Origin of the sequence: Streptomyces sp. NBC_00466, assembly GCF_041433995.1 — a bacterium.
In the GTDB taxonomy this organism is placed as follows: domain Bacteria; phylum Actinomycetota; class Actinomycetes; order Streptomycetales; family Streptomycetaceae; genus Streptomyces.
In genome coordinates, this window is record NZ_CP107896.1 from 6,855,888 (window position 1) to 6,968,871 (window position 112,984).

The following is a 112,984-nucleotide window of genomic DNA, read 5'->3' on the forward strand; positions in this document are numbered from 1 at the left end:
AGGCGCTGTTCGGACACGCCGTTGCCGTACCGCGGGGCGGTGTCGAACAGGCGCGTCCCGCCCGCCAGCGCGGCACGCACCGTGCCGGCGGCGTCCTGCTCCGGAACCGGTTCGTACAGGTTGCCCAGGGGTGCGCAGCCGAGGCCGAGCCTGCCGACCGTGAGTCCGGTGCGGCCCAGCACACCCGGGCCCGAGACATGGTTCATCGCTGGGACGACCGCTTCTGGTCGCGCCACTGCTCGTACTCCGCGCGCGACTCCGACGTCAGCGGATAGTAGTGGCCGAGCCGGGCGCCCTGGTCCAGACGCATCCGGCTGAACACCTCCCACTCCTGGTGGTCCCGGGCGGTGGCGACCACCTCCGGCGCGGTCGCCTGCGGGACGACGACGGCGCCGTCCTCATCGGCGACCACGATGTCCCCGGGCAGGCACAGCACTCCGCCGGCGGCAACCGGCACGTCGTACGCCCAGGGGAACAGCTCCGACTGGGAGGCGTAGTGCGGGGTGGTGCCGGTGCACCAGATCGGCACGCCGAGCTCGCGTACCCGCGGCGCGTCCCGGATCCGGCCGTCGACGACGATCCCGGCGCCGCCCTTGCGCTTGAAGTAGCGGACGAGCATGTCGCCGACGCAGCCGCTGAACGCCGACCCGTACGCCTGGATGACGAGGACGTCGCCGGGCTGCACCGCTTCCAGCACCGCCCACAGGGCGGTCTGGCGTTCGACAGCCTCCTGGGCCAGGCCGCTCGCTATGTCCTCGCGCTGCGGCATGAACTGGAGCGTCAACGCGGACCCGGCGATCTTCTGCCCGGTCGCGAGGGGCTGCGGCCCCTCCATCCACGTGCGCCTGATGCCCAGGCCGTGGAGCTTCGCGCAGGCGGTGGCGCTGCTCACCTGGCCCATCTGGTCCACCAGCTCCGCATCGGCACGCCGGTATGTGTCGCCGCGCACCGGAAGGGAGAACACCGGCTGGGCCTGCTCATCGCTCATCATTCTACTTCTCCTGGTATCGGTCGAACGTCGGGTGGCTCGGGGTGAACTGACGGCGCCTCACCTGCATGGTCAGACCGAGCCGGGTCCCCGGCGGCAGGGTCACCAGCAGGTGGCTGTCGCGCACGTCCGTGCGCCGGGTACTGGTCGTGAACTCGTCGGCCCGGTAGGCGCGGTTCGGGCCGGGGTAGCCGCTGTCGAGCTGATCCACCACGACATGGTCGATGCCGTCCTCGGCGAACGCGCCGGCCTGCACGACCACACGCCGCTCGCGCGTATGGCTCAGGTTGACCAACTGGACGCCGACCCGGGTCTCGTCGAGCTCCTCGACGAGGGCGGCGACGTCGGCCGGCAGGCCGGGACGGCCTCGGTCGGCGTCCCAGTAGCGCACCCGGGCCTGCTGGAGCCCCCCGTTGTAGGGGGTGGCGGGAGCGCCCGTGGTCAGCTGCACCAGAATCTCGGTCACCACGGGATTGAGCCGCTGCCACCAGTGGATGTCATCGGTGCGGGCGGTGGTCGCATCCTCGCGGACGAGTGCCATCCTGCGGGCGACCTGCCCCAGGGCCATGCCGAGGGCCCGGGCCGGGTAGTCGGGGTTGCGACCGTCGAGGTAGGCGAGCCACGGCGCCTCGTGTCCGGCCTCCTCCTTGTCGCGGAAGGCGTGCACGGTCGTCCAGTCGTAGCCGCAGTCGCGCTCCACGCGGTCGAGCCGCTGCCGGTCCTGCGGGTCGCCGGAGCACCACCAGATCCAGGCCGGGAAGGCGATCTGCAGCGGCTGGTGGTCGAACCAGCCGTGCAGGCCGTACCGGTAGGGCACCAGTTGCAGGTCGCTGCCGGCATCGGGCCCGAGGCGCTGGAGCCAGGTCATGGCCATGCTGGAGTCACCGTCACGGACCGGCCCGCGCGTCGCCTCTTCCAGCACCCGGTCCAGCGGGGCGCGGGCCAGGTCGAACCACGCGTTGTCGCCGGTGACCAGAGCGGCGTTCATGGCAGCGACGACCGCGACCGCGCCGACGCTGTGCAGACCGTGCGGCCAGGTCCAGCCGTACGGGCCGCCGTACCAGCGGCCGTCGTGCAGCTCACCGACCTCGCCGGAGGGCCCCACGTTGTCGGGGATGACGCCGCCCGCGGCGGCGGCCCGGTCCCGCCAGGCCTGCACGTAGTCGACGAGCCAGTCGCGGTACCGGTCCTCGCCCGTGTACAGCCATGCGTTGGCGATCAGCGAGGTGGACGCGAGATTCACCGCGACATCGCCGTCGCCGAGCCGCCGGTTCATCGCCTCGCCCATACGCCGCGCGTTACCGGGGTCGGCCAGGTCGTCCCAGGTGTCGATCCCGGGAAGATCCTCCAGGGGCAGGCCGTACGGCTTCATGTTGGTCAGCTCCGCGCCGAACCCCTGCGCCCATGCGTCATCCACGCCACGGCGCGGCCCGCCGGCCCCGGTGTGCGGAGCCCGGATGATCCGCTGCGAGCCGTCGACGTTACCGACGGGCGAGGTGGGCAGATAGAGGTCGGCGAAGCGCAGCGCCCGACGGCGGAACGCGTCGTCGGACGGGTCGGCCGCGCAGATCCCGTAGAACATCAGCAGCGACTCGCCCTGGTGGAACCAGTCGTACCCGCGCTCGTACTCGTCGACCAGGAACCCGGCATCGGAAAGCTGCCGGGTGATGCCGTTCCAGTGTTTCTTGCTGGCGTCGAGCAGGTCGTCCGCCCCGCCGAGCAGGTACAGCATCGGCCAGTTGAAGAACGGTTCGTAGAAGTCGTCCGCTCCGTCACGGCCTTCCAGGACCCCGTCGAAGCGCAGCCCGCCACCGGAGTGACAGTACCGGTCCTCGAAAACCCGCCATGCCTCGTCCAGTACCGAGAACAACTGCCTTTGCAGTACGGCCCAGGCGGGCGGTTCACCGGCCGGCACGGACGCCGTCACGCTCACCATGTTCTTGCCCACGGTCACCCCTTCGTCGCGCCGGCGGTGAGGCCACCGACGATCTTGCGCTGCATGATCACGAAGAAGACCAGCACCGGTGCGATCGCCAGCAGCAGCGTCGGATAGACCACGGACAGGTCGGTGGTGTGGAGGCCGATCGCGGAGTACACCCCGGTCATCACGGTATACAGGCCCGATGTCGGGCCCAGTACGATCTGCGGGTTCACGAAGTCCGTCCAGACCCCGATGGTGTGCAGGACGATCGCGGTGACCACGACCGGCCGCATCAGCGGGAAGATCACTTGCCAGAAGGTGCGCAGCCGGCCCGCGCCGTCGATCTGCGCCGCCTCGTCGAGCTCCCGGGGGATGGACTTGATGTAGCCCACGAACAGGAACATCGACAGCGGCAGGGTCAGTGTCGCCTCGTACAGGACGAATCCGGGGATCGTGCCCATCAGGCCCGTGAAGCGCAGTACGTAGATCACCGGGATGACCAGGACCTGCCCGGGGATGAACAGCCCGGCCAGGAACACCAGCAGCATCCCCTTGTGCCACCGGCGGGTACCCCGCGCGATGACGTAGGCGGCCGGACCGGCCAGTGCCAGGGACAGCACGTTGACCAGGACCACGAACATCACCGTCACACCGAACGACTTGACGATGTTGTAGTCCGGTGACGACAGTGCCGCTCGGAGATAGTCCGTGGACAGCACCCCCGGGGCGGCGGAGAACGGCCGTTGGCGGATCGCCGACTCGGGTTTGAACGCGTTGACGATCACGAGGTAGAGCGGCGCCAGCATGACCAGGGCGAAGAGGCCCAGCATGACCGAGCCGACGCGGCTGCCCGCAGTGCGGTTCACTGTTCCACCGCCTTCTCGCTGCGCTGGCGCAGCGCCACGATCACGACGGCGAGCACCGTGATGACGATCATGAGGACGATGCTCTGGGCCGCGGCGTAGCCGATCTTCCCGTTCAGGAACGACTCCGAAAGCACCAGGTACGCGTACGTCTGCGTGTGGCCGGCCGGACCCCCGTCGGTCATCGCCAGCACCAGGTCGTAGACCCGCAGCAGTTGGACGAGTACGAGGACCACGTTGATCGTCACGGTGGGTGCCAGCATCGGCAGCACGACCTGGCGGAACGTCTGCCAGCGTGAGGCGCCGTCGATACGCGCCGCTTCCAGGAGCGACTCCGGGATCGTCTGCAGCCCGGCGAGGTAGAGAACCACGTTCACGCCGAACGTCGACCAGACCACCACGAAGACGACCGCTGCGAGCGCCCACTGCGGATCGGACAGGAACGGGATCTTGGAGTGGTGTGCCGCGGTGAGGAGGGTGTTTACCGCTCCTTCGCTGCTGAGTATGGCCGACCACAGGAAGCCGATGATGACCGCGCCGAGCACATGCGGGTAGAAGAACAGGCCCCGCAGTACCGCTTTGGCGCGCCCCTCGCCGTTGAGTATGACCGCGAGGCCCAGGCCGAGGACATTGCAGGCCAGAGTGCCGACCACCGCGATCACGAGCGTGACGTACGCCGCGTTCGCCACGCCCGGGTCGTGGAACAGCTGAACGTAGTTGTCCAGGCCGAGGGACTTGTAACTGTCGGAGAAGCCGTCCCAGTCGGTGAGGCTGAGCCGTCCGGCGACCACGACGGGGATGAGGATGAAGGCCACGACCGCAGCCAGTGCGGGGCCGACCATGAGGATGCTGGGCAGGCTGCGGGCGGCGCGTACGCGCAGCGGGCGCGGGGGAGTGTGGTGAGTGCGACGGGGGCGCTCTTGGACCGGCGGGTTGTCCGGTGGTCCAGGAGCGGTGAGCGTCACGTTACTTGGGCGCATTCGCGGCCCACCACTTGTCCATGGCCCGCGCCACCTGATCGGCTGTCGTTCCCAGATACATGCTCTGGACCTGGGTGTTGAACTCATCGGGGAAGCCCGCAGGGGATGAGTTGTCGCCCAGTCCCGGGCCGATCGCGACGGTCTTGCCGCCGGCCTTGTCGAGGAGCTTCGCGATGTCGTTGGTCAGCGGGGTGGCCTTGTAGCTGTATCCGGTACGGAAGTTGCCCTCCGCGCTCAGCGCCTTCGTGATCGCCTTCTTGTCGCTGACCAGGTACTTCACCAGGTCTATTGCCGCGTCCGCGTGCCTGGAGCTCTTGAGCACCGAGTACGGCATGGCCGGGTTGGCGGCCTGCGGCGGCGTGGAGCCGTCGAACGTGGGGACCGGGAACACGCCCGTGTCGAAGCCCGGCTTCGCTGCGGCGAGCGAGGCCGTCAGCCAGTTGCCCATCACCATCGTCGCCGACTTGCCGGCTGTGAAGTTGTTGATCATGTCCTGGTACTTGATGCCGTTGGCGTCCTTGGGAACCAGGCCGTCCTTGATCCAGGACTGGTAGACGTCCAGATACTTGGCGTAGTTGCTGCCGGCGAAGGTCACGGAGCCCTTGTTCCGATTCGCGTACCACTGCGGCTCGGTGTTCATCACGTTCGGGTTGGCCATCATCAGGGCCTGCGCGCCGGTGGTCCACTCACCGCCGGTCTGCATCGGCGTGTATCCGGCGCCCTTCAGCTTGCGCAGCGCGGCGGTGAACTCGTCGAAGGTCTTGGGCGTCCCGGTGACACCGGCCTTGGCGAAGGCGGCCTTGTTGTAGAAGACCAGCGACTGGAGCTGGACGCCGGTACCGGCCATCCACACCTTGCCGTCGAGCTTGGACGCCTCCGCGAACGGTGCGTCCTTCACCCACTGTGCGTCGGGCAGCGGCGCCATCTGCGCGGCGAGAGCCGTGTTCTGCCCGCCGGCGAGGACGTCGGGCGGGCTGCCCGCGGCCAGTTGCTGCTTCAGCGTGTCCTCGATGCCCCTGCCGGTGGGCGCCTCGATCGTGACCTTCACCCCGGGGTGACCGGCGACGTACCCCGCCACCAGGTCCTTGTAGAACTGCTTGGTCAGCACCGGAGTGATGTTGACCAGCATGCGGATGTTCCTGTCGCCGCCTGCGGAGTCCGTGCCGGTCGAGCAGCCCGTGAGCAGTGCGGCGGATACGGCGATGGCACCCAGCTTGACCAGATGCCGGCGAGAACCCGAAACCATCGAACCCTCCATCGATCGCTAATCGCTTATCGCTTATCGATAGCGACCTCACCATCGGGGACCTGTCGGCCGGCGGTCAAGGGTCGGCAACGGCAGCGTTACTGGTTCGCAACCTGCGGGGCGCGTGAACTCGGTTTCTTGCGGCGGGATTTGAAGGATCCCTTGACACTCGCCACTGCCGACCCACTACTTATCGCTCAGCGATTATCGATAGCCGGAGCATCCCGCAACGAAGGCTCGGCCGGAGGCGCTGTTCGCCCCGGACCGAGGGCCCGGTTCCAGTAGGTACCTACGAAAGGGCACTACATGTCCAGATTCTCGCGACGTGATCTCTTCAAGGCCGCCGGGGCCGTCGGGGCCGGTGCGTCGGCAGCCCTCATCGCCGGGCCGGCCTATGCCGGTACCGGTGACCGGCGGGACCGGGCCGAGGAGCAGAAGACCTTCTTCGTGGCAACGAACGGGAAGGACTCGAACCGGGGCACGAAGGCCGCGCCGTTCGCGACGCTGGAGAAGGCGCGCGACGTGATCCGCACCTGGCGGCGGTCCGCGCCGGGCCGTGCCGCTCAACCGGTGACCGTCTTCCTCCGGGGCGGCACGTACCGGCGGACGCGGAGCTTCACCCTCGAAGCGCAGGACTCCGGGGCGCCGGGCCGCCCGGTCACCTACGCCGCCTACCACGGCGAACAGGTCCGGCTCGTCGGTGGCGTGGACCTGCCGGCTACCGGTTTCGGGCCGGTCGGTGACCAGGCGATACGGGACCGCCTCCCGGCCGGGTCGCGCGACACCGTCCGCGAGTTCGACCTGAAGGCGCTCGGGATCACCGACTACGGCCAGATCGTCCAGACCGGATACGGCCTGCCGCGCGCGGTCACCCCGCCCGAACTGTTCTTCAACAGCGAGGCGATGACCCTCGCCCGTTACCCGAACACTGAGTTCCTCGCCGTCGGTCAGGTCATCGACCCGGGCGGGAACCCCCGCAGTGTCCTCGGCGACCCCGACAAGATGGCCGCCGAATTCGCCAAGGGAGCTACGTTCACGTACGCCGACCCCCGGCCGTCGACCTGGGCCGACACCAGCGACGTGTGGATGCAGGGCTACTGGTTCTACGAGTGGGCCGACGGCAACCTTCAGATCAAGGCGATCGACCCGGCGGCGCAGACCATCTCCACCAGGACCGCCAGCATGTACACCGTCGGGGCGGGCCGACGTTACTACTACTACAACGTGCTGGAGGAGCTCGACTCGCCGGGCGAGTGGTACCTCGACCGGGCCACCGGGAAGCTGTATCTGTACCCGCCGGGCGACCTGTCCGGCGCGTCGGTGCAACTGTCGCTGCTCGCCGACCCGATGGCCGTCCTCAACGGCTGCTCGCACGTCACGTTCTCGGACCTCGTGTTCGAGGGGTCGCGCGGCGACGGCATCGTCATCACCGACGGCACGTCCAACACGGTCGCGGACTGCACCCTGCGGCTCCTGGGTGGTCGCGCGGTCACGATCGGCGACTCAAGCGTCTCGGCCGGCCCGCACGGCGGATCGGGGAACGAGGTCCGCGGCTGCCACATCCAGGCCACCGGCCAGGGTGGCATCGCCCTCGCCGGCGGCGACCGGGCCACTCTCACGCCGGCGCGCAACCGGGCGGTCGGCAACGAGATCCACGACTACAGCCGCCTCCAGCTGACGTACAGCCCCGCGGTCGAACTCGCCGGTGTCGGGAACCACGTCGCCAACAACCACATCTACGATGCGCCGCACGTCGCCATCGTCTTCCGGGGCAACGACCACGTGATCGAGTACAACGAGATCAACGATGTGGTGAAGGAGACCAACGACGCCGGCGCCATCTACGCGGGACGGGAGTGGACCGGACGCGGCACGGTCATCCGCTACAACTTCCTGCACGACATCGTGGGCAGCGGCGGATCCCTCTTCGCCTCGGGCATCTACCTCGACGACTGCTTCTGCGGAACGACGGCGTTCGGCAACATCTTCTACAAGGTCGACACCGCCTTCCAGATCGGCGGGGGCCGGGACAATGACATCAGCAACAACATCATCCTGTCGTCCGTCCATTCGGTGACGCTCGACGAGCGGGGACTCAACTGGGCGGCGGGGGACGTGGCACCCGGCGGCGCGTGGGGGATGTACGACCTGCTGGCCGCCGTTCCCTACCAGAAGGAGCCGTGGCGCTCGCGCTATCCGCACCTCGTGAACATCGCCGACGACCAGCCGGCCTACCCGAAGTACGACGTCGTCGAGTACAACGCGCTCTGCGGTGTCGCCGCGCTGGACATCGCCCCGTCCGCGCGCACGTACGGAACGGTCGACCGCAATCTGACGCTCACTGCCGACCCCGGCGTCGTGACAGTCGTGGACGGGAAGCCGACCCTGGGCAACGACGACCTGATCGCCGCCCAACTCCCGGGCTACCAGCCGATACCCATGAGCCGGATCGGTCTCTCGTGACCCGCCCGGCCGAGAGCTGCGGGGCAAAGGACTGGCCCGGTCAAGCCAGCATATAAATTAGTAATTAATCTTGACGGTGGCTCGCTCGCCCCGTCACTCTGTACCAGCCGAACGAGGGCCCGGCCGCCTGAGTCAGGAAGCCGGACCCTCGTTCCGTGGGCGCGCGTGCGGAATCGCCGACAGCTTCACCACCCGAGGAGCCGACAGACCCATGAACGGAAACACCCGCTTCGCCGACAAGGTGGCAGTGGTCACCGGAGCCGCGTCGGGCATCGGCGCGGCCACCGCCGAACGGCTCGCCGCCGAAGGCGCCGCGGTGATCCTCGCCGACATCGCCGAGGACGCGGGCGAGCGTGTCGCCGGGGGCATCCGGGCGGCGGGTAGCCGGGCCCTCTTCGTCCGCACGGACGTCGCGGACGAGGGCGACTGGGGGCGGATCGTCTCCGCGGCGCACACGTTCGGCGCCGTCGACGTCCTGGTGAGCAACGCCTTCACGGTCGACGTCACCCCCGCGCACGAGATGACCGTCACCTCGTGGGAGCGCCAGCTCGCGGTGAACCTCACCGGAGCGTTCCTCGGCTTCCGCGCGGTCCTTCCCGACCTGCGTGAACGCCGCGGCGCCGTGGTGCTCACCTCCTCGGTCCACGCCCACAAGGGCATCCCCGGGCATCCCGCGTACGCGGCGTCCAAGGGCGCCCTGCTCTCTCTGTGCGGACAACTGGCCGTGGAGTACGGACCCGAGGTGCGAGTCAACGCCGTCCTGCCCGGCCCCATCCTCACCGGGGCATGGGACCGGGTCCCGGAGGAGGACCGGAGGCAGAGCGTCGCCGAGACTGCCGCCAAGCGCTTCGGCACCCCCGGGGAGGCCGCGGCGGCGATCGCGTTTCTCGCCGCCGACGAGGCCTCCTACATCACGGGATCGAGCCTGCTGGTGGACGGCGGCTGGTCCGTCGTCAAGGCATCGGCCTGACCGTCTCCGTACCCGTCGCACAGGACCTGACCGTCTCCGTATTCATCGTCAATCGCACACCAGGAAGGCACACAGACATGACGCCATACGCGCGCCGCGGAGTGCACGGCCAGACCGTGGAGACTCTCGCGCGCCGGGTGCTGAGCGGCGAGATCCCCGAAGGAGCGACCCTCGATCTCGTGGCGCTGCAGGCCGAGTTGGACGTCAGCCTGACCGCCTTGCGGGAGTCCCTGAAGGTCCTCGCCGCGAAGGGGATGGTCGACGCGCGTCAGAAACGCGGCACCTTCGTCAGAGCCCGCGCCGACTGGAACCTCCTCGACGCGGACGTGCTGCGCTGGCAGTTCGCGGGTGGCACCGGCTCCGGCACCGACCTGGCACTGCTGCACAACCTCGGTGAGGTGCGCGGCATCATCGAGCCGGCCGCTGTCCGGCTGGCCGCCGCCCGACGCACCGATGCCGACCTGGACGCACTCGAAGCGGCCCTCGCCGCGATGGGTGAGCAGGCGGGCGGCGCGGCCCACGCGGTCGAGGCGGACCTTGCCTTCCACCGCGCGCTCCTCGCGGCCACCCACAACGAATTGCTCGAACGCATGGAGATGGTCATCGAGTCGGGCCTCGCGCACCGCGACGAGATCGTGCACAGCTCGCCGCACGGCGAGGACCCCGTACCCAGCCACCGGGCTGTGCTCGACGCCGTACGCGACCAGGACCCGGCTGCCGCCGAACGGGCCATGCGGGACCTGCTCGACCAGGCCGTACGGGACCTCGACCGGGCCCACGGCACCCGGCCGGCCACCGACGAGGGGACCGCGAACCGGTGAAGATCACTCGTATCGAGACCTTCCTCGTACCGCCACGCTGGCTGTTCTGCCGGATCGAGACCGACGAGGGCATCGTCGGCTGGGGGGAGCCCGTCGTCGAGGGCCGGGCCGAGGTCGTACGCGCCGCCGTCGATGTCCTCGCCGAATACCTGACCGGCAAGGACCCGCTGCGCATCCAGGACCACTGGCAGGTGCTCAGCAAGGGCGGCTTCTACCGGGGCGGCCCGATCCTCTCCAGCGCCGTCGCCGGTATCGACCAGGCCCTGTGGGACATTGCGGGCAAGGCCTACGGCGCCCCCGTGCACGCGTTGCTCGGCGGTCCGGTCCGCGACGAGGTGCGGGTCTACGCCTGGGTCGGCGGCGACGAACCCGCCCAGCTCACCGAGGAGATCACCGCCCAGGTCGAGGCCGGCTTCACCGCCGTCAAGATGAACGCGGCGGGCCGCACCACACCCCTCGCCACCCCCGCGGAGACCGCCGCCGTCGTCGACCGGGTGAGCGCCGCCCGCGCGGTCCTCGGTCCCGGCCGTGATGTGGCCATCGACATGCACGGCAGATTCGGACCGGCCGGCGCCCGCCGGGTCCTGCACGCCATCGAGCCGCTGCACCCGCTGTTCGTGGAGGAACCGCTCCTTCCCGAACAGGGGCACCTGCTGCCCGCCCTCGTCGGCGCCACCTCCGTACCCATCGCCACCGGCGAACGGCTGTACGGGCGGGCCGACTTCCTGCCCGCCCTCACGGCCGGCATCGCGGTCGCCCAGCCGGACCCCTCGCACGCCGGAGGCATCTCCGAGGTCCACCGCATCGCCTCGCTCGCCGAGACCTACGGCGCACAACTCGCCCCGCACTGCCCCCTCGGCCCGATCGCACTCGCCGCCAGTCTCCAGATCGCCTTCGCCACCCCGAACTTCCTCATCCAGGAGCAGAGCCGGGGCATCCACTACAACAAGGACGCCGACCTGCTCTCGTACGTCGTGGACACCGAACCCTTCCGCTTCGTCGGCGGACGGGCGCGGCGCACGGCCCTGCCGGGGCTCGGTGTCACGGTGGAGGAGAGCGCCGTACGCGCGGCCGACCGGTCCGGGCACGCCTGGCGCAATCCGGTGTGGCGGTACGACGACGGCGCCTTCGCCGAGTGGTGAGCACGATGCCCACCATCAGAATCGAGACCGACCCGGCCGGCGGCGGGAGGTGGACGTCGCTGCGGGCGGCCGGCCGCGAATGGCTCTGGCACCGTGACGAGCCCCGCCGCCCCGGTGCCATCCCGGGCGACGCCTTCGCCGACGCCGGTGGCCTGGAGGAATGCGTACCGACCGTACGCGGCACACCCGATCACGGCGATGCCTGGACCCGGCCCTGGCAGCGGGCCGGCGGCACCGAGTCCGTCGACTGCCCGGACTTCCGGCTCAGCCGCCGGATTCGCAGCGACGGGGACCGCGCGGTGGCCGACTACCGGCTCACGGCCGAGCCGGGCTACCGCTTCCTGTGGGCCGCGCACGCGCTGTTCGATCTCTCGGAGGAGGCGCACATCGGGATCAGGGACGGCACGCCGACCCGCTTCTATCCCGACAGCGGCGCCCGGTGGACCCCTTGCTCCTGGCCGTCGCAGCCGGGGCGGACGGCAGGGCTCGACCGTCTCGGGCCGGACGACGGGACGGCGGTCGGCGCCGTCGTCGACACCCCGCAGGTGTACGTCCGCGACGGCGCGGCCACGTTGCGCATGACCGTCGAGGCCGAAGGCCAGCCGGTGTCCGTGGCGGTGTGGCGCAACCTCGGCGGCTTCCCCGAGCGGGAGCCGTACCGGTCCGTGGGCGTCGAGCCCATGCTCGGCCGGGTGTTCGACCTGGCGGCCGCGCGGGACGGGGACGCCGCGTGCGTTCCGCGCAGCGGCGAGGTCCGCTGGCGTCTCACCCTGGCTGCGCAGCCACCGGAGCCGTGGAGACAACCAGCGCCACAGACGGAGCCGGAATCCGAATCCGGCACGGCGCCGGAAGACACCGACAGGAGGGGAACTCACCCGTGGATCTGCTGACCGCGCTGCACACCCACCGGATCGTCGCCATCGTGCGCGGCGCCGACGCGGACGCCGCGCTCAGAACCGTACTGACCCTGGCGGAGGAGCACCTCCCGCTCATCGAGGTCTCTCTCAGCGGCAAGGGCGCACTCGACGTCATCCGCCGGGCCCGTGCCGCGCTGGGTCCCGGTGCGCTGCTCGGTGCGGGCACCGTGCTCACCGCCGAGGACGCACACGCGGTGCGGGCCGCGGGAGCCGGCTTCGTCGTCACCCCTGCCGTCTGCGAGGCCGTCACCGAGGCCGGGCGCCTCGGGCTGCCGGTCCTGGCAGGGGTGATGACCCCCACCGACATCGCCGCCGCCCGGCGGCTCGGTGCGGACGCGTTCAAGATCTTTCCCGCTGCGCAGGCCGGTGGCCCCGGATATCTGAGGGCACTGCGGGGCCCGTTCCCGGACGCGCCGTTCGTGCCGGTCGGAGGGGTGGACGCCGACGCGGCCGGGAGCTATCTCGCGCACGGGGCCACCGCCGTGGGTGTCGGCTCGCCGCTGATCGGCGACGCGGCCGACGGCGGCAGCACCGAAGCACTCCGCGAGCGGGCGCGCGCCTTCCGCGACGCCGTACGCGCCGCCGCCCCCGCGGACACCGTCCGATGACCGCCGGCACCCCGGCCGTCTGCTGGCAGGACCGGCTCGGGCTCGGTGAAGGAATACGCGCGGTCGACGGCGGCATCGTCCTCGTCGACATCCTCACCGGGCGGTTGCTGGCCGGACCCACGGACCGCTCAGCTCCGCTGACGCAACTCGCCCGGCTGTCCGTGCCCCTGGGCGCGGTCGCCCCCGTACACGCACGCCCCGGAACCTGGATCGCGGCCGCCGGAACCGGTATCTGTCTGATCACCGCGCACGGGCGGACCGAGTGGCTCGCGCGCCCCGAGGACGGGGCCGCCACGGCCATGCGGATGAACGACGCGACCGCCGATCCGTACGGCAGGTTCTGGGCGGGCAGCATGGCCTGCGACGCCGAGGACGGCGCGGGCTCCCTCTACCGTGTCGACCACGACGGCACGGTGATCCGGGTGCTGGACGGCCTCACCGTTCCCAACGGCCCGGCATTCTCCGCGGACGGCACCGTGATGTACCTCGCCGACAGCGCCAAGGGCATCATCCGCCGGTACCCGGTCGATCCGGACACCGGACTGCCGGGTACGCCGGACACTTTCGCCGTCTTCGACCGCGGCAGCCCCGACGGTATGACGGTGGACGCCGAAGACGCCCTGTGGACTGCGGTCTGGGGCACCGGCACCGTCCACCGCTACCGCGCCGACGGCACCTTGGACCGGCAGATCCGCATTCCGGCGACGCAGCCCGCCGGGCTGTGCCTCGACGGGGACAGCCTGTACGTCACCAGCGCGCGGCACGGTCTCGCCGCACCCGGACCGCTGGACGGTGCGGTCTTCGCCACCCGGGTCGGCGTCCGGGGCCTGCCCACGCGTGCCTACCACCCCGGGAGAGCCGAGTGACGTCGATGCGCAGCTCCCACGGAACCGGCCGGCGGCCGGTGACCTGTATCGGTGAGACCATGGCCGCGCTGATCCCCGAACCCGCCGCACCGCTGGACGGCGCCGGTCTGCTCGGGATCCGGATCGCGGGCGCCGAGTCCAACGTGGCGATGTACCTCGCCGACCACGGGGTGCCCAGCCGTTGGGTCTCCGCGCTCGGTGACGACCCGTTCGGACACCGGATCCGCGCCGAGGTGGCCGCGGCCGGTGTCGACATCAGCGGCGTACGCACCGACCCGCACCGCCCGACCGGACTCCTCGTCAAGGACCCCGGCACCGAGGGCACCCGGGTCCACTACTACCGCCGCGGCTCCGCCGCCTCGGCCCTGACCCCGGACCTCCTGGACGACGACACCGTGCGCTCCGCAGGCCTCATCCACCTCAGCGGCATCACCCCGGCGCTCTCGGCGGGCTGCCGGGACCTGGTCCTGGCGCTGCTCCGGCCCGGCATCGCTGAACGCCCGTGCCCCGTGAGCTTCGACGTCAACCACCGGGCCGCTCTGTGGGCGGACGGTGCGGCTCCCACCGTGCTGCTCGGGCTCGCCCGAAGGGCGGACATCACGTTCGTGGGCCTCGACGAGGCGCAGGCACTGTGGGGGGACGGACTGGCCGACGCCTTCGCCGTACGGGAGTTGCTGCCACAGCCGCCCGTCCTCGTCGTCAAGGACGGTGCCCGGGCCGCCACCGCCTTCGACGGCCCCCGGGTTCACACGGTGCCCGCGCCCCGGGTCGAAGTCATCGAACCGGTGGGCGCCGGCGACGCGTTCGCTGCCGGGTTCCTCGCCGGGCTGCTGCGCGGCGAAGAACCCGTACGGGCGCTGCGGCTGGGGCATCTGACGGCGGGCGCCGCACTGCGGGTGACCGGAGACCACGGCCCCCTGCCGGACCGGGCCCGCCTGGCCGAGCTGCTCGACGCGTCTCCGGCGGAGTGGGCAGAAGGTGGGTGACAGGGCGATCCGGCCGCTGAGCTGAACGTCCAGGCCACAAGTCGCATGTGCGTGCCATGCTGATCTGACGGATCATCGCACAACCGACCGCCTGACCAGCGGAGAGTTGCCAACTGACGGATTCTGCCAGCTGGTTGAGGCGCTGAGGGGAACCTATGAACAACGGTAAGAAGAAGCTGACCGCTACTGCTGTTTCAGCAGTGCTTGCGTTGTCGGTGCTCGGCCTGGCCTGGCAGGCGGCGGCTGAGTCTCCTGGGACCATCAGCAAGACCGTGGCAACTCAGTGGCCCGAGGCGCAGGGCTCCTCGGTGTCTCATGGGGCCAACGGAATGACACCGGCCACTCAGTGGCCCGGGGCGCAGGGCTCCTCCGTAGAGGCCTAGGCCATTTCTTCCGGATCGCTTCGCTGCTGACCGGACCCTCCCGGCCGGGCCCGAGCAGCGAGGGGAGCGCATCGCTCTCCCGCGGCGTTCGTTCGGGAGGGAACCCGCACGCTCAGCACGGAGTGGCGCGCTGCGAACCGGGGCATCCCGTACGTGGGGGACATGTGACCCGGGAGGTCCGGCCCGGAACCGGTCCGGGAACGGAGACGGCCGGTCGGTAGCAACCAGCGAGCTGCCGGCAGGACAACGAGCGGCGGCGGAGCGGCATGAGCGACAGACCGCGTACGGCGGACCGACCGGACCCCGGCCTCTTCGGCCCCGGATCGGTGACCTGGCAGGCACACGCGGACCCGGTCATGTGGATCGCCGGTGTCCGCGCCCTCTACCTCCAGGCGCTGCACCCCCGCGCGGTCCGCGGCGTCATCCAGAACTCGGACTTCCGCCGGGACGCCTGGGGGCGGCTGCTGCGCACCGCGAGCTTCGTCGGCACCATCACCTACGGCACGACCGAGGCCGCCGAGCAGGCGGGCGCCCGGGTCCGCCGGATCCACAGTTTTCTCGGCGCCACCGACCCCGCGACCGGCGAGCGGTACGGCGTCGGAGAGCCGGCGCTGCTGCTCTGGGTGCACTGCGCCGAGATCGACTCGTACCTCAGCGTCCTGCGCCGCTCCGGTGTCCCCGTCAGCGACGCGCAGGCCGACCGCTACATCGACGAGAACCGCGAGAGCGCCCGGCTGGTCGGGCTCGACCCGGCGGAGGTGCCCGCGGACCGGGCCGCACTCGCCGCGTACTTCGAGTCCGTACGCCCTGAACTCGCCGCCACCGCGGAGTCCCGTGAGGTCGACGCGTTCCTGCGCAAGCCCCCCGTTCCCGCCGTTCTCGCTCCGGCGCGCGCGGCGCTCTGGCGGCAGGTGGCTGCTCTCGCGTACGCCGCACTGCCTCCGTACGCCCATGAGCTCTACGGGAGACCGGCACCCGGCCCTGAGACCGTGGACCGACGGCTCACCGCCACCGGCAACGCCCTGCGCTGCATCCCCGACCGGCTGCGCTGGCAGCTGCCACCTGGCCATATTCTGAGGGCAATGGCGCGCTTGGGCCCGGGCAGCCGTCCGGCACCGTACAAACTCCGGACACCGGACGCCATACTGGACGGGCCGGGGACGGTGCAGCGAGGCGACGGGGGCGACAGCACGAGATGGCGGACACCAGGCTGATCCACGGCCGGTACCGGCTGCTCGAACCGATCGGGCGCGGGGGCATGGGCGAGGTGTGGCGGGCGCGTGACGAGTCACTGGGCCGCCATGTCGCCGTCAAATGCCTCAAGCCGATGGGGCCCCAGCACGACCAGTCCTTCACCCGGGTGCTGCGCGAGCGCTTCCGCCGCGAGGCGCGGGTCGCGGCCTCGCTGCAGCACCGGGGGGTCACCGTCGTCCATGACTTCGGCGAGTACGAAGGCGTGCTGTACCTCGTCATGGAGCTGCTCGACGGCAAGAACCTCAGCCAGCTCCTCGCCGCGAACGGGCAGCGGCCGCTGCTGGTACCCGACATCGTCGACATCGCCCGGCAGGTCGCCTCCGCCCTCGCGTACACGCATGAACAGGGCATCGTCCACCGGGACCTGAAGCCCGCCAACATCATGCGGCTCACCGACGGCACGGTGAAGATCTGCGACTTCGGCATCGCACGCCTGGGCCACGACATCGGCTTCACCTCCCGGCTCACCGGTACCGGCATCGCCATGGGCACCCCGCACTACATGTCCCCCGAGCAGATCGGCGGCGGTGAGGTCGACCACCGCAGCGATCTCTACTCGCTGGGCTGCGTGCTGTACGAAATCGCCACCGGCGCACCGCCGTTCGACCTCGACGACGCCTGGGCGGTGCTCGTCGGCCACCGGGACACCGTGCCGGAACCGCCGCGCAGCCACCGGTCCGAACTGCCGGAGTTCCTCGACCGGGCCGTTCTCGACCTGCTCGCCAAGACCCCGGACGAGCGCCCCGCGGACGCCAGGGAGTTCGGCCTGCTGCTCGGCCCGGAGACACCGGCGGCCGGGCTGGCCGCGCCCGCTGTCATGGGTCCCGCGGTCCAACTGCCCCCGCGGCTGCCGCCGCTGCCGCCCTGGACCCGGTCCATGACCACCGGCCACAAGGCAACCGGGACCTGGACGGTCACCTCCACCCCGACCGACCGGGCGACGGCGCTCACCGGCGAGTGGACGACCGCCGGGCCCCCGCGCGGAGCCGCCGCGGTCCCCGTGGTGTCCACCGGGCAGCGGCCGACCCCGCCGCCCGGCCTGGTGGACGCGCTCGCGAGCCGGCACAACGCCGGGCTGAGTCTGAGCAGGCTGGGCCGCTGGGCGGAGGCGGGGGAGGTGCACCGGGCGGTGGCGGCCGAGCGTGAGTACGTCCTCGGCCCCGGCCATCCGGACACCCTGGCCAGCCGTTACGAGGTGGGCTTCACGCTGAGCCGCACCGGACGGGCGGGCGACGCACTGCGGGAGTTCACCCGGGTCGCCGACGGCCGGGAGCGGGCCCTGGGCGCCGACCACCCCGAGACCCTCGCCGCCCGGCAGGAGACGGCGTACGTACTGGGGCAGCTCGGCCGGCACTTCGAGGCGCACCAGGTGTACGCGTCGGTGCTCGCGGCCCGGGAGCGCACTGTCGGTCCTGACCACCCGGACACGCTGCGCTGCCGGCACAACCTCGCCTTCAACCTGAGCAGGCTCGGGCGGCTGGAGGACTCGCACCGGATGGCGTGCGAGGTCGCCGACGCACGTGCCGCCGTGCTCGGCGCTGCACATCCGGACACCCTGGTGACCCGGTACGAAGTCGCCTACGCGCTGGGTCAGTTGGGGCGCTGGCCGGAGGCGCTGGAGATCTACCGCGAGGTGGCCAGCGCCCGCGAACAGGCGCTGGGCGCCGATCATCCCGACACCCTCGCCACCCGTTACGAGGTGGCCATCAGCCTGGGCCGGCTGGGCCACAGCGCGGAGGCGCTCGAACGGTTCGTCGCGCTGGTCGGCGACCGCACCCGGGTCCAGGGGCCGGCCGACCCGGAGACCCTGCGGGCCCGCCACGGCCTGGGGGTGAACCTCGGGCGTCTCGGCCGGTGGGACGAGGCGCTCGCCGAGGCACGCGAGGTCTGCGCACTGCGCGAACAGGCACTGGGCGGCGACCACCCGGACAGTCTGGTCAGCCGCCGCGAAATCGCTGTCGGGCTGGGCTGGCTGGGCCACTGGGCGGAGGCGCTCACCGTCTACCGGGCGGTCGCCGGGGCCCGGGAGCGGGTGCTCGGCCTCGACCACCCGGACGCGCTGGCCAGCCGTAACGACGAGGCGCACTGCCTGGAGCAGTTGGGCCGCGGTGACGAGGCCGCCGAGCTGTACCGCCAGGTCGCCGCGCGCCGGCAGCAGCGGAGCGCGCCGGGCCTCTGAGCCGCCGTGCGGGGCCGGGGCCGTGCGGGCCCGGGGCATCAAGAAGAGCGGGGCCCTGTCCGGCCCGCGAAGATCGCGCACAACCTCCGGCGATCGCGTGGACCGTGAAGGGCCGGACAGGACTCGGAAATCGGGGCCCGGGTGTCAGGCCCGGGTGTCAGGACCCGATCGGGTTGACGTACGTCGCCGGGTGGGTGGCGCCGTCCTGCTTGGTGACAGCGCCGCCGAACGGCCACTTCAGCGCGAACTGGGTCTTCTCGTTGGGCGGCGTGATCCGCACCAGACCGGGCACGAAGGCGCCCGCCCCCTTCTCCGTGGTCGCGCCGAGCGTGATGCTGAAGTCGGTGGTGTCTCCGGGCGACAGCGAGATGGTGGTCGTCGGCTTCGAGGAGCGCGCCAGCGACCAGGTGCCGTCGGACGCCTGGTCGCCGACCATGTCGACGCCGGGGAAGCCGTTCAGCGTGCAGCTGCGCTTGCTGATGTTGGTGAGCGCCACCGATGCCTGCGTCTGGTTGTCGCCCTTCATGTCCGGAACGGCGTCGCCGCCGGTGGCGAAGGCCGCCTTCAGATCGTCGGTGTGGCAGCGCGATCCCGAGGAGCTGCCCGCGGCCGCTCCGTTCCCGCCGCCGGTGGAGGAGCTCGCATTCGAACCGCTGTTGGCGGAGGTGTCGCTCGAATTGCCGGAGGCCGAGCTGCTGGAGCTGTCCGAACCGGCCGCTGCCTTGCCCGATGTGGCGCTCTCGGACGAGGTGGCCGATGAGGAATCCCCCGATGCCTTGTCGTCGGACGACGACGAACAGGCGGCGGCGCCGAGGCTGAGCGCGGTGATGGCGAAGAGGGCTGCCATCCGGCGGGGGAGTCGGTTCAGCTGTGTGGTCATGAGTGTGGGGCCCCTGGAATCGTGAGTACATGAACTACGCGTGAGCAGGTGTGCTGCGCGTAAGTATTTGATCTACGAACCGATATCACGCCCAGGACGTCAGGTCAGTTGCGGGGAGGCGGGAATCCCCGTATGTGACATGGATCTCTGTGGTAATTCTGTGCGGTCACCGTGGCCGGGTGAACCGGTTCTGCCCAGCAACCTCCTGACCGTGCGTCACCGGTCGGCCCTGCCCAGCAACACTCCTGACCGTGCGTCACTGCCCGGTCAGTCCGCGGAACGCACCCAGCCGGTCGCCTCGATCCGGGCCGCGTCGGTGGCCCGGGTCTCGTCGAAGACCGTACGGCGGCCGTCCGCGACCGTGATGCCGGTGACGTACGCCCCGCGGCCCACGTACAGCTGATCGGTCGTGTAACGCCAGCGCAGCCGCACTTTCCTGCCGCGCCACGCTGTCAGATCCGCGTTCAGCCGGTGCCAGACGCGCCCGGACCAGCCGTCCACCGAGCCTGCCGGATGAGCCTCGGGTCCCTGGCCCCCGGCTGTGGTGGAGAAGGGCACCGGCTGCCAGGCCGCGCCCGAGTCTGCCGACGCCTCCAGGAACAGGAAGTCGGCGTGCGGCTCGCTGTCCCACCACAACCAGGCACCGAGGCGCGTCCGTCCGGACACCGGGACGACGGCGGGCAGGGTCAGGGTGGCCGTCGCCGAACTCGCCATGCCGGAGAACCAGGCCGTACGCCCGTGCGCGGGCCGCACCGGCACCGCCCGCGCCAGGTTGTTGCCGGCCTGGACCCGGGGCGCACTCCCCGTACGCCAGTTGCGCACCGGGTGGACCGAGTTGCCCAGCATGATCAGGAAGGAGTCGGACGACGGGTCGAGCACCAGGCTGGTGCCGGTGAACCCGGTGTGGCCCGCGGTGCGCGGAGTGGCCATCGCGCCCATGTACCAGTGCTGGTAGAGCTCGAAGCCCAGGCCGTGGTTGTCCCCGGGGAACGCGGTGTTGAAGTCGGTGAACAGCAGATCGACGGAGTCGGGCCGCAGGATGCGGGCGTGCCCGTACGCGCCGCCGTTCAGCAGGGTGCGGGCCAGGACCGCCAGGTCCCAGGCGCAGGAGAAGACTCCGGCGTGACCGGCGACCCCGCCGAAACTGTAGGCGTTCTCGTCGTGCACCTCACCCCAGACCAGCCCGCGGTCGAGGCCCGACCAGGGCGGCCTGGCGTCCTCGGTGGCCGCGATCTCCGGCTTCCAGGCGGCGGGCGGGTTGTAGCGCGTGCGGTCCATCCCGAGCGGCGCGGTGATCCCCTCACGGACCAGCACGTCGAGTGTGCGCCCGGTGATCCGCTCCAGGACCAGCTGCATCGAGATGAGGTTGAGGTCGGAGTAGAGATACGCGGTGCCAGGGGCGTTGATCGGCGCCTCGTTCCACAGCATCCGCAGTCTCCCCTCCCGCGTCGGCTCCTTGTACAGCGCCAGCGTGGCGCGGAACCCGGAGGTGTGCGTGAGGAGCTGGCGTACCGTCATGTCCGCCTTGCCGGCCGCGCCGAACTCGGGCAGGTACGAGGCGACCTTCGCGGTCAGCTCCAGCGCGCCCCGTTCGATCTGCTGCACCGCCACGAGGGACGTGAACAGTTTGGAGACGGATGCCAGGTCGTAGAGGGTGTCCCGGTCCGCCGCGATCTGCTGGTCCGCGGGGAACTCGACGCCGGTGTCGGACTTCTCGTCGTACGCCGAGTAGCGCACCGCGTGTCCGATCGGCTCGTGCAGTGCCACCGTGCCGCCGCGCCCGGCGAGCAGAACGGCGCCCGCGTACCACGGGTGGGTGGGGGAGGGACCGAGGAACGCCCTGGCGTCGCTGACCAGTTGGCGCAGTTGGCCCGGCAGCAGACCGGCCTGCTCGGCGGTGCCGCGCCGGAGCGTCGTACGCCCGGAGCCGGAGCCGGAGGCGGAGGCAGAGCCTGGAGCGGCTGGTTCCGCGCCGTGTCCGGACGGACCCGTGACCGGTCCCGCGGCCGCGGCGGCCGGTCCCAACGGGAGCGAGGCCAGGGCGAGTGCCCCTCCCAGGGCCAGGATTCCGCCGCCCAGCCGGCGCCTGCTGATGTCCCCGCCCGCTGCGTTGCCGCTCATCCCAGCACTCACTCCCTGAAAGTATCTTTCGGGCCTCGATCGACTGCGGAAACTTTCTGCCATCGGTACGGGGGTGTCAACCCTCGCGCCGCGTGTCCCCGGCGCCCCAAAGAATCTGACACAGCATCAGAAAATCTCTTCCCTCGGCCGCTCCGCTGGGGCATCCTGCGCCCCATGGAGACGGAGCTGAGCAAGAAACTGGGGATCGAGCACGCAATCTTCGGCTTCACGCCCTTTCCCGCCGTGGCCGCCGCCATCACCCGGGCCGGCGGATTCGGGGTACTCGGAGCGGTTCGCTACACCGCCCCCGACGAACTGGCGCGTGATCTCGACTGGATGCAGGAGCACACCGACGGACTGCCGTACGGCCTCGACGTCGTCATGCCCGCGAAAAAGGTGGAGGGGGTGACGGAGGCCGAGGTCGAGGCGATGATCCCGGAGGGGCACCGCCGGTTCGTGACCGAGACCCTCGCCAAACACGGGGTTCCCGAGTGGCCCGAGGGCGAGCCCTCCGGCTGGCGGATCACCGGGTGGATGGAACAGGTCGCCCGCAACCAGCTCGACGTCGCCTTCGACTATCCGATCAAACTGCTCGCCAACGCCCTCGGCTCCCCGCCCGCCGATGTCATCGAACGCGCCCACCGCCACGGTGTCCTGGTCGCGGCACTGGCCGGCAGCGCCAAGCACGCCCGGCGCCACGCCGAGGCCGGCATCGACATCGTCGTCGCCCAGGGGTACGAGGCGGGCGGCCACACCGGGGACATCGCCTCCATGGTGCTCACCCCCGACGTGGTCGACGCCGTGTCCCCGCTGCCGGTGCTGGCCGCCGGCGGGATCGGCAGCGGGGAGCAGATCGCCGCCGGTATCGCGCTCGGCGCCCAGGGCGTCTGGCTCGGCTCGCTCTGGCTCACCACCACCGAGGCCGAGATGCACTCCCGCGCCCTCACCCGGAAGCTCATCGAGGCGGGCTCCGGCGACACCGTGCGTTCCCGCGCGCTCACCGGCAAACCCGCCCGTCAGCTCCGTACCGAATGGACCGACGCCTGGGACGACCCCGCGGGACCCGGCACGCTTCCCATGCCCCTCCAGGGCCTGCTCGTCGCCGACGCGGTCTCCCGGATCCAGAAGTACGAGGTCGCCCCGCTGCTCGGCACCCCGGTGGGCCAGATCGTCGGCCGGATGAACTCCGAACGCGGTGTCCAGGAGGTCTTCGACGAGCTGACCCGCGGCTTCGAGCGGGCCGTCGACCGGATCAACCGCATCGCAGGACGGAGTCACTGATGGCAGCGACGGACAGCGGCACCCCCAACGGCTTCTGGGCCCAGGCCACCGCCGACCCCGGCCGCACGGTCGTGATCGCACCCGACGGCGAGGAGTGGACCGCCGAACGGCTGCACACGGCCGTCAACCAGCTGGTGCACGGACTGCGGGCCGCCGGCCTGGAGCGCGGGGACGCCTTCGCGGTCGTCCTGCCGAACAGCGTCGAGTTCCTCATCGCGTATCTGGCCGCATCGCAGGCCGGTCTCTATCTGGTCCCGGTCAACCATCACTTCGTCGGGCCCGAGGTCGCCTGGATCGTCTCCGACTCCGGGGCCAAGGTCCTCATCGCCCATGAGCGGTTCGCCGAAGCGGCGACGGCGGCGGCGGACGAGGCAGGGCTCCCCGCCACCCACCGGTACGCGGTCGGCGCCATACCGGGCTTCCGTCCCTACGGCGAACTCCCCGGCGGGCAGCCGGGATCCGTACCGGCGGACCGCACCCTCGGCTGGGTGATGAACTACACCTCGGGCACCACTGGGCGGCCTCGTGGCATCCGCCGCCCGCTGCCCGGCAAGCTGCCGGAGGAGACCTACCTCGGCGGGTTCCTCGGGATCTTCGGGATCAGGCCCTTCGACGGCAACGTCCATCTCGTCTGCTCGCCGCTCTACCACACCGCCGTGCTCCAGTTCGCCGGCGCGGCTCTGCACATCGGCCACCCCCTGGTCCTGATGGACAAGTGGACGCCCGAGGAGATGCTGCGCAGCATCGACGCGCACGGATGCACGCACACACACATGGTCCCGACCCAGTTCCACCGCCTCCTCGCCCTGCCCGACGAGGTCAAGGAGCGGTACGACGTGACGTCGATGCGCCACGCCATCCACGGTGCCGCGCCCTGCCCCGACCACGTCAAGCGGGCGATGATCGAGTGGTGGGGCCACTGCGTCGAGGAGTACTACGCGGCCAGCGAGGGCGGCGGGGCCTTCGCCACGGCCGAGGACTGGCTGAAGAAGCCGGGCACCGTCGGCAAGGCCTGGCCCATCAGCGAACTCGCCATCCACGACGACGACGGCAACCGGCTGCCGCCCGGCGAACTCGGCACGGTCTACATGAAGATGTCCACCGGCGGCTTCAGCTACCACAAGGACGAGGCCAAGACGGCGAAGAACCGCATCGGCGACTTCTTCACCGTCGGCGACCTGGGCCTGCTCGACGAGGACGGCTACCTCTTCCTCCGCGACCGCAAGATCGACATGATCATCTCCGGCGGGGTCAACATCTACCCGGCCGAGATCGAGTCCGCGCTGCTCACCCACCCCGCCGTCGCCGACGCCGCCGCCTTCGGCATCCCGCACACCGACTGGGGCGAAGAGGTCAAGGCCGTCATCGAACCGGCCGAGGGCGCCGAGCCCGGCGACGCGCTCGCCGCGGAGATCCTCGCCCACTGCGAGTCCCGGCTCGCCGGGTACAAGCGCCCCAAGAGCGTCGACTTCATCGAGACGATGCCCCGCGACCCCAACGGCAAGCTCTACAAGAGGCGGTTGCGCGAACCGTACTGGGAGGGGCACGAGCGCCCCGTCTGACCCCTCCCGGCGCGTCGTGCTGTCATAGCCCCGCCGTTCCGCCCGGCAGGTGCGCTCGCCGGGCAGCCGCTGATCATCTCTGCCAGCGTGGCCCCATGAGAGCGCCGAGCCGGGCCCTGGCGGCACAGTGGACCACCGTGGTCCCCGTGATCGCTGTCGTGGCCCTGATCTTCAGCTGGGGCCGCGGTCTGCCGGTGTACGCCGTGGTCCTGGTGGCGCTCTGCCTGGCCGGGGCGGTGCTGGCCGCCGTGCACCACGCCGAGGTGATCGCCCACCGGGTGGGGGAGCCCTTCGGCTCGCTGGTGCTCGCGGTCGCCGTCACCGTCATCGAGGTGGCGCTCATCGTCACCCTGATGGCCGACGGCGGCTCCAAGTACTCCTCACTCGCCCGGGACACCGTCTTCGCCGCGGTGATGATCACCTGCAACGGGATCGTGGGTCTCTCCCTGCTGGTCGGCGCGGTACGCCGCGGGGTCGCCGTCTTCAACGCCGAGGGATCGGGCACCGCCCTGTCCGCCGTGGCAGCCCTCGCGACCCTCACCCTGGTCCTGCCGACGTTCACCAAGGCGCCGGGACCGGAGTTCAGCGGCCCGCAGCTGGCCTTCGCCGCCATCGCGTCACTCTGCCTGTACGGCCTCTTCGTCGCCGTCCAGACGGTGCGTCACCGGGACTACTTCCTGCCCGTCACCCAGGAGGGCGAGATCCAGGACGAGGACGGCCACGCGCCGCCGCCCGGCCGGCAGGCCGCTCTGCTGAGCCTTGGGCTGCTGCTGGTCGCGCTGATCGCCGTGGTGGGTGACGCCAAGGCCATCTCACCCACCCTGGAGTCGGGCGTCGCGGCGGCAGGGCTGCCCCACGCGGTCGTCGGCGTGGTGATCGCGCTGCTCGTGCTGCTGCCCGAGACGCTCGCCGCGGTACGGGCGGCGCGCCGCGACCGCGTCCAGACCAGCCTCAACCTGGGGCTCGGCTCGGCCATGGCGAGCATCGGGCTGACGATCCCCGCCATCGCGCTGGCCTCGGTCTGGCTCACCGGGCCGCTGCTGCTCGGGCTCGGAGCCACCCATATGGTGCTGCTCGCGCTGACCGTGGTGGTCGGCGCCCTGACCATCGTCCCCGGCCGGGCGACCCTGATGCAGGGCGGCATCCACCTGGCGATCTTCGCCGCCTTCGTGTTCCTGGCCGTCAGCCCCTGAGCCGGGGCGCGGAGCTGCCCACCGGGCTGACGGCCGGCCGCTCGTGACCCGGCCGCCGTTCACCCACCCGGTACGCCTCCCTTGACCGGGCCCCCGGTGAACCGCAGGATCACGCCATGACACAGGACCACGCCACGACACACGCCACGACAGGTGTACGCGCCAGCACGGTCGACGGAATCCTGCGCCGCAGCGCTCGGCGGGTGCCCTGGCGTACCGCGGTCCGGTACGGGGACCGCGCCTGGACCTACGCGGCCCTCGACGAGGCCGTCACCACGGCGGCCGCCGTTCTGACCGGGCACGGGCTGCGGACCGGCGACCGGGTCGCCTCCTACGGCAACAACTCGGACGTCTACCTCATCGGCTTCCTCGCCTGCGCCCGGGCCGGGCTGATCCATGTCCCGGTGAACCAGAACCTCGCCGGTGACGAACTGGCCTACATCCTGGGCCAGTCGGGCAGCGCGCTGGTACTCGCCGACCCCGGCCTCGCCGACGCCGTACCGGACGGGTTCCCGGTGCTCCCGCTGCGCGGGGGCGAGGGATCGCTGCTGACCGCGCTCGGCACTCCCCGGCCCTTCACCCCCGAACGCCCGCCCGGCTCCGAGGACCTGGTGCAGCTGCTCTACACCTCGGGCACCACCGCACTCGCCAAGGGCGCGATGATGACGCACCGGGCGCTCGTCCACGAGTACGTCAGCGCCATCACCGCCCTCGGCCTCCAGGAGTCGGACCGGCCGCTGCACTCGCTGCCGCTGTACCACTCGGCCCAGCTGCACGTCTTCCTGCTGCCGTATCTGGCGGTGGGCGCCGAGAACACCATCCTGGACGCCCCGGACGCGGCCGAGGTGTTCCGGCTTGTCGAGGCCGGCCTCGCGGACACGCTCTTCGCGCCGCCCACCGTGTGGATCGGCTTCTCCCACCACCCCGGCTTCGCCACCCGTGATCTGAGCGGGCTCCGCAAGGCGTTCTACGGTGCGTCGATCATGCCGGTGCCCGTCCTGGAACGGCTCCGGAAGCGGCTGCCCGGCCTGGCCTTCCACAACTGTTTCGGCCAGAGCGAGATCGGCCCGCTCGCCATGGTCCTGGGGCCGGACGAGCACGAGGGGCGGATGGACTCCTGCGGCCGGCCCGTTCTCTTCGTGGAGGCCGCGGTCGTCGACGCGAAGGGCGACGAGGTGCCCGACGGCACGGCGGGCGAAGTCGTCTACCGCTCACCGCAGTTGTGCGAGGGCTACTGGGGCAAACCGGAGGAGACCGCGGAGGCATTCCGGGACGGGTGGTTCCACTCCGGCGATCTCGCGGTGCGCGACGCCCAGGGGTACTTCACCGTGGTCGACCGGGTGAAGGACGTCATCAACTCCGGAGGTGTGCTGGTGGCCTCACGCCAGGTCGAGGACGCGCTCTACACCCACCCCGGGGTCGCCGAGGCAGCGGTCGTCGGACTGCCCGATGACCGCTGGATCGAGGCGGTCACGGCTGTGGTCGTGGTGCGCGACGAGGTCACGGAGGCCGAACTGCTCGCCCACGCCCGCGCGTCCCTCCCGCACTTCAAGGCCCCGAAGCGGGTCCTGTTCGTGGACTCCCTGCCACGCAACGCCAGCGGGAAGATCCTCAAGCGCGAGCTGCGGGACCGCTTCGCAGATCCACGATCCGCTTGAACCGGCCCACCGGCCCACCGGCCGCTCGAGCGTTCCGGGGGCGACGACTCCACGCGGACCGAGATCCCGATGGAGCCTCGACGCCGGCTGCCACCGAGTCGCACAGGCCCCCGCAGAACGCGCACCTGGCGAGAGGTGACGTCCATCATGACCGCGCCCCGGCCGGATCCCGGGCGGCCTCACGGAGCGCCATCCGCGCGGCCGGAGTGTTCCCGGGCGGTGTCTGCCAGTACGGGTGAGCGGCGATGCGCGCGGACAACTGCTGGAGGCGCCGCCGGGGCGCGGCCGTCCCGGCCTGTCGCGCGGCGGAGGCCGCGAGCTGCCGGTAGGTGGCGTACCAGTCGGCCTGGGCCCGCAGGAGATCGTCGGGGAAGCTGTACCTCATGCCACCGAGTAGAGCACATGTTCGATTTTCCTCGCACTCTGGTGGGCCTCGTCCGCGAGTCACCGGTGTCCTGTGCCGTCGAAGGCTGACCGTGAGCCATCGCATCCCACTATCCAGGGGGGTGATGAGTCAGCTGCCGCATGTGCAGCCAGTTGCCGCGGGGGAGGGTTCGGCGGGAGCGGGGTCGCTGCTGCAGCACGCGTTGCCGTCCCAGGCGGGGCTCCTGCCCAGCTGGTCTGCGTCGGCCTTGACGACGTAGACCTCCCACGGCTCCTTGCCGGGGCCGTGCACCCACACCTTGTCCTGCAGGGCGTAGCAGCACGAGGTGTCGTTCTCCTCGAATGTGGCGAGGCCGGCGTCCTTGAGGCGAGTCGTTGCGGCGGTCACCTGCCCGGTGGCTTCCACTTCTACGCCGAGGTGGTCGAGGCGGGTTTCCTGTCCGGGCTCGCCCTCGATCAGTACGAGCTTGAGCGGCGGCTCCGTAATGGCGAAGTTGGCGTATCCCTCACGTCGCTTGGCCGGTTCGGTGCCGAACAGCTTCGAGTAGAAGGTGACCGACGCTTCAAGGTCGCTGACGCGCAGGGCGAGTTGTGCACGGGACATGGCAGGGCTCCGATCGTCTGTATTGATATCTTTCGATTCAAGGTTGCGTCCTGGATAGACGGATGTCAACATAGAAGCATGTCGAAACAAGAGCTTGTGGTGCTCGGTCGGACTGACGAGGCCGGTGCCTGCTGCCCCGGGCTGCTGACCGCTCCCCTCGATGAGGGGCAGGCCGTGGAACTGGCCAAGGTCTTCAAGGCGCTGGGCGATCCGGTGCGGTTGCGCCTGCTCTCGATGATCGCCTCGCGCGCCGGCGGTGAGGTCTGCGTCTGCGACCTGACCCCCGCCTTCGACCTGTCCCAGCCGACGATCTCGCATCACCTCAAGCTGCTCCGGCAGGCCGGCCTCATCGACTGCGAGCGGCGCGGTACGTGGGTCTACTACTGGCTGCTGCCCGAGATGACCGACCGCCTCGCAGGCATCCTGACGCGTCCCGTCGGCGAGCCCCTGCCCGCGCCCGCCGAGGTGACCGCGTGAGCGCCGCACCCGAGCAGGCGGTCGCCGGCCGTCTGTCGTTCCTCGACCGCTACCTCGCCGTGTGGATTCTCGCCGCGATGGCCCTCGGCCTCGGGCTCGGCCGCGTGGTGCCCGGCCTCGGGGGTGCGCTCGCCAAGGTCACCGTGACCGGGGTATCGCTGCCGATCGCGCTCGGCCTGCTCGTGATGATGTACCCGGTGCTCGCCAAAGTGCGGTACGACCGGCTCGACACCGTCACCCGCGACCGCCGCCTGCTGCTGCCCTCGCTGCTGCTGAACTGGATCGTCGGGCCGGCGCTCATGTTCGCGCTGGCGTGGCTGTTCCTGCCCGACCTGCCCGAGTACCGCACGGGCCTGATCATCGTGGGGTTGGCGCGCTGCATCGCCATGGTGATCATCTGGAACGACCTGGCCTGCGGTGACCGCGAGGCCGCGGCCGTCCTGGTGGCGCTGAACTCGGTCTTCCAGGTGATCGCGTTCTCGGCCCTCGGCTGGTTCTACCTTTCCGTGCTGCCCGGGTGGCTCGGACTTGAGCAGGCCGGCCTCGATGTGTCCGTGTGGGGGATCGCCCGAAGCGTGCTGATCTTCCTCGGTATCCCGCTCGTCGCCGGTTACCTCACGCGCCGGATCGGCGAGAAGGCTAAGGGTCGCGCCTGGTACGAGGCGAAGCTGATCCCCCGAATCGGGCCGTTCGCCTTGTACGGGCTGCTGTTCACGATCATTGTCCTGTTCGCGCTGCAAGGTGACGCGATCACCTCGCAGCCGCTCGACGTCGTCCGCATCGCGCTGCCGCTGCTCGTGTACTTCGCGATCATGTGGGCCGGCTCGATGACGGTCGGCCGCGCAGTCGGCCTCGACCACCCGCGCGCGACCACCCTCGCGTTCACCGCTGCGGGCAACAACTTCGAGCTGGCCATCGCGGTGGCCATCGCCACGTTCGGCGCCACATCCGGACAGGCACTCGCCGGCGTCGTCGGCCCGCTCATCGAGGTACCGGTGCTGATCGGCCTCGTCTACGTCGCGTTGTACGCCCGCCGCTTCTTCACCGCCCCCGCGCCCTCGACCGAGGAAGACCCCGCCCGTGTCTGACGCCGCCCTGCCCTCCGTGCTGTTCGTCTGCGTCCACAACGCCGGCCGCTCCCAAATGGCTGCGGCGTTCCTCACGCACCTTGCGGGCGACCGCGTACAGGTGCTGTCCGCCGGTTCCACCCCCGCGGACAGCGTGAACCCTGCCGTCGTGGAGGCGATGGCCGAGGCAGGCATCGACATCTCGGCCGAGGTGCCCCAGGTGCTCACCGTCGAGGCCGTGCAGGCATCCGACGTCGTGATCACGATGGGCTGCGGCGACACGTGCCCCGTCTTCCCCGGTAAGCGGTACTTCGACTGGCAGTTGCCCGACCCCGCCGGGCAGGGAGCCGAGGCCGTTCGCCCCATCCGGGACGAGATCGAGCAGCGGATCCGGAGCTTGCTGACCACGCTCCTGTCCGCCGAAACCTGACAGTATGTGCGCCCGTCGGCCGGTCCGGGCAGCCGGGCGACGCGCCGCTGTCAGTGCCCGGAGCTACGGTGGAAGGCACCATCCCCACTCACACAGTCGGGGATGGCTCGGCCGCCCCGCCCCGCTCTCGTGATGCAGGAGCGGGGCGGCGCTGCGTCGGGGCGGGGAATCTGCGGGCGCCCGGCCGCCGTTGGGCGGTGACGTGCAGGCTTCGCTCCGGCCCATGACTGAAGACGCGGCATGTACCGCCGTCAGGATCCGGTGGCGGGCACGTGGTGTGCCAACTCGGTGGCCAGGCGTCGCATGGCCGTGCGGTTGGCGCGCCGCATCATGGTCCGAACGGCGGGGGCCAGCAGCCGCTCGGCGAGAGGGGCGTGCACCCACCTGTATGTGAACGAGATGTGGGTCCCACCTGTGACCTGAGCCTGCGCCGCCTGGGCGCCGCGATCGGCGTCAGTCATCGCATGCTGATCCACTACTTCGGCTCCAAGGAACAGCTGTTCGTCGAGATCGTCCGGACGTCGGAGCGACGTCAGTGCGATCTCCTCTCCGGTCTCCACCTGGAGCCCGGCCTCTCGCCCGCCGACATCGCGCGCCGACTGTGGCAACAGCTGACGGACCCTCAGCTTGCCGGTCAGGAGCGGCTCTTCTTCGGAATCTGCGGGCACGCGCTGCGGGGCCGCCCCGAAGCGGTTCCGGTCCTCGAAGGGCTTGTGAAGGACTGGCTGGAGCCGCTCGTGGCCGCGGAGGTCAGCGCAGGGGCGGACCCTGCCGTGGCCCGGAGACGCGCAAGAATGGGACTCGCCACTGTCCGCGGTCTACTGCTCGACCTACTCGCCACCGGTGACCGCGCCGGCGTCGACGCGGCGATGGAGGAGTTCCTCCGGCTGTACTACGGCTCAGAGTGACCCCGGCTGACCGGACCCGGCGCCGCTGTCAGTGCCCGCTGCTGGGCCGGAGCCCGATATCGCGAAGCTCGCCGGCCGGTCGCTGGTGCGGGGCATCGCCTTGTTCCTTGCCCGTAACACGGCGGCGGCGTCGCGCGGCCGGCAGCGAGTGGAACGGCTGCGCGAAGTGCCGGTGCTGTGGCTCATGGACGCCGTGAACATCCTGACGACCAGCCTCAGGGCTCGTCCGGCGGATCATGGGCCGAAGCCAGGGCCGAAGCCAGGGGGGCCGGACCGAGGCGAGGGCCGGCCGGTACCCTAATCGTGTTGACCGCCCCCGGCAGGCAGTGCTGGAGTCGGCATGTGGACAGCATCCCCGCCAACCGGCGGCTCTGGAATCAGATCAGCAGCGCTTACCAGCACGAGCACGACCCGCAAATCGGCGCCACACCCCGGCTGTGGGGCATGTACTCCATCCCCGACGCGCACCTGCACGCCCTGGGCGACGTCACCGGCAAGCGCGTCCTCGAACTCGGCTGCGGCGCCGGCCAGTGGTCCAGGGCGCTCGCCGCTGAGGGCGCCACGGTGGTCGGGATCGACCTGTCCGAGGCCCAACTCGCCGCAGCATCCCGCGCGATGGGAGCGGCCCGCTACCCGCTGGTGCAAGGCGCCGCCGAACACCTCCCGTTCGCCGCCGACAGCTTCGACCTGGTGTTCTGCGACTTCGGTGGGCTCAGCTGGGCGCCCCCGCATTTGGCTGTCCCGGAGGCCGCACGCGTCTTGGGCCGAGGCGGGCGCCTGGTGTTCAACGTCGCCAGCCCATGGTTCGAAGCCTGCTACGACGAAGCCGCCAGCCGCGTGACCACGACATTGCAGCAGGACTACTTCGGGCTGAACACCATCGCCGAAGGCGACGGCGCGACCAGCTATCAGCTCACCTACGGCGACTGGGTCAAGGTCCTGCGCGGCGCGGGTCTCATCATCGACGACCTCATCGAGCCGCGGCCCGAACTCGGAACACCCAACGGCTACAACGAAACCGACCCACCCGACTGGGCACACCGCTGGCCGGCGGAACTGCTCTGGGTAACCCACAAATCGTAGGACTTGCGTTCGAATATGTCGCACTCTGATCGGTCTCGTCCTGCGCCGCCGCTGTCCAGGAGTAACGAGCGGTGAGCGCGTGCCGCAGGACCCTGACCGGGTTCCTCACCGGGACGCGTCTCGCTGAGGTGTATCTCGCAGGTGTGATTCCCGCCGTGTTGAGGGGGCAGAAGCGGGCGGTAACCCAAGGAGGCAGACATGTTGCGCGATCGGATGGGACTTACCGCAGTGCTGGGCGCGGCAGAGAACGCCTCACCGGTGGACTCTCTGGATGTTGTGGCATGCAATCTGCGCGACCGGTTCGGCGCGCGGTATGTGTCGTTCCTGTTCGCCGATATCGTCGGTCAGTGCCTGCTGCGGATCAACGAGAAGGCAGCGGCCACGCAGGAGGAAGACCACGCCGAGCGGGTACCGCTCGCCGGCAGCAGCGTCTACGACCAGGTTCTGCGTACCCAGAAGCTGGTGTGGGCACCGGAGGGTGAGCAGCGGCAGCAGGTGCTGGCCCCCGTCACCAACCGCGGCGACACCATCGGTGTTCTGGAGCTGTTCCTTCCCCAGGTCACGCGGGAGGTGCTGGACCAAGTCGAAGAGGCTGCGCACGCGCTGGCGTACATCATCGTCACCGACCGCCGGTTCACCGACCTCTACCACTGGGGCAACCGCACCACCTCGGTCAGTCTGGCCGCGGAGGTCCAGCGCCAGCTGCTGCCTTCGGCGCCCTCTTGCGAGGCCGCCGAGTTCGCTCTCGCCGGCGCCCTGGTCCCGGCCGCCGACATCGCCGGTGACACCTACGACTACAGCCTCGACACCGACACCCTGCACTTGTCCGTCACCGATGCCATGGGCCACGACGTAGATGCCTCGCTCATGGCCACTCTCCTGGTCAACGCCTCCCGGGGCGCCCGCCGCGCCGGGACGGACCTTGCCGAACAGGCCCACCGGACCCACCAAGCCCTCATCGATCACGGCCGGCGGACCTTCGCCACGGGTCAGCTTCTGCGCATCGCCCTGGACGGGTCCGGGGCCCAGCTCGTCAACGCCGGTCACCCCTCTCCTCTACGGCTGCGCGACGGCACGGTCGACGAACTGGACCTATCCGTCGACCTGCCCTTCGGTGTCGTCGGGCAAGGCCCGTACCAGGCGCAGGACATCGACCTGCGACACGGTGACCGCCTCGTGCTGTACACCGACGGCATGCAAGAGCGCCAGGCGAGAGCCGTCGACTTGCCCGGCCTGATCCGTGACACCGCGGCCGAGCACCCGCGCGAGGTCGTCGGCGCCTTGGTCGCCGCGGTCGCCGACGCCTGCAACGGCCGCCCCAGCGATGACGCCACCGTCCTGTGCCTGGACTGGCACGGCCCACCGGGGGCGGCCGACGCCCTGAGGTCCGACCCGGCCGCACGCACACTCCGACGGCACGCCCTCAGATTCCGCTGACAGATTTCGAGGTCGCAGGGCAACCGGCAACCGCGACAGGTCGTGCCGTGCACATCCTCAGTGGCGTGGCCCCTGCCGCACGGCGCCGGCGGAGGACCCTCAAGCGTGAGGTGCGGGCTCGTTCCGCAGGTCCACGATCCGCTTGAACTTGCCCACCGACCGCTCCAGCGTCTCGGGGTCGACGACCTCCACGCAGACCGAGATCCCGATGGAGTCCTTGATGCCCGTGGCGACCGACCGGGCCGCGGTATCGCGTACCTCCGGCGAGGCGTCCGGCCTGGCTTCGGCCCGTACGGTCAGCGCGTCCATCCGGCCTTCCCGGGTGAGTCGCAGCTGGAAGTGCGGGGCGAGACCGGGTGTCCGCAGGACGATCTCCTCGACCTGGGTGGGGAAGAGGTTCACCCCGCGCACGATGATCAGGTCGTCGCTGCGCCCGCTGATCCGCTCCATCCGCCGGAACACCCTGGCGGTGCCCGGCAGCAGCCGGGTCAGATCCCTGCTGCGGTAGCGGATCACCGGCATCGCTTCCTTGGTGAGCGAGGTGAAGACCAACTCCCCCTGCTCGCCGTCCGGCAGGACCTCACCCGTGACCGGATCGACCACTTCCGGGTAGAAGTGGTCCTCCCAGATATGGAGGCCGTCCTTGGTCTCCACGCACTCCTGGGCCACGCCGGGGCCCATGACCTCGGAGAGTCCGTAGATGTCGACGGCGTCGATCGCGAACCGCTCCTCGATCTCGCGCCGCATCTCCTCCGTCCACGGTTCGGCGCCGAAGATTCCGACCCGAAGGGACGTGGTCCGGGGGTCGATGCCCTGGCGCTCGAACTCGTCGAGCAGTGTGAGCATGTAGGTCGGCGTCACCATGATGATTTCGGGGCGGAAGTCCTGGATGAGCTGCACCTGGCGGGCTGTCATTCCGCCGGACGCGGGGATGACCGTGCAGCCGAGGCGTTCGGCGCCGTAGTGGGCTCCGAGGCCGCCGGTGAACAGCCCGTATCCGTACGCCACATGGACCTTGTCGCCGGGCCTGCCGCCCGCCGCGCGGATGGACCGGGCCACCACGTCCGCCCAGGTGGACAGGTCGCGCTCGGTGTAGCCGACGACGGTCGGGCGGCCCGTCGTGCCGCTGGAGGCGTGGATGCGCCGTACGTCGGACTGCGGTACGGCGAACATTCCGAACGGGTACTGGTCGCGCAGGTCGGCCTTGACGGTGAACGGGAAGCGGGCCAGGTCGGCGAGCGTGTGGCAGTCCTCAGGGCGCAGCCCGGCCTTGTCGAAGGACGCGCGGTAGAAGGGCACGTTCTCGTACGCGTGCCGGAGCGTCGCGCGCAGGCGCTCGGTCTGAAGCGCTCCGAGCTCGTCGCGGCTGAGCCGCTCAGCCGCGTCCAGCAGGGCTGTCATGTGGTCACTCCCGTCCCGATGTCCCGACCGGCCGCCAGCCGACCGATCATTCGGTCGATCTGTCTGTGGTCAGTAATTCAGGAGTGGACCGGAGCGTCAAGGGGTGCGCGCGGGTGAATGCCAGGTCGGGCAGGGTTCCGGGAGAGGTATTCCACGGCTCCCGGCTGCCGTGGCTCCGCGAGCCGGGACAGTGTTTCGGGGCGGCCCCGTCGCGATCCGCCGGTCGGACGGGGCCGTCATGCATGGGGTGCTACCTGACGTACACGCTTTGGCCGAATTCGGAGATGGCGTACTGGCCGGGAGGGACGATCCGCTCGACCCGGCCATGGCAGTCGGCTCCGTCAAAGATCAAGGCGGGCTCGTTGGTCTTGTTGATCACTCTCAGCGGCCAGGTGTCGGACCGGTAGCAACCGCTGGGGTTGTCGTACTCCTGGCCGTTGATGACGAGTCTGCCTTCCGCTGCGTAGGCGGAGCCTGGTACAGCGAGTCCGATCATCGCGGCAGCGGCCAGAATCCCGATACCCGTGGTGATACGTCTCATCACTACCTCCCGAGTGGCAAGTCCGCACCGTGCGACCTGCGTTGACAGCATAGAGTGACCATTTGTTCACTTGCTGTCCCCTAAAGAGTGAAGAGATGGGGTGCGCAAAGCAGTTGCGGTTGTCGGCATTGGTGGTAACGGCCCGCAGTCGGCGGGCTGATTGGGCCACGCGGCCGGCTGAGGGGTGTCCTGTACGCTACTTGTCGTTCATAGGTGATCGGGATCTGAGGAAAGAGGGAGGTGAGGTTGATGACCGCGCTCAAGGCCACTGTGTGCAGCGTCCGGGTCTCCCTCGCGTCCCGGGCTGTGGCCTGACCTCATCCTGTCCGTCCTCGCTGGGAGCGTGAGCTCGCGGGGCTTTCACCCGAACATCACTCCGGAACGGATCACCATCCCTCATGAGCAACACCTGGATCACGCGCGCCGAAACCCGCGCCGACATCCCCGCCATCCGTGAGATCAACCTCGCCGCCTTCGGCGCCGGGGAAGAGGCCGACCTCGTCGATGCCCTGCGCGCCGACGCGAAGGCATGGATCGATGGACTCTCCCTCGTCTCCGCCGACGAGAACGGCCGTCCCGTCGGCCACGCTCTGCTGACCCGCTGCCACATCGGCGACGTCCCGGCCCTGTGCCTGGCACCGTGTGCCGTCCGGCCCGGGCAGCAAAGGAGCGGTGCCGGATCCGCGGCTGTCCGCGCCGCCCTCATGGCGGCCAAGGACATGGGGGAGCGCTACGTCGTCGTCCTGGGGCACCCGGCCCACTACCCCCGGTTCGGCTTCACCCGCGCCTCGACCCACGGCATCGGCCTGAGCATCGACGTCGCGGACGAGGCCCTGATGGCCCTCACCCTCGACGCCGACCACCCGCTGCCCAGCGGAACCGTCCACTACGCCGCACCGTTCGGCATCTGACCCACCCCGCGGTGCGGGGCGCACCACGCGTCCCGCACCGCGGTCTTCACTGCCGCGGCGCTCATGGGACCGCGGCAGTGAAGACTGCCCCGGCGCTCACGGGACCGCGCCGAACTCGTCGCCCGGCTGCGGGTGATCGTGTGATGACACCAGCACACGCACGGGCAACCCCTTGCCGACGCCGGTCAAGATCGGCTCCCGCCCGCTGGAGGCCCGGAAGCTGCCCCGTGGGCGGGGCCTCGCCGCGTCGGCGCCCTGTTCTCGGAGCCGGCGGCCGACGGGGCCCCGACCGCCCCACGCCCCGGTACCCCCGACCGTCGGCAGTGTAAATTTTCGGATGTTCACTTCACCGTGGTGTGCGGCGCGGCCGGGCACCGTGACCATCGGAGCGGCCATGCGTATCTGCACCGAAGAAGACGGGCGCCGCGGCGCCGGACTGCCCGAGGCCCTCGCGTGAGCGGTCCGCGCCGGGTCGTGGTCGTCGGCGCGTCCGCCGCCGGCCTCGCCGCGGCGGAGGGGCTGCGCCGGTCCGGTTACGACGGCGGGCTGGTGCTCGTGGGCGAGGAGGGGCACCTTCCGTACGACCGCCCGCCGCTCTCCAAGCAGTTGCTCGCCGGTGAGTGGGCAGCCGACCGGGTCCAGCTGCGGAGCGCCGGGGAGCTGGCCGACCTGGACATCGAGCTGCGCTCCGGCACCCGGGCACGGGCCCTCGACCCGGCCGTCCGGGAGATAGACACCGGCGAAGGCGGCACCATCGGCTATGACGCGCTCGTTGTCGCCACCGGAGTCCGGCCCCGGGTGCTGCCGGGCACGGACGGCATCGCGGGTGTCCACGTCCTGCGCACCCTCGACGACGCGACGGCCCTGCGCGAGTCGCTCGCCGGCCGCCCGCATCTGGTGATCGTCGGCGGTGGTTTCATCGGTGCCGAAGCCGCGGCCGTCGCCCGCGAGGCCGGCTGCGAGGTCACGCTGGTGACCGACCGGGCGGTGCCGCTCGCCGACGCGGTCGGCCACGACATCGGGAGCATGCTGACGGACCTGCACCACGAACACGGCGTACGGACCGTCACCGATGCCCTCGTGGAGAGCATCGTCACCGACGGCGGCCGTGCGACGGGCGTACGCCTCTCCGACGGCCGCACCCTCGCGGCGGACGCCGTGCTCGTCGGCATCGGGGCGCGGCCCAACACCGAATGGCTCGCGGGAAGCGGGCTCCGCGTCGGCAACGGCGTCGAGTGCGACGCCACCCTACGCGCCGCCGAGCACATCTGGGCCGCCGGAGACGTGGCGTCCTGGCCCGACCCGGTGACCGGGGAGCGGCTGCGGATCGAGCACCGCACCAACGCGTCCGAACAGGGCCGCGCCGTCGCCCGCAACATCCTCGCCGGAGAGGCGGCCACCGCCTTCACGACCGTGCCCTTCGTCTGGTCGGACCAGTACGACCTCAAGGTCCAGATCCACGGCAGGACCCGGGGTGCCGACCTGGTGCACATCGTCGAAGGGAGCCTCGCCGAGCGGAAGTTCACCGCGCTGTTCGCCCGCGCGGGACAGGTCTGCGGTGCGGTCGGTGTGAACATGATCCGTCCGCTGCGCGCCCTGCGGCCCCTGGTCGCGGCCCGCACGCCATGGGCGGAGGCACTCGCCCTGCAGGAAGCCGGAGCCGCCTGAATCCCGTCCGCCGGGGGCGTCACACCGCCCCCGGCGGAGCTTCCGGCCACCGGACCCGCCACGAGGCCGTACCGGAGCCAAGGTCACCGGAGTTCCGGACCCGCCACGGTGCCGCGCCCGCCGGCGGGCCGCGCGATCACCAGCGCGAGCAGCGCACCGGCGCCGCAGACCGCGCCGATCGCGGCCCACAGCGGGTCGTACGAGCCGAAGGCGTCCCGCGCCACCCCGCCGAGGAACGCGGCCAGACCGGCGCCCAGTTGGTGCGCGGCGGCCACCCAGCCGAAGACGATCGCGCTGTCCGCCCCGTACAACTCCCTGCAGAGCGCGAGAGTCGGCGGCACGGTGGCCACGTCGAGCAGCCCGAAGACCACCACGAAGGCGACCATCGGCGGCTGGACCGTGGCCGACATCAGCACCGGCAGGCAGAGCAACGTCACCCCGCGCAGGGCGTAGTACACGGCGAGCAGTCTGCGCGGGTCGAGACGGTCCGTCAGCCAGCCGGAGAGGACCGTGCCCGCGACATTGAAGACACCGACCAGCGCGAGCAGCGAGGACGCGGTGGTCGCGGGCATCCCGTGGTCGTGGGCGGCCGGGGTGAAGTGTGTCCACATCACGCCGTTGGTCGAGGCGCCGCAGATCGCGAAGGTGGCCGCGAGCAGCCAGAACGGGGCGCCGTGCGCCACCGCGCCCAGGACGCGCACCGTACGGGCGGCCGCACCCGGCAGGGCCGCCGGTTTCGGGGTGAACCGCTGTGCGCCGTAAGCCCGTACGCCCGCGTCGGCGGGGTGGTCCCGCAGCAGCGCCAGTGCCAGGGGCAGCGCGGCGCACGCGACCAGCGCCAGCAGCACCGCGGCCGTCCGCCACCCGTGGCCGCCGACCACCCACGAAAGCAGCGGGAGGAAGACGAACTGTCCGAAGACCCCGGCGGCCGTGAGCACCCCGCTGACCAGCCCGCGCCGCCGGACGAACCAGCGCTGGGTGACGGTCGCCGCGAAGGTCAGCGCCATCGCGCCGGAGCCGAGTCCGATCAGCAGGCCCCAGGTCAGTACGTACTGCCAGGGCGTGCTCATCGCCGTGCTGAGCAGAGCGCCGGCGGCGACGGCGGCCAGCGCCGCGCCCACCACCCGCCGCATCCCGAACCGGTCCATCAGCGCGGCCGAGAACGGGGCGACGACCCCGTACACCACCATGTTCACCGAGGCCGCCAGGCCGATCGACCCGTGCGACCAGCCGAACTCCCGGTGCAGCGGCTCCGTGAACAGCCCCGCCATCGTGGTGAACGCCCCCGCGGCCACGATCGCCACTGCCGCCACGGCCGCGACCAGCCAGGCGGGATGCAGCCGCCCGCGCCTCGTCGGGCCGCCCGTGTAGTTCGTCGCGATATCAGCCATGCACCGACCCTGCGCCCCCTGCCGCGACCGGTACCAGTGGCGAGATGGACATGATGTGCAAGGATCTCGCCATGACTCTCTTCGGCGGCACAGCAGGCCCCGGCGGGCGCCACCGGGTGGCCGTCCTCGTGCGCCACGGGCTGCTGCCCATGGAACTCGGTATCGTCCACCGGCTGTTCAGAGGCGCTGTGTCGGCGGCGGGCGAGCCGCTGTACACGGTCCTGACCTGCACGGTCGAGCCGGGGGAGATCCGGACCGAGGCCGATGTGACCGTCAACGTCACCCTCGGGCCCGAACTGCTCACCGAGGCGGACACCGTGGTCGTCCCGGCATCGGACGAGGACTACTCCCCGCGCGAAGCCCCGTATCTGCCGCCCGCGCTCGCCGACGCCTTCGCGCGGATCCGCCCCGGGACCCGCCTCGCCTCCATCTGCACCGGCTCCTTCGTGCTGGCCGCGGCCGGATTCCTGGACGGCAGGCGCGCCACCACCCACTGGCGCTCGGCCGCCGACCTGCGGCGGCTCCACCCGGCGGTGGAGGTCGACCCCGATGTGCTCTACACCGACGACCGGGGCGTCCTCACCTCGGCCGGTGTGGCCTCCGGCATCGACCTCTGCCTGCACATGATCCGCAGCGACCACGGCGCCGCCGTGGCCAACGCGGTAGCCCGCGCCACGGTGGTCCCGCCCCACCGGGAGGGCGGCCAGGCGCAGTTCGTGCCCTGCCCGGTACCGGCCCCCGCACCGCTGCCGACCGGTGCGGCGCGCGCCTGGGCGCTCGAGCACCTGGGGGAGCGCATCACCCTGGACGCGCTGGCGGCCCGCGCCGCGATGAGCACCCGCACCTTCTCACGCCGCTTCTGCGAGGAGGTCGGCCTCACCCCCGTCCAGTGGCTCACCCAGCGCCGGGTCGACCTGGCCAGACAGCTTCTGGAGGAGACCGACCTGCCGGTCGAGCGGGTGGCGGCGGACGCCGGGTTCGGGACAGCGGCGTCCTTCCGCAACCATCTGCACGAGGCGCTCGGGGTCTCCCCGAGCGCCTACCGTGCCACCTTCCGCGGTTCCGCCCGGCCTGGTCGTCCGGCTCCGGTTCAGTCGGCGGCGACCGCCACCCCGCGCGCCCAGCGGTAGTCGGCCTTGCCGCTCGGCGAGCGCTGGATCTCCGGTGCTATCACCAGCTGCCTGGGCACCTTGTACCCGGCGATCCTGCTGCGGCAGTGCGCCTGGATGTCGTCCAGGCTGGGTTCATCGGCCCCGGCGCGTACCTGCACCACGGCCGCCACATGATTGCCCCACCGGGCGTCCGGCACTCCCGCGACCAGGGCGTCGTACACATCCGGGTGGGACTTGAGCGCCTGCTCGACCTCCTCCGGATACACCTTCTCGCCACCGGTGTTGATGCACTGCGAGCCGCGCCCCAGGACGGTGACGATGCCCTCGTCGTCGACGGTCGCCATGTCGCCGAGCAGCACCCACCGCTCGCCGTCGGTCTGGAAGAAGGTCTCGGCCGTCTTCGCCGGGTCGTTGTAGTAGCCGAGCGGGACATGCCCGCGCTGCGCGATCCGGCCCACCTCGCCGACGGCCACCTGCCGGTAGGTGGCCGGATCAACCACCGCGGTACGGGAGTTCATCCGCAGCCTGAACCCCTTGTCGGGGCCCGAGTCGGGGGTCGCCGTGCCGTTGAACCCGGACTCCGATGAGCCGAAGTTGTTCAGCAGCATCGCCGTCGGCACCAGCTCCTGGAACTGCGCGCGCACCGTATCCGACATGATGGCGCCCGAACTGGAGACGCTGAACAGCGAGGAGCAGTCGGTACCGCTGAGGGGCCCGCTGAGCGCGTCGATCAGCGGTCGCAACATCGCGTCGCCCACCAGCGACACACTGGTGACCTTCTCCTTCTCGATGGTGCGGAGCACCTCCTCCGGGGCGAACTTCCGGTGGATCACGATCCGCTGGCCGAAGTTGAAGGCGATGAAGGCGGTCAGGGTTGACGTGCCGTGCATCAGCGGGGGAGTGGGGAAGAAGGTGATCCCGTCGCCGCCCGCGGCCACCCGCTCGGCCAGTTCCTCCGGCGCGCCGACCGGCTCGCCGGTGGGGGCGCCGCCGCCCAGGCCGGAGAAGAACAGGTCCTCCGCACGCCACATCACGCCCTTCGGCATCCCGGTGGTGCCGCCGGTGTAGATGATGAACTGGTCGTCGGCCGACCGGGGTCCGAAGCCGCGCTCCGGGGACCCGGCCGCCTCCGCGTCGGCGTACGCCACCGGCCGGACGCCGGGCTCCGGCGCCCCCTCGGGGGGCTCGCCCACCCGTATCAGATGGCGCAGCTTCTCGGTCTTCGGCAGCGCCGCCGCGACCCGCTCGGTGAACTCGCCGTCGAAGACCAGCGCCGCCAGATCCGCGTCCCGGTAAAGGTAGACCAACTCCTCTTCGACATAGCGGTAGTTGACATTGACCGGCACGATCCGCGCCTTGAGGCAGGCGAGCACGGTCTGCAGATACTCCACCCCGTTGTACAGGTGCAGCCCCAGGTGCTCGCCGGGGCGGATGCCGCTGTCGGCCAGATGGTGCGCGATGCGGTTGGCCGCGCTGTCCAGCGCGGCGTACGTGAGTCTGCGCTCCGCGCCCGTACCGGGATGGTCGATGAACACGAGCGCCTCGCGGTCCGGGACCGCGTCGACGACGGACTCGAACAGGTCGGCAAGGTTGTACTCCACCACATCTCCTGACGCCGGCGTCCAGTGACCCGGCGTCATTACAGCGCCGCGCGCGGAAAGTAGGAAGGCCCCCCGCGAAGAAATCTGACTGACTGTCAGAAAACTATTGAACTGCAACCCCGCCTACTGCAACCTGTCTACGCGCCGCTCGCCGATCCGGCTCAGATCCTCAGAGGCGCCCAGATCCTGAAACGGGAGGACGGCCATGGGTGGTACGGAACACCTCACCGTGCGGCGCGAAGGCGCCACGCTGGTGCTCACTCTGAACAGGCCGGAGGCGAAGAACGCGCTCTCGCTGCCGATGCTGGTAGGGCTCTACGACGGCTGGCTGGCGGCCGACGAGGACGACGAGATCCGCTCGGTGGTGCTCACCGGAGCAGGCGGCGCCTTCTGCGCCGGCATGGACCTCAAGGCCCTGGCCGGCGCCGGAATGGAGGGCGAGCAGTACCGCGACCGGCTCAAGGCCGACCCGGATCTGCACTGGAAGGCGATGCTGCGCCACCACCGGCCCCGCAAACCGGTGATCGCCGCAGTCGAGGGGTACTGCGTCGCCGGAGGCACCGAGATCCTCCAGGGCACCGACATCCGGGTCGGCGCCGAGAGCGCCACCTTCGGCCTCTTCGAGGTCAAGCGCGGCCTGTTCCCGATCGGCGGCTCCACGGTGCGCCTGCAGCGCCAGATCCCCCGCACCCACGCGCTGGAGATGCTGCTCACCGGCCGCCCGTACACCGCGGCCGAAGCGGCGGCCGTCGGTCTCATCGGCCATGTGGTGCCCGACGGCACCGCGCTGGAGAAGGCCCTGGAGATCGCCGCGCAGATCAACGTCTGCGGGCCGCTCGCCGTGGAAGCCGTCAAGGCCTCGGTCTACGAGACGGCCGAACTGACCGAGGCCGAGGGGCTGAAGGCCGAACTGGACCGCGGCTGGCCCGTCTTCGACACCGCGGACGCCAAGGAGGGCTCACGCGCCTTCGCCGAGAAGCGGCCGCCCGTCTACCGCAGGGCCTGACCGCGCGAACACGTCCCGCGCCGGCCCCCGGCCGGCACCGGTTCCCCTTCCGACGCTCCGGCACCCGCCGGACGAGCCCCCGCCCGCAGCGGAGAATTTGGAGCCCACCCATGACAGCCGCTCCCTCACCGGAGGTGCTCCGCGCCCCCCTCGTCGTCGAGTTCCCCTTCACCCGCTCCCTCGGACCCGTGCAGAGCGCCTTCCTCACCGGGCTGCGCGAGCGCACCGTACTGGGGGTGCGGACCGGCGACGGCACGGTCCTCGTCCCGCCGGTCGAGTACGACCCCGTCACCGCCGACGAGATACGCGACCTGGTCGAGGTCGCCCCCACCGGCACCGTCACCACCTGGGCCTGGAACGCGTCCCCGCGCCGCGGCCAGCCACTCACGACACCCTTCGCCTGGGTCCTGGTGAAACTCGACGGCGCAGACACCGCCCTGCTGCACGTTCTCGACGTCCCGGGACCCGAAGCCGTGCACTCCGGGCAGCGCATACGCATCCGCTGGGCCGCCGAACGCACCGGAGCCATCACGGACATCGCCTGCTTCGAGCCGTACGAGAGCGAGGGCGAGGGCGGAACCGCGGCCGGGACCGCCGCGCCCGCGCACAGCGGGCTGTTCGACGACCTCGTCACCGGCATCACCGCCCCCGCGCGCCTCGACTACGTCTACAGCCCCGGCCGCGCGCAGAGCGACTACATCAACGCGCTCGCCGACCGGAAGACCGTCGGCGAGCGCTGCCCCTCCTGCGCCAAGGTCTACGTACCCCCGCGCGGCGCCTGCCCCACCTGCGGGGTCGCGACGACCGACCGGGTCGAGGTCGGCCCGGCCGGCACCCTCACCACGTACTGCATCGTCAACATCAAGGCCCGCGGCCTCGACATCGAAGTGCCCTATGTCTACGGGCACATCGCCCTCGACGGCGCGGGCCTCGCCCTGCACGGCCGGATCGGCGGCATCCCGTACGACCAGGTACGGATGGGGCTGCGCGTCGAGCCGGTGTGGACCGAGGGCGCCCGGTTCCCCGACCACTACCGGCCCACCGGCGAGCCCGACGCCGACTACGACACGTACAAGGAGCTGATCTGATGCGGGACATCGCGATCGTCGCCTTCGCACAGAGCGACCACCTGCGGCGCACCGACGAGTGCTCCGAGGTCGAGATGGTGATGCCGGTCCTGCACCGCGTGCTCGCGCAGACCGGGTTGAAAACCAGCGACATCGGCTTCACCTGCTCCGGGTCGAGCGACTATCTGGCAGGCCGGGCCTTCTCGTTCACGATGACGCTCGACGGCGTCGGAGCCTGGCCCCCGATCTCCGAGTCCCATGTGGAGATGGACGGGGCCTGGGCGCTGTACGAGGCGTGGGTGAAACTGCTGACCGGCGAGGCCGACACCGCCCTCGTCTACTCGTACGGCAAGTCATCGCCCGGATCGGTCAGGGACGTACTGACCCGGCAGCTCGACCCCTACTACGTCGCCCCGCTCTGGCCCGACTCCGTCGCGCTCGCCGCGCTCCAGGCGCAGGCACTGATCGACGCCGGCGAGACCGACGAGCCCGCGCTCGCCGGGGTCGCCGCCCGCAGCCGCGGGGACGCGGCCGGCAACTCGCACGCCCAACTGCCCGGCGCCCGGCCGCAGGGCGACTACCTGGTGCGCCCGCTGCGCACCGGCGACTGCCCGCCCATCGGGGACGGCGCGGCGGCCGTCGTGCTGGCGGCGGGCGACCGGGCACGCGACCTGTGCGAGCGACCCGCCTGGATCCGGGGGATGGACCACCGCATCGAGGCCCACAGCCTCGGCGTACGCGACCTCACCGACTCGCCGTCCGCCCGGCTGGCCGCCGAACGGGCCGGGGCCTTCGAGCGCCCCGTCGACACCGCCGAACTGCACGCGCCCTTCACCTCCCAGGAAGTCGTCCTGCGCAAGGCACTCCGGCTCGCCGACGACGTACGCGTCAACCCGTCGGGCGGCGCCCTCGCCGCCAACCCCGTCATGGCGGCCGGGCTCATCCGGCTCGGCGAGGCCGCGGCCCGGATCCACCGCGGTGAGTCCGACCGGGCCCTCGCGCACGCCACATCCGGCCCGTGCCTGCAACAGAACCTGGTCGCCGTCCTCGAAGGAGAGGCCCAGTGAACAACCAGCCAGCGAACAACCGAGGTGCGACCGGCAAGGAACCCGTGGCCGTCGTCGGTATCGGCCAGACCCACCACGTCGCCGCCCGGCACGACGTGTCCATCGCCGGACTTGTCCGCGAAGCCGCCCAACGCGCCCTGAGCGACGCCGAGCTGACCTGGGCGGACATCGACGCCGTCGTCATCGGCAAGGCCCCGGACTTCTTCGAGGGCGTGATGATGCCGGAGCTCTACCTGGCCGACGCGCTGGGCGCCGTCGGCAAGCCCATGATGCGTGTGCACACGGCGGGCTCGGTGGGCGGATCGACTACGCTCGTCGCCTCCAACCTGGTCGCGTCCCGGGTGCACCGGACGGTGCTCACCCTCGCCTTCGAGAAGCAGTCCGAGTCCAACGCCATGTGGGGCCTCTCCCTCCCCGTACCGTTCCAGCAGCCCCTGCTGGCCGGAGCGGGCGGGTTCTTCGCCCCGCATGTGCGCGCCTATATGCGCAGGGCCGGGGCGCCCGACACGGTCGGCTCGCTCGTCGCGTACAAGGACCGCCGCAACGCGCTGAAGAACCCCTACGCGCATCTGCACGAGAAGGACATCACCCTGGAGAAGGTCCAGGCGTCTCCCATGCTGTGGGATCCGGTCCGCTACTCCGAGACCTGCCCGTCGTCGGACGGAGCGTGCGCGATGGTCCTCACCGACCGTGCGGGGGCGGCCCGTTCGCCCCGGCCGCCCGCCTGGATGCACGGTGGCGCGATGCGCAGCGAACCCACGCTCTTCGCGGGCAAGGACTTCGTCTCCCCGCAGGCGGGCAAGGACTGCGCCGCCGATGTCTACCGGCAGGCGGGCATCACCGACCCCCGCCGGGAGATCGACGCCGTCGAGATGTACGTCCCGTTCTCCTGGTACGAGCCGATGTGGCTGGAGAACCTGGGCTTCGCGGCCGAGGGCGAGGGCTGGAAACTCACCGAGTCCGGCGCCACCGAGATGGACGGCGACCTTCCGGTGAACCCCTCCGGCGGAGTGCTCTCCACCAACCCCATCGGTGCCTCCGGCATGATCCGGTTCGCCGAGGCCGCCCTCCAGGTGCGCGGCGCGGCCGGGGAGCACCAGGTGGACGGCGCCCGCAAGGCGCTCGGGCACGCCTACGGCGGCGGCTCGCAGTTCTTCTCCATGTGGCTGGTGGGTGCCGAGCCGCCCACCGGCTGACCGCACCGAACAGCTGTGGCCTGTCCGTCGCCCGCACGGATCGCTAGGGTGGCCACGCACGACGAACCGGGAGGAGCACGGACGTGGCCGAGAGCACCACCCCCCAGCGGACCCTTGCGGGCTGGGACAAGCCGGACCTCGATCTCAGCGACGCGGACTGGCAGTCGGGGAGCCAGGGGCGGGGCGACGTGCAGATCGCCTTCGTGGAGGGCTTCATCGCGATGCGCAACAGCGGCAAACCGGGCAGCCCGTCACTGATCTTCGATCCGGGCGAGTGGCGGGCCTTCGTCCTGGGCGCCCGGGAGGGCGACTTCGACCTGACGTGACGGCCGGTCCCCGCAGGGCCGGCGCCCGGGCCCGCAGCGGGCCGCGGCGGTCCGCCCGGCGCCCGTGGCGCCCGGTGTACAGGGTGTGCCCGCCGGTCCACGCTGAGCTTCCGCGCGGCGGGCACCAGGACGATCAGGGCCGGTCCCCGCAGCCCCGGCCCCGGCTTCGACGGGCCGACGGGGCCACGTACCATGGCTGTATGTCCTTCCTCCGCCGCCGCAGCGCCGCCACTCCCGCGGGCCCGGACTTCGACGTCCTGGCCATGGACCCGGGTGACTGGCCCGGCAACCTCGGCGCCGGACTCCTTCCCGCACCCGACGGGACCTGCCAGGGCGTCTTCCTGCGGTACGACCTCTTCGGCGGCCGCGGCCCCGCGATGATCATCGGGAATCTGCCGGAGGGCTCGCCCGCCCGTGAGGTCGCCGAGGGCCAGATCCCCTTCGAGGTGGCGCAACTGCTCGCGGCGCTGGAGAACGACGAGCCCATCGAGGTGCTCGACACCGAGGACATGCCGGTGATGCAGGGCGACAACCTCCTCATCGTCCGGCGCCTGAAGCTCTCGGAGAGCCGGATCTCCTGCGTCCAGTTCGACCGCAGTGACAAGGTCCTGGTCACCATCGCCAGCTGGGACCGGCCGATCACGGACGACCTGTACGCCCTTCTGAAGCCGCTGCCCGCGGAGATGTTCCAGCAGGGCTGAGTCCCGTCCCGCACGCCCGGCCCCGCAGGTGCGAGCACCGCTCCCTTACGCAGAAGCCGGGTGACACGGCTCTGCCAGAGCCTGGTTGCCGCGCCGTTCGCGCTGGTCATCGGCCATGCCAGTGGTCTGTACAACTGTTTCAACAGCCGCCCCGTGCGGCGCTCTTGACGTGCCATCACTCACGTCGGAGAGTGCGCCCATACCGTTCGAGAGATCACCACGGCGCAACTCCCGGCAAGAAGGGCCGTCATGACGTCCAAGCAACGGATCAGACTTGCGCTCGCGCTGACCACCGCGAGCACCTTCGGCCTCGCCCTGCTCAGCCCGGCGGCGCAGGCGACCTCCCCGGACACCCGGCCGGAGTGCCCCCGCACCCTCGACTGCGAGTGGGCCCCCGCCGCCTATCAGCAGACCGGTGATCCCGCCGACAAGGAGACGTACGGCAACTACGACACCGCGGACCGCCCGCACACCGGGAAGATCAAGTACATCGTCCTGCACGACACCGAGGAAACCTTCGACAAGACGCTGCAGATCTTCCAGGACCCGCACAGCCAGACGTCCGCGCACTACGTGGTCCGCTCCGGCGACGGCCATGTGGCGCAGATGGTCAAGGACAAGGACATCGCCTGGCAGGCGGGCAACTGGTACATCAACCAGCAGTCCATCGGGATCGAGCAGGAAGGCGTCGCGACCGAGGGCTCCAAGTGGTTCACCCCGGCGATGTACCGCTCGACGGCCGCCCTGGTGCGCTATCTCGCGGCCAAGTACGACATCCCGCTGGACCGCCAGCACATCATCGGCCACGACAACGTCCCGCCCACCAGCACCGCCGGGACGCCAGCCATGCACTGGGACCCCGGACCGTACTGGGACTGGGACTACTTCATGAAGCTGGTGGGCAGGCCCACCGTCCCGACCGCCTCGCCCCGCAGCCAACTCGTCACCATCAGCCCGGTGTTCAAGGAGAACATCCAGAAGTTCCGCGACTGCGAGAAGAACGTGGACCTCCCGGCGCAGGCGTCGAGCGCGGTGCCGCTCCACACCGGGCCCTCCACCGGATCACCGCTCTTCTCCGACCCGGCACTGCACACCGACGGCAAGCCCGGCACCAACTGCGCCGCCGACTGGGGCAGCAAGATCAGCGCGTCGCAGCAGGCCGTGGTCGCCGGCCGCGTACCCGGCTGGACCGCGATCTGGTGGTACGGCCAGAAGGCCTGGTTCCAGAGCCCGGCGCACACCAGGACCACCACACCGGCATCCGGATACGTGGTCAGGCCGAAGGCCGGCCGGACCGATGTGCCGGTGTACGGGGTGGCCTACCCGGACAAGAGCGAGTATCCGGCGGACTTCACCGGCGGCCGCCTGGGCACGCCCCTGCCGTACACGATCAAGCAGGGCCAGGCCTACCCCGGCGGCGGCGAGGCGCCCACCGGCTACTACTACGCCCCGACGATCGACGCCTCCTACCCGTACGACCACACGTACTTCCCCGGCGCCACCCGGTATGTGACCGTGCAGATCGGACACCGGGTGGCCTTCGTCAAGGCGTCCGACGTCGACATCGTGCGCACTCACTGACGCCCACTCAGATCAGCGGCGCCCTCCGGCGGTGACCGTACGAGGACAGCGCGGTGCGCGCCCGGTGTGTCGGCACCGGGCGCGCACCGCGCTTCCCCCTCACCCCCGGGAACCCGGCGCCGGGCCCCGCGGTTCAGCGGGTACCGACCGCCGCGCGGACGGCGCGGCGGGCCAGGGCGCAGTCGTCGTGCAGCCGCCTGAGCAGCAGCCGCTGCTCCTCGCCGTGCGAGAGCACACCGGCCTGCGGCTGCTGGCCCGCACCGGCCGGCGCGCCCTCGCGGATGGTGCGCTGGACAGCCGTCTCGTACGTACGGATCTCACGGGTCAGCACCAGCATCAGGTTCACCAGGAAGGCGTCCCTGGCCGCGGGGCCCGCGGCCTGTGCCAGCTGGCTGATCTGGCGCCGCGCCACCGGCGCCTCGCCCAGTACGGACCACAGCGTCGCCAGGTCGTACCCCGGCAGATACCAGCCCGCGTGCTCCCAGTCGACCAGCACCGGGCCCGCCGGTGACAGCAGGATGTTGGAGAGCAGCGCGTCACCGTGGCAGAACTGGCCCATGCCCTGCCGGCCGCCGGAGTGCGCGAGGCCGTGCAGCAGCTTCTGGAGGTCGCCGAGGTCCCGGTCGGTGAAGAGCCCGAGCTCGTGGTACCTGGCGATCCGGGACGCGTAGTCGAGGGGCTGGCCGAACAGCCCGCCCGGCGGCCGCCAGGCGTTCACCCGGGCGACCGCGCCGAGGACCGCCCGCAGATCCGCGCGCGGCGGGGCTTCCACAGGGTGGCGCTGAAGTGCCGCCGCTCGTCCGGCCATCCGCTCGATCACCAGTGTGCAGTTCTCGGGATCCGCGGCGATGAGCCGCGGTACCCGGACCGGTGGGCGGTGCCGGACGAACGTACGGTATGCAGCTATTTCGTGGCGGAAGCTCTCCGCCCAGGCGGGGGACTGGTCGATCAGACACTTGGCAACTGCCGTCGCCCGCCCGGTCGTTCCGACGAGCAGAACCGAGCGACTGCTCCGGCGCAGTATCTGTACGGGGTTGAACTCGGGGCAGATGCGCTGAACCGAAGTGATCGCCATGCGCAGCTGCGCGCCCTGGGGGCCGGACAAGTCGAGCCTCCCGCTGAGCGGTTGGGCGCCCGGTCCCGCCGTCCGCCGGAGCCGCCCGGTGCCGAGCGCCGCAGCTGCGTGGGAGGGGTCCAGGTACGGTCCGCCACCGGCAGGGAGGGAACGGTGCGGCCGGGATGGGGCGGACACGGAGGACGACGCTGTGTACATGGGGATACAGATCCCTTCGTGTGCCGACGGGTTACCTGCGCTGCCCGCCCCGGTGGCCGTGCGTACCCTGGGGAGTACGGTCCGGCCGCCGGGTCGGGGTGGCGCGTTCCTACCTCACAACGGCCCGCGGGTGGCACACCATCTGGCGGACCCTGGCGAACCCTGGCGAATAGTCGCGAGGCATCTGACACAGGGTTACTGTCAAACCAGCCGAGAACCTGGGGGCTTGACGTGACCGGAGAACCCAACACCCGCCTGGCAGACCTGTTCGGCCTGGCCGGCTGGTCCAAGGGCGAACTCGCGAGACTGGTGAACCGGCAGGCGGCCGTCATGGGCCACCAGCAGCTGGCGACCGACACCTCGCGGGTCAGGCGCTGGATCGACATGGGCGAGAGCCCGCGCGAACCGGTGCCGAAGGTGTTGGCAGCCCTGTTCACCGAGCGGCTCGGCCGTGTCGTGACCATCGAGGACCTCGGGTTCGTACGGCCTGGGCGCGCTGGGAAACGGCAGGCCGTCGGGAACGCGGAAGAGACAGCGAACCCGGACGGCCTCCCGTGGGCGCCAGAACGGACGGCAGCGGTCCTCACCGAATTCACGGGAATGGACCTCATGCTCAACCGACGCGGCTTGGTGGGCGCAGGCGCTGCGCTTGCCGCAGGCTCCGCACTCAGCAGCGCCCTGCACGACTGGCTCCACACCGATCCGGCCCTCGCTTCGGACGCCCCACGCACCGACCGCCCCCTGCACGCCGAGCCCGCCGGTTTCGACCGCTACGAGGCCGCGCCCATCGGGTCGCAGGAGATCGAGGCGCTGGAGCACTCCGTCGAGATCTTCCGCGCCTGGGACGCCTCACGCGGCGGCGGACTCCAGCGCAAGGCGGTCGTGGGCCAGTTGAACGAGGTGGGAGGCATGCTCTCCTACCACCACCCCGACTCCCTCCAGCGGCGCCTGTGGGGCGTCGCTGCCAACCTCGCCGTACTCGCGGGCTGGATGTCCCACGACGTCGGCCTCGAACCCACGGCCCAGAAGTACTTTGTCATCGCCGCCCACGCGGCGCGCGAGGGCGGCGACCGCCCACGCGCCGGTGAGGCCCTGTCCCGGGCCGCCCGCCAGATGGTCCACCTGGGCCGCCCGGACGAGGCGCTGGACCTGATGAAGCTCGCGCAGAGCGGCTCCGGTGAGCGCAACCTGCCGCGCACCCGCGCCATGCTGCACACCATCGAGGCCTGGGCGCAGGCTTCGCTGGGCCACGGCCAGGCCATGCGGCGCACGCTCGGCGAGGCCGAGGAGCTGTTCGTGTCGGACCGCGGGGACGAGCCCGCGCCGAGCTGGATGCAGATGTTCGACGAGGCGGATCTCCACGGGATGCAGGCGCTGGCGTACCGCACGCTCGCGGACCACGATCCGTCCGCGGCCGCCATCGCCCAGGGCCACGCCAAGCGGGCGCTCGAACTGCGGATCAACGGCCGCCAGCGGTCGAAGATCTTCGACTACATCTCGCTGGCCTCCGCCTGCTTCATCGCGGACGACCCCGAACAGGCCGACCGCTACGCCCGGCTCGCACTGGTGTCGATGGGGGAGACCTCGTCGCACCGCACCTGGGACCGGCTGCGTGAGATGTACAGGCTCACCGGGCAGTACGCACGCCACGGGAGCATCCAGGAGCTGCGGGAGGAGATCCGGCTCGCCATGCCCCAGCAGATGAAGCGGCCCAGGAACGCCCAGGCGTAGCAGGGCGGTTCGGAGAGACGAGCGGAGAGCGGCGGAGCGAGGCGGTGGGCCGGGCGCAGTGGTGTCCTACGGGGTGCCGACGCGGGCGATCAGCACACAGGCGTCTTCCTGACGCTCCGTGCGGCCGTACTGTTCGACGATCATCCGCACGCACTCCTGTGCGGTGCCGGCACCGGTGAACCGCGGTGCCAGTGCGAGCAGTCCGTCCTCGCCCGGGGCGTCCGCGCCGTGCGCGGCCAGCCCGCCGGTGTGCAGGACCAGCACGTCCCCGGTCCGCAGCTGCTCCTGCGCCTGTCCGTACGCCGTCCCGGGCATCGCTCCGAGCAGCACGCCGCTCGGAGGCGTGAGCGCGCACCCCGTTCCCCCGCGGAAGAGCAGGGGGGCGGGGTGTCCCGACTGGGCCCAGACCAGGGTCCGCGCGACGGGGTCGTAACGGCAGCACACCGAGCTGCCCAGAGCGGGCTGCGCGGACGCTTCCAGAAGTTCGTTGAGATGGCCCATCAGGGCGCCGGGGGCGATCCCGGCCACGGCCATTCCCCGCAGTGCGCCCAGCAGCATCGCCATCGCGGAGGTGGCACCCACGCCGTGGCCGGTGAGGTCTCCCACGCTGAGGAGCGACTGGCCGTCGGGGAGTGCCATCGCGTCGTACCAGTCGCCGCCGATACGGGACGGCGCGGCGGACGGCAGATAGTGGGCCGCCAGGTCGAGTGCCGCGGGGCCGCCCTGCGGAAGCCGTACCGGACCGCGCCAGGGCGGCAGTACGGCCTCCTGTAATTCGACGGCGACCTGGCGCTCCGTGCGGACGATCCGCTCCCGGCGCTTGAGCGAGTCCTCCGTCTCGCGCACCGTGCGTTCACTGCGCCGCAGATCACTGACATCGCGGAGTACGGCCCACATGGAGGCCGTACAGCCGTCGCTGTCGAGAACGGGCTCGCCCATCATGTGCAGGGTGCGGACGGTCGAGTCGGGGCGCCTGATCCGGAACTCGCCGTCGATCGGCTTTCCGTCGACCAGGCAGTCGGTGACCATCGCGGTGAGCCGCGTCTGGTCCTCGGGCAGTACCACGGAGGGGAGTTCGTCCAGGGAGAGCGGCCCGTTCTCCGGCGGGCGGCCGAAGATCTGGTACAGCTCGTCCGACCAGCTGACCTCGTCGGTGAGGAGATTCCAGTCGGCGCTGCCCACGCGGCTGAGCAGCGAGGCCGGCCCGCCGCCGGTCCCGGGGTGGGCATGGGCGCCGTGCCCGGACGGTTCTCCGGCGAGGGGCTCCGCCCCGGCCGCCGGCAGCCCTTCCTTGAGCTGTCCCAGATGCGTGCCCAGGTCGTCGAGGTGGTGGACGGCCAGATCGCACAGCGCGCGCTGCCAGCGGCCCTGCACATCGTCGTCGTCCGCCACGGCGTCACGTCGTACGGCGTCCATGTCCCCGCGCAGCAGGCGGGTCCGGGTGATGAGCGCGTCAACCGTGCCCCGCTCGGGTGGCTGGGGGGCGGGACGGTCCGCGAACACATGGGACGGCATGACGTACTCCGATACGGGCGCGGCGCGGCCAGGGCTGCGGGATGGACCGGTTACGACTGTTGCACAGGGAGCGAAGACCCGTAAGGGAATTGGCAACACTCGATGCGGTGGTGCTTCTGGCATATGCCACCGGCCGACGGGGGCAAGGGCGGGGCCGGGGCGGGGCAGGGGCGGGCGCCAGGGGCCCGGCGGCGTGGGGTGCTGCGGCTCACATTGTCTGTCCGGACGGGCTGGAACATCCAGGCTTGGTTCACCGTTCACCTATATGTGGGAACGGAGCGGAGCGCCTCGGCGCCGACCCTCTGTCCCCGCGTGAACCGCCCCGGCTGGCCTCCCCCGACCAGCCGGGGCTCTTCTGTGTCCGGTGCTGTGTGCCGTCGCTGTATCCCAGGGCCGCACCCCAGTGCCGTATTCCAGCCGTATGGCGTGCGACCGGAATCATTTCGGCCATGGTCAACAGGGAATATGCCAGAGATATGGCCAGAACCCTATGGTGACAATGCGCCCGGAGTGGCGATACTCGTTGACTGTGAAGATTGAATTCCGTTCGATTCAACCGTGATCCACCAGTGAAAGGCCCGCACTTTCCGGCCGGGGAACGACCGGTCCGGGAGCGGGGCTCTGGCCGCGAACTGCCCTGGGGGAGTGGCTGTGCACGACGAATTCCTGTGCCATGTCACCGCGTACGGAGTCTGCGGTGGACGACGCGTCGGTGTGCCGCTCGGCACCTACCGCGCCCCCACTCTCCCGCTGGCCCTGTGGTGGCTGCGGGACCGGGCGACCTGGATCGCGGAACGGCTGGATCCCAGCCCCGGCCGTGGCTGCTTTCCGGACCGGGCACTCTTCGAACTGCCCGCCGACGCCCCGGACGTACCGGGTGCATTCCGTGCCTGGCGGGACGGCGGGCCGCAACAGGACAAGGCCGCCGAAGTGCTGGCCAGCGGCGGTCTCATGCGATTCGCGATCAATGACGACACCACCGAGTACGAACTCCTCGCGGAATCGGTCGACGCACTGCGGATGCAGCGCGCAATTCCGTCGCTCGCCCCGGTGGCGGCCGAATCCGTACCGGAACACCGCAGCCCCCTGCTGACGCATACACAGGGCAGAGGGCGCGGTGGCTTCGGTAATCCGCATCTGACGGGTCTTCCCTCGGGGGCCGTTCTGCTCGCCACGCTGGACAGCTCCACCGTGGTGTTCAGCTCTGCGGCAGGATGACCGCGCGTCCGTTGATCTTCCCGGCGTGCAGCCTCTCGTAGGCGAGCGGGGCCTCGTCGATCGAGTATGTCTCCACATGGACGTCCACCGATCCGGCGTGCGCCAGATCGAGCACCTCGGTGAGTTCCGGGCGCGAGCCCCAGTAGGGCGCTGCCACCGACACCTCGAAGGGGAGCGCGCCGAAACCGACGGGCAGCGTGCCGCCGCCGATCCCGACCAGCGCGACATCCGCCTCGATACCGGCCACCGCACCGGCCAGGGCCACCGTGGCGGGGACGCCGACGAAGTCGAGGACCACCTGGGCGCCGAGCCCGCCCGTCAGCGCGCGGACCTTGCCGGTCGCGTGCTCGTCGGAGAGCACCGTCTCGTGGGCGCCCACCGTCTTTGCCAGCGCGAGCTTGTCAGCCGTGACGTCGAGCGCGATGACCCGCACGGCGGACATCGCCCGCAGCAGCTGGATGGCCACATGCCCGAGCCCGCCGGTACCGATGACCACCGCGGTGGAGCCCGGGGTGAGCTTCGCCAGCGAGCGCTTGATGGCGTGGTAGGGAGTCAGGCCGGCGTCGGTGAGCGGCACGGCCTTGACCGGGTCGAGGTCGCCGAGCGGCACGAGATGGCGCGGGCTGTCCACGATCATGTACTCGGCCATCGCGCCGGGGGCACCGAGGCCGGGCGGGCGGATGCCGAGTTCAGCGGCGCGAAGGCAGTAATTCTCCTTGCCCTCGGCGCACTTGATGCAGGTGCCGCAGCCCCACGGCCCGTAGACCGCGACGGACTCGCCCTCTGCGAACCCGGTGACCCCGGCGCCCAGAGCGGCGACCGTGCCGGCCCCCTCGTGCCCGAGGGTGAGCGGAAGGTCGTACGGCAGGCTGTCCGCGGGCCAGCTCATCACGGCGATGTCGGAGTGGCAGACGCCCGCCGCGGTGACCTTCAGGAGGACCTGCCCCGGTCCCGGCTCGGGTTCGGGGACGGTGACGACCTCGGGTGCGGCGCCGACGGTGCGGTACTGGACTGCTTTCATGGTGTGCTCCTCAGCTGAAGGGCGGGCCGGCCCCCGGCCCCGGCCCGCCGTGGTGATCGGTCAGCGCGCGGCGTAGCCGCCGTCGACGAGGTGGTAGCTGCCGTGGATGAACGAGGCGCGGTCCGAGAGCAGGAACGCCGTCAGCTCCGCCACTTCATCGGCCGTTCCCAGGCGGCCCGCCGGGTGCAGCGAGACGAGCTGCTCCCGCATCGGGTTTTCGGTGTCGCGCAGCAGCGGGGTGTCGATGAAGCCGGGACCGACAGCGTTGACGCGGATGTTCTGTGCGGCGTATTCGAGCGCCGCGGTCTTCGTCAGCCCGACGACGCCGTGCTTGGCGGCGACATAGGCGGGGGATCCCGCGAAGCCGTTGGTGCCGAGGATGGAGGCCATGTTGACGATCGCGCCGCCGCCCGCCGCGAGTATCGCGGGCAGCTCGTACTTGAGCGAGTAGAAGACGCCGTTGAGGTTGGTGTCGATCACGCGCTGCCAGTCGGCCACCTCGTACTCACCGGTCGGCAGGCTGGGGCCGCCGATCCCGGCGTTGTTCACGGCGAGGTGCAGTGCGCCGAAGGTGTCGGTGGAGTGCCGGACGGCACGCTCCACCGATGCCGGGTCGGTGACGTCCACGGCGACGGCGGTGGCGCGGGCTCCGGACGCCTCGAGGCCGGCGGCGGCCTTGCGCGCGCCTTCCTCGTTGTAGTCGGCCACGACGACCGCGGCGCCGCCGCGGGCGAGCCGGCCGGCGATGGCCAGGCCGATGCCGGACGCGCCGCCGGTGACCAGCGCGGTCCGGCCGGCGAACTCATCTGTGGGGGTGGTGTTGCTCATGGTGCCTGTGTTCCTTTCGTGCTGTGAGCCGCAGTGGTGCCACGCGCAGTGGTGTCACGACCGCGGCAGTTCGCCGTTGAGTGCGGCGAACGCGGCATGGACGATGCCGGGGAGAGCGTCCTCATGAGAGCCCCGGACCCAGGCGGACTGGGCCGCCACGAGGGCTCCCGCACCCGCACCCACCAGAACAGCGGGGCGCAGGTCGCGCTCGTCGTCGATGCCCATCCGGGTGGCCAGGATCCGGATCGAATCCGCCTGGGCCTCCACCCGGATGTGCTGGAAGGCCGCGTACAGCGTCGGCTCCCGGTCCGCGATCCGCAGGAGTCCGAAGATCTGCGGGCGCCGGTGCCAGGCCGGGTGTGCGTCGTCCGTGAGCCAGTCGTCCACCGCGTTGCGGTAGGCGACAAGCGGGGGCTCGTCGGCCGGCCGGGCGCTGAGGGCGGCGTTGATCCGGTCGCCGTCGGCCCGTACGGAGTCCAGTACCGCGTCCTCCTTGCTGGAGAAGTAGCGGCTGAACGTCCGGCGGGTGACGTCGGCGCGGTCGGCGATGTCCTCGACCGTGACGGCCTTGAGCCCACGGTCGCACACGAGGGTGCAGGCGGCTTCCGCAAGCGCTTCACGGGTCCGGCGGGCCTTGCGGCTCCGCCGGTCCTCGATGGTTCCCGCATCGTTCATGCTTGCAGCGTACATCTAAAAATGTCCCACTGGGACACAAGGCCCAGTGGGACATTTCTGTATGTGCAGGTGTGCTGCGGCGCTGCTCCGGTGCTGCTCGGGCGGGCCGGGGGCTCCGGCCTTGCGGGCGGTGTCCGGTCAGCAGGCTCCCTTGTCCCGCCAGACGCCCCAGTCGCCCGTGGTCCCCGGCTCCTCGTTCTGGGTCCACCACTGGGCCTGCCAGGTGTGTCCGCCGTGGGAAACCGTGTCGCCGCCCGTGTAGGTGGCGGTGCTGCTCCAGGCCGCCGCTGTGCAGGTGCCGCCCGGCGGTGTGGGGGAGGTGGAGACGGGTGGTGTCGTCGGGGGTGTGGTGGGTGGTGTCGCCCCGGCGAACGTCACCGCGTACTTGGCGAACTCCCAGTCCGTCTGCGGCACGCTGCTGCAGGTTCCGGACGTGGTGCCGTTGTCCGGCGGGCTGCACTGGCGGTCGCGGTTGAGCGACCAGAAGGTGAAGCGGTCCATGTGGTGGCTGGTGGCGAAGTCCAGGACGGTCTGGAAGTCCGCCTGCTTGAAGTACTCGCCGGTGTCGCTGCGGCCGTTCATGCCGGAGAAGCCCTCGTGGGCGTAGGCGGTCGCCTCGTCCCAGCCGAAGGTCGACCGCAGGATGGCATTGAAGTTGGTGAGCGCGCTCGTCTGCGATGCGGCCCCGCTGAAGCCCCCGTCGAAGGGCATGATCGAGAAGTTGTTGGGTGTGAACCCCTGCGACTTGGCCTCGTTCAGCATCTGCTTGCCGAACCAGCCGGTGCCGTCGGCCGTGCCCGCGGTGGTGACCGACACATACAGTCCGGGGTTGTTCTGCTGGAGGATCTTCGCCGCGCCGATCTCGTGCGCGACGGCCGCGGTGTTCTCGTACTCCGGCTCCTCCAGGTCGAAGTCGATCGCCTTCAACTGGTACTTGGTGATGACCTGCTGGTAGGCGGCGGCGGTCGATGCCGCGTCGGAGCAGGCCTGGCCGAGCTTGGTGCCGCCGTACCCGCCGATGGAGACCGAGACGTCGCCGCCCTTCGCGCGGATCGCGCTGATGACGGAACTCACCGCGGTGTCGGACGACACGGGCGATGTGCCGCCCCAAGTCGGGCTGCAGCCACCGCCGTTGGGGGCCAGGATGAATGCGAGCTGGAAGGCCTTCAGCCCGGTGGCGTCCATGATGGCCCCGGCGTCGGGCGGGTTGTTGTCGGTGGGCATGAGGTAAGGGGCCGCCGCGTACCAGCGGTTGCTGAGCGCGGTGGCCCCGTTGGTGCCGGTGGTCGCTCCGGCCGCCTGGCCGGTGCTGAACGCGGCCAGCCCGGCGGCGGCCAGCGCGGCGGTCGCCACGCCGCAGAACAGGGCGCGGATGCGAATGCGTTTCATCTGACGGTCTCCTGAATGGGGGAGTGGCCGCCAGAATCGGTGCCTGTCGGGTGCGCGTCAACGACTTGGACTAGACCATTGCCAATCCTTGGGGAACGCCGCTGCGGGGAACCACCTTGAACGGAGGGGCCGGCGGGACTTCAGCCGGCCGGCAGCTCTTCACCGCACCGGGAGCAGAAACGCGCGTCGGACTCCTGCGCGAGGCGCCCGCAGCCGGGGCAGACCAGATGGAGCAGACACGCCGCTTCGCCGCCTCCGTACTCGACAGGGGTGGCGGCGACGGTGGGCGCGGGGGCGGCGGAGGCGATGGTCAGGCCGGGGCGGCGGCGGTGCACGGTGAGGTAACAGAGCCCGTCCGGTCCGGCGGTGAGCGAGCGCCGCGCGCCGTGCGGCAGCCAGACCACCGCGCCGGGCGCCAGCTCCTGGCGCCCCCCGGCGGTTTCCAGCTGCCCGCTGCCGCCGACCACGCACACCAGCACGTCGAGGTCCGGTTCCACGTGTCCGGCGACCTCGGCGTCCGGCGCCAGCCGGATCACGTTCGAGTCCAGCTGCCGCTCCGGCTCCGCCAGCCGCCAGAGCGCACCGCGGTCCCCGTCGGCGGCGTCGCGGACGAGGCGGGCGGTGTCGGTGATGACACCGGGGGCGGGGGTGCTGGACAACGGATCCTCCTGCTGCGGACGTACGGCCGGCGCGGAGGAAATGCTACGCCCGCCCGCACCTGCCCGCCGCAGTCAGGACCGGGTGAGCACCACCACGGGGATCGCACGCTCGGTCTTGCTCTGGTACTCGTCGTACTGGGGCCAGGCGGCAGCCATCGTCCGCCACATGTCCGGCTTCTCGCCGGGCTGCGCGGTCCGCGCGTGCGCCGTGAACCGGTCGCCCTTCACCTGCACCTGGACCTCCGGCTCCGCCTGGAGGTTCAGATACCAGGCCGGCGGCTGGTCGGAGCCGCCCTTGGAGGCGACGACCAGCAGGTCGTCCCCGTACGCCTGGTAGATCAGCGGGGTGCTGCGCTGCCGGCCGCTCTTGCGGCCGGTGGTAGTGAGGATCAGGGTCGTCGTTCCCTGCCACTCATGTCCTTCGGCTCCGTCGGTTGCGACGTAACGCTCGACGTGCTCCTTGCCGAACAGCATCTCTGACCCCATCTGTTGTCGGAACCCTCAGGCGATCCCTCAGGTGCCCCCACGCCCAACGTACGCCGGTTCACGCCTGGTTCAGCCGCCCACGCCCATGCGTTCGGGCACACCGGGTGTGTCCAGCTGCTGTGTCGTGTCCTGATGGAGCAGCCCGATCAGCCGGTCCGCCTCGGCGCGCGTCAGATGGAGGAGCATCGCGTCCTCGGGATGCGCGGGACCGGGCGGGGCGATCACCAGCCGCGCGGTGCTCGCACCGGCCGAGTCGGTGGTGAAGGACGGCGGGAACGCCTGGCGCCAGTTGACGAGCGCGTCCCTGAGCCGGCCGTGCGGGGAGCTGAGATCGCGCGCGACCCAGCCTGTCGTCACCTGGGCGAGATGATCCAGTTTCTGAGAATTCGTCACCGTTCCATAGTGGCCGTACGGTCCATGGCGCGCTCGCTGGATGCACGCGGAGGGGTGATGCCACCGCGGGTCCGGTCAGTACTCCGGCGCGCGCCCGGCCGGCGGCACCTCCTCGGCCGGTGCGACCGGACCCGGCGGTGTGCCGTCCCCGAACGGGCGGCCGCCCAGCTCCTCCCGGTAGTGCGGGGTGAACCAGCCGCTCAGGTCCGGGCCGAGCGGCACGATGCCGGTCGGGTTGATGCCCGTGTGCACCCGGTAGTAGTGCCGCTTGATGTGGTCGAAATCGACCGTGTCGCCGAAACCGGGTGTCTGGAACAGGTCCCTGACGTACGCCCAGAGCACCGGGTCCTCGGTCAGCTTCGACCGGTTGCACTTGAAGTGGCCGTGGTAGACGGCGTCGAACCGCACCAGCGTGGTGAAGAGCCGGATGTCCGCCTCGGTGACCGTGTCCCCGACCAGGTAGCGCTGCCCGGTCAGCCGCTCGGACACCAGGTCGAGCCGCTGGAACACATCGCGGTACGCGTCCTCGTACTCGCCCTGCTCCGAAGCGAACCCGGCCCGGTACACCCCGTTGTTGACGTCGCGGTAGATCCCCTCCATGACCTCGTCGATCTCGCCGCGCAGTCGCTCCGGATACAGGTCCGGCGCACCGGGCCTGTGCAGCGCGGACCACTCGGTGGCGAGGTCCAGCGTGATCTGCTGGAAGTCGTTGGTGACCAGCTGCCCGCTGGGTACGTCGACGATGGCGGGGACACTCACACCACCGGGGTAGCCCGACTCCCGCGCGTCGTAGGCCTCGCTGAGGAAGCGGATGCCGAGGACCGGGTCCCGGCCGCCGGGGTCGAGGGTGAAGCGCCAGCTGCGGTCGTCCTGGATCGGGTCGGTGATGCCCAGCGACAGCGCGTCCTCCAGGCCGAGCAGCCGCCGTGACACGAGCGCGCGGCTCGCCCACGGGCAGGCCCTGCTGACCACCAGCCGGTACCGCCCGGCCTCGGCCGGCCAGCCGTCGCGGCCGTCGGCGGTGATGCGGTCGGCGAAGTGGCTCTTCGACCGCTTGAACGGCTTCCTGCCGTATCCGGAATTGCCGTCGTCGCCGCGGTCGCCGCTTTCGGTGGGCTGGTTCATCACCGTGATCCTTCCCGTTGGCCGGCGCCCGGTGTGCGGTGCTCTTCGGCCGGTGCCGGGTGTGCGGTTGCCTGGTGTCCCGTCCGTACGCCGGAGGACAGCCCCGTACGTACGCCTGTCCCGCCGCGGCCCCGCGTATCCGCCGACGGCCACGCGGAACGACGCGACCCCTCCAGGCTGACACCCTTCGCCCGCACCGCACAGCCGAACGCGGTCCGGGTCGCCGCCGGACTCGGAAAGAACGACCGCCGCCGCGCTCAGGAAGAAGCAGGCGCCGTCGCCCCCACGGGCTCCCTGCGGACCACGTCCACCAGCGACAGATCCGTGATCTTGAGGCTGGGCGACACCGCGAGCGTCAGGGTCGACACGCTCATGAACGGGTTGAGGTGGTCCCAGCCCCACTCCGTCAGCGCGGTCCGCACCGCACCCGACTGCGCGGCGATCTCCTCGGCCGGCGCCGGGGACATCACACCTCCGACCGGCAGCGGCAGCCGGGCCGCCACCGTGTCGCCGTGCACGACGGCGACGCCGCCGCCGTCGGCGAGCACCGCGGCCGCGGCCTTCGCCATCGCGGCCCTGGACGTCCCCACGGTCACCAGGTTGTGGCTGTCGTGGGCGTACGTCGTCGCGACGGCGCCCGCACCGAGCTCACGGCCCAGCAGCGGGGCGAAGACCGTACCGGAGCGGCCGTAGCGGTTGCGTACCCGGACCAGGGTCACCCGGCCCTCCCACTGCACCTCGCCGTCACGGACCGGCAGTTCGGCCTCCGCGGCCTCGGTGTACGTGTCGCGCGAGTTGACCCGCATCGCCCGGAAACGGTGCGCACCGTCGGGCAGCTCCACCCGCCAGCGGAAGCCATCCGGGGTCTGCGGCTCGACGTCGAACGTGCCGGACAGCGCCCCGGCCACCGGCTCCGTCGCGTACGCCGGCTTCCCGTCCCGTGCCACGGTCCGGCCGCCCGCGATCACCAGCGCCGGGTCGAACGCGCTCAGCTCACCGCGGAGCAGGACCAGGTCCGCCCGCTTGCCCGGAGCGACCACCCCGCGGTCGTACAGCCGCAGCCGCTGCGCCGGGTTCCAGGTCAGGGCGCGCAGCACGTCGACCGCGGGCAGCCCGGCCCGGACCGCGACGCGCGCGATGTGGTCGAGGTGGCCGGTGGAGAGGATGTGGTCGGCGGCCAGATCGTCGGTGACCAGGCACAGCGGCGGCAGCTGCGGCAGCGCGAGCAGCGCCTCGACGACCTCGGGGAGCAGGCACTTCTCCTGGAGCATCATCAGCATGCCCATCCTGGCCTTCTCCAGGACGACCTCGGTGCGGTTCTTGGTGTGGTCCGAGTCGACGCCGGTGGCCATGTACGCGCTGAGTTCCGCCCCGCTGAGGTTCGGGCAGTGGCCGTCGAGGATGACCCCGCGCTCGCGGGCCGCGCCCACGATGCCCCGCATCCGGGGTTCGTCGGCCACCACCGCCCGGTAGTCCATGACCTCGCCCAGCGCGATGACGCCCGGCCACTGGAGCATCGTGTCGATGTCGTCGGCGGACAGACTGGCGCCCGCGTGCTCCAGGCCCTGGAGCGCGGGAACGCAGGACGGCACACCCCAGAGCTGGGTCTGCGGAGTGCCCTGCCCGGCCTCGGTCATCCAGCGCATCGCCTCGGCGCCCGCGACGTTGACTATCTCGTGCGGGTCGGCCAGGACCGTCGTCGTGCCGCGCGCCAGCGTCAGCCCGGCGAAGGTCTGCGGGGTGAGGAACGAGCTCTCGATGTGCATGTGCGCGTCGACGAAGCCGGGCACGATGAGCATCCCGGTGGCGTCCACCTGCTCGCGCGCGTCGCCGGGCGCTCCGGGCGGAAGCACACCGGTGATGCGGTCGCCGCGCAGCAGGACGTCGGCTGCGAACTCCTCACCCGTGAAGGTGGACACCACCCGGCCGCCGCTGATGCGGACGTCGTGCGGTTCCGGCAGGTGCTGCTGGTCAGTGGTCATGCGGTAGGTGCTCCTCAGCGAGCCGTCGGAGTCCCGGACACCTGTCCCCGAACGCTCGGGGCGGCGGGGTCAGGGGACGAGTGTGTAGAAGTAGTAGCCGAGCGGGATCATCACGATCCACAGCCCGAGCGGGATCTCCCGGAAGCGGCCCGCGGCGGCCTTGACCAGCACGTGGGCGGCGAGGCCGACGGCGATCCCGGTGCCGAAGTTGCCGAAGAAGATGGTGGTCGCGACGACCAGCGCGGCCGGGACCGCGTCCGTCGGGTCACGGAAATCGACGTTGCGCAGTGCGCCGAGCATGCTCAGGCCGATGTACATCAGGACCGGAGCGGTCGCGGCCGACGGGATCAGGGTGGCGAACGGTGTGACGAGCAGCAGTGCCGCGAAGCCGAGCGCCGCGTACACCGATGTGAGCCCCGTACGGCCGCCGCTGTCCGCGCCCGCCGACGACTCCAGGTACGCGGTCATGCTGGGCGCACCGAGTCCGGCGCCGCCGATCACCGCGCCCGAGTCGACGTAGAACGGCCGCCGGATGCCCGGGACATTGCCGTCCTTGTCGGTCAGACCGGCCCGGCCGGCCACGGCCAGCAGGGTGCCCGTCATGGAGAAGAACTCCGAGACGAAGAAGGCGAAGATGTACGGGAAGTACGCGGGCTTCAGCGCGCCCAGGATGTCGACGTGGAACACGACGGGTCCCGGTCCTGCGGGCGCCCCGAAGAAGTGGCCGGGCAGCTCGGTCACGCCGCACGGGATGCCCGCCAGGGTCACCACGGCCATGGTGATCAGGAACGCGCCGGGCACCTTCCGGGTCACCAGGGCCGTCAGCAGCACCAGGCCGCCGAGCGCGAGCAGGGCCGCCGGCTGCGAGAGGTCACCGATGCTCAGGGAGTTGCCGGCGGGCTTCGCGATCACCAGCCCGCTGTCGCGGAAGCCCAGCAGCGCGATGAAGAGCCCGAGGCCGCCGCTGATCGCGTACTTGAGGTTGAGCGGCATCAGCCGGGTGATCAGGTCGCGGATGCCCAGGGCGGTGAGCACCAGGAACGCCACACCGGACCAGAACACCATGCCCAGTGCGGAGCTCCAAGGGACCCCGTCCTGGCCGACGATGGTGACAGCGAGCAGCGCCACCCCGCCGAGACCGGGGGCGAGGACGAACGGCAGGTTCGCGAACAGGCCCATCGCGAGGGTGGCCAGCACGATCGCGATGATCACGGCGGTGGTGACCGGGCCGAGCGGGAGGCCCGCCTTTGCCAGCTGGCCGGGCACGACCACCACCGCGTAGGCGGCCGCGACGAACATCGAGAGGCCGGCGACGGCCTCGGTGCGTGGCGTGCTGCCGCGCTCGCGGATGTGGAACACCCGTTCCAGCAGCGAGGAGCGTGGCCCGGGGGCCAGGTCGGGCGCGTCCTGTACGTCGGTCGCGTCGGGTCGGTGCATGTGTACCTCGGCAGGATGAGGGGGCGAGGCCGGCGTTCCGGGTCTTTTGCGCATCTCTGGCGCGACTCCGCTGTGCCGCGCCGCCGGGATCTCTGCAACCGGTCTCTGTAACCGGTTGCAGAGACCGGTTGCGGATAGGATGACACGACGAGGCCGCCACGTGAACCCCGTGCTCGGTCACGCTGCGGTCACACGGTCCGTACGGGGGCGTGCCAACAGCCGGCCCGTACGGCGACGGAGGGGGATCCGACGATGGCGACGCTGGCTGATGTGGCCCGGGCGGCAGGCGTGTCCAAGGCCACGGCCTCCCGTGCGCTGATGCGTCCGGAGATGGTCGCCGAGACCACCCTCCAGCGAGTACGCGGTGCCGCCGAACACCTCGGCTTCCACCCGAACCCGGCCGCCCGTGCCCTGACCACCGGGCGTACCGGAATGATCGGACTGATCGTACCGACCCTCGCAAACCCCTTCTTCGCACCACTGGTCCTGGGCGCCCAGCAGGCCGCCGAGGAGACCGACAGCCATCTGCTGCTCACCGTCTCCGAGTACAGCGCCGAACGTGAGGCGGCGCTCGCCGACCGGATCTCCGAGCAGGTCGACGGCCTGATCATGGTGGCGCCCGTCGGCCCGGACGCGGCGCTGCGCGAGCGGGCCCGGCGCCGTCCGCTGGTCCTGGTCGACCGCCGCTCCGGCCGGCTGCCCGCCGTCGTCCTCGACACGGCATCCGGCACGTCCGCCCTGGTCCGGCATCTGCTCGACCTGGGGCACCGCGACATCGCGTATGTGTCGGGTCCGGCCGGTTCCTGGGCCGACGCGCGGCGCCGCGCGGCCATGGCGGAGCAGGCCGGGGCCGCCGGGGCGCGGCTGGTGGTGCTCGGGCCGCTGCCGCCCACCTTCGACGCGGGGATCGGGGCCGCCGCGGCGCTGCCGTCCGGGGTCACCGCGGTGATCGCGTACAACAGCTATCTGGTGCTCGGTCTGCTGCACGGCCTGAAGGCGGCCGGTGTCCGGGTCCCGGAGGACATGAGCCTGGCCGCGGCGGACGACCTCACGGCGCTCGGGGCGACATCCCCGGCCGTCACCGCGCTGGGTGTCCCTGTCGGCGAGGCGGGAGCGCTCGCGGTGACCCGGCTGCTCGAAGTCTGCGATGGCGGCCGCCGGACCGTCGTGACCGAGCTGCCGACCGTGCTCCACCGCCGGGCGTCGACGGCCCCGCCGGGGCGCCCGGCGGACGGCCCCTCTGCGGACTGATCAGAGTTCGGGCTGGTCGTGGTTCGGGCTGATCACGGTTCGGCGGTGGGTGATCCGCCGGTGGACGGTTTGATCGTCCGCATCCGGCCGAACGCGTAGACGCACCCGGCCAGCGACAGGTCGGAGAGCAGCATGAAGCCGATCGAGTAGCTGCCCTTGGCGCTGTAGATCGAACCCATGACCAGCGGCGGTACGAAGCCGCCCAGTCCGCCTATCGCCCCGACGATCCCGGTCACGCTGCCCACCTGCGTCTGTGGGGTGACCTGGGAGACCAGGGCGAACACACTGCCGCTCGCCGTGCCGAGGCCCGCCGCCATGAGGAGGAAGCAGACGGTGCCGGTGGGGTTCAGTGCCGGGTCGAAGGCCTGGACGATCGCCATCACCGCGACCAGGGCGAGGGCGCCCGCGGTGACGACGGCGGGATGGATCAGGTCGGCGAGGCGTCCGCCGACCGGCCGGAAGACGACGGTGACCAGCGCGAAACCGGCGGCCTTGGTACCCGCGTCGGTCGGGGAGAGGTTGTACCAGGTCTTCAGATACGTGGGCAGATAGACGCCGAACGCCACGATCCCGCCGAACCCGATCGCGTACAGCGCCGACAGCTCCCACGTCACCCGCAGCCGTCCGGCGCTGCCGAGCCGGGTGGCCAGCGGGGTGGTGGGCACCTGCCGGTCCGGATGGTCGGTGATCAGCAACGTGCCTAGTACGGCGAACACGGCCAGCGCGATGGCCACCACGATGAACGGCAGGTTGACGCCGTGCTTCGCGATCCGCGTCGTGAAGTAACCGGAGAGGGCGACTCCGCCCATGCCCATACCGAACACACCGAGAGCGAGCCCCCGTTCGGCGGGCGGGAACCAGGAGTTGACCAGCGGGATACCGATCGCGAAGGTCGTGCCGCCGAGCCCCAGCAGAAAGCCGACGGCCAGCAGCGCGCCGTACGAGTTCCGCGCCGGGATCAGCAGCAGCACCGGCACGATGGTGAACGCCGTGACCAGCGGGAACATCACCTTCGCGCCGTACCGGTCGGTGAGCGCCCCGGCCGGGATCCGGCCCAGCGAGCCGACGATCACGGGCACGGCGACCAGCAGTGACTGCTGGAAGTCGCTGAGCCCGAGCCGGTCCTTGTAGTCGCTGCCCAGCGGTGCGATCAGGGACCAGGCCCAGAAGGTCAGCGTGAAGCCGATCGTCGCCAGCACCAGGTTCCGGTACGCGGACGCCTTGGATGCCGTGGACGCCTTGGGCGCTGTTGGCTTCGCGGGGGCGGGCGGCGGGGTGTGGGGCGGGGTTGCGGGGCCCATGTTCCTCCGCTTCTTCTGGCTGGTTCCTACCGAGGCTCGGTGCGGCCGAGGAATGCCGCCACTTGGCGCACACGAATGGACCTGTACGGACCGGGGTGAGCGGTGTCAGCGGCGAGCGGTGTGACGTGCGAGCGGTGTGAGGGGCGAGCGCAGTCCGAGGGGGATGCGCGCCGCCGATCCCCTGCGGCGCGCGCCCGGTGCGTCAGTGTGCCGAAGGGGCCTGCCCGAACCCTTCGATCACCGGGTGCCATGTCGGCTGGAGCTGCGGCAGCGTCGAACCGACCGCCCAGGCGGTGGGCCCTCCCGGCCTCGGGTGCGGGACGGTGGCGACGCCGAAGAGCGAGGCGCCCTTGCCGCCGGGGCCGCTGTCGGCGGGCACGGTGTGCCACGCCCTGCCGTCCCAGCGTAGCGTGAACGCCGGTGTGGCGACGCCCTGTTGCTCGCCGACCGCCCAGAGCCCGCCGTGCGCGTCCGCGGCGACGGAGTGCAGGTTGGCGTCGGCCGGTGGCGTCGCGACCGAGGTCCAGGTGCGCCCGTCCCAGTGCAGGGCCAGCGGGTGCGAGGCCCCGGTGGCGGGGCCGCCACCACCGACCGCCCAGACGTCGTCGGGCGCGACAGCCGTGACCCCGCCGAGCGTCTCGCCCTGGCCCGCGGTGTGCGGTGCGCCGACGATCCGCCAGGACCTGCCGTCCCAGTGCTCGGTCAGCGGGCGGCCGGCGCCCTGCGCGTCGTACGCCACGCCGACCGCCCACACGCCTCCCGCGCCGTCGGGGGCCGCGCCCTGCAGCAGGGCGTCGCCGCCGGTGGACGGGGTCGGGACGGACGCCCAGCGGCGGCCGTCCCAGTGGTAGGCCAGCGGCCGGGGCGTGCCGATCCGGTCCTCGGCGGTGGCTCCGACCGCCCAGATGTCGTCGGGGCCCGCGGCGGCGAGCGCCGAGGGATAGGCGGACCGGTTCGCGGGCTCGGCGGGCAGCGGGACGGTGCGCCAGGTCCGGCCGTCGAAGTGCTCGGCGAGCGAGCGGTCCTGCGCGGCCGGGGCGTCGTTCCAGGTCCCCACCGCCCATACGTCGTGGGCGGAGAGCGGGGCGACGGCTTCGAGCTGCCCCGTTCCCGAGTGGCCGGGCACGGCCGTCGCCCGCCAGGCCCGCCCGTCGAAACGCTCGGCGACGGGCACGTCGGCGCCCGAGCCGTTCTCGCGGTATCCGACGGCCCAGGCGTCGGCCGGGCCACGGGCCGCGACAGCACGCAATTCCTCGTCGCGCTGGGGGCCTGCCGGGCGCCAGGTGTGCCAGCCGCCGCCCGGTACGCCGCCGGCCGCCAGGGCCGGGGCCGCCATCGTCAGCGAGGCGGCCAGCGCCACGAGGACGAGCCTCCCGCTGTGCCGTACTGCTCCGCCGTGCATCCGTACTCCCTCTGTCTGTTGTCGGTGACCGTTGGTGAACCGTCCGTGCGGTCGCCGTGCCAAACGCCACCGGGCGGACCGAGGGTGCGGCGGCTCACCCGGTTGAACACGGCTGCGCGGCTGCCCGGCAGGCGCGCAGCGCCGGACCGGAATACGGATGGGGGGTCGGCCGTTGTACGATTCAGTTCAACATTCAACTACTGCTTGACCGGGTAGTCAGAGCTTGAGCCGCAGTTTGAGTCACAGCTTCAGTCAGAGCTTCGAGAGGTGAGCGCGATGCAGTTCGGAATCTTCACCGTCGGCGACGTCACGACCGACCCGACCACGGGGAAGGCGCCGTCCGAGCACGAGCGGATCAAGGCGATGGTCGCCATCGCGCTCAAGGCTGAGGAGGTCGGCCTGGACGTCTTCGCGACCGGCGAGCACCACAACCCGCCGTTCGTGCCGTCGTCGCCCACCACACTGCTCGGCCATATCGCGGCCCGCACCGAGAACATCATCCTCTCCACCTCCACCACCCTCATCACGACGAACGACCCGGTGAAGATCGCCGAGGACTACGCGATGCTCCAGCATCTGGCCGACGGCCGCGTCGACCTGATGATGGGACGCGGGAACACCGGGCCGGTCTACCCGTGGTTCGGCCAGGACATCCGGCAGGGGATCCCGCTCGCCGTGGAGAACTACGCGCTGCTGCACGAGCTGTGGCGCAACGACGTCGTGGACTGGGAGGGCAAGTTCCGTACGCCGCTGCAGAGTTTCACCGCCACGCCCCGCCCCCTCGACGGTGTGCCGCCGTTCGTCTGGCACGGCTCGATCCGCAGCCCGGAGATCGCCGAGCAGGCGGCGTACTACGGCGACGGGTTCTTCGCCAACAACATCTTCTGGCCGAAGGACCACTTCAAACGGCTGATCTCGTTCTACCGGGAGCGCTTCGCCTTCTACGGGCACGGAACTCCCCAGCAGGCGACGGTGGGTCTCGGCGGGCAGGTGTTCATGCGGAAGAACTCGCAGGACGCCGTACGTGAGTTCCGGCCGTACTTCGACAACGCGCCGGTGTACGGGCACGGGCCCTCGCTGGAGGAGTTCACCGAGCAGACACCGCTGACCGTGGGCAGCCCGCAGGAGGTCATCGAGAAGACCCTGACGTTCCGGGACTCCTTCGGCGACTACCAGCGCCAGCTGTTCCTGATGGACCACGCGGGGCTGCCGCTGAAGACCGTCCTCGAACAGCTCGACATCCTCGGCGAGGAGGTAGTGCCGGTGCTGCGGAGGGAGTTCGCGAAGGACCGGCCGGCGGAGGTGCCGGACGGACCCACCCACGCGGCTCTCGTGGCCGAGCGTGATCGCGGCCTGCGGGCCGGCACAGAGGAGGCAGTGGCATGACCGCGCTGAAACTGGTGGCAGTATCGGCCGGTCTCGGCCGGCCGTCGTCGACCAGGCTGCTGGCCGACCGGCTGGTGGAGGCCACGGCCGGTGCGCTCGACGGCAACGACGTCGAGGTCCGGGTCGTCGAGATCCGGGATCTGGCGACCGCCATCGCCAACCACCTGGTGACCGGCTTCCCGAACCCCGCCCTGCGCGATGCCATCGACGCGGTGACCGGGGCCGACGGTCTGATCGCCGTGACGCCGGTCTTCACCGCCTCCTACAGCGGGCTCTTCAAGTCGTTCTTCGACCTGATCGACAACACGGCACTGGCAGGCACCCCGGTGCTTGTCGCCGCGACCGGTGGCACCGCGCGCCACTCGCTCGTACTGGAGCACGCGATGCGCCCGCTCTTCGCCTATCTGCGGGCGCTGGTCGTCCCCACCGCCGTCTACGCCGCGTCCGAGGACTGGGGCTCGGACGGCGACGGCGACACCGGGAGCCTTCCTGGCCGCATCGAGCGGGCCGGCGGGGAACTGGCCGCACTGATGGCGGGCCGGTCCGCGCTGGGCGGGCCGGGGGACGTCTACGAGGACGTGGTGCCCTTCGCGGAGCAGCTGGCCGGACTCCGCGCCGGCTGACCCCGTACGCCGGCACGCCGGGGGAGCCGTGGCGCGCTGGGCCGATCGGGGGGAAGGTGCCGGTCGGCGGAATAGGCGCCGGGTCGCAGGCGGTTGGAGTGCCCATGACCTCTGAGAGCTCTGACGAACGCGCACGTTTCGGCACCATCGGCATCTGGAGCGGGGCCCTGCACCCCGCGGATCCCGACCGCGGCGGTGAGGTGTCCGACGCCGTGGCCGAGCTGGACGAACTCGGCTACGGCACCCTCTGGATCGGCGGCAGCCCGTCCATGGACGACGTGGTGCCCGTCGTCGACGCGGGGCGGCGCATCACCGTCGCGACCGGCATCCTGAGCATCTGGCAGCACAGTGCCGCCGATGTCGCGGAGCAGGCCGCCTGGGTCGAGAAGCGCCACCCCGGCCGGTTCGTGCTCGGGCTCGGCGTCAGCCACGACGCGTTCGCCCCGAAGTACGCCCGCCCGTACTCGGAGATGGTCGCCTACCTCGACGCCCTGGACGCCGCGCCCGTCCCGGTGCCCGCATCGCGCCGGGTGCTGGCCGCGCTCGGCCCGAAGATGCTGAAGCTGTCGGCCGAACGTGCCGCGGGCGCCCATCCCTATCTGGTCACCGCCGAGCACACGGCGCAGGCGCGCGATACCCTCGGCCCCGACGCCGTGCTCGCTCCCGAGCTGAAGGTCGTACTCGACACCGATCTCGACCGGGCGCGCACCGTCGCGCGGGGGACGCTCGCGATGTACCTGCAACTCCCCAACTACACCAGCAATCTGCTGCGGCTCGGTTTCGAGGATGCCGACTTCGCCGACGGCGGCAGCAACCGGCTCCTTGACGCGCTGTTCGCACTTGGCGACCTGGAGACGGCGCGGGCCCGGGTGGACGCGTACCGCGCCGCGGGCGCCGACCATGTGGCGCTCCAGGTGCTGACGGGGGACCGGCACAGCGACCTGCCGCGCGCCGAGTGGCGCGAGCTGGCGTCGGCCTTCTCCCTCGGCTGACAGTCGGCCGCCGACCCCGTACCTCTGCCCCCCGTACCTGTTCCCCCTGACCACTGACTCCCGGTTTCCGACCCCGTAGCTCTGGGTCCGCCTGCTCCGGACGGGCGATTCCATCCTTTCGACGGCCCCGCGGCCCGGTCCGCGGGGCCGTCGCCGTCGTTCCGGGGAACTCGCCTCAGGCGACCGCCCATTGACGCCTCTGCCTGCCCGCTCCTAAGGTCTCGAATCGTTCGACGCATGACGTCTGATGTCATGCATCACATATTCCCTGACCTCTTTCATCTCTATTGTCCTTATCCTCCCCATCGCACCGAGGAGTGTTCGAGCAGATGGCACTGACGTGGAGATCACCAACACCCCTGCGGCGACTGTTCGTTGCCCTGTCGGCGGTGGTGGCGATGCTCGCCGCCACCGTTGCCACGACGGGCCCGGCCGTCGCGGCGGACGGCACCCAGTCGGTCGTGGTCAGCCAGGACTGCACCAGCAGCCGGATCCGTGTGTCGCTGCTCAACCCCACCGCCGCGGCCACCACCTTCACGGTCGCCTGGCCGGGCAACGGCACCTGGACCCGCGCGGTGGCCGCCGGCGACCGTACCGATCTGTACTTCTCCAAGCCCAGTGGTACGGACTACTCGTTCCGCACCACCACACCCCAGGGGCTGGACAGGACCACGACGGGCACGCTGGACTGCGGCCGGTCGATGGCAGCGCAGATCAGTGCCGAGTGCCCACTCGGCGCTGACGGTTCGCCGTTCGCGACCCACCGGCTGAAGCTCACCCTGGTCAACCGGTCCGACACGTCGAAGACCTTCACCGTGGCGTGGGCGGGACGCTCCGGGTCCCCCTGGACCCGTACCGTGGCGGCCCACGGCTCGGACGACACGCTGTCCTGGACGGCGGCCGACGGAACCCCGTACCGGATCAGGACGACAGCCACCGGCTTCGACCGCACCGAGAGCGGGACCGCGCGCTGCGGGCTGTCCGCGGGTGCGCCCGGCATGAACACCCGGACCCTGTTCGCCGCGCATACGTCCACCAGCGCCGGAACCCCGATCGCCGGGCTGAACCGGGCCAGGGCGGACGGCAGCGGTTACGAGACCTACACCGGCACCGCCGCTTCGGTCCGTATCCCGGCGATGGCCGTCACCAACAACGGCACCGTCATCGCCATGGCCGACGCCCGCATCGACAGCTCGGGCGACCTGGGCGGCAGCAGCAACAACATCCAGGTGGCGATGCGCCGCAGTACCGACGGCGGCGCCACCTGGACCGGCGCATCGACCGTCGCGCACGCGGCCACCACCAGCGAGGGATACGGCGACAGCAGCCTCCTGGTGGACCGTTCGGCCGGGCCGGACGGCACGGTGTACGCGTTCGTCAACTACTCGCCCGCGCCCGGCATCGGCTACGCGGGCTCGTCGGCCGGCTCGAACTCGGCGACCGACGGCACCGCCATGCACATCAGAGTGATGTCCTCCACCGACAACGGCGCCACCTGGACCCGCCCGGTGGATCTGAACCCTCAGGTCAAGAACGTCAAGTGGGCCGGGATGTTCGCCTCTTCGGGCCATGGCATCCAGCTCTCCGACGGCCGTCTCGTCCAGCCGATCGTCTACAAGCAGGACGGGGCCGACCACGCGGGCAACATCTACTCCGACGATCACGGCGCCACCTGGCAGGCGGGCGCCCCGGCGGCGACCGGCGTCAACGAGAACAAGGCCGTTCAGCGCGACAGCGGCCAGGTGGTGCAGAACCTGAGGTCGGACAGCGGAGGCAACCGCTGGTACGCCACCGCCGCAGACACGGCCACCGGCCGGAACGTCGCAGGCGCCTATGGGCCGGCATGGAACTCCGGCCTGATCGACCCCGGTTGCAACGCCGACGAGATCTCGTACCTCAGGCCCACCGATGTCGGCGCCGCCGGATATCCCACCCGGACCCCCGTCACTGTGCAGAGCAACAACGCGTCGGCCGACCGCAGCGAGCTGACGGTGCGGGTGAGCGAGGACGACGGCGTGACCTGGCCGCACCAGGTGCTGATCAAGCCGGGAGCGGCCGGCTACTCGACCACGGCGGTCCTCGGCAACGGTGTGATCGGCGACCTCTTCGAGGCCGGTGACACCGGCGGCATCGTCTTCAGCAGCTTCACCCCCGACTGGGCACGGCAGTCCTGACCGCCCGGCCCCGGCCTGCTTCGGACCGGCGTACGAGTGGTGGGCGCCGCAGCAGGCCGAGGGGCGGGCGCGGAGCGCCGGAGAGGCGGTTCAGGTGGCCGGAGCCGCCGCCCGTGCCTCCTGCACCCGGCGCCTGACCGGCGCGTAGTGCTCCGCGATGGCGAGGGTGAAGGCGTCGACATCGCCGGCCCGGGCGGTGTCGACGATCCTGCGGTGGTTGGCCACGGTCTCGGCCTCGTCCTTGCTGGTGAACACGGAGAGATGCGGCACGACGATCGTGTACACGTCCCAGAACGCGAGCGACAGCTGCCCGATCAGCTCGTTGCCGAGCGGCTCGACCAGCAGGGCGTGGAAGGCCCGGTCGGCCTCGACGAAGCCCGTACCGTCGGCGTTTCCCGACCGCTCCATGTCGTCCACGATGCGGTAGAGGGTGCGGAGGTGGTCGCTGTCCAGGGAGGTGAGGATGCGCTCCGCCATCCCGCGCTCGAACAGCTCGCGTACGTCCACCAGATCCGACATGACCTTGAAGTCGTCGTCGCGGCTGAGCAGTCCGCGGAAGGTGAGCCCCTCCACCAGCGCGGAGAGACTGAGCCTGCCGACATAGGTGCCGTGGCCGTGCCGCACCTCGACGATGTCCAGCGCGTCGAGGGTCTTGACCGCCTCGCGCACACTCGACCGGCTCGCGCCGAGGGTGGCGCTCAGTTCGCTCTCGGTGGGCAGCGGGTCCCCCGGACGGAGTTTGTTCTCCAGGATGTACCGCTTGATTCCCTCGCTGACCTCCTGTCTCAGCAGCGAACGCCCCTGACGTCCTTCCAGGACTTGTCGGCTCTCCACCCCTTGACCCCTCTCCTTGTCCCAGCTACATTCACACGTTACCAGCCATCAGACATCAGACGTCAGACAAATCTCACGTCCGGTGCCGTCGCTGTTACGTCCTCCCTCCGCGCCAGGAGGACCCGCCGCGTTCCGGACACCGCGCTGACGTCTTACGGCGACCCGGACCTGGGCAGGATGATGGCCCCATGAGCGATCACGACGAGACCGCGGGCAGCCGGAGCGCTTTCGACGAGGAGGCACGACAGGTCCTCGCGACGGGCGCACGCGAGGAGAAGCTGCGCCGCCGCTATCCGATCGAATCGACGTCCTTCGAGCGGACCCGGATGGCGCCGTACACCGCGTACGCGGCGATGGTCCTCGAAGGCGCGGGATGGCGGCAGATGTTCCCGGCCCAGCCGAGCGAGGACGAGGCGCGGCTCGATCTGGCCGCGGTCCTGCGCGGTACCACCGAGCACCCGCAGGTGACGGCTGTCCGTTACACGCAGGCGGCCGACGCCGTCGAGAACGGCGCTGACCAGGTCGTCCTCGGCGAGAGGGTCTACCGCATCGTGCGCGTCGAGCAGACTGTCGTCATGACGGAGTACGGACCCGAGCCGCCCCAGGGGACGGACTGCCCCTTCCCCGAGGAGTTCGACGACCGGGAGTCCGAGCACTGAACCGGCATGTCCGTCAGGCCAGTTCGGCGAGGGTGTTCCAGAACATCAGCTCGTAGCTCTGCAGCAGCCGCCCGTGCCTGCGGGCGGCTGCGGTGTCGAGACCGCCGTCGAGCCCGGCCTGGACGGCGTCCGCCGCCTGCGCTTCGAGAGCGGGCGCGGGCTCGCCGAAGAAGTCGAAGAACCCGCAGGCCTCGTCGTCGAAGCCGTAGTGGGTGCGCAGCCCCTCCGCGATCGCCGCGCAGTAGCCGCCCCAGGCGGCGAAATTGGCGGTGAGCGCGAGGGCCGCCTCTGCCGGCGCACCGGTCAGCGCCAGCCTCGCCACGTACGAGGGGTAGGCCTGGCAGCCGGCCGTCGGTTCGTACGCCGCCACGTCGGTGCTGTCGAGTCCGCACGCGGCGGTCAGTGCTTCGAGCCGCTCGGCCGCGGAGTTCTCCCCGCCCGCGAGGCCGGCGAAGAATACGGCACCGGCGTCCTCCCGGCGAGCGGCCGAGCGCTCGGCCAGATACGCGAAGGAACTCCGGTCGCTCGCGATGATGTGCTGCTGTTCCAGCGCGAGTGCCGACAGCGCGCGGAGGTCCGCCGTACCCGCGGCGATCAACGGGACCAGCCGGTTGTCCGCGGCGCCCGGTGCGAGCTCGGCCGTGGTGCTGCTGAGTACGTCGAGCGCTCTACGGTCCATTCCCGTTCCCTTCGTCATGGGTAGGCGGTACCCGCCCAGAGTGTGTGCGGCACCTGTCGTGCGCAGCCCGGGCGGCGGTGCCATACTCGGACATGTTCACTCGAACGGCTGTCCCTGTCCGAAAGGACGACGCCATGACCTGGGCTTCGTGGACCACCAGCGGAATCTTCGCGGGACCGGGCGGAGTCCGTACGGAAGAGGTCGGTGTGCTGACCGGCGACCTGACGGTGCACACCACGTGGTCGGAGGACCAGGCGTCCTTCGCCGTGCAGTACAGCGGGTCGTCGGACTGGTTCACCCTGGTCGGCAGCCCCGTGCCCTGCGGCTCGGAACGAGCCAGCCGTGAACTCCACCAGATCGTCGTCGAGGCGGTCCGCACCGGCGGCGGAGCCACGGCACAGACCGTCCAGTACAACGCAGGGCCCTGGACTCGGCCGTAGGGTCGGTGCCCTGCCCGGTCTGCCGTCTCTCCCCGTAACCCGTCGCGTTAGGGTGCGGGGTGCTGTTGAGAACTGCTGGGCCCGGCGCCCTGGATGACGTACGGCTCCTTGTCCGTGAGGAGGAGGGCGAGCGCTGGCCGCTGCTGCTCTGGATACCGGGGCCCGGCCGCCGCATGATCTCCAGTGCGGCGCTGGGCGGAGGCATCGGGGAGCGGCACTGGGTGCTCAACGCCCAGGTGCGGCCCGGCTACGCGCGGATGGACACGGAGCGCCATCTCGCCGGGATCGCCGGACAGGCCGGTGCGACGGGGCCCGGGGTCGGGCTGATGACAGCGGCGTCCGTACGGGATGCCCGCTCCGCCGGGGACGGCGGAGTGCAGGCCCTCGTCACCGCCGGAACGGGGGTGCACGGCTGGGCGGCCGCCCCCGGCGCGGGCAGTCAGGAGCCGCAGCCCGCGGGGACGATCAACATCATCGTGGCGGTGCCGGTGCCGCTCTCCGACGCGGCTCTGGTGAACGCGGTTGCCACCGCCACGGAGGCCAAGGTCCAGGCCCTGCGGGACGCCGGTCTCGACGCGTCCGGCACGCCCACCGACGCGGTGTGTGTCTCCGTACCCGACCCGTCAGCCGGTCCGTCGTCCCGCCTGCCCGGTGCTGTGGAACCCTTCGCGGGGCCCCGGTCGCGCTGGGGCGCCCGGATCGCCCGAGCGGTGCACCGCGCGACGTTCCTCGCGTGCCTGCCGCCCGACGCCGCCCGGCGCTGACCCGCAGCCCGCGGCGGTCAGCCGCGGGACCCCGCCGTGCCGGCCGCGTCCGCCGTATCCGCCGTGTCCACCGCGTCGGTCGTCCGCGGCGCCTCTGACGGAGCCGTGTCCGGCGTACCGCGGCGGAGCCGGCGTGCCAGCGGCTCGGTCCAGCGGGCGGTCAGCGGCCCCACGATGACCAGGATCAGGACGTACGCCGTGGCCAGCGGGCCGATGCGCGGCTCGACGCCGACCGCCAGACCCGCGATCACGATGGAGAACTCACCGCGGGCCACCAGCGTGCCGCCTGCCCGCCACCGTCCCGCGGTTCTGATCCCGGCCCGGCGGGCCGCGTACCAGCCCGTGGCGATCTTCGTCAGCACCGTCACGATCGCGAGCAGCAGCGCGGGGACGAGGACGGGCGGAATGTCGGCCGGGTTGGTGCTCAGCCCGAAGAAGACGAAGAAGACGGCCGCGAAGAGGTCCCGCAGCGGAGTCAGCAGGTTGTGCGCGCCTTCGGCGACCTCACCGGAGAGTGCGATGCCGACCAGGAACGCACCGACCGCCGCCGAGACCTGGAGCTGCTGCGCGATCCCCGCGACGAACAGCGTCAGCCCGAGGACCACGAGGAGCAGCATCTCCGGGTTGTCGGACGAGACCGCCCGGCTGATGAACCGGCCGTGGCGCAGCGCCACATAGAGAACCGCGCCGACCGTGCCGAGGGAGATCAGCAGGGTGAGGCTGCCCCCGGCCAGGCTGAGCCCGGCGAGCAGTGCGGTGAGCAGCGGCAGATAGACGGCCATCGCCAGGTCCTCGATGACCAGCACGCCGAGGATGACCGGTGTCTCCCGGTTGCCGAGGCGGCCGAGATCCCCCATCACCTTGGCGATCACTCCGGATGAGGAGATCCACGTGACACCGGCCAGCGCGACGGCGGCGACCGGGCCCCAGCCGAGGATGAGCGCGGCGGCAGCGCCCGGGGTCGCGTTCAGTACGAAGTCGACGATTCCGGAGGGGTACTGCGTCTTGAGGTTCGTGACGAGTTCGGACGCGCTGTACTCGAGTCCCAGCAGGAGCAGCAGCAGGATGACGCCGATCTCGGCGCCGGTGGCGGTGAACTCCTCGCTGGCGTCCAGCGGTATGAGCCCGCCGTGGCCGAAGGCGAGTCCGGCCAGCAGGTACAGCGGAATGGGGGAGAAGCCGATGCGGCCGGCGAAGCGGCCCAGGAGGCCCAGGGCAAGGATGACCGCCCCGAGTTCGATGAGCAGCGCGGACATGTCGTGCACAGGCGTCTATCCTCCGGTGATCAGTTCCGCGACGGCGTCCACGCCCTCGCGGGTGCCGACGACAACGAGGATGTCGCCACTGGCGAAGCGGAAGTCCGGGGTGGGAGAGGGGAATGCGGTGGTCCGCCGCAGCACGGCGACGATGGAGGCGCCGGTCCTGGTGCGCGCCTGAGTGGCGCCGAGGACCCGCCCCGCGTACGGGGACCTCTTGGTGACCGCGATGCGTTCGCTCACCAGGTCGATCTCCAGGTGCTCGTACAGCTGGGCCACCGGCGCCGGTGTGAGGAGCCGGGACAGCGCGGCCGCTTCGTGCGAGGCGAGCGGCGTCGAGCTGCGGCAGCTGTCGTCGTCCTCGGGGTCGTGGAACGCGAGGATGCGCCGGCCGTCCTGATGTGCCACGACCGAAATGTGCTGTCCGGCATCGGTGTTGAGGTCGTACCTGGTTCCGACTCCGGGCAGGCCGGTTTTCCGGATGCGGGCGGCGGGTTCCATGGAAGGCTCCATCAAAGGCATTCAGGGGCGGTGTGCGGGCACGGTTGCCGCAGGCGTGGTACGACCGCGCCCGGTCTCGGCGGATCCGGTCCGGTGGGCAGGCGGTAGCTCTGCTCATACTCTAGCGCAGGTCAAGTAATGGTAAATAGTGCAGTCTTTATGGGGTAGTTCATCACCTTTGTGTCCGAATTGTCGGGGGAGATGGATCGGTGGTGGCGCTCTGTGCTGATGTCCCCGGCCGGGGCCTCCCGGTGAGGGCGCGGTGCCGGGCCCGCCGCTGTTGCTGGCATGATCGGGGGCATGGCTGAACGCGTTATCGCCGCGTGTGACGGGGCGTCGAAAGGAAATCCGGGACCTGCCGCATGGGCCTGGGTCATTGCCGACGGTGCGGGGGTACCGGTCCGCTGGGAGGCGGGGCCGCTGGGCACGGCGACCAACAACGTGGCCGAACTGACGGCTCTGGAGAGCCTGCTGGCCGCGGTGGATCCCGGCGTCGCGATGGAGATCCGGATGGACTCCCAGTACGCGATGAAGGCGGTCACGACCTGGCTGCCCGGCTGGAAGCGCAAGGGCTGGAAGACGTCGGCCGGCAAGCCGGTCGCGAACCAGGAACTCGTGATGCGGATCGACGAGCTGCTCACCGGCCGTACCGTCGAGTTCCGCTACGTCCCCGCGCACCAGGTCAACGGTGACCCGCTCAACGACTTCGCCGACCGGGCCGCCAGCCAGGCCGCAATCGTGCAGCAGGCCGCGGGCAGCCACCTCGGCTCCCCGCAGCCGCCCGCCGCGCCCGACGCCGTCCGCACCGGCGGGGCGTCCCGGCGTCCCTCGGGGGGCGCCACGAAGGCCGGGCCGTCGGCGAAGCGCACTTCGTCGCGGACGCTGAACGCGAAGTTCCCCGGCCGCTGCCGGTGCGGCCGCTCCTATGCGACCGGTGAGCCCATCGCCAAGAACGCGGACGGCTGGGGCCACCCCGACTGCCGCACGGCGGACGGCGCCGGGGCGTAGGACCTGTCGGCCGGTCCCGGTCCGGGACTGCCCGGGCCGGGACCGCAGTGCTCAGCCGTCGGGATCGGCCGCCCGGACCAGACCGGCCGTCCGGATCAGCCGGCGGGTGAGTACGAGTAGACCGTCGTGGACACGATGCAGGCGCCCGGCTGGACCACCTCGGCGCGCAGGGTGGACGTCTTCGGGTCGTAGTCGACGCCCTCGGACTCGAAGGTGCCGGAGCAGATGCTGCGCCGGGGGAGCTGGAGCAGTGTCGTCACCCGGCCGGTGACCGCACTGCCGTCCAGGGCGTGCGGGAGGTCGACCTGGAGCAGGTCCTTGGCCTCGTCGTCGGACACGCACACCAGCCGGGTGTCCGATGCGAAGTCGCAGCCCTGGATGTCGCTCACCGTACGGTCCAGCGAGATCTGGCCGGCCTGCGGGAGCGTCCCGCCCGTGGGCGGAGTGGCCGGATTCAGCAGCGGAGCCGGGAAGACCTGGAGGCGGTCCTGGTCCCCCCACTCCCCGGAGACCATCCACTGCGAGTCCGGAGAGACCGCGGCGAAGGAGTTGTTGAGCTTCTCGCCCGGGTCGAGTTGGTGGACGTACTCGTACCGCTTCCCGTCGGGGGTCGTCACCGCGTACATCTTCGATGTCGCACTGTCCCCGCCCTGGTAGGCGTCGAACACATCGCCGTCGGCGATGTCCGGGTCGCCGACGTGGTTCCAGCCCTTGGTGCGGAGGTCCAGCGGTACCGAAGCGAGCCCGCGGAAGAGCAGCGAGCCGTCCGCCCGGCTGGCGACACCCTCGCCGCCGGTCAGAGAGCCGGTGTAGGAGGTGCCCGACTCGGTCCAGCCGCCCGGGGAGGCGGTCGCGCTGGGCAGGAACGCGACGGAGAGCGCTATGGCACCCGTCAGAACGGCGGCAACGCGGAGCGTTTTGGGGGGCACTGATCCTCCGTCTGTTCGGCAGCGGGAGGCGAAGCGTAGACCGGACGCCCTGACGAACGCACCGCATCGGCGTGGCAGTTCCGCACCGATGGCCGGAATGTGACGTAGCCGCGCGCCCGGCGACCTAGTCGGCGGGACCTAGTCGGCGGGACCTAATCGGCGGGCTCGGCGGTCCAGGTGATCAGCGGGGGCCGCACCGAACCGCAGAGCGGCTGCCCCTGGCCGTCGGTGAGCCGCAGCCGGGCGGTGAGACGGCCTGACCGTACGGCCGCGTCGAGTACTTCGGGGCTGACTGCGTCCAGCATCAGTTTGGCGCGCCGGAACATGGTGGCGGTGCCGCCCTCGTCCGCGGTGGTCCAGGAGAGATAGACGAAGCGTCCGCCGAACCGGTTCTGGATGTACGGACCGGAGACGACGGTGCCGTCAGGTCCCGGCTCCGCCGTGCACTCCAGCGTCCACCGGGCCGACGGCAGGTCGCCGGCGTGCGGGGCGGCCACTTCCTGGGGGCAGTCCTTGGCCTGGACGCCGACGTGGATGTCGACTGCGTCGGCGAAGGCGGAACTGGTGCGGCCGGGGAGGCCGGAGGCTTCGATACGGAGCTGCATACGGCCATTGTCCAGGGCCGGGGCGTTCGGCAGATCAGCACACGCTCGTTCCGTGTTCTTCACACGCCGGACCGGGAGGCGTGGCAGTGTCCTGTGAACCGTACATGACATCAACCACGTGCTATCGCGCGCCAGTTGGAGAGGACACCCCACATGTCCCGTCTTACAGCGAAGAGATGGATGACCGCCGCGGCTCTCGCGGCCGTCGCCGCACTGAGCGTGGCACCCCCCGCGCCCGCGGCGGCCCGCCCGGCCCCCCTCCCGGCGGCGACGGCCTCCCGGGTGCTGGACGATTCGTACTACGCGGACGCCGAGGGCAAGTCCGGCGCGGCGCTCAAGAGCGCCCTCCACACGATCATCAGCAAGCAGTCGACGGTCACCTACGCCCAGGTCTGGAACGCGCTGGAGGTCACCGACCAGGACCCGGCCAACTCCTCCGACGTGATCGAGCTGTACACCGGGAAGTCCGTGCCCAAGTCGAGCAGCGGCGGCAGTACGGGAGACTGGAACCGCGAGCACGTATGGGCCAAGTCGCACGGAGACTTCGGTACGGCCACCGGACCGGGCACCGACCTTCACCACCTGCGGCCCGCGGACGTCGCGGTGAACGGCATCAGGGGGAACAAGGACTTCGACAACGGCGGCACGGCGGTCGCCGGAGCCCCCGGCAACTACACCGACTCGGACTCCTTCGAGCCGCGCGACGCGGTCAAGGGGGATGTCGCCCGCATGATCCTCTACATGGCCGTGCGGTACGACGGTGGTGACGGATTCCCGGACCTGGAGCCGAGCGACAAGGTCGACAACGGATCGGCCCCGGCCATCGGCCGGATCAGCGTGCTCACGAAGTGGAGTGACGAGGACCCGCCCGACGCCTTCGAGAAGCACCGCAACGACGTGATCTACAGCGACTACCAGCACAACCGCAACCCGTTCATCGACCACCCCGAGTGGGTCGACTCGATCTGGTAGACGCGTCTCGCGCGGAGGGTGGGCCCGGGTCCCGGGCCCACCCTCCGCCGTACCGCTCCCGGGGCATGCCGGGGCTCAGGAGTTCAGGGGCTCAGGGGGCTCTCCCCGTCCCCGCTTCCCTTGGAGGTGTGGGCGATGCACTCGACGTCGATCTGGTCGGCGAGTTTCGCCAGTTCGATGGTGAGGGCGGCCACGGTGTCCTCGTCGGCGTTCGACGCCTCGTCGCGTACCGCCTGGAGCCAGCCCGCGCCGAGCGTCCGCAGCATGTGGCTCACGTCGGCGGCTGCCACATGCAGCACGCCCTGCTCGTCGGGGACCAGGGCCAGCATGACGTCACGGTTCAAGTCTCTCCGCCTCCAGTGTCTGCGGAATGCTCCGCGGTGCGACTCTAATGACACCTTGCGCCCTCACGCGGGACATGAGGTCCATGCCCTCCGCGAGCGCGGGCGATGCACGAGGTATCCGTATCCCTCGTGTGCCCGCTTCCGGCCTTACCCACCCGCACGAGCGACGCGGCACGCGGAGTGGGAAGGCGGCCGGACCTCACCGCCGCTCGGCGCGGCGGCGCCGGATGACGGCGATGTCGATGGCCGACACGGCGGTGAAGAGAGCGCAGACGGCGGCAAGGGCCACCAGGACGGCCGTGCCCGGGGATCCCGGGGGGCGCGCCGAAGCCGCCCACAGGGCGAGGAGCGCCGCCCCCGCGGCGAACAGCGGCAGGGCGATGACGGAGAGCACCATACGGGCACCCAGTGCGCTGTAGGCCGTCAGCGGTTCAGTCCCGGTCCTGACCCAGTGGGGGCCGGAGAACACGGAATGCGAGTGCGGGGCTGCTCCGCCGTGGCCGGTGCCCAGCGCGGCACGGTGCGACATGAGGAATCCCCTTCCTGGCTGCGGCCACCGCGGGCGGCCGCGCACCTGATCACACGGATCCTGTACCACCCAGTGTGCTCCGCCCGCGCCGCTCCCGGCGGAGGCCGGTTCCTTGCGGCATCCGGAGGGGACTTCCCGGGGCCGAGGCCCTAGCGGATGCGGCCCACCGCGGCGTAGATCCCGCTGCCCTCCGCTTCCGGGGCGGCCGTGTCCTTGAACCACTCGGTCGCGGTCACCAGGCCAGGCTCGACGAGATCGATTCCGTCGAAGAACCGGGCCACCTCGCCGTGGGTGCGGAAGCCGAGCCGGATGCCGCCCTTCGCGTACTGCGCCGTGACCAAGGCCGCCAGTTCCTCGTACCGGTCCGACGCGGCGTGCGACAGCACCAGGCAGCTGCCCGGTGCCAGCGTCTCCACCAGGGCGCCGACGATGCCGTACGGGTCCTGGTCGTCCGGCACGAAGTGCATCAGCGCGATCAGGGAGAGCGCGATCGGCCGGTCGAAGTCCAGGAACTTCCTGGCGTGCTCGATGATCGTCTGCGGCTCGCGCACATCCGCCTGGATGTAGTCGGTCGCGCCCTCCGGGCTGCTGACCAGCAGGGCTTCCGCGTGCCGCAGGACGATGGGGTCGTTGTCCGTGTAGACGATCCGCGCCGACGGCACGGTCTGCTGGACGATCTGGTGCAGGTTCGGCCGGGTCGGGATGCCGGTGCCTATGTCGAGGAACTGGTCGATGCCGCTGCTCGCCAGCCACGCCGCGGCGCGGTTCATGAACGCGCGGTTCTGCCGGGCGGCGTCCTTCGCCTCGGGCGGAAGGCTCTCGCCCACCTCCTGGTCGACGGGGTAGTTGTCCTTGCCGCCCAGCAGCCAGTCGTAGACCCGCGCGGGGTGCGGCTTGCTCGTGTCGATCCGGGGGGCGGGTGCGGCTGCCGTCATGGCGGGCTCCGTTGTGCGAGGAGTGGACGGGGCAGGCCCCTGGGTGAGGCCGGGGGAGAGGCGACTGCCGCACTGCCGCAGTCCACCGCACCCCGGCCGACCAGCGCCTTGTCGGCGCAGTCTGCCACAGCAACTCGCCACGCAGCACATGGCATTGGCCCTCGCGGAACTGCTGGGACGGGGGATGACGCGACGAAGGCGGACCGGGCCAGGCAGGCCCGCTCCGCCTTTCGCGCGGGTCGGTGAGGCAGTGGGGCAGTGGCGCGGTAGGGCCGGACCCCATCGGGCCTCCCGAAGACCAGGGCGAGACCTACCGCGAACGTTGCTGTCCTGCCGATGGTGTTCATCGCTTGTCCTTCGGGGAGCCGGCGGCTCCGTGCCGATCGTGCGGGGGTGGGGTACGGGCGGTGGCGGCCGGCGCCCGCGGTGCGCGGGCGGCCGGGGCGGCGCTGGATCAGTGGCAGCTGCCGCAGCAACTCCCCGACGCCTCATCGGGCGCCGCGGTGACCTCGTATCCGGCCTCGTCGATGGCGGCGGCGAACGCCGCGTCGTCCACGGCGCCGGTGGACGTCACTGTCACCTTGCCGGTGGGCAGGTCGACATCGACCTGGATCACGCCGTCGATCCTGGAGACCTCTTCGGTGACGGACTTCACGCAGTGCGCGCAGGTCATGCCGCTGACGGTGTAGACGGCCGGGGATGCGGACGCGGTGGTGGTCATGGCGAAGCCTCCTGCTTCTCGGTCGCGCCGACGGTCTCTCACCGCCGGTCACTCATCCGACTACATACCCCATGGGGGTACCTCGTCAAGTCGGATCCACCTGTGGCATCGGGCTGGCGGTGCGTACCGCCTGGGGGTATGTTGCAGCTCCAAGAATTAATACCCCCCTCCGGTATGTGGGCAGTGATGTCAGACTCAGCCGCACCTCCGCATCCGCGGCGCCGGACCGCGCTCGCGGTGACCTCGGCGGCCTCATCACCCAGTACGCCAGCTGGCCCTGGGTCTTCTACATCAACATCCCCATCGCGATCGCCGTCCTGGCCATCACGCCGGGCGTCATGCCGTCGGTCCCGGCGCGCCGGGGTTCCATCGACCTCGCCGGAGCCGTCACGGTCACGGCGGGACTGGCCATCGCCGTCTTCGCGGTGGTGCGGGCCCCAGGAGCGGGCTGGGGCTCGCCCAGGACCTGGCTCGTCCTGCTGGCCGGGATCGCCCTGATCGCCGCGTTCGTCGTCATCCAGTCGCGGCGCCGTGAGCCGCTGATGCGGCTCGCCATCCTGCGTTCACCCAACCTGGCGGGTGCCAACATCGCCCAGCTGCTGATGGCCGCCGCCTGGATCCCGATGTGGTTCTTCCTCAACCTCCATCTGCAGCAGGTGCTGGGGCTCGGCGCGTTCGCCTCCGGGGCCGCGCTGCTGCCCGTGACGGTCGATCGGCGCCGCGGTACTCGCTGCGGCCGGCGGGGCCGCCTCGCTCCTCACCCTGCGCGGTGCGCCGGCGGCCGGTGGAGCGGAGGGAGCGGCGCGGCAGGAGCAGCAGTCCGAGGCCGTCTGACTGGCCCTGTTCCGCCGCCGGCCGGGCGGCGCGCCGGATGCGTATCGCTGCGTCCGGCGGGGCGCCGGACCTGTGGCCTGGGGCTCCGGGACGGACGTGACAGGATGTCTCCATGTCTACCAACGTTTTCTTCGACATCACCATCAAGGGCGAGGCCGCGGGAAGGATCGTCTTCGAGCTCTTCGACGGCGTCGTTCCCAAGACCGCGCAGAACTTCCGTGAGCTCGCCACCGGCGAGCACGGCTTCGGCTACGCCGGCTCCGCCTTCCACCGCGTCATCCCGGAGTTCATGCTCCAGGGTGGCGACTTCACCCGGGGCGACGGCACCGGCGGCAAGAGCATCTACGGCGAGAAGTTCGCCGACGAGAACTTCACGCTGAAGCACGAGCGTCCGTTCCTGCTGTCGATGGCCAACGCCGGCCCGAACAGCAACGGCTCGCAGTTCTTCATCACCACGGTGGTCACCCCGTGGCTGGACGGCAAGCACGTCGTCTTCGGCGAGGTCATCGAGGGTCAGGACCTCGTGAAGAAGATCGAGGCGCTGGGATCCCGCTCCGGCGGCACCAAGGCGAAGATCGAGATCGCGGCTTCCGGCGTCGTCGAGAAGTAACCCCCGGGATCCTTTCGGGGCCCTCCGGGGTCCTCCGGGCGCTGCCTGGAGATGTCCGGGTGCCTCCGCGACCACCGCCACTGCGAGCGGTCGCGGAGCCCCGGACTCCGGTCGTGCCTCCTGAGGCTTCAGTCACCCGGCGCGGCCAGTACCCGGGCCCGGCAGGCGGACGGCGAGCCCCAGGCCGAGCGCAGGGCGCGGGCCTTGCGGATCCACAGCGACAGGTCGTACTCGGCGGTGTAGCCGATGGCGCCGTGCAGTTGCAGTGCGGTACGGGCCGCCGCGTAGGCGGCCTCGCCCGCCGCCACCTTCGCGGCCGCGACCTCGGCCCCCGCGTCCGGCGACTTGTCCGCCAGGGCCACCGCGGCACCGTGCACCAGCGGGCGCGCGAACTCCAGCCCGACCAGCGCATCGGCCAGCCGGTGCTTCACGGCCTGGAAGGCACCGATGGTGGTGGAGAACTGCGTGCGCTGCTTGGCGTAGGCCACGGTCCGCTCGACCAGTGCCAGGCCGACTCCCAGTGCCTGGGCCGCAGTTGCGAACGTCGCCCAGTCGGCGGCCGTACGGGCTGCCGCGCCGACGTCGGCGCCCGATGCGAGCGGGACGCCGCCGGCGATGTGCGGGACCGCCAGCCGCCTGGCCGGATCGATCGAGGGCTGGACGGTGCCGTGCCCGGACGCCGTGTGCAGCTCCGTCTCTCCCGGTCCCACTACGAAGGTGACGTCGGCCGTGTCCATGTCCAGGGCGTACGGTCCGCCCGCCGGCAGGGCCAGCGACGCCATCGCCTGTCCCGATGCGAGCCGCGGCAGCCACCGCTCCGCCGTCGCCGTGTCCTGGCACCCCTCCCGCCCGCCGAGAAGAACGCCCGCCGCTACCGTCTCCACCAGCGGTCCCGGTACGACGTGCCGACCCAACTCGATGAAGGACACGGCGAGTTCGACGGGCAGCGGGCCCATGCCCTCGTGCTCCTCCGGTACGGCAAGGGCGAACACACCCGCGTCGCCGATCCGCTTCCACAGCGCGCGGCCGGGGCCGGTGTCGCCCGCGCCCCAGGCCCGTACCGCAGCCGGGGTGTCGGCCGATGAGAGCATCCGGTCCACCGTCCGGCCGAACTCGGTCTGTTCGTCGTCGAGGAGGAATTTCATGACCGGCGTCCCTTCGGCAGGCCCAGCAGCCGCTCGGCGATGATGTCGCGCTGGATCTCGTTGGTCCCCGCGTAGATGGGGCCCGCAAGCGAGAAGGTGTAGCCGTCGGCCCAGCCGCCGTCGGCGGGTGCGTCCGCCGCCTCGTCCGAGAGCTCGCCGTACGGGCCGAGCAGGTCGAGCGCCGTCTCGTGCAGGCTGATGTCCAGTTCCGACCAGAAGACCTTGTTCAGACTGGACTCGGCACCGATGGAGCCGCCTGCCGCGATCCGCGAGGCGTTGGCGTAGGTGAACAACTGGTAGGCGCGCGAGCGGATCACGGCGTCGGCGACCCGGTCGCGCAGCGCGGTGTCGTCCGGGTCGGCCTCGGCGCGCCACAGTGCGGTGAGCCGTCCGGCCGCCGCGGTGAAGCGCCCCGGGCTGCGCAGCGTCAGGCCGCGTTCGTTGCCCGCGGTGCTCATCGCGACCTGCCAGCCGCGGTTCGGCTCACCGATGACGTCGGCGTCGGGCACGAAGACGTCGTCGAGGAAGAGCTCGGCGAAGGCCGGTTTGCCGTCCAGGCGTCCGACGGGCCGCACCGTCACGCCGTCGGCGTCCAGCGGGAACATCAGATAGGTGAGGCCGCGGTGCGGCCGGTCCGCGTCCGGGTCGCTGCGGAAGAGCCCGAAGGCCCGGTCGGCGAAGGCGGCCCGCGACGACCACGCTTTCTGGCCGTTGAGCAGCCAGCCGCCCGCCGTCCGGGTCGCGGTGGAGCGCAGCGAGGCCAGATCCGACCCGGACTCCGGCTCGGACCAGGCCTGCGCCCAGATCACCTCACCGCTCGCCATGGCGGGCAGGATCCGGCCGCACTGCTCGGGGGTGCCGTGCTCGAAGAGGGTGGGGGCGAGGAGGTTGATGCCGTTCTGGCTGACGCGGCCGGGCGCGCCCGCCGCGAAGTACTCCTCCTCGAAGATCAGCCACTGCAGGATCGAGGCGTCCCGGCCGCCGTGCCGGGCGGGCCAGGAGACCACCGACCAGCGGTCGGCCGACAGGGTGCGTTCCCAGGCGCGGTGGGCCGCGAAACCCTCGGCGGTCTCCAGGGAGGGCAGGGACGAGGCGGGGACGTGTGCGGTGAGCCAGTCGCGCGCCTCGGCGCGGAAGGCGTCCTCGGTGGCGGAGAAGTCGAGATCCATCAGCGTCCTGCCTTCTTCATCGCGCCGATATCCATTCCGCCGAGCGAGTCCGCCGCCGTCTCGGCGTTGTGCGCGTGGGCGAGATGGTGGAGGCCGAACACCGAGTCGAGACCGGTGTGCAGGCCCTGCAGATCCTCGGCCTGGTTGACCGCGCGCTTGGTCAGGGCCAGCCCCATCCGGGGCATCTCGGCGATACGGGCGGCGAGTTCACGCGTACGGTCGGTGAGCTCGGCGGCGGGGACGACCCGGTTGACCATGCCGACCTCGTAGGCGCGCTGCGCGCTCATCCGGTCACCGGTGAAGAGGAACTCCTTTGCGATCCGCGGGGGCATCACCCAGGGGTGGGCGAAGTACTCGACACCGGGGATCCCCATCCGTACGACCGGATCAGCGAAGAACGCGTCGTCGGAGGCGACGATGAGGTCGCAGATCCAGGCGAGCATCAGCCCGCCCGCCACACACGCGCCGTGCACGGAGGCGATCAGCGGCTTCGGCAGCTCGCGCCAGCGCCGGCACATGCCCAGATAGACCTCGGACTCCCGGGCGAAACGGCTCTCGGCACCCGTCTTGTCCGAGTGGTCCCACCAGAGTCCCGCTCTGCGGTCGAAGGGGAGGTGCGCGTCGCGCTCCGGTGTCCCGATGTCGTGCCCCGCGGAGAAGTGCCGGCCCGCGCCCGCCAGGACGACGGCCTTGACCTCGCTGTCGTCGGCCGCGCGGTAGAAGGCGCGGTCGAGCGCGTAGGTCATCGCGGAATTCTGGGCGTTGCGATAGTCCGGGCGGTTCATGGTGACGAGGGCTACGTGGCCCTGCCGCTCGTAGCGCACCACGGGCTCCTCGTGGTCGGCGGTCATCGGCGGCTCCTTCGGTGGCGGGTGTTCTTCCCTAACAAGTGTTTGGTAGGTTAACCTACGGCCATGAGCAGCGTCGAGGAATCCGGCACCGGGGCCACCCGGCAGCGGACCGCATCGCGAGGTGGACAACCGTGAACAAGCCCCCGCAGTACCTCCCCGGGCACCAGCTGCTCGCCGGCCGCACCGCAGTGATCACCGCGGCCGCCGGCGCGGGCATCGGCGGCGCCACCGCGCGCCGGTTCCTGGAGGAGGACGCCCGCGTCGTACTCGGCGACAGCCACGCCCGCCGCCTGGACGAGACCGTCGGGGCACTTGCGGAGGAGTTCGGCGCGGACCGGGTCGCCGGCGCCGCCTGCGACGTCACCGACGAGGAGCAGGTGGGCGCCCTCCTCGACCTGGCCGAGGAACGGCACGGCCGGCTCGACCTCGTCGTCAACAACGCGGGGCTCGGCGGAACCGCCGATCTGACCGAGATGACCGACGCCCAGTGGGACAAGGTCATCGACGTCACCCTGAACGGGACCTTCCGGTGCACCCGCGCCGCACTGCGCCGGATGAGGGCCTCCGGCGGCGGAGGAGCCGTCGTCAACAACGCCTCCGTCGTCGGCTGGCGCGCCCAGCGCGGGCAGGCCCACTACGCGGCCGCGAAGGCCGGCGTGATGGCGCTCACCCGCTGCGCGGCCGTCGAGGCCGCCGAGTACGGCGTACGGGTCAACGCGGTCTCACCCAGCCTGGCCATGCACCCGCACCTGGTGAAGGTCACCACGCCCGAACTGCTCGAACAGCTCACCGAGGCCGAGGCCTTCGGCCGGTACGCCGAGCCGTGGGAGATCGCCAACGTCATCGTCTTCCTGGCCAGCGGCTACTCCTCGTACATGACCGGCGAGACCGTGTCGGTCAGCAGCCAGCACGCGTGAGCGGGGAACGACAATGGGTCTGTGCCTACAGCCAAGAACACGCCGGCCGACCACGTGCCGGCCAAGAACGCGCCCGCAGCCAAGAACGCGCCGGCCGACAAGAAGCCCGCGATGAGTCCCTCGCCCGCGCGGCGCAGGGAGCTGCTCGCCACCGCAGCCGAGGTGTTCGCAGCCCAGGGCTACAACGCCACCACGGTGCGGAAGATCGCGGACGAGGCCGGGATCCTGGCCGGCAGCCTCTACTACCACTTCGACTCCAAGGAGTCGATGCTCGATGAAATCCTGACCACCTTCCTGGACGAACTGTGGGCCCGCTACGACGCCGTACTGGCCTCCGGTCTCGGCCCCAGGGAGACCATCGAAGCCCTTGTGACCGAGTCCTTCCGGGAGATCGACCGGCACCGTGCCGCTGTCGCCATCTACCAGAAGGAATCCAAGTACCTCTCCGTGCAGCCGCGCTTCGGCTATCTCGCCGACTCGCAGGAGAAGTACGAGAAGGCCTGGCTCGGAACGCTCGAACGCGGCGTCTCCGATGGGGCCTTCCGCGGCGATCTCGACGTCCGCCTCACCTACCGCTTCGTGCGCGACACCGTCTGGGTCGCCGCGAGCTGGTACCGGCCGGGCGGACAGCACAGCCCGGAGGAGATCGCCCGCCAGTACCTCGCGATGGTGCTGGAAGGCATCGCGTCCGGGCCGCACCAGCAAACGTAGACCGGCCGCCGGTTGCCGACGGCCGGAACCCCAGCAGGTTCCCATGGAGGAGCAGTCATGGCCGAGGCCTACATAGTCGAAGCGGTACGCACCCCGGTCGGGCGGCGCAAGGGCGGGCTCAGCGCCGTCCACCCGGCCGACCTCGGCGCGCATGTGCTCCGGGCGCTCGTGGAGCGCTCCGGTATCGACCCGTCCGCCGTCGAGGACGTCGTATTCGGCTGCCTGGACACCGTCGGCCCGCAGGCCGGGGACATCGCCCGGACGAGCTGGCTGGCCGCCGGACTCCCCGAGGAGGTGCCGGGTGTGACCGTCGACCGGCAGTGTGGCTCCTCCCAGCAGGCCGTGCACTTCGCCGCCCAGGGGGTGCTGTCCGGCACCCAGGACCTCGTCGTCGCGGGCGGCACCCAGAACATGTCGATGATTCCGATCGCCTTCGCCAGCAGGCAGGCCGCCGAGCCGCTGGGGCTGACCGAAGGGCCTTACGCCGGGTCCGAGGGGTGGCGGGCGCGCTACGGCGACCGGCCCGTCAACCAGTTCCACGGCGCCGAGCTGATCGCCGAGAAGTGGGGCATCTCCCGTACCGACATGGAGGAGTTCGCGCTCCGCTCGCACCAGCGCGCGCTCCGGGCCATCGACGAAGGGCGCTTCGCACGCGAGACGGTCGCCTACGGGGATGTCGCCACCGACGAGGGGCCGCGCCGGGACACCTCGCTGGAGAAGATGGCCGGGCTGAAGCCGGTCGTCGAAGGCGGCCGGCTCACCGCGGGTGTCTCGTCCCAGGTCTCCGACGGGGCGTCGGCCATGCTGCTCGCCTCCGAACGGGCCGTACGCGAGCACGGGCTGACGCCCCGGGCCCGGATCCACCACCTCTCGGTCCGCGGTGAGGACCCGATCCGGATGCTGTCCGCGCCCATTCCGGCGACGGCGTACGCGCTGAAGAAGGCGGGCATGTCCATCGACGACATCGACCTGGTCGAGATCAACGAGGCGTTCGCGCCGGTGGTGCTGGCCTGGCTGAAGGAGACCGGAGCCGATCCGGGGAAGGTCAACGTCAACGGCGGCGCCATCGCGCTGGGCCACCCGCTCGGGGCGACCGGCACCAAGCTGATGACGACGCTCCTGCACGAACTGGAGCGCACCGGCGGGCGCTACGGCCTCCAGACCATGTGCGAGGGCGGCGGCCAGGCCAACGTGACCATCATCGAGCGCCTCTGACGGGTCTCCCACGCAACGGCCGTGCCGTTCCCGACACCTGGGAGTGTCGGGAACGGCACGGCCGTTGTATGTCCCGGTGTTCTCAGCCGGTCCCGGCGGACGCCCCGGGGAAGGCGACTCCGGCCTCCAGCGCGGCCAGCGACCGCAGCGTCCCGTGGGCCTCGGACATGATCCGGCCGACGAGTTCCGCACAGGACGGCAGATCGTCGATCAGACCGGCGACCTGGCCCGACGCCATCACCCCCAGATCGGGGCGGCCGTCCACCATCGACGCCTTGAGCATCATCGGTGTGTTGGCGGCCAGCAGCACCTGACTCCAGGTCAGGTCCTTGCCGTGCTTCATGGCCAGGCCGTCGCGGACCATCTCCGCCCAGCCGAGACCGGAGTGCGCCTTGAAACCGGCGGCGTGCCGCAGCGCCCGCAGCAGCGCCGCGGGCCGCCCCGAGCGTTCCAGTGAGGCGACCAGCGGGGTACGGAGCATCCGGTGCGGCAGCCCGTCGACCTTGGTGGTGACCGTGATGTCCTTGACGCCCGCCGCGAGATACTCCGCCTTCACCGCGTCCGGCACCGTGCTGTCCGAAGTGAGCAGGAAGCGGGTGCCCATGGCGACGCCCGCCGCGCCCTGGGCGAGCGCGGCCACCAGACCGCGGCCGTCACGGAAACCGCCCGCCGCGACGACGGGGATGTCCACCGCGTCGACGACCTGCGGAAGCAGCACGGTGGTGGCGACCTCACCGGTGTGCCCGCCGCCCTCGCCGCCCTGCACGATGACCGCGTCGGCGCCCCACGCGGCCACCTTCTCGGCGTGCCGGCGCGCGCCGATGGACGGGATCACCACGACGCCCGCGTCCTTCAGCCGGCCGATCAGGGCCTCGGAAGGGGCGAGCGCGAAGGACGCCACCCGCACGCCCTCCTCGATGATGAGGGCCACGCGGTCCGCGGCGTCACCCGCGTCGGCCCGGAGGTTGACGCCGAAGGGCTGGTCCGTACGGGACCTGACCTCGCGCACCGCCGAGCGCAGCTGCTCCAGCGTCATGGTCGCGGAGGCCAGGATGCCCAGCGCCCCGGCGTTGGCCGACGCCGACACCAGACGGGGCCCCGCCACCCACCCCATGCCGGTCTGCACGATCGGATACCGCACGCCGACCAGCTCGGTGAGCGGGGTGGAGAGCGTGGCGGCCGGGCCCGTACCGCCGCTGCCCCCGGTCACGTCCGCACCTCGCGGTTGCGCAGACCCGCAGGGTCGATGACCGTACGGATCAGCCGGAGTTCCTCCGCGCTCGGCTCGCGGGTACGGGGTACGTCGTCGGCGACCGAGAGCGGGAACCCGGTGGCCTCGCGCACCTGTGCCGCGCTCACCCCGGGGTGCAGCGAACGTACCCGCAGCGTCCGGTCCGGTGTCTCGAAGTCCAGCACGGCCAGATCGGTGACGACCCGGCGCAGCTGGTGGAAACGGGTGGCCGAAGGGCCTGCGGCGGCGGCACGGTCGTGGCCGACACCGCTGACCATGTCGACCTTGTCGACGAACACCCGGGTGGAGTGCCGCGGCACCCAGTAACTCGTCGGGTTGTTGATGGTGTTGACCGGGCCGCCGCGCACACCGAGCAGCTGCCTGGTGGGCTGCTTCCAGTCCCCGATGCAGCTGATGTTCTGGTTGCCGTGCCGGTCGAGCTGGCTGGCGCCCATCATCACGTGCCGCTTGCCGCCGGTCACCATGGAGAGGTGCCGCCGGTAGGGCAGCCAGCCCTCGACGACCTCCGGTGTGGCGCCGATGGCGGGGACATCGCCGATCACCAGCGCCTCGCCGTCGGTGAGCAGCAGGTCGGGGGAGAAGGTCAGCCGGGCGAGCCGGGCGCCGACGGAGGGCACGGTCCCCATCGGGCTGGCCAGGATCTCGCCGTCCCCCCGCCAGGCCTCTGCGCAGGCGATGACGCAGTACTCGGCGCGGGTGACATCGCTCCGCTCATCGGCGGTGGCGTCCTGTGTGCTCATGCGCCCTCCTCGGCGAACGCCGCGACCGCGGCCTGATACGTGTCCTCGTCCCCGGACAGGAAGCGTGCGGTGAACTCCCGCCAGGCGTCCGGGTCCGCGGCGGCCTTGGCGTACGCCGCCTGGAACGGCTCGTCGCGTCCGTAGTCCGGCACACAGGAGGTGAAGTGGGCCCCGTTCGGGGTCTCGACGACCCCGGTCACCGACTGCCGGCCGACCAGCAGGGTCTGCGGCGACCCCGCGGCGGCGAACTCCGTGCTCGGCACGATGCGTTCACAGGAGAGGTACGCCTCGGTCGCCGCGTCGCAGAAGAGGTCGTCGAAGTACGGGTCGGGGCCCAGGTACTGGCCGTTGCCCCGCGCGTCGGCCCGGTTGACGTGGACGAGCGCGGCGTCCATCCGCAGCGCGGGCACGGCCACCAGCTCCTCGCCGTCCGCGTACGGTGAAGTGACCGTACGCAGCTCCGGGTTGACCCGCATCACGTCCGAGCCGAGACCGGCCCGTACGGGCAGGAACGGCAGCCGGTGGGTGGCCGCGGTCAGCCCCCACATGAACATCGACTCGTCCAGCTCGGTCAGCTCGAAGTCACCGCGCTGGCGTGCCGCACGGAAGTGCGGTTCCAGCGGGATGGAGTCGAGCGTCGCGAAGGCGGCCACCAGCTTGCGGATCTTCCCGGCGGCGGCCAGCAGGCCCACATCGGGGCCGCCGTACGAGATGACGGTCAGATTCGTGACGTCCGACCGCAGCAGGGCCCGGACGAGCGCCATCGGCTTGCGCCGGGAACCCCAGCCGCCGATCCCGATCGTCATACCGCTGCGCAGCCGCCCGACGACCTCGTCCGGCGTCATGATCTTTCCGGCCTGGCCGGTCTGCCCGGTCTTGCCGGGTGTGTCGCTGGTCACGACTTCTCCTTGCTTCCGAAGGTGTCACGGACCCGGTCGGCCACGCCGAGCAGGTTGGCCTCGAAGGTGAAGCCCTGCTCGAAGCGGTAGCTGCGACGGACGTCGACCGGGTCGATCCCGTTGATGGCCGCCTTCGCCAGGCGGATCAGAGTGCCGTCCTTGGCGGCGATCTCCGCCGCCAGCCGTACGGCCGCGTCCAGCAGCTCCGCGCGCGGGACGATCTCCCACACCGAGCCGTGGTGGTGCAGTTCCTGCGCGGTTGCGGTGCGCGAGGTGTAGTACAGGGTGCGCATCAGGTGCTGGGGGACCAGGCGCGAGAGGTGGGTCGCGGCGCCGAGCGCGCCCCGGTCCAGCTCGGGGAGGCCGAAGGTGGCGTCGTCGCTCGCCACGATGGCGTCCGCGTTGCCCACCAGGCCGATACCGCCGCCCAGGCAGAAGCCCCCCACGGCCGCGACCACCGGGACCTCGCACTCGTACACCGCGGCGAACGCCTCGGCGCAGCCTCCGTTGGCGCCCACCAGTGCCTCATGGCCGTCGGTGCGCTGCATTTCCTTGATGTCGACTCCGGCGTTGAATCCGCGCCCGGCCGCGGCGAGCACCACACAGCGCACGGCCGGGTCGCTGCCCGCGGCGCGTACGGCCGCTGCCAGGTCGTACCAGCCCTGTACGGGCAGCGCATTGACCGGAGGGAAGTCGACGGTGACCACGGTGACGCCGCTGAGCGGGCTTGAGGTGGAGACACCCATGAGCAGATCAGCTACCTTTCCACCAAACATTTGTTAGGTGAGAAGGTAGCAGTGGTTCGCGTACGGCGGGAGGGGGTGCCGGGCGTCCTCGCCCGTACGAGTGCCCAGGAAGCTGAAGAACCCGAAGAAGCAGAAGAAGTTCGAAGAAGCGAAGAGGAGAAGTGGGATGACGTCAGAGAACGCGCAAGGCACGACCGACGGTACGGCCGGGAACGGCGGGGGAATCTGCGCGGGGCGGGTCGCCGTCGTCACCGGGGCGGGCCGGGGGCTGGGGCGTGCCCACGCGCGCGCCCTGGCGGCCGAGGGTGCCCGGGTCGTCGTCAACGACCTGGGGGTCGGGCTCGACGGGGCGGGCGGCTCGGCCGGTCCCGCGCAGGACGTCGTGGACGAGATCGTCGCCGCGGGCGGCGAGGCCGTCGCGCACGGCGGGGACATCGCCACAACGGACGGTGCGGCCTCCCTGGTCACCGCCGCGCTGGACGCCTTCGGGCGGCTGGACATCCTGGTGAACAACGCCGGGTTCCTGCGGGACAAGATGCTCGTCAACCTCGACGAGGAGAGCTGGGACGCGGTCATGCGGGTCCACCTCAAGGGGCACTTCCTGGCGCTCAAGCACGCCGGGGCGCACTGGCGCGCGGAGGCCAAGGCGGGGCGGACGCCGCAGGCCCGGGTGATCAACACAAGTTCGGGCGCCGGACTGCTCGGCAGCGTGGGGCAGGGCAACTACGCGGCGGCCAAGGCCGGGATCCTGGGGCTGACCCTGGTCGCCGCCGCTGAACTGGGCCGCTACGGCGTCCAGGTCAACGCCATCGCCCCCGCCGCCCGCACCCGGATGACGGAGACGGTCTTCGCCGACGCCATGGCCGCGTCCGGCGACGGCAGCTTCGACGCGATGGCCCCGGAGAACGTCTCGCCGCTCGTGGTCTGGCTGGCCTCCGGGGCGTCCGGCGGAGTCACCGGCCGGGTCTTCGAGGCGGAGGCCGGGCGGATCACCGTCATGGAGGGGTGGCGGCCCGGCCCGGGTGCCGACAAGGGGGCGCGCTGGACGCCGGCCGAGGCGGGCGAGGCGGCGCTGCGGCTGCTCGCCGCGGCCGAACCGCCGCAGCCGGTGTACGGCGCGCAGTGAGCGCCACCGTGCGGGCGCCGCGAACGGGTGCCCGCACGGTGGTCGGCCCGCCGGCCCGTCAGCCGGCGGCCGCGTCGCCGGAGCGTGCCGCGAGGTAGCGGCCCGGGACGTCTCCGCCCCCGTGCACCGCGAGATCGGCGCCGTTCACGTACGACGCCTGACGGCCCGCCAGATACAGGCACGCGTCGGCCACGTCGGACGGCACGGCCATCCGCCCCATGGGGATGGTCCGAGCCACCGCCGCACCTCCGTCGTTGCCGTAGACGGCCGCCGCGTTCGCGGTCCGGATCAGCCCGGTGGTGATGTGGTTGACGCGGACTCGCGGCGCCCACTCCAGCGCCAGGGCGCGGGTCAGGCCGAGCAGTCCGGCCTTGGCGGCCGAGTAGGCGGCCGTGCCCGGCTGCGGGTCGTGGCCCGAGACGCTGCCGATGTTCACGACCGAGCCGCCCTCGTCCTGCGTCCGCATGACGAGGTTGGCCGCCTGGGCCGTGTAGAAGGGGGCCAGCAGATTGAGTGCGACGATCCGCTCGACGAACCGCGGTGAGACGGTGGCTGCGTCCGAATCGGGCGAGCCCCCCGCGTTGTTGACGAGCGTGTCCAGCCGGCCGAACCGGGCCGCCGCGTGCTCGATGAGGCCGGCCGCCGCGTCGGGGTCGCGTACATCCGCCGCGAGGAAGGCCGCGGTGCGTCCGCCCGCGGCGGGCAGGGCGTCCGGTTCGCCGCGGCCGCACACGAGGACCTCGGCCCCCGCGCCGAGGAACGCCTCGGCGATCGCGTATCCGATGCCTTTGGTGCCGCCCGTGACGACAACTGCCCGTCCAGTGAAGTCCGCCGGGTTCCTGATGGTCATGAGCCGCCTCCGTGCTGTCCGGGCCCGGCTGTGCCATGGACGGCCGGGAGCTGGTGCGATATCAACCTACCAAGCGTTAGGTAGGTGAACTAGAGTGCATTGGGCACCGAACATTCATTCCGAGCATCCATCCGAGAATTCCGACGGACGAGGGGTCTCCATGACACAGGACGAGCCGGCCCGCACCGTTCCCGGCGTGCTGGCCGCGACGGCCCGGAGCCACCCGGACACCGAGGCGCTCGTCGACGGCGGGACCCGGCTGACCTACGGCGAACTGGCCCTGCAGGTGCGGCGCGCCACCGCCGCCGTGATGGCGTCGGGTGTCGTCCCCGGTGACCGGGTGGCCGTCTGGGCCCCCAACGGCCACCGCTGGGTGGTGGCCGCACTCGGGGCGCTCGGCGCGGGAGCGGTGCTGGTGCCGGTGAACACCCGCTACAAGGGTGAGGAGGCGGGCTGGCTGCTGGCCAGGAGCGGGGCCAGGACCCTGTTCGTGGACAACGGCTTCCTGGGCCACGACTATCTCGGCTACCTCGGCGCGCTGCCCGGCGTCCCCGACACGGACGTACGCGGCCGGGGCCCTGTACCCGCGCTGCCCGGTCTGCTCGATGTGGTGCTCATCGGGGGCGACGTGGCCCCCGGGGCGCGCGGCTGGCAGGAGTTCCTGGCCGCGGGCGGGCCCGTGTCCGACGCGGCAGCCGACGCACGGGCCGCCGAGGTCGGCGAAGCGGACGCCTGCGACATGTTCTTCACCTCGGGCACCACCGGCAGGCCCAAGGGCGCGCTGACGGCACACGGCCAGAACATCCGCGCCTTCGACGCCTGGAGCGAGCGGGCCGGGCTGCGCCACGGCGACCGGTACCTCATCGTCAACCCCCTCTTCCATACCTTCGGTTACAAGGCCGGAGTCCTCGCCTGTCTGGGCCGGGCGGCCACGATGGTCCTCCAGCCGGTCTTCGACGTACGGGAGACACTGCGGCTGGTGAGCGAGGAGAGGGTGACCGTGCTGCCCGGTCCGCCCGCCATCTACACGTCGATCCTCGAACACCCGGACCGCCACGCGTACGACACCTCGTCCCTGCGCCTGGCCGTCACAGGCGCCTCGGTCGTGCCCGTCGCGCTGGTGGAGCGGATGCGGGAGGAGCTGAGGCTGACCGTACTCACCGCGTACGGGCTCACCGAGTCCTGCGGCATGGTCTCCATGTGCACCGCCGACGACGACGCGCGGACCGTCGCCGGGACCTCCGGCCGTGCCGTCGACGGCGTTGACCTCTCCGTGGTCGACGCGGCGGGCAACCCGCTCGGCCCCGGTGAGAACGGCGAGATCGTGGTGGGCGGATACAACGTGATGCGCGGGTACTTCGAGGACCCCGCAGCGACCGCCGAGGCCATCGACGCCCTGGGCCGCCTCCACACCGGCGACGTCGGGTGCCTCGACGCGGACGGCAATCTCACCGTCACCGGACGGCTGAAGGACATGTTCCTGGTCGGCGGCTTCAATGTGTACCCGGCCGAGGTCGAGCAACTGCTCGCGCGCCACGGGCAGATCTCCGAGGCGGCCGTCGTCGGGATACCGGATCCGAGGCTGGGCGAGGTGGGCCGGGCCTATGTCACGGCCCGGCCGGGCGAGCGGCCGGACCCCGCGGAGGTGATCGCCTTCTGCCGGGAGCGGCTGGCGAACTTCAAGGTGCCGCGCGAGGTCGTGGTGCTCGACCGGTTCCCGCGCAACGCCATGGGGAAAGTCCTCAAAACCGCCCTGGACAGGAGCTGACCGCCGTGTCCGCAGTCAAGAGGCAGCGCGACAGAGAGAGTTCACCCGGGAAATCCGCCGCCGTACCGGGAGCCGTACCGGGAGCCGCGGCGTGAGCGCGCCGCCGCGTACCCCGGCGGGTGCCTGGCGCGGCCGTGAACTGGGGGAGCGCACGGTCAGTTACGACGAGCGGGACGCGATCCTCTACGCCCTCGCCATCGGCGCCGACGCGACCGACCTGGACCTGGTCTTCGAGGAACGGCTGCGGGTGCTGCCCACCTTCGCGCTCACCCTCGCCCAGTGGGCGCCCGACGCACTCGGCTCGCTGGGCGCGTTCGACACCCGTACCGCGGTCCACGGGGCTCAGCGCCTCGAGGTGATGTCCCCGCTGCCGCGCTCCGGGAAGCTGTCCATGCGGGCGTACGTGAGCGAGGTGTGGGACAAGGGCTCGGCCGCGGTGTTCGAGGTCGTCGTGGTCAGCGACTGCTCCGTCGCCACCTGGTCGCTCTTCGCCCCGGGGCGCGGCGGGTTCGGCGGCGAACGCGGCCCGTCCGCACCGTCCGCCCCGCCGGAACCGCCCGACCACCGGGCCGAGGTGGCGACCGCCCCGAACCAGGCGGCGCTCTACCGGCTGCTCGGTGACCGCCACGCCATGCATATCGACCCGGACGCCGCACGGGCGGCCGGGCAGCCGAGGCCGTTCCTGCACGGGCTGTGCTCGATGGCGGCCGCGACGCTTCCCCTGGCGCGGGCGGCGGGCGCTCATCCGGCCGATCTGGTCCGCCTCGAAGGCCGGTTCGCGGCCCCGGTGTTCCCCGGGGACCGCCTCACGGCACACGCCTGGAATCCCCCGGGTACGGAACCGCCCGAGCCCTGGGCCGCGCACGCGAAGCCGCCCACGGAACTGCGCTTCGAACTGCTCGGCGGCGTCCGCTCGGTGGTGTCCGGGGGGCGGGCCGGGTTCAGTATCTGAGCGCACCGGCAGGAGAGCAGTGAGTGCACGGTGAGTGAGCCGGGTCACTTTCTGTTGATGTTCAGGCATAGGTAAAGGCCAATCGGGGAGGTGACCGGACCACTGGTGTGAACCAGTGGAATCAGTTCAGTGAGGAAAGGCAGAACACACGTGTCGGCAAGCGAGACCATTCATGTAGACGGGATGTGGCGGGGCGCCGCATCCGGCGCCACACGGGAGGTCCTCGACCCCGCCGACGCGAAGACCCTGCAAGTCGTCGCCGAAGGCGGCGCGCAGGACGCGGACGCCGCCGTACAGGCCGCGCACACCGCCTTCGCGGGTGGCCGGGGCGACTGGCCGCTGACGCCGGTGGCCGAACGCGCCGCGCTGCTGCGCCGGGTCGCCGGGCTGCTCCAGCGCGACCGCGAGGAGATCGCGCTCATCGAGAGCCGCGACACCGGCAAGACCCTGGAGGAGGGCCGGGTCGACGTCGACGACGTCACCAACGCCTTCCGGTACTTCGCCGATCTGGTGATGAACGAGAGCGGCGGCCGGGTCGTGGACGCCGGCTCGCCCGACGTCCACAGTGTCGTCGTCCATGAGCCGGTCGGCGTCTGCGCGCTGATCACGCCCTGGAACTACCCGCTGCTGCAGGCGAGTTGGAAGATCGCACCGGCGCTCGCCGCGGGCAACACCTTCGTCATCAAGCCCAGCGAGGTCACCCCGCTCTCCACCGTCCACCTGGTGAAGCTCCTGGCGGAGGCCGGTCTGCCCGCCGGAGTGGCCAACATCGTCACCGGCCCGGGAGTCCCCGTGGGGGCCAGGCTCGCGGAACACCCGCAGGTCGACTTGTTCTCCTTCACCGGGGGCCTCGCCAGCGGCACCACAGCCGCGAGTTCGGCCGTCGCCGGTGCGAAGAAGATCGCCCTGGAGCTGGGCGGCAAGAACCCCAATGTGGTCTTCGCCGACGCCTGCGCCACCGAGGAGGGCTTCGACACCGCCGTGGACCAGGCGCTGAACGCCGCCTTCATCCACAGCGGCCAGGTCTGCTCGGCCGGGGCCAGGCTCATCATCGAGGAGTCCGTCCGGGACCGCTTCGTCGCCGAACTGGCCCGCCGCGCCGAGCGGATCAAGCTCGGCCGCGGCACCGCCGAAGGCGTCGAGTGCGGGCCGCTGGTCTCCCAGCAGCAGCTCGACAAGGTCGAAGCGTACGTGGCGTCGGCTCTGGCCGAAGGGGCGCAGCTGCGCTGCGGCGGGCAGCGCCCCGAGCCGTCCGACGAGCGGCCCGCCACCGGTTACTTCTACGCGCCCACCGTCCTGGACGGCTGCCACCGCGGCATGAAGGTCGTCCGCGAGGAGACCTTCGGCCCGATCCTGACCGTCGAGACCTTCCGCGACGAGGAGGAGGCGGTGACACTGGCCAACGACACCGAGTACGGACTGGCCGGCGCCGTCTGGTCGGCCGACACCGCCCGCGCCCGCCGCGTCGCCGCCCGGCTGCGGCACGGCACCGTCTGGATCAACGACTACCACCCCTACCTCCCGCAGGCGGAGTGGGGCGGCTTCGGCAAGTCCGGCATCGGCCGCGAGCTGGGCCCCGCCGGCCTGGCCGAGTACCGCGAGTCCAAGCACATCTACGAGAACCTCCGGCCCGCACCGGTCCGCTGGTTCACGGGCTGACTGCCCGTCTGTTCGCAGCACCGCTTACCACCGTCAGCACTTTGCAGAAGGAGCAACGACTCATGCCTCCGGAGATCTCCACGGTCACCGCCGACTACGTCATCGTCGGCGGCGGCACCGCGGGTTCGGTGATCGCGTCCCGGCTCACCGAGGACCCCGCCGTCAGCGTCGTAGTCGTCGAGGGCGGCCCGACCGACATCGACCGCGACGACGTCCTCACCCTGCGCCGCTGGCTCGGCCTGCTCGGCGGCGACCTGGACTACGCGTACCCCACCACCGAGCAGCCCCGCGGCAACTCACACATCCTGCACAGCCGTGCCAAGGTGCTCGGTGGCTGTTCCTCGCACAACACCCTGATCTCGTTCAAACCGCTGCCCGGTGACTGGGACGAGTGGTCCGAGCACGGCGCGGCCGGCTGGGACGCGAAGTCCATGGACCCGTACTTCTCGAAGCTCCGCAACAACATCGTCGCGGTGGACGAGAAGGACCGGAACGCCATCGCCAGCGACTTCGTGGCAGCGGCCCAGCAGGCGGCCGGTGTCCCGCGCGTGGAGGGCTTCAACAAGAAGCCCTTCCACGAGGGCGTCGGCTTCTTCGACCTCGCCTACCACCCGGAGAACAACAAGCGCTCCTCCGCGTCGGTCGCCTACCTCCACCCGCACATCGAGGCCGGTGACCGGCCCAACCTCACGATCATGCTGGAGACCTGGGCCCACCGGCTCGAACTGGACGGTAACCGCGCCACCGGTGTCCACGTGCGCACCAAGGACGGCGAAGAGGTCCTGCTGCGGGCCGGCCGCGAAGTGCTGGTCTGCGCGGGCGCGGTGGACACACCGCGGCTGCTGATGCTGTCGGGCATCGGCCCGAAGCAGGACCTGGAAGCTCTCGGGATCCCCGTCCTGCACGACCTGCCGGGCGTCGGCGAGAACCTCCTCGACCACCCCGAGTCCGTCATCGTGTGGGAGACCGACGGGCCCATCCCGGAGAACTCGGCGATGGACTCCGACGCCGGACTCTTCGTCCGCCGCGACCCCGGATCGCGCGGCCCGGACCTGATGTTCCACTTCTACCAGATCCCCTTCACCGACAACCCGGAACGGCTGGGCTACGAGAAGCCCGAGCACGGCGTGTCGATGACACCCAACATTCCCAAGCCGCGCAGCCGCGGCCGCCTCTACCTCACCAGCGCCGACCCCGAGGTCAAACCGGCCCTGGACTTCCGGTACTTCACCGACGACGAGGACTACGACGGCCGGACGCTGGTCGACGGCATTCGCCTCGCCCGCGAGATCGCGAAGACCGAACCGCTCGCCCACTGGCTCAAGCGCGAGGTCTGCCCGGGCCCCGATGTGACGTCCGACGAGGACATCAGCGAGTACGCCCGCAAGGTCGCGCACACCGTCTACCACCCGGCGGGCACCTGCAGGATGGGTGCCCCCGACGACGCACTCGCCGTGGTCGACCCGGAGCTGCGGATCCGCGGACTGGACGGCATCCGTATCGCCGACGCCTCCGTCTTTCCGACGATGCCGTCGGTCAACCCCATGATCGGAGTCCTCATGGTCGGCGAGAAGTGCGCCGAACTACTGGCCGCCACCCCCGCCCAGGGAGGTACGGCATGACAGCGACCGGCACCCCAGCGGCCTCCGGCGACGCCGGACGGCACACCGGCGAACCGCCGGCTCCCGCATCGGACGCTGCGGCGGCACCGGCCGCACCCTCTGCATCTTCCGCACCTGCACCGGCTGACGAGAAGCGCGGCACCGTCTTCTCCGTACGCAATCTGTGGAAGGTCTTCGGCCCCCGCGCCGACCGGATACCCGGTGACAGCTCGCTGACCGGGCTGACCGGTGAGGAGCTGCGCAGTCGCACCGGCTGCACCGCCGCCGTGCGCGACGTCTCGTTCGACGTCCACGAGGGCGAGGTCTTCGTGGTCATGGGCCTGTCCGGCTCAGGCAAGTCCACGCTGGTGCGCTGTCTGACCCGGCTCATCGAGCCCACCAGCGGCGACCTCACCATGGACGGCGAGGACGTCCGCGCCATGGACAGGACCACGCTGCGTGAACTGCGCCGCCACCGCGCCGCCATGGTCTTCCAGCACTTCGGCCTGCTCCCGCACCGCACGGTCCTGGACAACGTCGCCTACGGGCTGGAGATCCAGGGCGTCGGCCGGGCCGAACGCCGCACCAAGGCAGCCGAGTTCATCGAGAAGGTCGGCCTGACGGGCCTGGAGCACCGGCGGCCGAGCGAACTCTCCGGCGGCCAGCAGCAGCGCGTCGGCCTGGCCCGCGCGCTCGCCGTGGACCCCGAAGTCCTGCTCTTCGACGAGCCGTTCAGCGCGCTCGACCCGCTCATCCGGCGGGACATGCAGCAGGAGGTCGTCCGGCTGCACAAGGACGAGGGCCGCACCATGGTCTTCATCACCCACGACCTGTCCGAGGCGCTGACCCTGGGCGACCGCATCGCGCTGATGCGCGACGGCCGGATCGTGCAGCTCGGCACGCCCGAGGAGATCGTCGGCTCGCCGGCCGACGACTACGTACGCGACTTCGTACGGGACGTGCCGCGCGAACAGGTCCTCACCGTCCGCAGGGCCATGCGTCCCGCACAGGGCGCCGAGGCCGCCGAGGGCGAGTCGGTGCCCTCCGGCACGCTCATATCCGACGCCATCGACACCGTCGTCCGCTCCGGAGGCGCCGTCCGCGTCGTCGAGGGGGACCGGTGCCTGGGCATCGTGGACCACGCCTGCCTGCTCGCCGTCGTGGCCCGTCTCGACGAGAGCCCGGCCGAGAGCGGAGTGGCCGCCTGATGCGTACGCACCAGGCGCCCGAGCGCCTGCTCCGCGCGGCCACCCGGAGGCGCGCATGACGACCGCCACCACCGCGCCCCTCAGCGCCGACAGCCCGGCCGCGCCCGGCAGAGCCGACAGGCTCCGCGCCGCGCTGCTCCACCGGGGGCCGGGCAAGCTCCTCGTGCTCGCCATTGCCGCCGCCGTACTGGTACCGATCGCGAACGCCGTCTGGGCCGGCGGACTGTGGCCCAGTGCGCTCACCGTGGACGTCTCGGCACCGCTGGGCCACGTCAGCGACTGGATCATCGACAACCGGGACACCCACCCGCTGTTCCTGTACTTCCTCGGCTATCTGAGCAACGCTGTGGTCATCGCCGTACGCGCCGTCTATCTGGTGCTGCTCGCCCTCGGCTGGACCGGAGTCACCGCCGCGGTCACCCTGGTGGCCTGGCGGGTGGCCGGATGGCGCATCGGCGCAACCGCGCTGGTCTCGCTCCTGGTCAGCGGAGTGCTGGACATGTGGGTGCCGACCATGCAGACGCTCGCGCTGATGGTGGTGGCCGTCATCGTGTCCGCCGTCGTCGGAGCGCTGCTGGGTCTGGCGGGCGGTCTCTCCGACCGGCTGTTCCGCATTCTGCGCCCGGTGCTCGACACCATGCAGGTGCTGCCGGCCTTCGCGTATCTGCTGCCTGTGGTCCTGGTGTTCGGCATCGGTGTCCCGGCCGCCCTGCTCGCCACCGTCGTCTACGCGGCGCCGCCGATGGCGCGGCTCACGGCGCTCGGGCTGCGCGGCGCCGACGTCGGAGTCCTGGAAGCCGTCGCCTCGCTCGGTTCCACCGCACGCCAGCGGCTGGTCACCGCCCGGCTGCCGCTGGCCCGCAAGGAGCTGCTCCTCGGCCTCAACCAGACCATCATGATGGCGCTCTCGATGGTCGTCATCGCCTCACTCATCGGAGCCGCCGGTCTCGGCGACCGCGTCTACCAGGCGCTGGCCTCCGTGGACGTCGGCGGGGCGCTGGCCGCGGCCATCCCGATCGTGCTCCTCGCCATCGTGATGGACCGCACCACCGCCGCGGCCGGAACCCGCCTCGGCAGCGAGCCCTCCGGGCCCGCCGCCCTGCGGGGCTGGCGCGGCTGGGCTGTCGTAGCCGCCGGCACCGCCGTCGTCGCGGTGGCCGGCCGGCTGGCCGGCTCCACGCTCTGGCCCACTGGAACCACCGTGGCCATCGCACGGCCCGTCAACGACTTCAAGGAGTGGATGGTCAACCACCTCTACTCCGGAGTGCCCGTCGTCGGCGGCACCGCCGACTGGGCCGCGCACTTCACCTCCTGGATCCTGGACCCGCTCAGGGACGGGCTGACCGGGCTGCCCTGGTGGGGCGCCCTGCTGATCGTCGCCGCCCTGGCCTGGCTGATCGGCACCTGGCAGACCGCACTGACCGCGGTACTCGCGCTCTGCGCCATCGGCGTCCTCGGCATGTGGAAGCCGTCCATGGACACGCTCTCCCAGGTCCTGGCCGCGCTGGTCGTCACACTCGTCATCGGGTTCGCCGTCGGGATCCTCGCCGCGGGCAGCCGCCGCGCCGAGGCCGTACTGCGCCCGGTCCTCGACGTCATGCAGACCATGCCGCAGTTCGTGTATCTCATCCCGGTGGTCGCGCTCTTCGCCGTGGGCCGCGCCCCGGCCGCCGCCGCTGCGGTCGTCTACGCGCTCCCCGCCGTCGTCCGCATCACCACCCAGGGCCTGCGCCAGGTCGACCCGGCAGCGGTGGAGGCCGCCCGGTCGCTCGGCGCCACCCGGCTGCAGACGCTGCGCCAGGTCCAGCTGCCGCTGGCCCGCCCGGCGCTGCTGCTGGCTGTCAACCAGGGCGTGGTCCTCGTACTCGCCGTGGTCATCATCGGCGGCCTGGTGGGCGGCGGGGCCCTCGGCTACGACGTCGTCACCGGCCTGGCCACGGGCGACCTCGCCATCGGCCTCGTCGCGGGCGTGGCCATCGTCTGCCTCGGCCTGATGCTCGACCGCCTCACCCAGCCCACCGAACGCCGCACCCGGAAGGGGGCCTGAGCCGTGACCCGTACACGCACCCGTGGCGCACGCCGCGCCACGACCGCCCTCGCCGCCCTGGCGTCCGGCGCCCTGCTGGTCTCGCTCAGCGGCTGCGGAGCCGCCGACATGACGAAACAGGCCTCGCCCTTCGCCGCGGCCAAGGGCGCCAAGTCCGTCACGCTTTCCGTGCAGAGCTGGGTCGGCGCACAGGCGAACGTGGCCGTCGCCAAGTATCTGCTCGAGCACCGGCTCGGCTACCGCGTCGACACCGTCCAGGTGGACGAGATCCCCGCCTGGGACGCGCTCAGCCAGGGCCGTGTCGACGCCATCCTGGAGGACTGGGGCCACCCCGACCAGGAGAAGCGGTACGTCAAGGACAAGAAGACGATCACCGCGGGCGGCGACCTGGGGGTCACCGGCCACATCGGCTGGTTCGTCCCGAATTACTGGGCGGACAAGCACCCGGATGTCACCGACTGGAAGAACCTCAACAAGTACGCCAGTCAGCTGCGTACGGCGGAGAGCGGCAGCAAGGGCCAGCTCATGGACGGTTCGCCGTCCTATGTCACCAACGACAAGGCCCTGGTGAAGAACCTCAAGCTGAACTACGACGTGGTCTTCGCGGGGTCCGAGGCCGCGCAGATCACCCAGATCCAGCAGTTCGCCAAGGAGAAGAAGCCCTTCCTCTCCTACTGGTACGAGCCGCAGTGGCTCTTCAACCAGGTACCGATGAAGGAGGTCAAGCTCCCTCCGTACACCGCGAAGTGCGCGGACAAGGGGGTCAAGGACCCGAAGTCCATCGACTGCGCCTATCCGTCGACGCCTCTGCAGAAGTACTTCAACACCGATTTCACCAGGACGGGCGGCGCCGCCGCGACCTTCCTGAAGAAATTCAAGTGGACGAAGAACGACCAGAACAAGGTCTCCGCGATGATCGCCTCGCAGGGACTCTCGGCCGACGAGGCGGCCAAGCGCTGGGTGGACCAGAACCCGGACATCTGGAAGAAGTGGCTCCCGGGCAAGAAGTGACAGGACGTCATGCCGCCGGTCCGCAGGGTCCGGCGGCATGACGGCTGCGGCCGCCACACCTCTGCAGGTGTGGCGGCCGTCTTGTGTGCTGAGTGGCTCTGTCTGATGCCGGCGGAGCCCGGCCGGCCGTGGTCCGCACAGGCCCGCGGCCGGCGGGACTGGGCCGTACGGGTGGGAGCCGGGAGCCGTCCGCACGGCTTGGGCACCGTTCCGGTTTCGGTGTCCTGGCCACCCCGGTACCCATGGGGACAACAGTCAGTGGCTGCCGTGCCCATCGGGGGCGAGAGGGATTCCGAGGGATCCCCGGGCCGTGGACGGCCGGCCCACCACCACGCGTACACCGGAGGATCTCCCGTGCTGACGACCCACTTCGTCCCAGGCGCGCCGAACTGGCTCGACCTCGGCGCCCCCGACGTCGACGCAGCTGTCGCCTTCTACACCGGCGTATTCGACTGGACCTTCCGGTCGGCGGGCCCCGAGGCGGGCGGCTACGGCTTCCTCCAGAAGGGCGGCAGGACCGTCGCGGCCGTCGGCCCGCTGATGGAGGGCGCGAGCTCCGCCTGGACGGTCTACTTCCACACGTCCGACGCCGACGCCACCGGCCGCGCGGTCGGGCAGGCCGGTGGCACGGTCCGCGTCCCGGCGACGGACGTCTTCACCGCCGGCCGGATGGCGGCCTTCACCGACTCGACAGGCGCCGACTTCGCCGTCTGGCAGCCGGGCGACGTACAGGGTCTGGAAACCGTCATGGAGCCGGACGCGATGTGCTGGACGGAGCTGCACACCACCGACGCGGCAGCGGCGAAGGCCTTCTACCGTGCGATTTTCTCCTGGGACTACCAGGACATGTCCATGGGGGAGGGCATGGTCTACACCGTCGTGTCCACGCCCGGCGGCGGCAAGGGCGACGACACCAGCCACGGCGGCATCATGCAGCTGCCGAAGGAGAACGCGGAGGCCGGTGCGGGATCGGAGTGGCACCCGTACTTCGGCGTCGAGGACTGCGACGCCACCTTCGCCGCGGCCACCGGACGCGGCGCCACGGTCCTGATGGCGCCGACCAACGCCGCGGGAGTCGGCCGGCTGGCCATGCTCCGGGACCTGAACGGCGCCGTGTTCGCGCTGATCAAGGGCGATCCTTCGATGACCTGACCTTTCGATCGAGGCGTTCGACAGCGACCCCAGTCGTTGAGGCCTCCTTGTCAGTGGACCTGGTCGCGCTTCGGCCCGATGCCTGTGATCCGGGCCGGAGTTCCGTCCGGGGCGAATGAGTGGTGGAAGGTGAAGGCGTGCGGCGCGGAGCCGTGGTCGCGGAGGTGTTCCAGCCTGGAAACCCCGTGCTGCCAGGTGGGTATCACGTCGTCGGAGACCCACCAGAACACGTAATTCGGCTGTCCTGTCCTCTCGAACCAGTCGTAACGCCTGTTCAGTGCCTCACGGTGCAGGCCGGTGTAGATGGCGTCGAAGGCGGGGCGCAGGCCGGTCCAGAGTGAGAGGGTCGCGGCCAGGGCGGTGGTCTCCACCGTATGGCCCTTGCCGTACCAAGCCGGTACGGCGAACTCTCCCCATGCACCCCAGTCCGCCTCGAAGAGCCCGCCCCGGTCACTGTCTGCCGGTTCAGCACGCGCGAGGTATCCGGGGTGCTGGCTGATCTTCCGGTAGACGGCCTCACCCATGTCGTAGAACTCGCGGGTGAGAGGCGCGGGATCGGCGAGAGGTGACTTCAGGACGCCGAATGTGTACAGCGCAAGATGGGGCATGCATCTCTCCCTGGTTGGGGTGCCTGGTGTGCAACCGGTTCCGTGGCTTGCGCAGGGGGGGCGAGGGTTTGTGGGGCGTGTCCAACTCAGCCCGTCGCGAGTGGCTCAGTCTGAAGGAACCCCCGTGCGGCCGTGGGTGATTGCCGAGGACCAGGTGAAGGTAGCTGACTCCGCGGGCCATGTCGACGTTGCGTTTTCCCTGGCCAAGTGCCCTCCTGTGCCGGTCCTTTCGGGAGTTGGGGCCCCGGCCCGTCCTCAGCTCGCGGGAGCCGCGTTGAGCAGGTCGAGCGTGCTCTGCTGGCAGCCGTAGTCCGGCGTTCCGGCCCACGGGCCGTTCCAGTGCGGCCCGTACATGTCGAGCGCGTTGCGGTCCTTGCTGTGGGCGGCGTCCGCCCACCGGTTCAGCGGCGTGCTGTACGGGTGGTCCGACAGCTCTCCGTTGAGCTTGCCGAGCCCCCGGACGTAGGCCCCCTTGAAGGAGGGACCGTCACCGGTGCAGCCGTCGGACTCACCGGGCTCACGCAGCACGCCGTCGGTCTCCAGCCGGGTGGTGGAGGCATCGGCCAGGGTCCGCGCGGTGTCCAGGAGCGAGTTGTCGCCGGTGGCCCGGTGCAGCTCGGTCAGTCCGCCGAGGATCACGCCCTGGTTGTATGTCCAGGTCTGCTGGCCGTTGTTGGAGCAGGCGTCGGTCAGACCGTCGTTGATCAGGTGGTCCGAGTTGATCATGCCGCTGGCGCTGAACCACGACCACTCGTTCTTCGCCCGGTCCAGATAGGTGGAGTCGCCGGGGATGCGGTTGTGCAGCGCGGCGTTGAGCTGGAGGAACAACTCGTTGGTGATCGCGTTCTTGTAGGTCTTGTTCTCGTTCCACAGCACCCCGCCGCCGCAGGTGCCCGTCCAGTTGGCGAACATGTGGTCGGCGTCGGCACGTGCGGTGTTCAGGTAGCGGCTGTCACCGGTCAGGTCGTACGCGGCGACCCAGGCCAGTCCCCACCAGCCGGTGTCGTCGAGGTAGTCGTTGGTGAAGTTGCCGCCCTGCGCCCCGATGTTCTTGTCGTAGGTGCTGGAGACGGCGTATTTGTAGCTGGGCATGCCGCTGGTACGGATGTTGTCGATGACGGCCGTCAGCGCGTTGGCGCTGGTCCACCAGCCGTTGCCGCCGAACAGACCGGTGTTCCGGTCGAACGACATCATCAGCGCGGTCGCGGCGGCGGTGCTCCTGCTGCCCGCGTTCCAGTCCGTGCGTGCCCACTCCGTACAGGCGATCTCGGCCCGGTCCCCGGCCTTTCCGCAGGCCCGGAGTGCGCCTACGCCGGCCGAGTTCCAGTCGTCGACGTTGTACATCTGGGTGCGCCAGCCGCCTGATCCCGAAGGGATCCTGGTGTCGCCCAGCTTGCTGCCCGACGACCAGGTCCTGCCGCCGTCGAAGGAGCGGTCCAGCCAGACCTCGTCCCCGGCACTGCCGTTGTCGATGGAGGCCCAGCCCATGACATCGTTGTCATCGATGTGCAGAGCGATGGTGCGCGAGTAGATCGAGGTGGTGACGGGCGTTCGGCCCTTCGTCGCCGTGGCGGGGTCCCGGGCGTCGCAGTACTTGTTGCAGATCGCTCCCTGGGTCTCGGCGGGGGTCGTCCGTACGCTCGCGGATGCCGCCTGCGGAAGGGAGCCGAGGAGCAGGCACGACAGTGCGGCGAGGAGGGTCAGTCGTCTGGATGTGGGGGACATGTGGGCCTTCCGGTGCGGGGGTGGGGACCGTCGGGGCGGCGCCCGGAGCGGGGCGGGCGAACAAAGTATCAGGTTCATGTCAAGATCTGACCCGTGCCGCACGACGGCTCCACGGACGGCCGCTGCGTTTGCGGGGGTGTGTCACTCGCGCCGAGAATCGGACGCAGTACGGACCGCCCCTGTCCCGGGCACCGGGGCCGCGAGCGCGGCCGGCCGTGTCCGGGGCCCCGCCACGACAGCGCGCGGGGACGACCGGCGGCGGGAACCGGTGGAATCCGCGCCGAGAACGGAGCACGGCTATGAAGCCGATCGTCACCGTGGGCCTGGACAGCAGGGCCGAGTCGCTCTCCACGGCCCGCTGGGCCGCGCGCGAGGCGCAGTCGCGCGGCGCGGTGCTGCGCATCCTGCACGCACGGGCGGCGCGTTCCGGCGGTCCGGACCGGCCGGCGGACGGGGGCGGTGAGGACGAGCTGCCCCGGTGGATCATGGAGCGGGCGCGCACTGTCGTGGACGAGCGCTGTCCCGGACTGCCCGTCACCGAGGAGCTGAGTGAAGGTGACCCGGTGGCGTCCCTGCTGGAAGCGGCGGGCGATTCGCAGGCGGTGGTGCTCGGCTCCCGGGACATGGCGCCACTGGCCAGTTACTACCTGGGCGACATCGGCCTGAAGGTGCTGGCACGCGCCGACACCCCGGTCGTTCTCGTCCGGGCGCGGGAAGCCACCGGACCGGTGGCGGAGGACGGCGCGGTCGTGCTGGGCCTTTCGCTGCACGGGCCGTGCGAGGCGCTGTGCGAGTTCGCCTTCGACATCGCCGCCAGGCGCGGCGTCCTGCTGCGTGCGGTGCACGGCAGAAGCCTTCCGGAGCACGCGTACGGCCGGAGCGGAGTCGATTCGCGGGTCTCCGGGCGCAC

At 71.1% G+C, this 112,984-nt stretch carries 105 protein-coding genes and 1 pseudogene (2 of these 106 only partly in view); 56 read left to right on the forward strand and 50 right to left on the reverse strand.

Annotated elements, in window-relative coordinates; translation table 11 throughout:
* The 6 genes in view from OG210_RS30790 to OG210_RS30815 are tightly spaced (at most 4 nt apart) and all read right to left on the reverse strand, a layout consistent with a single transcriptional unit that may run on beyond the window.
* On the reverse strand, window positions 1–206 hold the 5' portion of the coding sequence (locus tag OG210_RS30790; RefSeq protein WP_371539799.1) for an aldo/keto reductase. It extends 733 nt beyond the left edge of the window; the window shows 206 of its 939 coding nt (coding positions 1–206); its start codon is at window positions 204–206; its stop codon lies off the left edge, out of view.
* Window positions 203–988, reverse strand: a complete 786-nt coding sequence (locus OG210_RS30795; protein ID WP_328323610.1) for a ribonuclease activity regulator RraA — start codon at window positions 986–988, stop codon at window positions 203–205. Before OG210_RS30795 ends, OG210_RS30790 begins: the two co-directional genes overlap by 4 nt.
* A gap of 4 nt (window positions 989–992) precedes the next feature.
* Window positions 993–2,936, reverse strand: coding sequence for a hypothetical protein (locus OG210_RS30800; RefSeq protein WP_371539802.1), 1,944 nt, complete (start codon window positions 2,934–2,936; stop codon window positions 993–995).
* Between the two features lie 2 nt (window positions 2,937–2,938).
* Window positions 2,939–3,775, reverse strand: a complete 837-nt coding sequence (locus OG210_RS30805; RefSeq protein ID WP_328323606.1) for a carbohydrate ABC transporter permease — start codon at window positions 3,773–3,775, stop codon at window positions 2,939–2,941.
* Window positions 3,772–4,752, reverse strand: coding sequence for a carbohydrate ABC transporter permease (locus OG210_RS30810; protein ID WP_371539804.1), 981 nt, complete (start codon window positions 4,750–4,752; stop codon window positions 3,772–3,774). Before OG210_RS30810 ends, OG210_RS30805 begins: the two co-directional genes overlap by 4 nt.
* Entirely contained in the window at window positions 4,739–5,998 is a 1,260-nt protein-coding gene (locus OG210_RS30815) for an ABC transporter substrate-binding protein (protein ID WP_328323602.1), read from the reverse strand. The genes OG210_RS30810 and OG210_RS30815 overlap by 14 nt, the downstream gene beginning before the upstream one ends.
* A 306-nt stretch (window positions 5,999–6,304) precedes the next feature.
* On the opposite strand from OG210_RS30815, the gene OG210_RS30820 reads away from it, so the two are divergent.
* The 10 genes from OG210_RS30820 to OG210_RS30865 all read left to right on the forward strand — a co-directional run bounded on the left by OG210_RS30820 (window position 6,305) and on the right by OG210_RS30865 (window position 18,587).
* Complete coding sequence (locus OG210_RS30820) at window positions 6,305–8,461, forward strand: right-handed parallel beta-helix repeat-containing protein (protein WP_371539807.1); 2,157 nt, start codon at window positions 6,305–6,307, stop codon at window positions 8,459–8,461.
* 211 nt (window positions 8,462–8,672) lie between these two features.
* On the forward strand, window positions 8,673–9,431 hold the full coding sequence (locus OG210_RS30825) for a glucose 1-dehydrogenase (RefSeq protein ID WP_328323598.1): 759 nt from the start codon (window positions 8,673–8,675) through the stop codon (window positions 9,429–9,431).
* A gap of 77 nt (window positions 9,432–9,508) precedes the next feature.
* Window positions 9,509–10,252, forward strand: coding sequence for an FCD domain-containing protein (locus OG210_RS30830; protein WP_328323596.1), 744 nt, complete (start codon window positions 9,509–9,511; stop codon window positions 10,250–10,252).
* Window positions 10,249–11,394 (forward strand): galactonate dehydratase, encoded by a 1,146-nt coding sequence (dgoD, locus tag OG210_RS30835; protein ID WP_328323594.1) that lies wholly within the window; start codon window positions 10,249–10,251, stop codon window positions 11,392–11,394. The genes OG210_RS30830 and dgoD overlap by 4 nt, the downstream gene beginning before the upstream one ends.
* A gap of 5 nt (window positions 11,395–11,399) precedes the next feature.
* Entirely contained in the window at window positions 11,400–12,284 is an 885-nt protein-coding gene (locus OG210_RS30840; protein ID WP_328323592.1) for a hypothetical protein, read from the forward strand.
* A complete protein-coding gene (locus tag OG210_RS30845; RefSeq protein WP_371539811.1) occupies window positions 12,272–12,919 on the forward strand; it encodes a bifunctional 4-hydroxy-2-oxoglutarate aldolase/2-dehydro-3-deoxy-phosphogluconate aldolase in 648 nt (215 codons plus the stop codon). Before OG210_RS30840 ends, OG210_RS30845 begins: the two co-directional genes overlap by 13 nt.
* Window positions 12,916–13,785 (forward strand): SMP-30/gluconolactonase/LRE family protein, encoded by an 870-nt coding sequence (locus OG210_RS30850; RefSeq protein WP_328323588.1) that lies wholly within the window; start codon window positions 12,916–12,918, stop codon window positions 13,783–13,785. Before OG210_RS30845 ends, OG210_RS30850 begins: the two co-directional genes overlap by 4 nt.
* A gap of 5 nt (window positions 13,786–13,790) precedes the next feature.
* A complete protein-coding gene (locus OG210_RS30855) occupies window positions 13,791–14,771 on the forward strand; it encodes a sugar kinase (RefSeq protein ID WP_371539815.1) in 981 nt (326 codons plus the stop codon).
* A 649-nt stretch (window positions 14,772–15,420) separates the two neighbouring features.
* Entirely contained in the window at window positions 15,421–16,368 is a 948-nt protein-coding gene (locus OG210_RS30860; protein WP_328323585.1) for an oxygenase MpaB family protein, read from the forward strand.
* Window positions 16,350–18,587 (forward strand): tetratricopeptide repeat protein, encoded by a 2,238-nt coding sequence (locus tag OG210_RS30865; RefSeq protein ID WP_371539818.1) that lies wholly within the window; start codon window positions 16,350–16,352, stop codon window positions 18,585–18,587. Before OG210_RS30860 ends, OG210_RS30865 begins: the two co-directional genes overlap by 19 nt.
* A 157-nt stretch (window positions 18,588–18,744) precedes the next feature.
* On the opposite strand, the gene OG210_RS30870 is transcribed toward OG210_RS30865, so the two are convergent.
* Together OG210_RS30870 and OG210_RS30875 are read right to left on the reverse strand one after the other, a co-directional pair.
* Window positions 18,745–19,467, reverse strand: a complete 723-nt coding sequence (locus OG210_RS30870; protein WP_328323581.1) for a DUF4232 domain-containing protein — start codon at window positions 19,465–19,467, stop codon at window positions 18,745–18,747.
* A gap of 267 nt (window positions 19,468–19,734) precedes the next feature.
* Complete coding sequence (locus OG210_RS30875) at window positions 19,735–21,588, reverse strand: serine hydrolase (protein WP_328323579.1); 1,854 nt, start codon at window positions 21,586–21,588, stop codon at window positions 19,735–19,737.
* A 174-nt stretch (window positions 21,589–21,762) separates the two neighbouring features.
* On the opposite strand from OG210_RS30875, the gene OG210_RS30880 reads away from it, so the two are divergent.
* From OG210_RS30880 to OG210_RS30895, 4 genes are all read left to right on the forward strand, one after another.
* Complete coding sequence (locus OG210_RS30880; protein WP_328323577.1) at window positions 21,763–22,869, forward strand: nitronate monooxygenase family protein; 1,107 nt, start codon at window positions 21,763–21,765, stop codon at window positions 22,867–22,869.
* The gene (locus OG210_RS30885; protein ID WP_328323575.1) at window positions 22,869–24,431 is read left to right on the forward strand and encodes an acyl-CoA synthetase; all 1,563 of its coding nucleotides are present in this window, start codon (window positions 22,869–22,871) and stop codon (window positions 24,429–24,431) included. The genes OG210_RS30880 and OG210_RS30885 overlap by 1 nt, the downstream gene beginning before the upstream one ends.
* A gap of 95 nt (window positions 24,432–24,526) precedes the next feature.
* Complete coding sequence (locus OG210_RS30890) at window positions 24,527–25,624, forward strand: ionic transporter y4hA (protein WP_328323574.1); 1,098 nt, start codon at window positions 24,527–24,529, stop codon at window positions 25,622–25,624.
* A gap of 116 nt (window positions 25,625–25,740) precedes the next feature.
* A complete protein-coding gene (locus OG210_RS30895) occupies window positions 25,741–27,282 on the forward strand; it encodes a fatty acyl-CoA synthetase (RefSeq protein ID WP_371539823.1) in 1,542 nt (513 codons plus the stop codon).
* Window positions 27,283–27,427: 145 nt separating this feature from the next.
* Here OG210_RS30895 and OG210_RS30900 read toward each other — a convergent pair whose 3' ends face one another.
* A complete protein-coding gene (locus tag OG210_RS30900; protein ID WP_328323570.1) occupies window positions 27,428–27,667 on the reverse strand; it encodes a hypothetical protein in 240 nt (79 codons plus the stop codon).
* A gap of 129 nt (window positions 27,668–27,796) precedes the next feature.
* The gene (locus OG210_RS30905) at window positions 27,797–28,270 is read right to left on the reverse strand and encodes an ArsI/CadI family heavy metal resistance metalloenzyme (protein WP_371539826.1); all 474 of its coding nucleotides are present in this window, start codon (window positions 28,268–28,270) and stop codon (window positions 27,797–27,799) included.
* A gap of 78 nt (window positions 28,271–28,348) precedes the next feature.
* On the opposite strand from OG210_RS30905, the gene OG210_RS30910 reads away from it, so the two are divergent.
* Genes OG210_RS30910 through OG210_RS30920 form a run of 3 tightly spaced genes read left to right on the forward strand, consistent with a single transcriptional unit; the run spans window position 28,349 to window position 30,244 of the window.
* Window positions 28,349–28,747, forward strand: coding sequence for a metalloregulator ArsR/SmtB family transcription factor (locus tag OG210_RS30910; protein ID WP_328323567.1), 399 nt, complete (start codon window positions 28,349–28,351; stop codon window positions 28,745–28,747).
* Window positions 28,744–29,835: an ACR3 family arsenite efflux transporter gene (gene arsB, locus OG210_RS30915; protein WP_371539829.1), complete on the forward strand. Its 1,092-nt coding sequence runs from the start codon at window positions 28,744–28,746 to the stop codon at window positions 29,833–29,835. The genes OG210_RS30910 and arsB overlap by 4 nt, the downstream gene beginning before the upstream one ends.
* Window positions 29,828–30,244 (forward strand): arsenate reductase ArsC, encoded by a 417-nt coding sequence (locus OG210_RS30920; protein WP_328323562.1) that lies wholly within the window; start codon window positions 29,828–29,830, stop codon window positions 30,242–30,244. The genes arsB and OG210_RS30920 overlap by 8 nt, the downstream gene beginning before the upstream one ends.
* Window positions 30,245–30,495: 251 nt before the next feature.
* Here the strand turns inward: OG210_RS30920 and OG210_RS30925 are convergent, their stop codons facing one another.
* Complete coding sequence (locus OG210_RS30925; RefSeq protein ID WP_371540587.1) at window positions 30,496–30,705, reverse strand: hypothetical protein; 210 nt, start codon at window positions 30,703–30,705, stop codon at window positions 30,496–30,498.
* Between OG210_RS30925 and OG210_RS30930 the strand changes: the two genes are divergently transcribed.
* The 3 genes from OG210_RS30930 to OG210_RS30940 all read left to right on the forward strand — a co-directional run bounded on the left by OG210_RS30930 (window position 30,646) and on the right by OG210_RS30940 (window position 33,672).
* On the forward strand, window positions 30,646–31,152 hold the full coding sequence (locus OG210_RS30930) for a TetR/AcrR family transcriptional regulator (RefSeq protein WP_371539832.1): 507 nt from the start codon (window positions 30,646–30,648) through the stop codon (window positions 31,150–31,152). The genes OG210_RS30925 and OG210_RS30930 overlap by 60 nt on opposite strands.
* A 342-nt stretch (window positions 31,153–31,494) precedes the next feature.
* Window positions 31,495–32,235 carry a class I SAM-dependent methyltransferase gene (locus OG210_RS30935; protein WP_371539835.1) on the forward strand — a complete coding sequence of 247 codons (741 nt, stop codon included), beginning with the start codon at window positions 31,495–31,497 and terminating at the stop codon, window positions 32,233–32,235.
* 198 nt (window positions 32,236–32,433) lie between these two features.
* A complete protein-coding gene (locus OG210_RS30940) occupies window positions 32,434–33,672 on the forward strand; it encodes a PP2C family protein-serine/threonine phosphatase (RefSeq protein WP_371539838.1) in 1,239 nt (412 codons plus the stop codon).
* A gap of 99 nt (window positions 33,673–33,771) precedes the next feature.
* On the opposite strand, the gene paaK is transcribed toward OG210_RS30940, so the two are convergent.
* Both paaK and OG210_RS30950 read right to left on the reverse strand, forming a co-directional pair.
* Window positions 33,772–35,073 (reverse strand): phenylacetate--CoA ligase PaaK, encoded by a 1,302-nt coding sequence (paaK, locus tag OG210_RS30945; protein ID WP_328323552.1) that lies wholly within the window; start codon window positions 35,071–35,073, stop codon window positions 33,772–33,774.
* Window positions 35,074–35,323: 250 nt separating this feature from the next.
* On the reverse strand, window positions 35,324–35,614 hold the full coding sequence (locus tag OG210_RS30950; protein ID WP_328323550.1) for a hypothetical protein: 291 nt from the start codon (window positions 35,612–35,614) through the stop codon (window positions 35,324–35,326).
* Window positions 35,615–36,012: 398 nt separating this feature from the next.
* Between OG210_RS30950 and OG210_RS30955 the strand changes: the two genes are divergently transcribed.
* Window positions 36,013–36,525 carry a GNAT family N-acetyltransferase gene (locus tag OG210_RS30955; protein ID WP_371539842.1) on the forward strand — a complete coding sequence of 171 codons (513 nt, stop codon included), beginning with the start codon at window positions 36,013–36,015 and terminating at the stop codon, window positions 36,523–36,525.
* 453 nt (window positions 36,526–36,978) lie between these two features.
* A complete protein-coding gene (locus OG210_RS30960; protein WP_328323546.1) occupies window positions 36,979–38,193 on the forward strand; it encodes an FAD-dependent oxidoreductase in 1,215 nt (404 codons plus the stop codon).
* 83 nt (window positions 38,194–38,276) lie between these two features.
* Here the strand turns inward: OG210_RS30960 and OG210_RS30965 are convergent, their stop codons facing one another.
* Window positions 38,277–39,584 (reverse strand): MFS transporter, encoded by a 1,308-nt coding sequence (locus tag OG210_RS30965; RefSeq protein ID WP_328323544.1) that lies wholly within the window; start codon window positions 39,582–39,584, stop codon window positions 38,277–38,279.
* A 44-nt stretch (window positions 39,585–39,628) separates the two neighbouring features.
* Here OG210_RS30965 and OG210_RS30970 point away from each other — a divergent pair, with 44 nt between their 5' ends.
* A complete protein-coding gene (locus tag OG210_RS30970) occupies window positions 39,629–40,714 on the forward strand; it encodes a GlxA family transcriptional regulator (protein ID WP_371539846.1) in 1,086 nt (361 codons plus the stop codon).
* Here OG210_RS30970 and OG210_RS30975 read toward each other — a convergent pair.
* Window positions 40,675–42,297: an acyl-CoA synthetase gene (locus OG210_RS30975; protein WP_371539849.1), complete on the reverse strand. Its 1,623-nt coding sequence runs from the start codon at window positions 42,295–42,297 to the stop codon at window positions 40,675–40,677. The genes OG210_RS30970 and OG210_RS30975 overlap by 40 nt on opposite strands.
* 205 nt (window positions 42,298–42,502) lie before the next feature.
* Between OG210_RS30975 and OG210_RS30980 the strand changes: the two genes are divergently transcribed.
* From OG210_RS30980 to OG210_RS31010, 7 genes are all read left to right on the forward strand, one after another.
* A complete protein-coding gene (locus tag OG210_RS30980; RefSeq protein ID WP_371539852.1) occupies window positions 42,503–43,303 on the forward strand; it encodes a crotonase/enoyl-CoA hydratase family protein in 801 nt (266 codons plus the stop codon).
* 110 nt (window positions 43,304–43,413) lie between these two features.
* Window positions 43,414–44,391 (forward strand): OB-fold domain-containing protein, encoded by a 978-nt coding sequence (locus OG210_RS30985; RefSeq protein ID WP_328323536.1) that lies wholly within the window; start codon window positions 43,414–43,416, stop codon window positions 44,389–44,391.
* A complete protein-coding gene (locus OG210_RS30990; RefSeq protein ID WP_328323533.1) occupies window positions 44,391–45,437 on the forward strand; it encodes a thiolase domain-containing protein in 1,047 nt (348 codons plus the stop codon). Before OG210_RS30985 ends, OG210_RS30990 begins: the two co-directional genes overlap by 1 nt.
* Window positions 45,434–46,633 carry a thiolase domain-containing protein gene (locus OG210_RS30995; protein ID WP_328323531.1) on the forward strand — a complete coding sequence of 400 codons (1,200 nt, stop codon included), beginning with the start codon at window positions 45,434–45,436 and terminating at the stop codon, window positions 46,631–46,633. Before OG210_RS30990 ends, OG210_RS30995 begins: the two co-directional genes overlap by 4 nt.
* Before the next feature lie 83 nt (window positions 46,634–46,716).
* Window positions 46,717–46,959: a DUF397 domain-containing protein gene (locus OG210_RS31000; RefSeq protein ID WP_328323529.1), complete on the forward strand. Its 243-nt coding sequence runs from the start codon at window positions 46,717–46,719 to the stop codon at window positions 46,957–46,959.
* Between the two features lie 200 nt (window positions 46,960–47,159).
* Window positions 47,160–47,660: a hypothetical protein gene (locus OG210_RS31005; RefSeq protein WP_328323527.1), complete on the forward strand. Its 501-nt coding sequence runs from the start codon at window positions 47,160–47,162 to the stop codon at window positions 47,658–47,660.
* Between the two features lie 249 nt (window positions 47,661–47,909).
* Window positions 47,910–49,241 carry a peptidoglycan recognition family protein gene (locus OG210_RS31010; protein ID WP_328323525.1) on the forward strand — a complete coding sequence of 444 codons (1,332 nt, stop codon included), beginning with the start codon at window positions 47,910–47,912 and terminating at the stop codon, window positions 49,239–49,241.
* Window positions 49,242–49,374: 133 nt separating this feature from the next.
* Here OG210_RS31010 and OG210_RS31015 read toward each other — a convergent pair whose 3' ends face one another.
* Complete coding sequence (locus OG210_RS31015; protein ID WP_328323523.1) at window positions 49,375–50,514, reverse strand: aminoglycoside phosphotransferase family protein; 1,140 nt, start codon at window positions 50,512–50,514, stop codon at window positions 49,375–49,377.
* 231 nt (window positions 50,515–50,745) lie between these two features.
* Between OG210_RS31015 and OG210_RS31020 the strand changes: the two genes are divergently transcribed.
* Window positions 50,746–52,245: a hypothetical protein gene (locus tag OG210_RS31020; protein WP_328323521.1), complete on the forward strand. Its 1,500-nt coding sequence runs from the start codon at window positions 50,746–50,748 to the stop codon at window positions 52,243–52,245.
* A 66-nt stretch (window positions 52,246–52,311) separates the two neighbouring features.
* Here the strand turns inward: OG210_RS31020 and OG210_RS31025 are convergent, their stop codons facing one another.
* On the reverse strand, window positions 52,312–53,760 hold the full coding sequence (locus tag OG210_RS31025) for a PP2C family protein-serine/threonine phosphatase (RefSeq protein WP_371539858.1): 1,449 nt from the start codon (window positions 53,758–53,760) through the stop codon (window positions 52,312–52,314).
* 651 nt (window positions 53,761–54,411) lie between these two features.
* Between OG210_RS31025 and OG210_RS31030 the strand changes: the two are divergent.
* Window positions 54,412–54,816 (forward strand): annotated as a pseudogene (locus OG210_RS31030) (hypothetical protein); the annotation flags it as partial.
* Window positions 54,817–54,958: 142 nt separating this feature from the next.
* Here the strand turns inward: OG210_RS31030 and OG210_RS31035 are convergent.
* The 10 genes from OG210_RS31035 to OG210_RS31080 form a co-directional block, all read right to left on the reverse strand.
* Window positions 54,959–55,999, reverse strand: coding sequence for an NAD(P)-dependent alcohol dehydrogenase (locus OG210_RS31035; RefSeq protein ID WP_328323517.1), 1,041 nt, complete (start codon window positions 55,997–55,999; stop codon window positions 54,959–54,961).
* 60 nt (window positions 56,000–56,059) lie between these two features.
* On the reverse strand, window positions 56,060–56,827 hold the full coding sequence (locus tag OG210_RS31040) for an SDR family NAD(P)-dependent oxidoreductase (RefSeq protein WP_328323515.1): 768 nt from the start codon (window positions 56,825–56,827) through the stop codon (window positions 56,060–56,062).
* Window positions 56,828–56,881: 54 nt separating this feature from the next.
* Window positions 56,882–57,502, reverse strand: coding sequence for a TetR family transcriptional regulator (locus OG210_RS31045; protein ID WP_328323513.1), 621 nt, complete (start codon window positions 57,500–57,502; stop codon window positions 56,882–56,884).
* A gap of 138 nt (window positions 57,503–57,640) precedes the next feature.
* Window positions 57,641–58,891 (reverse strand): chitinase, encoded by a 1,251-nt coding sequence (locus OG210_RS31050; protein WP_328323511.1) that lies wholly within the window; start codon window positions 58,889–58,891, stop codon window positions 57,641–57,643.
* Window positions 58,892–59,031: 140 nt separating this feature from the next.
* A complete protein-coding gene (locus OG210_RS31055; RefSeq protein ID WP_328323509.1) occupies window positions 59,032–59,550 on the reverse strand; it encodes a hypothetical protein in 519 nt (172 codons plus the stop codon).
* Window positions 59,551–59,622: 72 nt separating this feature from the next.
* Window positions 59,623–60,036, reverse strand: coding sequence for a nitroreductase family deazaflavin-dependent oxidoreductase (locus OG210_RS31060; protein WP_328323507.1), 414 nt, complete (start codon window positions 60,034–60,036; stop codon window positions 59,623–59,625).
* 69 nt (window positions 60,037–60,105) lie between these two features.
* On the reverse strand, window positions 60,106–60,429 hold the full coding sequence (locus OG210_RS31065) for a hypothetical protein (RefSeq protein ID WP_328323505.1): 324 nt from the start codon (window positions 60,427–60,429) through the stop codon (window positions 60,106–60,108).
* A 75-nt stretch (window positions 60,430–60,504) separates the two neighbouring features.
* Window positions 60,505–61,554, reverse strand: coding sequence for a glutathione S-transferase C-terminal domain-containing protein (locus tag OG210_RS31070; RefSeq protein WP_328323503.1), 1,050 nt, complete (start codon window positions 61,552–61,554; stop codon window positions 60,505–60,507).
* 257 nt (window positions 61,555–61,811) lie between these two features.
* Entirely contained in the window at window positions 61,812–63,536 is a 1,725-nt protein-coding gene (locus OG210_RS31075) for an adenine deaminase C-terminal domain-containing protein (RefSeq protein WP_328323501.1), read from the reverse strand.
* A gap of 69 nt (window positions 63,537–63,605) precedes the next feature.
* A complete protein-coding gene (locus OG210_RS31080; protein ID WP_328323499.1) occupies window positions 63,606–64,973 on the reverse strand; it encodes an NCS2 family permease in 1,368 nt (455 codons plus the stop codon).
* A 252-nt stretch (window positions 64,974–65,225) separates the two neighbouring features.
* Between OG210_RS31080 and OG210_RS31085 the strand changes: the two genes are divergently transcribed.
* Window positions 65,226–66,224, forward strand: coding sequence for a LacI family DNA-binding transcriptional regulator (locus OG210_RS31085; protein ID WP_328323496.1), 999 nt, complete (start codon window positions 65,226–65,228; stop codon window positions 66,222–66,224).
* A gap of 32 nt (window positions 66,225–66,256) precedes the next feature.
* Here the strand turns inward: OG210_RS31085 and OG210_RS31090 are convergent, their stop codons facing one another.
* Both OG210_RS31090 and OG210_RS31095 read right to left on the reverse strand, forming a co-directional pair.
* On the reverse strand, window positions 66,257–67,525 hold the full coding sequence (locus OG210_RS31090; protein WP_328323494.1) for an MFS transporter: 1,269 nt from the start codon (window positions 67,523–67,525) through the stop codon (window positions 66,257–66,259).
* 202 nt (window positions 67,526–67,727) lie between these two features.
* Entirely contained in the window at window positions 67,728–68,927 is a 1,200-nt protein-coding gene (locus OG210_RS31095) for a hypothetical protein (protein WP_328323492.1), read from the reverse strand.
* A gap of 276 nt (window positions 68,928–69,203) precedes the next feature.
* Here OG210_RS31095 and OG210_RS31100 point away from each other — a divergent pair, with 276 nt between their 5' ends.
* The 4 genes from OG210_RS31100 to OG210_RS31115 all read left to right on the forward strand — a co-directional run bounded on the left by OG210_RS31100 (window position 69,204) and on the right by OG210_RS31115 (window position 74,102).
* Window positions 69,204–70,313 carry an LLM class flavin-dependent oxidoreductase gene (locus tag OG210_RS31100; protein WP_328323490.1) on the forward strand — a complete coding sequence of 370 codons (1,110 nt, stop codon included), beginning with the start codon at window positions 69,204–69,206 and terminating at the stop codon, window positions 70,311–70,313.
* Window positions 70,310–70,936, forward strand: a complete 627-nt coding sequence (locus OG210_RS31105; RefSeq protein WP_328323488.1) for an FMN reductase — start codon at window positions 70,310–70,312, stop codon at window positions 70,934–70,936. The genes OG210_RS31100 and OG210_RS31105 overlap by 4 nt, the downstream gene beginning before the upstream one ends.
* A gap of 104 nt (window positions 70,937–71,040) precedes the next feature.
* Complete coding sequence (locus OG210_RS31110) at window positions 71,041–71,928, forward strand: LLM class F420-dependent oxidoreductase (RefSeq protein WP_328323486.1); 888 nt, start codon at window positions 71,041–71,043, stop codon at window positions 71,926–71,928.
* 329 nt (window positions 71,929–72,257) lie between these two features.
* Entirely contained in the window at window positions 72,258–74,102 is a 1,845-nt protein-coding gene (locus tag OG210_RS31115) for an exo-alpha-sialidase (protein WP_328323484.1), read from the forward strand.
* Between the two features lie 90 nt (window positions 74,103–74,192).
* Here OG210_RS31115 and OG210_RS31120 read toward each other — a convergent pair whose 3' ends face one another.
* The gene (locus tag OG210_RS31120; RefSeq protein ID WP_371539867.1) at window positions 74,193–74,936 is read right to left on the reverse strand and encodes a FadR/GntR family transcriptional regulator; all 744 of its coding nucleotides are present in this window, start codon (window positions 74,934–74,936) and stop codon (window positions 74,193–74,195) included.
* 188 nt (window positions 74,937–75,124) lie between these two features.
* On the opposite strand from OG210_RS31120, the gene OG210_RS31125 reads away from it, so the two are divergent.
* A complete protein-coding gene (locus OG210_RS31125) occupies window positions 75,125–75,595 on the forward strand; it encodes a DUF5954 family protein (RefSeq protein ID WP_371539870.1) in 471 nt (156 codons plus the stop codon).
* 13 nt (window positions 75,596–75,608) lie between these two features.
* Here the strand turns inward: OG210_RS31125 and OG210_RS31130 are convergent, their stop codons facing one another.
* Window positions 75,609–76,292, reverse strand: a complete 684-nt coding sequence (locus tag OG210_RS31130) for a transcriptional regulator (protein WP_371539874.1) — start codon at window positions 76,290–76,292, stop codon at window positions 75,609–75,611.
* Window positions 76,293–76,408: 116 nt separating this feature from the next.
* Here OG210_RS31130 and OG210_RS31135 point away from each other — a divergent pair, with 116 nt between their 5' ends.
* Complete coding sequence (locus tag OG210_RS31135; protein WP_328323480.1) at window positions 76,409–76,714, forward strand: hypothetical protein; 306 nt, start codon at window positions 76,409–76,411, stop codon at window positions 76,712–76,714.
* Between the two features lie 59 nt (window positions 76,715–76,773).
* Window positions 76,774–77,478 carry an adenosylcobinamide amidohydrolase gene (locus tag OG210_RS31140; protein WP_371539877.1) on the forward strand — a complete coding sequence of 235 codons (705 nt, stop codon included), beginning with the start codon at window positions 76,774–76,776 and terminating at the stop codon, window positions 77,476–77,478.
* 17 nt (window positions 77,479–77,495) lie between these two features.
* Here OG210_RS31140 and OG210_RS31145 read toward each other — a convergent pair whose 3' ends face one another.
* Both OG210_RS31145 and OG210_RS31150 read right to left on the reverse strand, forming a co-directional pair.
* Window positions 77,496–78,743 (reverse strand): cation:proton antiporter, encoded by a 1,248-nt coding sequence (locus OG210_RS31145; protein WP_371539880.1) that lies wholly within the window; start codon window positions 78,741–78,743, stop codon window positions 77,496–77,498.
* A gap of 6 nt (window positions 78,744–78,749) precedes the next feature.
* Window positions 78,750–79,235 (reverse strand): TrkA C-terminal domain-containing protein, encoded by a 486-nt coding sequence (locus OG210_RS31150; protein ID WP_328323476.1) that lies wholly within the window; start codon window positions 79,233–79,235, stop codon window positions 78,750–78,752.
* Between the two features lie 288 nt (window positions 79,236–79,523).
* Here OG210_RS31150 and OG210_RS31155 point away from each other — a divergent pair, with 288 nt between their 5' ends.
* Window positions 79,524–80,243: a ribonuclease H gene (locus OG210_RS31155; protein ID WP_328323474.1), complete on the forward strand. Its 720-nt coding sequence runs from the start codon at window positions 79,524–79,526 to the stop codon at window positions 80,241–80,243.
* Window positions 80,244–80,338: 95 nt separating this feature from the next.
* On the opposite strand, the gene OG210_RS31160 is transcribed toward OG210_RS31155, so the two are convergent.
* Entirely contained in the window at window positions 80,339–81,172 is an 834-nt protein-coding gene (locus tag OG210_RS31160; protein ID WP_328323472.1) for a hypothetical protein, read from the reverse strand.
* A 152-nt stretch (window positions 81,173–81,324) separates the two neighbouring features.
* On the reverse strand, window positions 81,325–81,777 hold the full coding sequence (locus OG210_RS31165) for a DUF5990 family protein (RefSeq protein ID WP_328323470.1): 453 nt from the start codon (window positions 81,775–81,777) through the stop codon (window positions 81,325–81,327).
* A gap of 153 nt (window positions 81,778–81,930) precedes the next feature.
* Here OG210_RS31165 and OG210_RS31170 point away from each other — a divergent pair, with 153 nt between their 5' ends.
* Window positions 81,931–82,749: an endonuclease I family protein gene (locus OG210_RS31170; RefSeq protein WP_371539884.1), complete on the forward strand. Its 819-nt coding sequence runs from the start codon at window positions 81,931–81,933 to the stop codon at window positions 82,747–82,749.
* Between the two features lie 83 nt (window positions 82,750–82,832).
* Here the strand turns inward: OG210_RS31170 and OG210_RS31175 are convergent, their stop codons facing one another.
* The 5 genes from OG210_RS31175 to OG210_RS31195 form a co-directional block, all read right to left on the reverse strand.
* Window positions 82,833–83,093, reverse strand: a complete 261-nt coding sequence (locus OG210_RS31175) for a DUF6213 family protein (protein WP_328323468.1) — start codon at window positions 83,091–83,093, stop codon at window positions 82,833–82,835.
* A 199-nt stretch (window positions 83,094–83,292) separates the two neighbouring features.
* The gene (locus tag OG210_RS31180) at window positions 83,293–83,622 is read right to left on the reverse strand and encodes a hypothetical protein (protein WP_328323466.1); all 330 of its coding nucleotides are present in this window, start codon (window positions 83,620–83,622) and stop codon (window positions 83,293–83,295) included.
* 149 nt (window positions 83,623–83,771) lie between these two features.
* Window positions 83,772–84,557 carry an SAM-dependent methyltransferase gene (locus tag OG210_RS31185; RefSeq protein ID WP_328323464.1) on the reverse strand — a complete coding sequence of 262 codons (786 nt, stop codon included), beginning with the start codon at window positions 84,555–84,557 and terminating at the stop codon, window positions 83,772–83,774.
* 454 nt (window positions 84,558–85,011) lie between these two features.
* Window positions 85,012–85,278 carry a heavy-metal-associated domain-containing protein gene (locus OG210_RS31190; RefSeq protein ID WP_328323462.1) on the reverse strand — a complete coding sequence of 89 codons (267 nt, stop codon included), beginning with the start codon at window positions 85,276–85,278 and terminating at the stop codon, window positions 85,012–85,014.
* Between the two features lie 286 nt (window positions 85,279–85,564).
* Window positions 85,565–85,834: a hypothetical protein gene (locus OG210_RS31195; RefSeq protein ID WP_371539888.1), complete on the reverse strand. Its 270-nt coding sequence runs from the start codon at window positions 85,832–85,834 to the stop codon at window positions 85,565–85,567.
* Window positions 85,835–86,224: 390 nt separating this feature from the next.
* On the opposite strand from OG210_RS31195, the gene OG210_RS31200 reads away from it, so the two are divergent.
* The gene (locus tag OG210_RS31200) at window positions 86,225–86,722 is read left to right on the forward strand and encodes a peptidylprolyl isomerase (protein ID WP_328323460.1); all 498 of its coding nucleotides are present in this window, start codon (window positions 86,225–86,227) and stop codon (window positions 86,720–86,722) included.
* 128 nt (window positions 86,723–86,850) lie between these two features.
* Here OG210_RS31200 and OG210_RS31205 read toward each other — a convergent pair whose 3' ends face one another.
* The 3 genes from OG210_RS31205 to OG210_RS31215 are packed head-to-tail and all read right to left on the reverse strand — an operon-like array spanning window position 86,851 to window position 89,887.
* On the reverse strand, window positions 86,851–87,867 hold the full coding sequence (locus OG210_RS31205) for an acyl-CoA dehydrogenase family protein (protein WP_328323458.1): 1,017 nt from the start codon (window positions 87,865–87,867) through the stop codon (window positions 86,851–86,853).
* A complete protein-coding gene (locus OG210_RS31210) occupies window positions 87,864–89,036 on the reverse strand; it encodes an acyl-CoA dehydrogenase family protein (RefSeq protein ID WP_328323456.1) in 1,173 nt (390 codons plus the stop codon). The genes OG210_RS31205 and OG210_RS31210 overlap by 4 nt, the downstream gene beginning before the upstream one ends.
* Window positions 89,036–89,887 (reverse strand): enoyl-CoA hydratase, encoded by an 852-nt coding sequence (locus tag OG210_RS31215; protein ID WP_328323455.1) that lies wholly within the window; start codon window positions 89,885–89,887, stop codon window positions 89,036–89,038. The genes OG210_RS31210 and OG210_RS31215 overlap by 1 nt, the downstream gene beginning before the upstream one ends.
* A 131-nt stretch (window positions 89,888–90,018) precedes the next feature.
* Here OG210_RS31215 and OG210_RS31220 point away from each other — a divergent pair, with 131 nt between their 5' ends.
* The 3 genes from OG210_RS31220 to OG210_RS31230 all read left to right on the forward strand — a co-directional run bounded on the left by OG210_RS31220 (window position 90,019) and on the right by OG210_RS31230 (window position 92,730).
* The gene (locus OG210_RS31220) at window positions 90,019–90,804 is read left to right on the forward strand and encodes an SDR family oxidoreductase (RefSeq protein WP_328323453.1); all 786 of its coding nucleotides are present in this window, start codon (window positions 90,019–90,021) and stop codon (window positions 90,802–90,804) included.
* 111 nt (window positions 90,805–90,915) lie between these two features.
* Window positions 90,916–91,515, forward strand: a complete 600-nt coding sequence (locus OG210_RS31225) for a TetR/AcrR family transcriptional regulator (RefSeq protein ID WP_371540553.1) — start codon at window positions 90,916–90,918, stop codon at window positions 91,513–91,515.
* Between the two features lie 57 nt (window positions 91,516–91,572).
* A complete protein-coding gene (locus OG210_RS31230) occupies window positions 91,573–92,730 on the forward strand; it encodes an acetyl-CoA C-acetyltransferase (RefSeq protein ID WP_328323451.1) in 1,158 nt (385 codons plus the stop codon).
* 82 nt (window positions 92,731–92,812) lie between these two features.
* Here OG210_RS31230 and OG210_RS31235 read toward each other — a convergent pair whose 3' ends face one another.
* The 4 genes from OG210_RS31235 to OG210_RS31250 are packed head-to-tail and all read right to left on the reverse strand — an operon-like array spanning window position 92,813 to window position 96,367.
* Window positions 92,813–93,940 carry a nitronate monooxygenase gene (locus OG210_RS31235; protein WP_328323449.1) on the reverse strand — a complete coding sequence of 376 codons (1,128 nt, stop codon included), beginning with the start codon at window positions 93,938–93,940 and terminating at the stop codon, window positions 92,813–92,815.
* On the reverse strand, window positions 93,937–94,722 hold the full coding sequence (locus OG210_RS31240; protein WP_371539894.1) for a CoA-transferase subunit beta: 786 nt from the start codon (window positions 94,720–94,722) through the stop codon (window positions 93,937–93,939). The genes OG210_RS31235 and OG210_RS31240 overlap by 4 nt, the downstream gene beginning before the upstream one ends.
* Window positions 94,719–95,567, reverse strand: coding sequence for a CoA-transferase (locus OG210_RS31245; protein ID WP_328335287.1), 849 nt, complete (start codon window positions 95,565–95,567; stop codon window positions 94,719–94,721). Before OG210_RS31245 ends, OG210_RS31240 begins: the two co-directional genes overlap by 4 nt.
* 50 nt (window positions 95,568–95,617) lie before the next feature.
* Window positions 95,618–96,367, reverse strand: a complete 750-nt coding sequence (locus OG210_RS31250) for an enoyl-CoA hydratase family protein (RefSeq protein WP_328323445.1) — start codon at window positions 96,365–96,367, stop codon at window positions 95,618–95,620.
* Window positions 96,368–96,533: 166 nt separating this feature from the next.
* Here OG210_RS31250 and OG210_RS31255 point away from each other — a divergent pair, with 166 nt between their 5' ends.
* On the forward strand, window positions 96,534–97,493 hold the full coding sequence (locus OG210_RS31255) for an SDR family oxidoreductase (RefSeq protein WP_371539896.1): 960 nt from the start codon (window positions 96,534–96,536) through the stop codon (window positions 97,491–97,493).
* Between the two features lie 58 nt (window positions 97,494–97,551).
* On the opposite strand, the gene OG210_RS31260 is transcribed toward OG210_RS31255, so the two are convergent.
* Window positions 97,552–98,343 carry an SDR family oxidoreductase gene (locus OG210_RS31260; protein WP_328323440.1) on the reverse strand — a complete coding sequence of 264 codons (792 nt, stop codon included), beginning with the start codon at window positions 98,341–98,343 and terminating at the stop codon, window positions 97,552–97,554.
* Between the two features lie 160 nt (window positions 98,344–98,503).
* Between OG210_RS31260 and OG210_RS31265 the strand changes: the two genes are divergently transcribed.
* The 8 genes from OG210_RS31265 (at window position 98,504) to OG210_RS31300 (ending at window position 109,741) form a co-directional block, all read left to right on the forward strand.
* On the forward strand, window positions 98,504–100,111 hold the full coding sequence (locus OG210_RS31265; protein ID WP_328323438.1) for a FadD3 family acyl-CoA ligase: 1,608 nt from the start codon (window positions 98,504–98,506) through the stop codon (window positions 100,109–100,111).
* A gap of 91 nt (window positions 100,112–100,202) precedes the next feature.
* Window positions 100,203–101,063, forward strand: a complete 861-nt coding sequence (locus OG210_RS31270) for a MaoC/PaaZ C-terminal domain-containing protein (protein WP_328323436.1) — start codon at window positions 100,203–100,205, stop codon at window positions 101,061–101,063.
* A gap of 183 nt (window positions 101,064–101,246) precedes the next feature.
* Window positions 101,247–102,722 (forward strand): aldehyde dehydrogenase family protein, encoded by a 1,476-nt coding sequence (locus tag OG210_RS31275; protein ID WP_328335285.1) that lies wholly within the window; start codon window positions 101,247–101,249, stop codon window positions 102,720–102,722.
* Window positions 102,723–102,784: 62 nt separating this feature from the next.
* The gene (locus OG210_RS31280) at window positions 102,785–104,344 is read left to right on the forward strand and encodes a GMC oxidoreductase (RefSeq protein ID WP_328323434.1); all 1,560 of its coding nucleotides are present in this window, start codon (window positions 102,785–102,787) and stop codon (window positions 104,342–104,344) included.
* The gene (locus OG210_RS31285) at window positions 104,341–105,531 is read left to right on the forward strand and encodes a glycine betaine/L-proline ABC transporter ATP-binding protein (RefSeq protein ID WP_328323432.1); all 1,191 of its coding nucleotides are present in this window, start codon (window positions 104,341–104,343) and stop codon (window positions 105,529–105,531) included. Before OG210_RS31280 ends, OG210_RS31285 begins: the two co-directional genes overlap by 4 nt.
* A gap of 55 nt (window positions 105,532–105,586) precedes the next feature.
* Entirely contained in the window at window positions 105,587–107,578 is a 1,992-nt protein-coding gene (locus tag OG210_RS31290; RefSeq protein WP_328323430.1) for an ABC transporter permease subunit, read from the forward strand.
* A 3-nt stretch (window positions 107,579–107,581) separates the two neighbouring features.
* On the forward strand, window positions 107,582–108,589 hold the full coding sequence (locus tag OG210_RS31295) for an ABC transporter substrate-binding protein (protein WP_371539900.1): 1,008 nt from the start codon (window positions 107,582–107,584) through the stop codon (window positions 108,587–108,589).
* 354 nt (window positions 108,590–108,943) lie between these two features.
* Window positions 108,944–109,741 (forward strand): VOC family protein, encoded by a 798-nt coding sequence (locus OG210_RS31300; RefSeq protein ID WP_328323425.1) that lies wholly within the window; start codon window positions 108,944–108,946, stop codon window positions 109,739–109,741.
* 50 nt (window positions 109,742–109,791) lie between these two features.
* Here OG210_RS31300 and OG210_RS31305 read toward each other — a convergent pair whose 3' ends face one another.
* Together OG210_RS31305 and OG210_RS31310 are read right to left on the reverse strand one after the other, a co-directional pair.
* The gene (locus OG210_RS31305) at window positions 109,792–110,349 is read right to left on the reverse strand and encodes a DUF3291 domain-containing protein (protein WP_328323423.1); all 558 of its coding nucleotides are present in this window, start codon (window positions 110,347–110,349) and stop codon (window positions 109,792–109,794) included.
* A gap of 255 nt (window positions 110,350–110,604) precedes the next feature.
* Entirely contained in the window at window positions 110,605–112,074 is a 1,470-nt protein-coding gene (locus OG210_RS31310; protein WP_371539902.1) for a glycoside hydrolase family 76 protein, read from the reverse strand.
* Between the two features lie 299 nt (window positions 112,075–112,373).
* On the opposite strand from OG210_RS31310, the gene OG210_RS31315 reads away from it, so the two are divergent.
* On the forward strand, window positions 112,374–112,984 hold the 5' portion of the coding sequence (locus OG210_RS31315) for a universal stress protein (RefSeq protein WP_328323419.1). Its footprint extends 253 nt past the window's final position; only the first 611 of its 864 coding nucleotides appear in the window; it begins with the start codon at window positions 112,374–112,376; the stop codon falls past the right edge of the window.

Excerpts from the sequence above, each read along its gene's own strand:
- OG210_RS30875 (WP_328323579.1), bottom strand. The coding sequence starts at position 21,588 with ATGAGCGGCAACGCAGCGGGCGGGGACATCAGCAGGCGCCGGCTGGGC.
- OG210_RS30990 (WP_328323533.1), top strand. The coding sequence starts at position 44,391 with ATGCGGGACATCGCGATCGTCGCCTTCGCACAGAGCGACCACCTGCGG.
- OG210_RS31015 (WP_328323523.1), bottom strand. The coding sequence starts at position 50,514 with ATGTACACAGCGTCGTCCTCCGTGTCCGCCCCATCCCGGCCGCACCGT.
- OG210_RS31150 (WP_328323476.1), bottom strand. The coding sequence starts at position 79,235 with ATGGAACCCGCCGCCCGCATCCGGAAAACCGGCCTGCCCGGAGTCGGA.
- OG210_RS31215 (WP_328323455.1), bottom strand. The coding sequence starts at position 89,887 with ATGACCGCCGACCACGAGGAGCCCGTGGTGCGCTACGAGCGGCAGGGC.
- OG210_RS31100 (WP_328323490.1), top strand. The coding sequence starts at position 69,204 with ATGCAGTTCGGAATCTTCACCGTCGGCGACGTCACGACCGACCCGACC.
- OG210_RS30870 (WP_328323581.1), bottom strand. The coding sequence starts at position 19,467 with ATGACCACACAGCTGAACCGACTCCCCCGCCGGATGGCAGCCCTCTTC.
- OG210_RS31310 (WP_371539902.1), bottom strand. The coding sequence starts at position 112,074 with ATGTCCCCCACATCCAGACGACTGACCCTCCTCGCCGCACTGTCGTGC.
- paaK (WP_328323552.1), bottom strand. The coding sequence starts at position 35,073 with ATGACAGCCCTGCTGGACGCGGCTGAGCGGCTCAGCCGCGACGAGCTC.
- OG210_RS31285 (WP_328323432.1), top strand. The coding sequence starts at position 104,341 with ATGACAGCGACCGGCACCCCAGCGGCCTCCGGCGACGCCGGACGGCAC.
- OG210_RS30815 (WP_328323602.1), bottom strand. The coding sequence starts at position 5,998 with ATGGTTTCGGGTTCTCGCCGGCATCTGGTCAAGCTGGGTGCCATCGCC.
- OG210_RS31135 (WP_328323480.1), top strand. The coding sequence starts at position 76,409 with ATGACCTGGGCTTCGTGGACCACCAGCGGAATCTTCGCGGGACCGGGC.
- OG210_RS31225 (WP_371540553.1), top strand. The coding sequence starts at position 90,916 with ATGAGTCCCTCGCCCGCGCGGCGCAGGGAGCTGCTCGCCACCGCAGCC.
- OG210_RS30840 (WP_328323592.1), top strand. The coding sequence starts at position 11,400 with ATGCCCACCATCAGAATCGAGACCGACCCGGCCGGCGGCGGGAGGTGG.
- OG210_RS31210 (WP_328323456.1), bottom strand. The coding sequence starts at position 89,036 with ATGGATCTCGACTTCTCCGCCACCGAGGACGCCTTCCGCGCCGAGGCG.
- OG210_RS31080 (WP_328323499.1), bottom strand. The coding sequence starts at position 64,973 with ATGCACCGACCCGACGCGACCGACGTACAGGACGCGCCCGACCTGGCC.
- OG210_RS31245 (WP_328335287.1), bottom strand. The coding sequence starts at position 95,567 with ATGACGCCGGACGAGGTCGTCGGGCGGCTGCGCAGCGGTATGACGATC.
- OG210_RS31010 (WP_328323525.1), top strand. The coding sequence starts at position 47,910 with ATGACGTCCAAGCAACGGATCAGACTTGCGCTCGCGCTGACCACCGCG.
- OG210_RS31290 (WP_328323430.1), top strand. The coding sequence starts at position 105,587 with ATGACGACCGCCACCACCGCGCCCCTCAGCGCCGACAGCCCGGCCGCG.
- OG210_RS31090 (WP_328323494.1), bottom strand. The coding sequence starts at position 67,525 with ATGGGCCCCGCAACCCCGCCCCACACCCCGCCGCCCGCCCCCGCGAAG.
- OG210_RS30810 (WP_371539804.1), bottom strand. The coding sequence starts at position 4,752 with ATGCGCCCAAGTAACGTGACGCTCACCGCTCCTGGACCACCGGACAAC.
- OG210_RS31165 (WP_328323470.1), bottom strand. The coding sequence starts at position 81,777 with ATGCAGCTCCGTATCGAAGCCTCCGGCCTCCCCGGCCGCACCAGTTCC.
- OG210_RS31255 (WP_371539896.1), top strand. The coding sequence starts at position 96,534 with ATGACGTCAGAGAACGCGCAAGGCACGACCGACGGTACGGCCGGGAAC.
- OG210_RS31060 (WP_328323507.1), bottom strand. The coding sequence starts at position 60,036 with ATGGGGTCAGAGATGCTGTTCGGCAAGGAGCACGTCGAGCGTTACGTC.
- OG210_RS31155 (WP_328323474.1), top strand. The coding sequence starts at position 79,524 with ATGATCGGGGGCATGGCTGAACGCGTTATCGCCGCGTGTGACGGGGCG.
- OG210_RS31195 (WP_371539888.1), bottom strand. The coding sequence starts at position 85,834 with ATGGCGAGCCGCATCAGCGGCTCACGGCGCCGCGACTGGATGACGACG.
- OG210_RS30795 (WP_328323610.1), bottom strand. The coding sequence starts at position 988 with ATGAGCGATGAGCAGGCCCAGCCGGTGTTCTCCCTTCCGGTGCGCGGC.
- OG210_RS31085 (WP_328323496.1), top strand. The coding sequence starts at position 65,226 with ATGGCGACGCTGGCTGATGTGGCCCGGGCGGCAGGCGTGTCCAAGGCC.
- OG210_RS30900 (WP_328323570.1), bottom strand. The coding sequence starts at position 27,667 with ATGAGGTACAGCTTCCCCGACGATCTCCTGCGGGCCCAGGCCGACTGG.
- OG210_RS31075 (WP_328323501.1), bottom strand. The coding sequence starts at position 63,536 with ATGACCACTGACCAGCAGCACCTGCCGGAACCGCACGACGTCCGCATC.
- OG210_RS30885 (WP_328323575.1), top strand. The coding sequence starts at position 22,869 with ATGGCAGCGACGGACAGCGGCACCCCCAACGGCTTCTGGGCCCAGGCC.
- OG210_RS30910 (WP_328323567.1), top strand. The coding sequence starts at position 28,349 with ATGTCGAAACAAGAGCTTGTGGTGCTCGGTCGGACTGACGAGGCCGGT.
- OG210_RS31200 (WP_328323460.1), top strand. The coding sequence starts at position 86,225 with ATGTCTACCAACGTTTTCTTCGACATCACCATCAAGGGCGAGGCCGCG.
- OG210_RS31190 (WP_328323462.1), bottom strand. The coding sequence starts at position 85,278 with ATGACCACCACCGCGTCCGCATCCCCGGCCGTCTACACCGTCAGCGGC.
- OG210_RS30860 (WP_328323585.1), top strand. The coding sequence starts at position 15,421 with ATGAGCGACAGACCGCGTACGGCGGACCGACCGGACCCCGGCCTCTTC.
- OG210_RS31035 (WP_328323517.1), bottom strand. The coding sequence starts at position 55,999 with ATGAAAGCAGTCCAGTACCGCACCGTCGGCGCCGCACCCGAGGTCGTC.
- OG210_RS30850 (WP_328323588.1), top strand. The coding sequence starts at position 12,916 with ATGACCGCCGGCACCCCGGCCGTCTGCTGGCAGGACCGGCTCGGGCTC.
- OG210_RS30955 (WP_371539842.1), top strand. The coding sequence starts at position 36,013 with ATGAGCAACACCTGGATCACGCGCGCCGAAACCCGCGCCGACATCCCC.
- OG210_RS31110 (WP_328323486.1), top strand. The coding sequence starts at position 71,041 with ATGACCTCTGAGAGCTCTGACGAACGCGCACGTTTCGGCACCATCGGC.
- OG210_RS31045 (WP_328323513.1), bottom strand. The coding sequence starts at position 57,502 with ATGAACGATGCGGGAACCATCGAGGACCGGCGGAGCCGCAAGGCCCGC.
- OG210_RS31025 (WP_371539858.1), bottom strand. The coding sequence starts at position 53,760 with ATGCCGTCCCATGTGTTCGCGGACCGTCCCGCCCCCCAGCCACCCGAG.
- OG210_RS31260 (WP_328323440.1), bottom strand. The coding sequence starts at position 98,343 with ATGACCATCAGGAACCCGGCGGACTTCACTGGACGGGCAGTTGTCGTC.
- OG210_RS31280 (WP_328323434.1), top strand. The coding sequence starts at position 102,785 with ATGCCTCCGGAGATCTCCACGGTCACCGCCGACTACGTCATCGTCGGC.
- OG210_RS31125 (WP_371539870.1), top strand. The coding sequence starts at position 75,125 with ATGAGCGATCACGACGAGACCGCGGGCAGCCGGAGCGCTTTCGACGAG.
- OG210_RS30855 (WP_371539815.1), top strand. The coding sequence starts at position 13,791 with ATGCGCAGCTCCCACGGAACCGGCCGGCGGCCGGTGACCTGTATCGGT.
- OG210_RS30905 (WP_371539826.1), bottom strand. The coding sequence starts at position 28,270 with ATGTCCCGTGCACAACTCGCCCTGCGCGTCAGCGACCTTGAAGCGTCG.
- OG210_RS31040 (WP_328323515.1), bottom strand. The coding sequence starts at position 56,827 with ATGAGCAACACCACCCCCACAGATGAGTTCGCCGGCCGGACCGCGCTG.
- OG210_RS31240 (WP_371539894.1), bottom strand. The coding sequence starts at position 94,722 with ATGAGCACACAGGACGCCACCGCCGATGAGCGGAGCGATGTCACCCGC.
- OG210_RS30940 (WP_371539838.1), top strand. The coding sequence starts at position 32,434 with ATGTTGCGCGATCGGATGGGACTTACCGCAGTGCTGGGCGCGGCAGAG.
- OG210_RS31250 (WP_328323445.1), bottom strand. The coding sequence starts at position 96,367 with ATGGGTGTCTCCACCTCAAGCCCGCTCAGCGGCGTCACCGTGGTCACC.
- OG210_RS31170 (WP_371539884.1), top strand. The coding sequence starts at position 81,931 with ATGTCCCGTCTTACAGCGAAGAGATGGATGACCGCCGCGGCTCTCGCG.
- OG210_RS31275 (WP_328335285.1), top strand. The coding sequence starts at position 101,247 with ATGTGGCGGGGCGCCGCATCCGGCGCCACACGGGAGGTCCTCGACCCC.
- OG210_RS31265 (WP_328323438.1), top strand. The coding sequence starts at position 98,504 with ATGACACAGGACGAGCCGGCCCGCACCGTTCCCGGCGTGCTGGCCGCG.
- OG210_RS30895 (WP_371539823.1), top strand. The coding sequence starts at position 25,741 with ATGACACAGGACCACGCCACGACACACGCCACGACAGGTGTACGCGCC.
- OG210_RS31205 (WP_328323458.1), bottom strand. The coding sequence starts at position 87,867 with ATGAAATTCCTCCTCGACGACGAACAGACCGAGTTCGGCCGGACGGTG.
- OG210_RS30820 (WP_371539807.1), top strand. The coding sequence starts at position 6,305 with ATGTCCAGATTCTCGCGACGTGATCTCTTCAAGGCCGCCGGGGCCGTC.
- OG210_RS31185 (WP_328323464.1), bottom strand. The coding sequence starts at position 84,557 with ATGACGGCAGCCGCACCCGCCCCCCGGATCGACACGAGCAAGCCGCAC.
- OG210_RS30950 (WP_328323550.1), bottom strand. The coding sequence starts at position 35,614 with ATGAGACGTATCACCACGGGTATCGGGATTCTGGCCGCTGCCGCGATG.
- OG210_RS31180 (WP_328323466.1), bottom strand. The coding sequence starts at position 83,622 with ATGTCGCACCGTGCCGCGCTGGGCACCGGCCACGGCGGAGCAGCCCCG.
- OG210_RS31230 (WP_328323451.1), top strand. The coding sequence starts at position 91,573 with ATGGCCGAGGCCTACATAGTCGAAGCGGTACGCACCCCGGTCGGGCGG.
- OG210_RS30825 (WP_328323598.1), top strand. The coding sequence starts at position 8,673 with ATGAACGGAAACACCCGCTTCGCCGACAAGGTGGCAGTGGTCACCGGA.
- OG210_RS30965 (WP_328323544.1), bottom strand. The coding sequence starts at position 39,584 with ATGGCTGATATCGCGACGAACTACACGGGCGGCCCGACGAGGCGCGGG.
- OG210_RS30925 (WP_371540587.1), bottom strand. The coding sequence starts at position 30,705 with ATGACTGACGCCGATCGCGGCGCCCAGGCGGCGCAGGCTCAGGTCACA.
- OG210_RS31115 (WP_328323484.1), top strand. The coding sequence starts at position 72,258 with ATGGCACTGACGTGGAGATCACCAACACCCCTGCGGCGACTGTTCGTT.
- OG210_RS31105 (WP_328323488.1), top strand. The coding sequence starts at position 70,310 with ATGACCGCGCTGAAACTGGTGGCAGTATCGGCCGGTCTCGGCCGGCCG.
- OG210_RS30985 (WP_328323536.1), top strand. The coding sequence starts at position 43,414 with ATGACAGCCGCTCCCTCACCGGAGGTGCTCCGCGCCCCCCTCGTCGTC.
- OG210_RS30865 (WP_371539818.1), top strand. The coding sequence starts at position 16,350 with ATGGCGGACACCAGGCTGATCCACGGCCGGTACCGGCTGCTCGAACCG.
- OG210_RS31050 (WP_328323511.1), bottom strand. The coding sequence starts at position 58,891 with ATGAAACGCATTCGCATCCGCGCCCTGTTCTGCGGCGTGGCGACCGCC.
- OG210_RS30970 (WP_371539846.1), top strand. The coding sequence starts at position 39,629 with ATGGACATGATGTGCAAGGATCTCGCCATGACTCTCTTCGGCGGCACA.
- OG210_RS30830 (WP_328323596.1), top strand. The coding sequence starts at position 9,509 with ATGACGCCATACGCGCGCCGCGGAGTGCACGGCCAGACCGTGGAGACT.
- OG210_RS31095 (WP_328323492.1), bottom strand. The coding sequence starts at position 68,927 with ATGCACGGCGGAGCAGTACGGCACAGCGGGAGGCTCGTCCTCGTGGCG.
- OG210_RS31005 (WP_328323527.1), top strand. The coding sequence starts at position 47,160 with ATGTCCTTCCTCCGCCGCCGCAGCGCCGCCACTCCCGCGGGCCCGGAC.
- OG210_RS30880 (WP_328323577.1), top strand. The coding sequence starts at position 21,763 with ATGGAGACGGAGCTGAGCAAGAAACTGGGGATCGAGCACGCAATCTTC.
- OG210_RS31130 (WP_371539874.1), bottom strand. The coding sequence starts at position 76,292 with ATGACGAAGGGAACGGGAATGGACCGTAGAGCGCTCGACGTACTCAGC.
- OG210_RS30980 (WP_371539852.1), top strand. The coding sequence starts at position 42,503 with ATGGGTGGTACGGAACACCTCACCGTGCGGCGCGAAGGCGCCACGCTG.
- OG210_RS31070 (WP_328323503.1), bottom strand. The coding sequence starts at position 61,554 with ATGAACCAGCCCACCGAAAGCGGCGACCGCGGCGACGACGGCAATTCC.
- OG210_RS30890 (WP_328323574.1), top strand. The coding sequence starts at position 24,527 with ATGAGAGCGCCGAGCCGGGCCCTGGCGGCACAGTGGACCACCGTGGTC.
- OG210_RS31305 (WP_328323423.1), bottom strand. The coding sequence starts at position 110,349 with ATGCCCCATCTTGCGCTGTACACATTCGGCGTCCTGAAGTCACCTCTC.